The sequence below is a fragment of the Mucilaginibacter lappiensis genome, from assembly GCF_050433765.1.
Taxonomy (GTDB): Bacteria; Bacteroidota; Bacteroidia; order Sphingobacteriales; family Sphingobacteriaceae; genus Mucilaginibacter; species Mucilaginibacter lappiensis_A.
Genome location: NZ_JBNPWP010000006.1, coordinates 115343 through 230685, shown reverse-complemented (window position 1 = coordinate 230685; position 115343 = coordinate 115343). Strand labels below are relative to the sequence as shown.

At 40.6% G+C, this 115343-nt stretch carries 101 protein-coding genes (2 of these 101 running past the window's edge); 45 read left to right on the top strand and 56 right to left on the bottom strand.

Translation table 11 applies throughout. From position 1 onward, the window contains the following. Nucleotides 1-826, bottom strand: partial view of a hypothetical protein gene (locus tag M2273_RS19390; RefSeq protein WP_429399415.1) — the 5' portion only. It extends 785 nt beyond the left edge of the window; the window shows 826 of its 1611 coding nt (coding positions 1-826); it begins with the start codon at nucleotides 824-826; its stop codon lies beyond the left edge, outside the window. Between the two features lie 196 nt (nucleotides 827-1022). Between M2273_RS19390 and M2273_RS19385 the strand changes: the two genes are divergently transcribed. Both M2273_RS19385 and M2273_RS19380 read left to right on the top strand, forming a co-directional pair. Beyond that, on the top strand, nucleotides 1023-1433 hold the full coding sequence (locus M2273_RS19385; RefSeq protein WP_429399414.1) for a hypothetical protein: 411 nt from the start codon (nucleotides 1023-1025) through the stop codon (nucleotides 1431-1433). 85 nt (nucleotides 1434-1518) lie between these two features. Then, nucleotides 1519-1707 carry a hypothetical protein gene (locus M2273_RS19380; RefSeq protein ID WP_429399413.1) on the top strand — a complete coding sequence of 63 codons (189 nt, stop codon included), beginning with the start codon at nucleotides 1519-1521 and terminating at the stop codon, nucleotides 1705-1707. 278 nt (nucleotides 1708-1985) lie between these two features. On the opposite strand, the gene clpB is transcribed toward M2273_RS19380, so the two are convergent. Beyond that, nucleotides 1986-4604 carry an ATP-dependent chaperone ClpB gene (clpB, locus tag M2273_RS19375; protein WP_429399412.1) on the bottom strand — a complete coding sequence of 873 codons (2619 nt, stop codon included), beginning with the start codon at nucleotides 4602-4604 and terminating at the stop codon, nucleotides 1986-1988. Nucleotides 4605-4730: 126 nt separating this feature from the next. On the opposite strand from clpB, the gene M2273_RS19370 reads away from it, so the two are divergent. Continuing rightward, the gene (locus tag M2273_RS19370) at nucleotides 4731-6101 is read left to right on the top strand and encodes a sensor histidine kinase (protein ID WP_429399411.1); all 1371 of its coding nucleotides are present in this window, start codon (nucleotides 4731-4733) and stop codon (nucleotides 6099-6101) included. Between the two features lie 82 nt (nucleotides 6102-6183). Here the strand turns inward: M2273_RS19370 and ligD are convergent, their stop codons facing one another. Both ligD and M2273_RS19360 read right to left on the bottom strand, forming a co-directional pair. Further along, nucleotides 6184-8901 (bottom strand): DNA ligase D, encoded by a 2718-nt coding sequence (ligD, locus tag M2273_RS19365; protein ID WP_429399410.1) that lies wholly within the window; start codon nucleotides 8899-8901, stop codon nucleotides 6184-6186. 81 nt (nucleotides 8902-8982) lie between these two features. Beyond that, complete coding sequence (locus M2273_RS19360) at nucleotides 8983-9453, bottom strand: inorganic diphosphatase (protein WP_429399409.1); 471 nt, start codon at nucleotides 9451-9453, stop codon at nucleotides 8983-8985. A 106-nt stretch (nucleotides 9454-9559) separates the two neighbouring features. Between M2273_RS19360 and M2273_RS19355 the strand changes: the two genes are divergently transcribed. Beyond that, nucleotides 9560-9796 (top strand): hypothetical protein, encoded by a 237-nt coding sequence (locus tag M2273_RS19355; protein ID WP_429399408.1) that lies wholly within the window; start codon nucleotides 9560-9562, stop codon nucleotides 9794-9796. Nucleotides 9797-9818: 22 nt separating this feature from the next. Here the strand turns inward: M2273_RS19355 and M2273_RS19350 are convergent, their stop codons facing one another. Together M2273_RS19350 and M2273_RS19345 are read right to left on the bottom strand one after the other, a co-directional pair. After that, complete coding sequence (locus M2273_RS19350; protein ID WP_429399407.1) at nucleotides 9819-11090, bottom strand: DUF1501 domain-containing protein; 1272 nt, start codon at nucleotides 11088-11090, stop codon at nucleotides 9819-9821. An 18-nt stretch (nucleotides 11091-11108) separates the two neighbouring features. Next, entirely contained in the window at nucleotides 11109-13082 is a 1974-nt protein-coding gene (locus M2273_RS19345; RefSeq protein ID WP_429399406.1) for a DUF1800 domain-containing protein, read from the bottom strand. Between the two features lie 182 nt (nucleotides 13083-13264). Here M2273_RS19345 and M2273_RS19340 point away from each other — a divergent pair, with 182 nt between their 5' ends. Both M2273_RS19340 and M2273_RS19335 read left to right on the top strand, forming a co-directional pair. Continuing rightward, nucleotides 13265-13651, top strand: coding sequence for a hypothetical protein (locus tag M2273_RS19340; RefSeq protein WP_429399405.1), 387 nt, complete (start codon nucleotides 13265-13267; stop codon nucleotides 13649-13651). A gap of 492 nt (nucleotides 13652-14143) precedes the next feature. Next, nucleotides 14144-14467, top strand: coding sequence for a hypothetical protein (locus M2273_RS19335; protein WP_429399404.1), 324 nt, complete (start codon nucleotides 14144-14146; stop codon nucleotides 14465-14467). On the opposite strand, the gene M2273_RS19330 is transcribed toward M2273_RS19335, so the two are convergent. Then, nucleotides 14464-15357 carry an SMP-30/gluconolactonase/LRE family protein gene (locus tag M2273_RS19330; RefSeq protein WP_429399403.1) on the bottom strand — a complete coding sequence of 298 codons (894 nt, stop codon included), beginning with the start codon at nucleotides 15355-15357 and terminating at the stop codon, nucleotides 14464-14466. The two genes, M2273_RS19335 and M2273_RS19330, sit on opposite strands and share 4 nt — an antisense overlap. 284 nt (nucleotides 15358-15641) lie before the next feature. On the opposite strand from M2273_RS19330, the gene lysS reads away from it, so the two are divergent. Continuing rightward, entirely contained in the window at nucleotides 15642-17363 is a 1722-nt protein-coding gene (gene lysS, locus M2273_RS19325) for a lysine--tRNA ligase (RefSeq protein ID WP_429399402.1), read from the top strand. A 273-nt stretch (nucleotides 17364-17636) separates the two neighbouring features. Beyond that, nucleotides 17637-17849: a hypothetical protein gene (locus tag M2273_RS19320; RefSeq protein ID WP_429399401.1), complete on the top strand. Its 213-nt coding sequence runs from the start codon at nucleotides 17637-17639 to the stop codon at nucleotides 17847-17849. Nucleotides 17850-17894: 45 nt separating this feature from the next. Here M2273_RS19320 and M2273_RS19315 read toward each other — a convergent pair whose 3' ends face one another. Then, nucleotides 17895-18443, bottom strand: coding sequence for a DUF2892 domain-containing protein (locus M2273_RS19315; protein WP_429399400.1), 549 nt, complete (start codon nucleotides 18441-18443; stop codon nucleotides 17895-17897). A gap of 70 nt (nucleotides 18444-18513) precedes the next feature. On the opposite strand from M2273_RS19315, the gene ung reads away from it, so the two are divergent. Then, complete coding sequence (gene ung, locus M2273_RS19310; RefSeq protein ID WP_429399399.1) at nucleotides 18514-19188, top strand: uracil-DNA glycosylase; 675 nt, start codon at nucleotides 18514-18516, stop codon at nucleotides 19186-19188. 119 nt (nucleotides 19189-19307) lie between these two features. On the opposite strand, the gene M2273_RS19305 is transcribed toward ung, so the two are convergent. Next, nucleotides 19308-19778: an Lrp/AsnC family transcriptional regulator gene (locus M2273_RS19305; protein WP_183568176.1), complete on the bottom strand. Its 471-nt coding sequence runs from the start codon at nucleotides 19776-19778 to the stop codon at nucleotides 19308-19310. Between the two features lie 140 nt (nucleotides 19779-19918). Here M2273_RS19305 and M2273_RS19300 point away from each other — a divergent pair, with 140 nt between their 5' ends. From M2273_RS19300 to smpB, 3 genes are all read left to right on the top strand, one after another. After that, nucleotides 19919-20572 carry a metal-dependent transcriptional regulator gene (locus M2273_RS19300; protein WP_429399398.1) on the top strand — a complete coding sequence of 218 codons (654 nt, stop codon included), beginning with the start codon at nucleotides 19919-19921 and terminating at the stop codon, nucleotides 20570-20572. Next, entirely contained in the window at nucleotides 20569-22452 is a 1884-nt protein-coding gene (locus M2273_RS19295; protein WP_429399397.1) for an Nramp family divalent metal transporter, read from the top strand. The genes M2273_RS19300 and M2273_RS19295 overlap by 4 nt, the downstream gene beginning before the upstream one ends. Nucleotides 22453-22545: 93 nt before the next feature. Further along, on the top strand, nucleotides 22546-22998 hold the full coding sequence (smpB, locus tag M2273_RS19290) for an SsrA-binding protein SmpB (protein ID WP_429399396.1): 453 nt from the start codon (nucleotides 22546-22548) through the stop codon (nucleotides 22996-22998). Between the two features lie 126 nt (nucleotides 22999-23124). On the opposite strand, the gene M2273_RS19285 is transcribed toward smpB, so the two are convergent. The 3 genes from M2273_RS19285 to M2273_RS19275 all read right to left on the bottom strand — a co-directional run bounded on the left by M2273_RS19285 (nucleotide 23125) and on the right by M2273_RS19275 (nucleotide 26999). Next, entirely contained in the window at nucleotides 23125-23784 is a 660-nt protein-coding gene (locus M2273_RS19285; protein ID WP_429399395.1) for a protein-L-isoaspartate(D-aspartate) O-methyltransferase, read from the bottom strand. A 249-nt stretch (nucleotides 23785-24033) separates the two neighbouring features. Continuing rightward, the gene (priA, locus tag M2273_RS19280) at nucleotides 24034-26523 is read right to left on the bottom strand and encodes a replication restart helicase PriA (protein ID WP_429399394.1); all 2490 of its coding nucleotides are present in this window, start codon (nucleotides 26521-26523) and stop codon (nucleotides 24034-24036) included. Between the two features lie 89 nt (nucleotides 26524-26612). Continuing rightward, nucleotides 26613-26999 (bottom strand): DUF423 domain-containing protein, encoded by a 387-nt coding sequence (locus tag M2273_RS19275; RefSeq protein WP_429399393.1) that lies wholly within the window; start codon nucleotides 26997-26999, stop codon nucleotides 26613-26615. Nucleotides 27000-27084: 85 nt separating this feature from the next. Here M2273_RS19275 and M2273_RS19270 point away from each other — a divergent pair, with 85 nt between their 5' ends. Both M2273_RS19270 and M2273_RS19265 read left to right on the top strand, forming a co-directional pair. After that, nucleotides 27085-28677 (top strand): hypothetical protein, encoded by a 1593-nt coding sequence (locus M2273_RS19270; protein ID WP_429399392.1) that lies wholly within the window; start codon nucleotides 27085-27087, stop codon nucleotides 28675-28677. A 128-nt stretch (nucleotides 28678-28805) separates the two neighbouring features. Beyond that, entirely contained in the window at nucleotides 28806-30251 is a 1446-nt protein-coding gene (locus M2273_RS19265; RefSeq protein WP_429399391.1) for a DUF5723 family protein, read from the top strand. Here M2273_RS19265 and tsaB read toward each other — a convergent pair whose 3' ends face one another. The 4 genes from tsaB to rpmH all read right to left on the bottom strand — a co-directional run bounded on the left by tsaB (nucleotide 30252) and on the right by rpmH (nucleotide 31921). Further along, the gene (gene tsaB / locus M2273_RS19260) at nucleotides 30252-30944 is read right to left on the bottom strand and encodes a tRNA (adenosine(37)-N6)-threonylcarbamoyltransferase complex dimerization subunit type 1 TsaB (RefSeq protein WP_429399390.1); all 693 of its coding nucleotides are present in this window, start codon (nucleotides 30942-30944) and stop codon (nucleotides 30252-30254) included. A gap of 95 nt (nucleotides 30945-31039) precedes the next feature. Continuing rightward, nucleotides 31040-31282 (bottom strand): membrane protein insertion efficiency factor YidD, encoded by a 243-nt coding sequence (yidD, locus tag M2273_RS19255; RefSeq protein ID WP_429399389.1) that lies wholly within the window; start codon nucleotides 31280-31282, stop codon nucleotides 31040-31042. Between the two features lie 2 nt (nucleotides 31283-31284). Continuing rightward, a complete protein-coding gene (rnpA, locus tag M2273_RS19250; RefSeq protein ID WP_429399388.1) occupies nucleotides 31285-31689 on the bottom strand; it encodes a ribonuclease P protein component in 405 nt (134 codons plus the stop codon). A gap of 73 nt (nucleotides 31690-31762) precedes the next feature. After that, entirely contained in the window at nucleotides 31763-31921 is a 159-nt protein-coding gene (rpmH, locus tag M2273_RS19245; RefSeq protein WP_076375290.1) for a 50S ribosomal protein L34, read from the bottom strand. Nucleotides 31922-32055: 134 nt separating this feature from the next. Between rpmH and M2273_RS19240 the strand changes: the two genes are divergently transcribed. Beyond that, nucleotides 32056-32931, top strand: coding sequence for a ChaN family lipoprotein (locus M2273_RS19240; protein ID WP_429399387.1), 876 nt, complete (start codon nucleotides 32056-32058; stop codon nucleotides 32929-32931). 69 nt (nucleotides 32932-33000) lie between these two features. On the opposite strand, the gene mscL is transcribed toward M2273_RS19240, so the two are convergent. Beyond that, entirely contained in the window at nucleotides 33001-33411 is a 411-nt protein-coding gene (gene mscL / locus M2273_RS19235) for a large-conductance mechanosensitive channel protein MscL (RefSeq protein WP_429399386.1), read from the bottom strand. Nucleotides 33412-33592: 181 nt separating this feature from the next. Between mscL and rpoN the strand changes: the two genes are divergently transcribed. Next, nucleotides 33593-35068, top strand: a complete 1476-nt coding sequence (gene rpoN, locus M2273_RS19230; RefSeq protein ID WP_429399385.1) for an RNA polymerase factor sigma-54 — start codon at nucleotides 33593-33595, stop codon at nucleotides 35066-35068. A 154-nt stretch (nucleotides 35069-35222) separates the two neighbouring features. Here the strand turns inward: rpoN and M2273_RS19225 are convergent, their stop codons facing one another. The 3 genes from M2273_RS19225 to M2273_RS19215 form a co-directional block, all read right to left on the bottom strand. Continuing rightward, entirely contained in the window at nucleotides 35223-36239 is a 1017-nt protein-coding gene (locus M2273_RS19225) for a PorP/SprF family type IX secretion system membrane protein (RefSeq protein WP_429399384.1), read from the bottom strand. A 3-nt stretch (nucleotides 36240-36242) separates the two neighbouring features. After that, nucleotides 36243-39647 (bottom strand): PKD domain-containing protein, encoded by a 3405-nt coding sequence (locus M2273_RS19220; RefSeq protein WP_429399383.1) that lies wholly within the window; start codon nucleotides 39645-39647, stop codon nucleotides 36243-36245. 222 nt (nucleotides 39648-39869) lie between these two features. Then, nucleotides 39870-40319: a response regulator gene (locus M2273_RS19215; RefSeq protein ID WP_429399382.1), complete on the bottom strand. Its 450-nt coding sequence runs from the start codon at nucleotides 40317-40319 to the stop codon at nucleotides 39870-39872. 117 nt (nucleotides 40320-40436) lie between these two features. Here M2273_RS19215 and M2273_RS19210 point away from each other — a divergent pair, with 117 nt between their 5' ends. After that, nucleotides 40437-42569, top strand: a complete 2133-nt coding sequence (locus M2273_RS19210) for a sensor histidine kinase (RefSeq protein WP_429399381.1) — start codon at nucleotides 40437-40439, stop codon at nucleotides 42567-42569. Between the two features lie 22 nt (nucleotides 42570-42591). Here the strand turns inward: M2273_RS19210 and M2273_RS19205 are convergent, their stop codons facing one another. The 3 genes from M2273_RS19205 to M2273_RS19195 form a co-directional block, all read right to left on the bottom strand. Next, nucleotides 42592-43296, bottom strand: coding sequence for an NUDIX hydrolase (locus M2273_RS19205; RefSeq protein ID WP_429399380.1), 705 nt, complete (start codon nucleotides 43294-43296; stop codon nucleotides 42592-42594). Between the two features lie 124 nt (nucleotides 43297-43420). Further along, nucleotides 43421-45184 carry an ABC transporter ATP-binding protein gene (locus M2273_RS19200; protein WP_429399379.1) on the bottom strand — a complete coding sequence of 588 codons (1764 nt, stop codon included), beginning with the start codon at nucleotides 45182-45184 and terminating at the stop codon, nucleotides 43421-43423. A 14-nt stretch (nucleotides 45185-45198) separates the two neighbouring features. Then, the gene (locus M2273_RS19195) at nucleotides 45199-46953 is read right to left on the bottom strand and encodes an ABC transporter ATP-binding protein (RefSeq protein WP_429399378.1); all 1755 of its coding nucleotides are present in this window, start codon (nucleotides 46951-46953) and stop codon (nucleotides 45199-45201) included. 181 nt (nucleotides 46954-47134) lie between these two features. Between M2273_RS19195 and M2273_RS19190 the strand changes: the two genes are divergently transcribed. The 4 genes from M2273_RS19190 to M2273_RS19175 all read left to right on the top strand — a co-directional run bounded on the left by M2273_RS19190 (nucleotide 47135) and on the right by M2273_RS19175 (nucleotide 51863). Further along, nucleotides 47135-47734, top strand: coding sequence for a GNAT family N-acetyltransferase (locus M2273_RS19190; protein WP_429399377.1), 600 nt, complete (start codon nucleotides 47135-47137; stop codon nucleotides 47732-47734). A gap of 185 nt (nucleotides 47735-47919) precedes the next feature. Next, entirely contained in the window at nucleotides 47920-48609 is a 690-nt protein-coding gene (locus tag M2273_RS19185; protein WP_429399376.1) for an ABC transporter ATP-binding protein, read from the top strand. A gap of 6 nt (nucleotides 48610-48615) precedes the next feature. Beyond that, on the top strand, nucleotides 48616-51174 hold the full coding sequence (locus M2273_RS19180; protein WP_429399375.1) for an ABC transporter permease: 2559 nt from the start codon (nucleotides 48616-48618) through the stop codon (nucleotides 51172-51174). A 5-nt stretch (nucleotides 51175-51179) separates the two neighbouring features. Beyond that, nucleotides 51180-51863 (top strand): arylesterase, encoded by a 684-nt coding sequence (locus tag M2273_RS19175; protein WP_429399374.1) that lies wholly within the window; start codon nucleotides 51180-51182, stop codon nucleotides 51861-51863. Between the two features lie 35 nt (nucleotides 51864-51898). On the opposite strand, the gene M2273_RS19170 is transcribed toward M2273_RS19175, so the two are convergent. From M2273_RS19170 to M2273_RS19160, 3 genes are all read right to left on the bottom strand, one after another. Then, nucleotides 51899-53182, bottom strand: coding sequence for a serine hydrolase domain-containing protein (locus M2273_RS19170; RefSeq protein WP_429399373.1), 1284 nt, complete (start codon nucleotides 53180-53182; stop codon nucleotides 51899-51901). 4 nt (nucleotides 53183-53186) lie between these two features. Then, nucleotides 53187-54200, bottom strand: coding sequence for a LacI family DNA-binding transcriptional regulator (locus M2273_RS19165; RefSeq protein ID WP_429399372.1), 1014 nt, complete (start codon nucleotides 54198-54200; stop codon nucleotides 53187-53189). A 235-nt stretch (nucleotides 54201-54435) separates the two neighbouring features. Next, complete coding sequence (locus M2273_RS19160; protein WP_429399371.1) at nucleotides 54436-55194, bottom strand: hypothetical protein; 759 nt, start codon at nucleotides 55192-55194, stop codon at nucleotides 54436-54438. Between the two features lie 284 nt (nucleotides 55195-55478). Here M2273_RS19160 and M2273_RS19155 point away from each other — a divergent pair, with 284 nt between their 5' ends. Next, nucleotides 55479-56789, top strand: a complete 1311-nt coding sequence (locus M2273_RS19155; protein WP_429399370.1) for a PQQ-dependent sugar dehydrogenase — start codon at nucleotides 55479-55481, stop codon at nucleotides 56787-56789. 171 nt (nucleotides 56790-56960) lie between these two features. Here M2273_RS19155 and M2273_RS19150 read toward each other — a convergent pair whose 3' ends face one another. From M2273_RS19150 to M2273_RS19125, 6 genes are all read right to left on the bottom strand, one after another. Further along, nucleotides 56961-57482 (bottom strand): tetratricopeptide repeat protein, encoded by a 522-nt coding sequence (locus M2273_RS19150; protein WP_429399369.1) that lies wholly within the window; start codon nucleotides 57480-57482, stop codon nucleotides 56961-56963. 363 nt (nucleotides 57483-57845) lie between these two features. Further along, nucleotides 57846-58094: a hypothetical protein gene (locus tag M2273_RS19145; RefSeq protein WP_429399368.1), complete on the bottom strand. Its 249-nt coding sequence runs from the start codon at nucleotides 58092-58094 to the stop codon at nucleotides 57846-57848. A 33-nt stretch (nucleotides 58095-58127) separates the two neighbouring features. Further along, nucleotides 58128-58877 (bottom strand): ABC transporter ATP-binding protein, encoded by a 750-nt coding sequence (locus M2273_RS19140; protein ID WP_429399367.1) that lies wholly within the window; start codon nucleotides 58875-58877, stop codon nucleotides 58128-58130. Further along, the gene (locus M2273_RS19135; RefSeq protein ID WP_429399366.1) at nucleotides 58874-59743 is read right to left on the bottom strand and encodes an ABC transporter permease; all 870 of its coding nucleotides are present in this window, start codon (nucleotides 59741-59743) and stop codon (nucleotides 58874-58876) included. The genes M2273_RS19140 and M2273_RS19135 overlap by 4 nt, the downstream gene beginning before the upstream one ends. Continuing rightward, entirely contained in the window at nucleotides 59744-60718 is a 975-nt protein-coding gene (locus tag M2273_RS19130) for an ABC transporter substrate-binding protein (protein ID WP_429399365.1), read from the bottom strand. It lies immediately after the preceding gene. Nucleotides 60719-61125: 407 nt separating this feature from the next. Then, a complete protein-coding gene (locus M2273_RS19125) occupies nucleotides 61126-61578 on the bottom strand; it encodes an NUDIX domain-containing protein (protein WP_429399364.1) in 453 nt (150 codons plus the stop codon). Nucleotides 61579-61660: 82 nt separating this feature from the next. Here M2273_RS19125 and M2273_RS19120 point away from each other — a divergent pair, with 82 nt between their 5' ends. Beyond that, the gene (locus tag M2273_RS19120; RefSeq protein WP_429399363.1) at nucleotides 61661-62158 is read left to right on the top strand and encodes an SRPBCC family protein; all 498 of its coding nucleotides are present in this window, start codon (nucleotides 61661-61663) and stop codon (nucleotides 62156-62158) included. Between the two features lie 212 nt (nucleotides 62159-62370). After that, entirely contained in the window at nucleotides 62371-62955 is a 585-nt protein-coding gene (locus M2273_RS19115) for a riboflavin synthase (protein WP_429399362.1), read from the top strand. Here the strand turns inward: M2273_RS19115 and M2273_RS19110 are convergent. Beyond that, nucleotides 62952-64097, bottom strand: a complete 1146-nt coding sequence (locus tag M2273_RS19110) for a tetratricopeptide repeat protein (protein WP_429399361.1) — start codon at nucleotides 64095-64097, stop codon at nucleotides 62952-62954. The genes M2273_RS19115 and M2273_RS19110 overlap by 4 nt on opposite strands. A 100-nt stretch (nucleotides 64098-64197) precedes the next feature. Between M2273_RS19110 and M2273_RS19105 the strand changes: the two genes are divergently transcribed. Together M2273_RS19105 and M2273_RS19100 are read left to right on the top strand one after the other, a co-directional pair. Further along, the gene (locus tag M2273_RS19105; RefSeq protein ID WP_429399360.1) at nucleotides 64198-64488 is read left to right on the top strand and encodes a hypothetical protein; all 291 of its coding nucleotides are present in this window, start codon (nucleotides 64198-64200) and stop codon (nucleotides 64486-64488) included. Between the two features lie 386 nt (nucleotides 64489-64874). Beyond that, complete coding sequence (locus M2273_RS19100) at nucleotides 64875-65402, top strand: DinB family protein (RefSeq protein WP_429399359.1); 528 nt, start codon at nucleotides 64875-64877, stop codon at nucleotides 65400-65402. Nucleotides 65403-65480: 78 nt separating this feature from the next. On the opposite strand, the gene M2273_RS19095 is transcribed toward M2273_RS19100, so the two are convergent. The 4 genes from M2273_RS19095 to M2273_RS19080 form a co-directional block, all read right to left on the bottom strand. Beyond that, nucleotides 65481-66485, bottom strand: coding sequence for a hypothetical protein (locus M2273_RS19095; protein WP_429399358.1), 1005 nt, complete (start codon nucleotides 66483-66485; stop codon nucleotides 65481-65483). Nucleotides 66486-66517: 32 nt separating this feature from the next. Continuing rightward, nucleotides 66518-68374, bottom strand: coding sequence for a Fe-S protein assembly chaperone HscA (gene hscA / locus M2273_RS19090; RefSeq protein WP_429399357.1), 1857 nt, complete (start codon nucleotides 68372-68374; stop codon nucleotides 66518-66520). Nucleotides 68375-68674: 300 nt separating this feature from the next. Then, a complete protein-coding gene (locus M2273_RS19085; RefSeq protein ID WP_429399356.1) occupies nucleotides 68675-69994 on the bottom strand; it encodes an MFS transporter in 1320 nt (439 codons plus the stop codon). Between the two features lie 15 nt (nucleotides 69995-70009). Next, nucleotides 70010-70819, bottom strand: coding sequence for an SDR family oxidoreductase (locus M2273_RS19080; RefSeq protein WP_429399355.1), 810 nt, complete (start codon nucleotides 70817-70819; stop codon nucleotides 70010-70012). Nucleotides 70820-71068: 249 nt separating this feature from the next. On the opposite strand from M2273_RS19080, the gene M2273_RS19075 reads away from it, so the two are divergent. Both M2273_RS19075 and M2273_RS19070 read left to right on the top strand, forming a co-directional pair. Continuing rightward, complete coding sequence (locus tag M2273_RS19075; protein ID WP_429399354.1) at nucleotides 71069-71728, top strand: FadR/GntR family transcriptional regulator; 660 nt, start codon at nucleotides 71069-71071, stop codon at nucleotides 71726-71728. A gap of 27 nt (nucleotides 71729-71755) precedes the next feature. Next, on the top strand, nucleotides 71756-72985 hold the full coding sequence (locus M2273_RS19070) for an MFS transporter (protein WP_429399353.1): 1230 nt from the start codon (nucleotides 71756-71758) through the stop codon (nucleotides 72983-72985). A 108-nt stretch (nucleotides 72986-73093) separates the two neighbouring features. Here M2273_RS19070 and M2273_RS19065 read toward each other — a convergent pair whose 3' ends face one another. Both M2273_RS19065 and M2273_RS19060 read right to left on the bottom strand, forming a co-directional pair. Continuing rightward, the gene (locus M2273_RS19065) at nucleotides 73094-73900 is read right to left on the bottom strand and encodes a polysaccharide biosynthesis/export family protein (protein ID WP_429399352.1); all 807 of its coding nucleotides are present in this window, start codon (nucleotides 73898-73900) and stop codon (nucleotides 73094-73096) included. A 2-nt stretch (nucleotides 73901-73902) separates the two neighbouring features. Then, complete coding sequence (locus tag M2273_RS19060; protein ID WP_429399351.1) at nucleotides 73903-75063, bottom strand: DUF1972 domain-containing protein; 1161 nt, start codon at nucleotides 75061-75063, stop codon at nucleotides 73903-73905. Nucleotides 75064-75336: 273 nt separating this feature from the next. On the opposite strand from M2273_RS19060, the gene M2273_RS19055 reads away from it, so the two are divergent. Continuing rightward, entirely contained in the window at nucleotides 75337-76002 is a 666-nt protein-coding gene (locus tag M2273_RS19055) for an acyltransferase (protein WP_429399350.1), read from the top strand. A 3-nt stretch (nucleotides 76003-76005) separates the two neighbouring features. Here the strand turns inward: M2273_RS19055 and M2273_RS19050 are convergent, their stop codons facing one another. From M2273_RS19050 to M2273_RS19005, 10 genes are all read right to left on the bottom strand, one after another. Then, the gene (locus tag M2273_RS19050) at nucleotides 76006-76278 is read right to left on the bottom strand and encodes a DapH/DapD/GlmU-related protein (RefSeq protein WP_429399570.1); all 273 of its coding nucleotides are present in this window, start codon (nucleotides 76276-76278) and stop codon (nucleotides 76006-76008) included. A gap of 296 nt (nucleotides 76279-76574) precedes the next feature. Next, on the bottom strand, nucleotides 76575-77300 hold the full coding sequence (locus tag M2273_RS19045; RefSeq protein ID WP_429399349.1) for an acyltransferase: 726 nt from the start codon (nucleotides 77298-77300) through the stop codon (nucleotides 76575-76577). After that, nucleotides 77284-78426, bottom strand: coding sequence for a glycosyltransferase family 4 protein (locus M2273_RS19040; protein WP_429399348.1), 1143 nt, complete (start codon nucleotides 78424-78426; stop codon nucleotides 77284-77286). Before M2273_RS19040 ends, M2273_RS19045 begins: the two co-directional genes overlap by 17 nt. A gap of 1 nt (nucleotide 78427) precedes the next feature. After that, nucleotides 78428-79729, bottom strand: coding sequence for a glycosyltransferase family 4 protein (locus M2273_RS19035; RefSeq protein WP_429399347.1), 1302 nt, complete (start codon nucleotides 79727-79729; stop codon nucleotides 78428-78430). A 24-nt stretch (nucleotides 79730-79753) separates the two neighbouring features. Beyond that, a complete protein-coding gene (locus tag M2273_RS19030; RefSeq protein WP_429399346.1) occupies nucleotides 79754-80515 on the bottom strand; it encodes a glycosyltransferase family 2 protein in 762 nt (253 codons plus the stop codon). A 7-nt stretch (nucleotides 80516-80522) separates the two neighbouring features. Further along, nucleotides 80523-81785, bottom strand: a complete 1263-nt coding sequence (locus M2273_RS19025) for a hypothetical protein (protein WP_429399345.1) — start codon at nucleotides 81783-81785, stop codon at nucleotides 80523-80525. Nucleotides 81786-81799: 14 nt separating this feature from the next. Next, nucleotides 81800-82441, bottom strand: coding sequence for an acyltransferase (locus M2273_RS19020; protein WP_429399344.1), 642 nt, complete (start codon nucleotides 82439-82441; stop codon nucleotides 81800-81802). A gap of 3 nt (nucleotides 82442-82444) precedes the next feature. Further along, nucleotides 82445-83152 (bottom strand): CatB-related O-acetyltransferase, encoded by a 708-nt coding sequence (locus tag M2273_RS19015; RefSeq protein WP_429399343.1) that lies wholly within the window; start codon nucleotides 83150-83152, stop codon nucleotides 82445-82447. Between the two features lie 25 nt (nucleotides 83153-83177). Next, nucleotides 83178-84542, bottom strand: a complete 1365-nt coding sequence (locus tag M2273_RS19010) for a lipopolysaccharide biosynthesis protein (RefSeq protein WP_429399342.1) — start codon at nucleotides 84540-84542, stop codon at nucleotides 83178-83180. Between the two features lie 24 nt (nucleotides 84543-84566). Then, nucleotides 84567-86948 (bottom strand): GumC family protein, encoded by a 2382-nt coding sequence (locus tag M2273_RS19005; RefSeq protein ID WP_429399341.1) that lies wholly within the window; start codon nucleotides 86946-86948, stop codon nucleotides 84567-84569. 282 nt (nucleotides 86949-87230) lie between these two features. Between M2273_RS19005 and M2273_RS19000 the strand changes: the two genes are divergently transcribed. The 13 genes from M2273_RS19000 to M2273_RS18940 all read left to right on the top strand — a co-directional run bounded on the left by M2273_RS19000 (nucleotide 87231) and on the right by M2273_RS18940 (nucleotide 104354). Beyond that, complete coding sequence (locus tag M2273_RS19000) at nucleotides 87231-87434, top strand: hypothetical protein (RefSeq protein WP_429399340.1); 204 nt, start codon at nucleotides 87231-87233, stop codon at nucleotides 87432-87434. A 315-nt stretch (nucleotides 87435-87749) separates the two neighbouring features. Then, nucleotides 87750-90302: a hypothetical protein gene (locus tag M2273_RS18995; protein ID WP_429399339.1), complete on the top strand. Its 2553-nt coding sequence runs from the start codon at nucleotides 87750-87752 to the stop codon at nucleotides 90300-90302. An 828-nt stretch (nucleotides 90303-91130) separates the two neighbouring features. Further along, nucleotides 91131-94157 carry a SusC/RagA family TonB-linked outer membrane protein gene (locus M2273_RS18990; protein WP_429399338.1) on the top strand — a complete coding sequence of 1009 codons (3027 nt, stop codon included), beginning with the start codon at nucleotides 91131-91133 and terminating at the stop codon, nucleotides 94155-94157. A gap of 20 nt (nucleotides 94158-94177) precedes the next feature. Continuing rightward, nucleotides 94178-95794 (top strand): RagB/SusD family nutrient uptake outer membrane protein, encoded by a 1617-nt coding sequence (locus M2273_RS18985; RefSeq protein WP_429399337.1) that lies wholly within the window; start codon nucleotides 94178-94180, stop codon nucleotides 95792-95794. A 152-nt stretch (nucleotides 95795-95946) separates the two neighbouring features. After that, nucleotides 95947-96786: a phosphatidylinositol-specific phospholipase C/glycerophosphodiester phosphodiesterase family protein gene (locus tag M2273_RS18980; protein ID WP_429399336.1), complete on the top strand. Its 840-nt coding sequence runs from the start codon at nucleotides 95947-95949 to the stop codon at nucleotides 96784-96786. A 232-nt stretch (nucleotides 96787-97018) separates the two neighbouring features. Continuing rightward, the gene (locus tag M2273_RS18975; RefSeq protein ID WP_429399335.1) at nucleotides 97019-98071 is read left to right on the top strand and encodes a hypothetical protein; all 1053 of its coding nucleotides are present in this window, start codon (nucleotides 97019-97021) and stop codon (nucleotides 98069-98071) included. 11 nt (nucleotides 98072-98082) lie between these two features. Next, nucleotides 98083-98907, top strand: coding sequence for a cytidylyltransferase domain-containing protein (locus M2273_RS18970; RefSeq protein ID WP_429399334.1), 825 nt, complete (start codon nucleotides 98083-98085; stop codon nucleotides 98905-98907). A gap of 13 nt (nucleotides 98908-98920) precedes the next feature. Beyond that, entirely contained in the window at nucleotides 98921-99784 is an 864-nt protein-coding gene (locus tag M2273_RS18965; protein ID WP_429399333.1) for a transketolase, read from the top strand. Between the two features lie 2 nt (nucleotides 99785-99786). After that, nucleotides 99787-100725: a transketolase family protein gene (locus tag M2273_RS18960; protein WP_429399332.1), complete on the top strand. Its 939-nt coding sequence runs from the start codon at nucleotides 99787-99789 to the stop codon at nucleotides 100723-100725. 12 nt (nucleotides 100726-100737) lie between these two features. Next, nucleotides 100738-102081 (top strand): aminotransferase class III-fold pyridoxal phosphate-dependent enzyme, encoded by a 1344-nt coding sequence (locus M2273_RS18955; protein ID WP_429399331.1) that lies wholly within the window; start codon nucleotides 100738-100740, stop codon nucleotides 102079-102081. A gap of 7 nt (nucleotides 102082-102088) precedes the next feature. Beyond that, nucleotides 102089-102892 carry an SDR family oxidoreductase gene (locus M2273_RS18950; RefSeq protein WP_429399330.1) on the top strand — a complete coding sequence of 268 codons (804 nt, stop codon included), beginning with the start codon at nucleotides 102089-102091 and terminating at the stop codon, nucleotides 102890-102892. 110 nt (nucleotides 102893-103002) lie between these two features. Next, on the top strand, nucleotides 103003-103956 hold the full coding sequence (locus tag M2273_RS18945; protein ID WP_429399329.1) for a sterol desaturase family protein: 954 nt from the start codon (nucleotides 103003-103005) through the stop codon (nucleotides 103954-103956). 11 nt (nucleotides 103957-103967) lie between these two features. Further along, nucleotides 103968-104354, top strand: a complete 387-nt coding sequence (locus tag M2273_RS18940; RefSeq protein WP_429399328.1) for a DMT family transporter — start codon at nucleotides 103968-103970, stop codon at nucleotides 104352-104354. A gap of 15 nt (nucleotides 104355-104369) precedes the next feature. Here the strand turns inward: M2273_RS18940 and M2273_RS18935 are convergent, their stop codons facing one another. The 3 genes from M2273_RS18935 to chrA form a co-directional block, all read right to left on the bottom strand. Continuing rightward, nucleotides 104370-104792 (bottom strand): SRPBCC family protein, encoded by a 423-nt coding sequence (locus tag M2273_RS18935; protein ID WP_429399327.1) that lies wholly within the window; start codon nucleotides 104790-104792, stop codon nucleotides 104370-104372. A 69-nt stretch (nucleotides 104793-104861) separates the two neighbouring features. Beyond that, the gene (locus M2273_RS18930; RefSeq protein ID WP_429399326.1) at nucleotides 104862-106361 is read right to left on the bottom strand and encodes a flavin monoamine oxidase family protein; all 1500 of its coding nucleotides are present in this window, start codon (nucleotides 106359-106361) and stop codon (nucleotides 104862-104864) included. A 111-nt stretch (nucleotides 106362-106472) separates the two neighbouring features. After that, nucleotides 106473-107813 (bottom strand): chromate efflux transporter, encoded by a 1341-nt coding sequence (chrA, locus tag M2273_RS18925; RefSeq protein ID WP_429399325.1) that lies wholly within the window; start codon nucleotides 107811-107813, stop codon nucleotides 106473-106475. Nucleotides 107814-108135: 322 nt separating this feature from the next. Here chrA and M2273_RS18920 point away from each other — a divergent pair, with 322 nt between their 5' ends. Together M2273_RS18920 and M2273_RS18915 are read left to right on the top strand one after the other, a co-directional pair. Further along, nucleotides 108136-109515 carry an MFS transporter gene (locus tag M2273_RS18920; RefSeq protein ID WP_429399324.1) on the top strand — a complete coding sequence of 460 codons (1380 nt, stop codon included), beginning with the start codon at nucleotides 108136-108138 and terminating at the stop codon, nucleotides 109513-109515. A 6-nt stretch (nucleotides 109516-109521) separates the two neighbouring features. After that, nucleotides 109522-110406: a cyclase family protein gene (locus M2273_RS18915; protein ID WP_429399323.1), complete on the top strand. Its 885-nt coding sequence runs from the start codon at nucleotides 109522-109524 to the stop codon at nucleotides 110404-110406. On the opposite strand, the gene M2273_RS18910 is transcribed toward M2273_RS18915, so the two are convergent. Both M2273_RS18910 and fbp read right to left on the bottom strand, forming a co-directional pair. Further along, nucleotides 110401-111042: a DUF2306 domain-containing protein gene (locus tag M2273_RS18910; RefSeq protein WP_429399322.1), complete on the bottom strand. Its 642-nt coding sequence runs from the start codon at nucleotides 111040-111042 to the stop codon at nucleotides 110401-110403. The genes M2273_RS18915 and M2273_RS18910 overlap by 6 nt on opposite strands. Nucleotides 111043-111113: 71 nt before the next feature. After that, nucleotides 111114-112181, bottom strand: a complete 1068-nt coding sequence (gene fbp, locus M2273_RS18905) for a class 1 fructose-bisphosphatase (protein WP_429399321.1) — start codon at nucleotides 112179-112181, stop codon at nucleotides 111114-111116. A gap of 252 nt (nucleotides 112182-112433) precedes the next feature. Between fbp and M2273_RS18900 the strand changes: the two genes are divergently transcribed. After that, nucleotides 112434-113465 carry a LacI family DNA-binding transcriptional regulator gene (locus M2273_RS18900; protein WP_429399320.1) on the top strand — a complete coding sequence of 344 codons (1032 nt, stop codon included), beginning with the start codon at nucleotides 112434-112436 and terminating at the stop codon, nucleotides 113463-113465. Here the strand turns inward: M2273_RS18900 and M2273_RS18895 are convergent. Next, entirely contained in the window at nucleotides 113462-114190 is a 729-nt protein-coding gene (locus tag M2273_RS18895; protein WP_429399319.1) for an MIP/aquaporin family protein, read from the bottom strand. The two genes, M2273_RS18900 and M2273_RS18895, sit on opposite strands and share 4 nt — an antisense overlap. A 42-nt stretch (nucleotides 114191-114232) precedes the next feature. Continuing rightward, on the bottom strand, nucleotides 114233-115343 hold the 3' portion of the coding sequence (gene glpK / locus M2273_RS18890; protein WP_429399318.1) for a glycerol kinase GlpK. The gene runs 404 nt beyond the window's last position; only the last 1111 of its 1515 coding nucleotides appear in the window; its start codon lies beyond the right edge, outside the window — the gene reads right to left on this strand; the stop codon is at nucleotides 114233-114235.

Sequence of the window (115343 nt, the reverse complement as noted above, 5' to 3'; positions counted from 1 at the left end):
CTGCAGTACTTGATGTGATGCCGGTATATGATGGTGTTGGTATGCGTTGAGCTTTGGTTTCGGTAGTTGAGCCGCCGGTATAAATTGGTACGCTTTCGGTACCATCAGCATCTATCTGCCAATCGGCACTGCCGGCATTTTCAAGGTGACTTGCATCAAACAGGAATTTTTTCCCTGTAATTACAGTTCCGCCGCCTGTGCCACCATTATCATTTATGGTGATATCATCAATATTGATACGGTTGGTTCCGCCGGTAAGCTTACGGATCTCTAAACGGGCTGTCCCGGTTACGCTAATGGTAAAAGTTTGGGTAGCCAGGGTTGAACCTGTAGTTATGTTAGCGCCGGATTGTGCCCAGCTGCTACCACCATTTACAGAGTAAAACAAACCCCACTGGCTTGGTGTATCGCCACCGAAGGTTGCATGTTTTATAGTTACGGTGCTTATTCCGGTGGTTACATCAAATAACATGGTGATCTTGCCTGTATTGCGTATACGTGCGCTCCCTGAGCCGGCTTTTTGATCTGTACTTAAATTACCGATCAAGGCATCATACATGTTCCATGAACTGCCAGATAGAGTAACATTATCGCCGCTGCTTGAGCCTGTAGGCGAAACATCATAAGCTGTTTTAGGACTGGTTGAACCAACTTCGAACCCCTGTGTAAGAGATACAGCAAGCGTTTTAATGGTTTTGGCAGCCTCGGTTTTTACATCATTGGTGTTTTGAGCTGGCGGGGTACCATTTTTTTGGCAGCCAATTATCAGCATACCGGCCATAGCGGTAGCTACAAATAATAGCCTTGGATTAGTAAATTTAAGCATAGTGATTTTGGTGAGTTTATATATAAGTTGATATTTATTAATTATACGGTAAACTTCCATAAAAGTTTATACCTCCATATTGCCCATATATTAACTTATTATTAAATATTGTTTAGTAGATTAATTTGCTGGGTTAAGTAATCTGAAGCATGATTCATCTGATTGGTTCAGACAAACCAATTCAGTATATTTACATGTGGCAAACAGCGAAATACTTATTTATTTAAGAACCCAGGCTAAAAGGTGGTTATTAACGTCCACCTTATTAATAAGTTTTTTTGCCCTTTCGGGATATGTAAGCAATAATCTGCCTAATAACAATAGAGCCCCTGATATCGAGGTTTTGGCCGATAAATCTTTCACTTTAAAAAGTGGCATTAGTTATAAAAGAGCGGCATTGTTCTTTTATAAACAAACCCTCTCCTGTTTTATAATCAGGGAGAATTTTGACCTGGGAATTTCGCATTATAATAAGCGTGAGATTGACCGGTATCAACATTTAAAACAACTTTTCTTATTTACTAAACGCACGGTTAACTACCCAATCAATCACCTGTACTATACTGCTGATCAGGGCCCTGATATTACTCCTTTTCAAATAGGCTAATCTGCCTGTTTGCCAATCATTTCACAATATTTTATTGAACAGTTTAACCCGCTTTAAAGCAGTTTAAACGCTTATTGCTATTTGCATGAACAAGCTTAAAAAAATGCTGCGGCTTTTTTGCCTGGCATTGTTTTTACTATTGGCGGTAACCGGTATTGCCATAACCGGTGCCGCCCCAACCCTGGCAAAAAACCGGGAAAGAATTATAGACAATGAAACATTAATAGAAATGGTTGATGAGAAAAAAGAAGATGATGAAGAGGAAAAAATGTGAGTTGGTTTTTCCTTAGAGCTAATTGCCATCGACCGTTATTGCAAGGTATGAAGCAAATAACAAATTTGTCATTCTGAGCATAGCGAAGAACCATCTCTTGAGCATAGCGAAAAATCTAATCGCCGAATAGATCCTTCGTTCCTCAGGATGACAAAGTGGTGAAGAGATTGCTTCGTTCCTCGCAATGACGTGTTTTTAATATATTTATTCAAATCTTTAAACAAGAAGAGCCGCCCATACCGGGCGGCTCTTCTTTATATGATGGAGTTATTATTTTATTATTTAACCGGTTCTTCCGAAGTCTTGGCTGTATTTAAAAACACAAAGTTGTTATCAAACATATCCACCTTTATAACGCTGTCCTTATCAATGGTGCCTGCCAGGATCTGTTTCGATAATTCGTTCAGGATCTTTTTCTGGATAACACGTTTTAGCGGACGGGCGCCGAATTGCGGATCATAACCAAGCTGGGCCAGCCAGTCAATGGCTTCATCAGAAGCTTCTATGGTAACGCCCATTTCGGCAAGGGTTTGTTTTACCTGGTTAAACTGCAATTTCACAATGCTATGTATCTCATCGCGGCTTAGCGGGGTAAACATGATGATCTCATCAATACGGTTCAAAAATTCCGGACGGATGGTAGCCCTTAACAAGGTGAACAATTCGTTCTTAGTTTTGGCTATCAGCTCATCGCGGTTATCATCCTCCAGTGTCTGGAAGTTTTCCTGTATAATGTTTGAACCAATGTTGGAGGTCATGATGATGATGGTGTTCTTAAAGTTCACCACGCGGCCCTTGTTATCGGTTAAGCGGCCATCGTCCAATACCTGCAGCAATATGTTAAACACATCTGGGTGGGCCTTTTCAATTTCATCAAGCAGCACCACGCTATAAGGTTTACGGCGTACGGCCTCGGTCAATTGTCCACCTTCATCATAACCCACATAACCCGGAGGCGCGCCAATGAGCCTTGAAACAGCGTGACGCTCCTGGTATTCGCTCATATCAATACGTACCAGCGCGGCTTCGTCATTAAACAAATACTCGGCCAGGGCTTTTGCCAGCTCGGTTTTACCCACACCGGTTGTACCCAAAAATATGAACGACCCGATTGGTCTGCGTTTGTCCTGCAAACCTGCACGGCTGCGGCGTATGGCATCGCTAATGGCTTCAATAGCTTCTTCCTGCCCGGCTACACGTTTGTGCAGTTCCTCTTCCAGGTGCAGCAGCTTTTCGCGTTCGCTTTGTATCATTTTTGAAACCGGTATACCTGTCCACCGGGATACCACACCTGCAATATCATCGGCAGTAACCTCTTCCTTTAGCATACGGCTGTCGCTCTGGTTCTCCAACAAGGCGGCTTTCAGTTTTTCAACTTCAGCCTGTGCTTCTACTATAGTTCCGTAACGTAACTCTGCCACTTTGCCATAATCACCGGCACGTTCGGCCTGTTCAGCTTCCAGCTTATAGTTTTCAATCAGCTCTACCTTTTGGTTTATACCATCAACCAGATCCTTTTCACCCTTCCATTTAGCACGTAATGAGTCGCGCTGGGCCGACAGGTTGGCTATTTCTTCGCTTAACTCTGCAACCTTGCGGTCGTCTTTTTCGCGTTTTATAGCCTCGCGTTCAATTTCCAGCTGCATGATACGGCGTTCCAGTTCATCAACCACTTCGGGTACCGAGTCCATTTCCAAACGCAGTTTTGAAGCAGCCTCGTCCATGAGGTCGATAGCCTTATCAGGTAAAAACCTGTCAGATATATAACGCTGCGACATTTCAACCGCGGCAATAATGGCCTCGTCTTTTATCCGCACCTTGTGGTGGGTTTCATAACGCTCCTTTAAACCACGTAAAATAGATATGGCATCAGCGGTATCTGGCTCTTCAACCATTACTTTCTGAAAACGGCGTTCAAGCGCTTTATCTTTTTCAAGATATTTCTGGTATTCATTAAGGGTGGTTGCACCAATTGACCTTAGCTCGCCACGGGCCAGGGCCGGTTTTAAAATATTGGCGGCATCCATTGCCCCTTCGCCACCACCGGCGCCCACAAGAGTATGGATCTCATCAATAAACAGGATGATCTCGCCATCACTTTGGGTTACTTCTTTTATCACGGCTTTAAGGCGTTCTTCAAACTCGCCTTTGTATTTGGCACCAGCAATAAGGGCTCCCATATCAAGCGAATAAACCACCTTGGTTTTTAAGCTTTCGGGTACATCACCCTTAATAATCCTGAAGGCTATACCTTCGGCAATGGCTGTTTTACCCACTCCTGGTTCACCTATCAGTATCGGGTTATTTTTGGTACGTCGCGATAAGATCTGTATCACCCGGCGAATTTCTTCATCACGGCCAATAACCGGGTCTAACTTGCCCGATTCGGCATACTCGTTAAGGTTACGGGCATATTTATTTAGGGCATTGTAGGTAGCCTCGGCATTTTGATCAGTTACCTTGCTATCTCCACGTAAACTCACAATGGCCTTTTTAAGATCTTTTTCGTTTACTCCAAAATCTTTTAACATGGAGCTTATGGTTCCCCCCGATGCCAAAATACCTAATAATATATGCTCAACCGATACAAATTCATCCTTAAATTCCTTTAAATATCCCTGCGCTTTTTGCAGTGACGAATTGCTATCTGAAGAGAGATAAATATTGCTTCCGCTTACCTTAGGATACGAGCTTATCTGCGCATCGAGCATCTCATTAAGCCTGTTAAGGTTTACGTTTAATTTTTTTAATAAATAGGATATTACATTTTCATCAACCAGCAACAAGCCTTTTAACAGGTGTGCGGGTTCAATTGCCTGCTGTTGGTTACCAGCAGCAATTTCCGAAGCCTTTTGTACGGCTTCCTGGGCTTTTATTGTAAAGTTGTTAAAGTTCATATTGGTAGGTATTAATCAAAACGCAGGCCATTTAGCTTATTATGCAAAAAAGTCATATAAATATAAACCAAAACGACATTTTGGCTTGTTATTATTTTGAACGATTCTTGCTAAAATTTGATATTTTTGTCTTACAACCTTATACAAAAAATACTATTGAATATTCATTTCTTTTTTAACAGCCTGCCGGCAAAATATAAGGCATCATACAGAGATTACTATACCTATCAAAACCTGGTTGCCATTAGGGCTGGGAGCCTGATATTCTTATTGTTGAATGTTATTATCAGGATATTGTATTTTGTTTTCCCGGTGAACCTCACCAAGGCCCAAAACTTCCACCAATTTAACTTAAGTAACTGGGTTTTCATCATTATTACCCCATTTTTTTTAATAGCAAGCAATATACTAATAGCCTGCTTTAAAAGCCATAAAAAAGCAACTGCATCAATGGCGCTGATTGTGTTTTTATTTTCAATATATATTATATCATGTGGCATGTATTCAAGTTTTATTGCCACATCTGATCCCAGCAATGCTTTGACCCTGTACCTTATTGCTTTAAGTTTGATAAGCGCGATATGTGTATTTGAATATTATGAAACAATAATATTAATTATTGTTGTTGAAATATTATTTACCGCGCTTTTATTTTACAGTCAAACCAACGCCACCCGAATGGCGTACAACCAGCTTATATCTGCCATTTTACTTTCAGCTTTTTATCTTACTTCCAGGTACTTTTTCTCGTACAAGGTTAACTACTATCAACAGGTGATAGAGATCAGGGAAAAAAATGTAGAAATTGAAAAGGCGGGGGAATTTAAAAACCAGGTATTAGGGATGGTAGCCCATGATTTGCGTAACCCCATTGCCGCTGTTGAATCAATTGCCATGATCATGGAACTGGACGACTTAAGTGAGGACACCCAGGACAACCTGAATATGATGAAAGCATCATGCGTTAAAGCCCGTACTATTATTGACGACCTGCTGGAAGCCGCCCGTAATGATATCAGCAACATTTATGAAATGGAAAAAACGGAGCTTAACCAGTTATTGAAAAGTATTGTGAGCGACTGGAAAATACAGCCTGACCCTAAAGCCGACGTATTGTTAACCAGCCATATTAACCCGGCCTATGCAGCGGTAAATAAAGAGAAACTACACAGGGCCATTGATAACCTGATTAGTAACGCCATAAAATTTTCGAAGGATAACAGTCGTGTTGATGTGCGGCTTAGCAAAAGAAACCAGGAATTGGTTATTGAGGTACAAGATTATGGCCTGGGCATACCTGCCGATATACTACCTGATATATTTAGCCCTTTTTCAAAAGCCGGAAGAACAGGTTTAAGAGGCGAACACTCAACAGGACTGGGCTTGAGCATTGTACGCCAGATAATTGAAAAACATAATGGCATCGTTGAAGTAGACAGCATTGTAGGCAGGGGATCTGTTTTTACCATAAAACTGCCCATAGCCTGGATGGGGTAAAAGCTTTTAGTTGTGAGTTTGAGTGAAGTAAAGGTTGTAATTAATAGTTCGTTATCAGAACTCACTACTTACAACTCATAACTTATTCAAACATTCCCTGTGCCTTTTTAATGGTTTTTTCCAGGTCGATACCTTTCCCTAATACACCTTTAAACAGGTCGCCTTCTGATTTCAGGCGATCAATGGAATTAAAAATAGTAAAGTGTTTCATGGTAAGGCCCGGTTTAACCTCGTCCCAATGCAGTGGCATAGATACCGTTGCCCCCACTTTGGGTCGCAGCGAATAAGGCCCCGCGATAGTTGCGCCGGGGCGGTTCTGCAAAAAATCAAGATACATTTTCCCATCCCGTTTAGCCACCATACGTTCCAAAGTGGTATAATCTGGTAATTGTTTATGTACAATATCTACAACAATACGTGCAAACATTTGCGACTGATCATAATCATATTTGGCAGCCAGTGGTATATAAATGTGCATCCCGGTTGATCCTGATGTTTTGCAAAACGAAGGCACATCAATAGCATCTAATACTTTTCTTACTTCCTGCGCCGCTTCAATTACCTGGTCGAATGTGTTTTTATCCGGGTCAAGATCAATCACACAGTAATCAGGATTATCCGGCGATTGTATGCGGCTAAACCAGGGGTTCATTTCAATACAACCTAACGAAGCCATCCATAATAAACTGGCCTCATCGGTACCTACCAAATATTCTTTGTGTTCGCCCTCGCCATTGGTGTAAGGGAAAGTTTTGGCCCAGTCAGGTGCTTTATCCTTTACATCCTTTTGGTAAAAACTGGGGCCATGTATCCCGTTAGGAAAACGGTTGAGCGACATGGGCCTGTCTTTTAAATAAGGTAAAATGTACTCAGCTACCTGGTAATAGTAATTAAACATATCCCTTTTGGTTACCTTATCTTCGGGCCAGTAAATTTTGCTCAGGTGAGTGAACTTCAGGTCGTGCCCATTAATTTTACGCACCTGGGTTTCGTCTGTTGGGTTTAACACAGTTTTACGTCCTTTCTGTTTTGGTGGTTTAATAGCGCCTGTATGTTTGTCTTTCTGCTGCTTATCCGTAGCTTCAACTACAGCTTCAGTAGGCTCGGCAATCTCACGAACTACTTCAGTAGCCTTTTTGTCCTCGCGCATACCCTGGAATGAAGGGTGGCGAAATACCCCATCGCTGGTCACTTCGCTAAAGGCCACTTCGCAAACCAGTTCGGGTTTAAGCCAGACAGCTTTGGCCTTAGGCGGATTGGGCCGGAAACGTGATGGTTTATTTACATCGGGGATCTGGTCAAACGGGCTTTTATCAATTATTAAAGGCTTAAACTTCGCCATCATTTCCTTTTGTAACTTGTCTGAAAACCCGGTGCCTACCTTGCCAACATATTGCAACAGCTTGTTTTTATAAACTGCCAATAAAAGCGAACTAAATTGTTTTGGGGTATCTGCATTTTTGGTGAACCCGGCAATAATTACCTCCTGTCGTTTATTCACTTTGATCTTTAACCATTCTTTTGATCGCAGATCAGGAGAGTAGGTACTGTTGGCTTTTTTGGCAATGATCCCCTCCAGGCCCATTCGTTCAGCAGCGTTAAAAAAATCAGTACCGCTGGCATTAAACACTTTACTCAGGCGTATGCGGTCATCATCAGTCGGCAAAATGTCTTTTAATATAGCCTGCCGCTGTATGAGCGACAGCCCCATCAGGTTCTTGCCATCGTACCACAACAGGTCAAATACATAATAAACCAGCTCGCCATCGGCTTCGCTGCGCCAGTTTTGTAAATTACCAAAGTTAGAGATACCTTTATCGTTCAATACAAGTATTTCGCCATCTATAACAGCGTCGATCTTCCAGCCCTGCAGCATATTGTATATAGGATAAAATTTCTCGTTAAAGGTTTTCTTATTACGGGATAGCAGTTCAACCTCTCCCTTGTTAATAAAACCCAGGGCGCGGTAACCATCCCATTTTACTTCGTACACCCAATCAGGGTCATCAAAAGGTTCATCAACCAGGGTGGCCAGCATAGGTTTAATTCCGGCAGGCATTTTAGTCTTTGGTGCTTTTTTTAATAAAGCGGCCGTATCAATATCGCTTGTTTCGGCTATGCTTTCGTTGGGTTCAGCAGGCTCAGGTGCTTTTTTTTTAGCAGTCGGTTTCTTTGCCGGTTTTTCCACGGTTTCTTCATGTCCGCTGTGCCAAACTTTGTCGCTGGTTTTTTCTATGGTTTCAATGGTTTTGCCAGACAGTACAGATTTATCCTGTTTGGTAATATCCTTCGCCGAAGCAAAATTATCATTATGCTTGATGAGCAACCACGCATTATCGCCCATACCGTGTGTTTTAACTAAAGCAAATTCGCCCTCCAGTTTTTCGCCATGCAGCTTAATTTTGAGTGAACCTGATTTAAGTTGCTTTAATAAGTGCTTTTCCTGCTTTTTTTTACCTTTTATCTCATCAATGGGCTCATAGGTACCTTCATCCCAAACAATCACCGTACCACCGCCGTATTCGCCCTCAGGTATAATGCCCTCAAAGCTGCGATAATCATAAGGGTGATCTTCCACCATCATGGCCAGGCGTTTGGTTTTAGGATCGGTGGAGGGGCCTTTGGGTACGGCCCAACTTTTCAGTACGCCATCCATTTCCAGCCTAAAATCATAGTGAAGGCGTGAAGCATCGTGCTTTTGGATAACAAAGGTCAGTTTATCCTTATCCTTGCTTTTCCCCGATTTTGGTTCGGCGGTTTTGGTGAAGTCGCGCTTTTGGGCATATTTTTCCAGACTCATGGCGGGTTGGGTTTACCTTTTACACTATTAATTATTAGTGTAACATTTTAAGCAGAAATAAAGTTTTTAAAACCTTAGCTATCAATGTATCATCTTCCCGGCAGCAGCGGCTCCCACTTTTTCCAATACTTCAAACTTTGTACCGGCCTGTGCAGTGTAGTTTTTAAAAAAGTTTTCCAACTGGTTAATAATATCCTGCGAAATATCTTTTATATCGTTCACGTCTTTAAAAAATTGTGATACCTCAGGCACAGCAAAAAAACGATCGTTACGTATGGTTTTACCATCGCGCCCGGTTTGCTGTGCTTTAAAAGCGCCTATAATGCGGCAATCTATAATACAGCCTGGAAAAGTGCTGATCTCTGAAATAACCATAACATCCAGCGGATCGCCATCACCGCCCCTGGTGCCGGGTATAAAGCCAAAATCAAACGGAAATACCATACCGGCAGGCAAAATTTTCTTGAGTTTGAAACATTTCAATTCTGGGTCATAGTCATATTTGTGATTACTGCCTTTAGGGGTTTCTATAGTAATACTAATTGGTTTCATCACTAAAAAACATGCTGGAAAGCTTAAAGTTTTATATGTAGAACCGATTTGCAACAATTGGCTAAAAAGGTTGTTGTAAAACTGAATGTATGATTTACCTGTGGTTATGGAACTATTTAAAATTTCAATTAATAAAGACGATGAGATCCTGAATTTTGAGGTGGCCGATTTTATACACCACGAAGGGGAACAATGCAAATTTGAAGTTTACCGGGAGGGCCAAATGGTAGCCGGTTTTGAACCCGACAGACATGAATACTTACGGATCTGTAAAAATCCGGGTAATATCCATGAAGAAGTACTACACCTGATAGCTGATAAGATCGAGGCTTTGAATTTGTGATACAACCTCTACATGTAAAGGCCTACCCACGCATTACCCCTATCCTATCCCCCTTCCAGTCGGGAAACAGTATATGGTCATTATTAATATTCAGGTGCTTATCGGCTACCTCGCTAAAAACGCTTCTGAAATCGGTGCTTACGGCAAGGTCGCGGCCATCTTCCAGATTTTCTATAGCCAATGGTTTTATGTTACCATGAACTAGTCCGCCATTTATAGCATTCCCTAAAATGAAGTTACAGGATGCCCGGCCATGATCTGTACCACCAGTGCCATTCTGGTGCACGGTGCGGCCAAATTCGGTCATGGTCATTACGGTTACATCGTCCTGGTAAGCGCCAAGATCAGTCCAAAGGGCCATGATACTGTTGCTCAGGTCGGCTACATTACGGGCAAAAATGCCGTTCTCAGTTCCCTGGTTAAAGTGGGTGTCCCAACCGTTCGATTCAGCAAAAGCAACCTCCAGGCCAACATCCATTTTAATGAGCTGAGCAATTTGCTTTAAGGAATTACCCAGCGCCGAATTAGGATATATGGCATTATTTGCAGGCGTGTAGTTCTTTATATCTGTTTTTTTCAGCATTTTAACCGCTTCAAAACTTTCCTTACCGGTTTGTTTTAATAAGCCCGAAGATGTTTGGTCATACAGATCCTCAAAACTTTTAGCCGCCATATTTGCGCCCGATGGGTTGCCCCTCATCTGGATGGCAAAATCCTGCAGATTACTGATGGATACCGATGGGTTATCGCCATAAAAAGAACGCGGCATTGCCGAGGTCATACTTACCGCGGTAAACGGTGTAAGCGCATCATGCCCCAGCAAACCAACTGCCCGGTTAAGCCATCCGCTGGCTGTACCTTTGTTAAACGGCGTCCCCGATTCCATATAATCCTGCGCGTCAAAATGCGAACGGGTTGTATTTGGTGAACCTATGCCCTGTACTATGCCTAAACGTTTTTCACGAAACATGGGTTCAAAAGCTTTCATAGATGGGTGCAATCCAAAACGGCCATCCAGATCAATCAATGGTGAACCAGCACCGCTTTTTGCTGCAGACATAAACAAATTTGGCCGGGCGGCTTTTAAATATTCATCGGTAAAGGGAGTAACAGCCATCAGGCCATCCATTGCGCCCCTTTGAAATATACAGATAAGCGTTTTACGTTTTTTATAAGGCGATATGATCTTTTGACTTGCAGCGGCTTCGGCCAAAAAGCCAGGAATACCACCCATTAAACCAACACCCAACAAGGCTAAACCGCCCGATTTTAAAAAGCCTCTTCTTGATACCATGATCGTATGTTTTATAAATTAGCGCCGTTGATATTCCGGCGAACCGATGATCACTCCTACCACTTGTGCCAGCATAGAATTATCGCCACCGGCACTTTGCATCGCCATAAAATTATTTTTCCTTTTTCCCTTTAAACCCATTTTGTTATCTGCCATAGCCTTTTCTGCAGCCGTCATGCTTATTGATGCAGGTTGCCCTACTTTTGCATAAAGTTTATTGGAGCTTGCCTCATCAACCTTTTCCATCAGGTTAGGATCGGTAAGCAATGGGGTAAGGCGTTTAATAGTTTCGTCCAGCTTACGCTCGGGCATAATAAGTTTGCTGTAGGCGATCAGGGCTGCCTGGGGGCTTTCGGGTTCATGATGATTATTCATCGCCGCCAGATCAATCTTAATACCCGGTATGCGCCCCGAAGCAAGAGCCAAACCAAAGTTCATGCGGTTAAGCAGCGCCCCGGTATTGATCCAGTACTGGCCTTTATCCGGAAAACCAGTTGGGGCCTGATAAAAATACATCTTCTCGCCCATTCTGCTTATCCAGTTGTATAGTTGGTATGGCTGTACAATATCAGCATGCAAACTGCGCACTGAGCCAATAGCCAGTTCAAATGGTGATTTTGTTTTTTCCCGGATAGCCGATGCGCTCCAAAACTCCGGCGCGCTTACCATGGTGATCAGCACCTGTTTAATATCGCCATCTTTAGTCAGGAATGTTTTGGTCATTTTATCCAGTAGACTTTGAGGTGGGTTATCGTTTACAAAACGCACAGCAATTTTCCGGGTTATAAATTTTGCGGTAGCCTGATTATGTGCCAGCATAGATAACAGCTGTACACCTTCCTGATAACCACCATCCGGGCCAAAATGCCGACCCAAAACTACTTTCTCGCTCTTGTCATGTCGGTTGGCATTGAACATAAAATCGCTGTCATGTACAAATCCGCGACTTTCCAGGCGATCATCACCTGCTTTGTCCATGATATTTTTTGCTCCTTTCCCATACTGGCCCATAGGATAAATTGTCCAGCCGGTTAATACTTTGGCTGCCTGGGTTACATCCTGCTGGGTATAGCCGCCATCAACGCCCAAAGTATGCAGTTCCATTACTTCGCGGGCGTAGTTTTCATTTAAGCCCTGTGCTTTTTTTGCTTTTTGCACTTTATTGATCAGCATTGCCCTCCTACCGGTATCGGCACTTTGATCAGCCATGTTTTGCATCAGCCTGCGGTGCATAAGCCCCTTGTTTGCCTGCACATCATCATTCGCTACTGAACTGCTGAAATTATCGAGGTAATACAACATGGCTGGTGATTTGGCGGTGGCCAATAAAATATCATTGAATTTGCCCAATGCATTCGGGCGAATCACATCGCGCTCGTATGCCGGTATAAACTGGGCGCAATCGTTTTTGGTGATAGAAACGTTAAAATGGTTGAACCAAAAGCTGGTCATCACCTCCTTTAATTGGTTATTTGTATATGCTGCCCGTAATATTTTTTGGTTGATAAACTGGCGAAAAAGCTCCTGCTCGGGTTTCATCCCGTTTTGCTGGATGTAATTTTGCAGTACATCCCGGTAAGCCTTCTTGTCGGTTTTCAATGAGTCCTTATTTACTAAACCAGCGCTTATGGCCATCCGAAATACCTGCGCGTTTTTAGGATATTCAGCAAGCACCTGCGTGTTGCTTAGTTTAAGGGCATCGTATTGAGCTAATAATTGATTTAGTGAATCATCGGGCAAACCGGCATTTAATTGCTGATTAAACCAGTTTTCTAATCCCGATTTAACCACCGCATCAATTTCGCCAGGAGTAGCGCCAAAGGTAAAACGGCTTAGTAAATGTGCTGCTGCCTGCCTTTCGGTTAAACCCTGTTGCTGGTATGGAAATTTAAAAGGTTTGCCATTTCGGTTCACGGTAAAAAAAGAGGAGAGCAATACAACGCCAAAAATCAGTAATCCAACACAACAAAGATATTTTACGGTCTTTTTCATGGGCGTGCTATTGCTTAAGATTTAAATTTACTAAAGAGGTATGACTTTAAATATGCATATTGGTTTAAGCAGGAATGAATAATTAAACATTAAGTTTTTGTTAACTTTATTCATTCGGCCTTGGTTTAAACTAAACAGGCATATAATTGTCATACCTTAACAAATCATAAATAAAAAAAATAATGAAACGATTAACCTTAGTGATAACTTTTATAACCAGCTTAAGTGTACTGGCCAGCGCGCAGCAAAAAACAGATAAAACACCGGCACAAAAGGCCGCACATAAAACAGAGAACCTGCAAAAGAGCCTTAAACTTACTGCCACCCAAACCAAACAGGTTAACGCTCTTTTCCTGACAGAAGCAACCCGTATTGATAGCCTGAAAGCTAACAAAGCCGGTAAAAAAGCCAACAAGGAAAAACACAAAGCTATAGAGGCACAAACCGATCAAAAACTGAATACCATTTTAACTGCCAATCAGCAAAAAGCCCTTGCTACTTTAAAGGAAGCAAAAAAAGAAAAGCACGATAAGAAAAAGGCTGACGCCGCCGCTGCTTCAAAACAATAATTTAGTTTGCATTGATAAAAATTTAAAAAGCTGCCCTTATTCGGGTGGCTTTTTTTTAATAATTGGTATCAAATAATTGTAAAATTTACAGATCCTGATTTTTTCAGGCTAATGAATCAAAAAATATTTCATGATTAATCCAATTGATATACAGGCTTTAGCATTAAAAGAGACATTCGATTGTATTATTAATATCATATTTTTAAGCTTACATGATTAACATATTGTTAACATTGAAAGATTTTTATTAAAACTATTGCAAAATAAAACAACTTGTGTATATTTGTGCCGTGGTTATTTGTAAGGAGCTGACAGGCAGCAACTGATGGTTCGACTCCTCCCTTGCAACTCTTCTCATAATTTAGGTTTATAATTGGTTAGAACGCGCCCCTGCCCATCAGGGGCGCTTCTTGTATAATCACATTTTTTGAAATAGCCTTCTTCCTCAAACAAAGTTTACCTACTGCTGTATTAATCAGGAAATAACAGATCATGAAAAACCCGGTTACGCTTGCTTTGAAACATACGGATGGAAGTTCAAGGAATATACTTATTGAGCCTATTCTTCAACACAACCTAACTAACACTGGCGTTTATAAAATATACAAAACTACTATCGACAATGAGTCGGCATTGTTTACGGAAGAACTCGAAATAGATGAAAGCAAACCGTCACTGGCCGATAGCGACAATCCAGATTATCTTGGAAAAATAACCTTTGGGCAGGATCATCAGCAATGGGAATATGCAGGCGAACTGCTTACAGCCGATGAGCAGCAGCAAATAGCCTTATACTTACATCAAAAAGGAGCTTAATCAACTCCTTTTACATTCATTTTTAAAGTATAAACAGCTTTAGATGCTGTAATAAATAAAATATCCCTGTTTTTGCCACCAAAGCAAATATTGGCCGACCATGGTTCGTCAATATCAATATGGCCAATTTTTTCGCCCTGGGGGTTAACAATGGTAACGCCCTTGCCGCATAAATAAATGTTCCCCAGGTTATCAATCGTCATTCCGTCTGATCCTTGTGCTATAAACAAGGTTCGGTTGGTTAAGGAGCCGTCTTTATTAATATCATACTTATAGGTTTTGTTATCGCCAATATCGGCTACATACAGGGTCTTTCCGTCGGGAGTGCCTACAATGCCGTTAGGGCGTACAAATTTGTCATCAACTATAATGGCCTGGTGTTTACCTTTGGGCAAATAGTATAGTTTTTGTCCGTCAAGGTCAGGCTTTTTACGGGTCCAATAATCGCGCTGGTAGTAAGGATCGGTAATGTAAATGCCACCGTCGGGCCGTACCCAAACATCATTTGGGCCGTTAAACATATGGCCGTTATAGTCTTTTAATAAAACAGTTATTTTTCCTTTAGGGCTAATAGACCATAGCTCATCCTTAGCATCGGCACAACTGATCAGGTTGCCTTTTTTATCAAAGTACATTCCATTTGAGCGACCCGCGCTATCTAAAAAAATCGACAGCTTACCCTCTGTATCATATTTCCATATTTTATCATTAGGCTGATCGGTAAAAAAAATATTGCCATAACGGTCAACAGCGGGGCCCTCGGTAAAGGAAAATTGTTTGGCCACAAGCTGCGGTTTAGTACCGGCATCATATAAACCCGGTGCATCCTGGCCAAAAACTTTACACGATGCCGCTATTAGCAAAATGAATATACCCGACAGTTTTTTCATAATTTGAACATAAGTTTTAAAAGGTTTGCTAATGTAATGTGTTTTTAAATCAGATTAATTTTTGTGCGTAAAAAATTTGATACAGGACTATTGGACAAAAGATTATTGGAGAAAAGATAAAAGACAAGAAAGGAACTCTCTTTGCAGAAAGCTTTTTGAAAATTTACATCATTCTTTTATCCAATAATCTTTATTCTTTCATCCAATAATCTTTTATCCAATTTCAAGACCCACTACTCATTAAAAACGCTATTTTTGCAAATTATTAAAATACCGTTTATAGCATGAGTATTGCACTATCCGAACAGGAAATTATACGCCGCGAATCTTTACAACAATTAAGGGCATTGGGCATTAACCCGTACCCTGCCGAAGCTTTTGATGTTAACGCCTGGGCACAGGATATTACCGATAATTTCAAGAATAAACCCGAAGAATACCAGAATGTAGTAATCGCTGGCCGCATCATGACCCGTCGTATTATGGGCAGTGCATCATTTGCCGAACTGCAGGATTCGACCGGACGTGTGCAGATCTATTTAAAACGCGATGATATTTGCCCTGATGAGGATAAAACTTTATACAATACCGTATTCAAAAAACTGCTGGACATTGGCGATTACATAGGTGTTAAAGGCTACGTATTTTTAACCCAAACCGGCGAGATATCGGTTCACGTTCGCGAGCTTATTGTTCTTTCAAAATCGCTTAAACCTTTGCCGGTTGTTAAGCGCGAAGAAGACGGAACTATACACGATGGCTTTACCGATCCCGAGCTGCGTTACCGCCAGCGTTATGTTGATTTAACGGTTAACCCTTCATATAAACAAATTTTCATCAACCGCTCCAAAGTGATCAGCAGTATGCGTGGTTACTTTAACGCGCAAGGCTGGATGGAAGTGGAAACCCCCATACTACAGCCCGTACATGGTGGTGCGGCGGCCCGTCCGTTTGTTACACATCATAACACGCTGGACATGCAGCTATTTTTACGCATCGCCAATGAGTTGTACCTAAAACGTTTAATTGTGGCTGGTTTTGATGGCGTGTATGAGTTTGGTAAAATGTTCCGTAACGAGGGCATGGACCGCACCCACAACCCCGAGTTTACTGCCATGGAGATATATGTAGCTTATAAAGACTATATATGGATGATGGCCATGGTTGAGGAATGTTTGGAAATAGTAGCCCGTGCCGTACATGGCATCCCGGTTGTACAGGTGGGTAAGCATGAAATAAACTTTGCAGGGCCTTACGAAAAACTATCCATGTATGATTCTATTTTGAAATATACTGGTATAGATGTATCGGCAATGGACGAGGATGCTTTGCGTGAAACCTGCAAAGAGCTTAACATTGAGGTTAACACTACCATGGGTAAAGGCAAACTGATAGATGAGATTTTTAGCGCTAAAGTGGAGGCTAACCTCATCCAGCCAACCTATATTACCGACTATCCAATTGAAATGACCCCACTGGCCAAAAAACATCGTACAAAAGATGGCCTTGTGGAGCGTTTTGAGCTATTTGTGAACGGCAAGGAGATAGCTAACGCCTACTCGGAGTTAAATGACCCTATTGACCAGCGTGAGCGTTTGGAGGAACAATTAATACTGGCCGGTAGAGGTGACGATGAGGCGATGGCTATGGACGATGATTTTTTACGCGCCCTGGAATATGGTATGCCACCAACATCGGGCCTGGGTATCGGTATTGACCGTTTGGTGATGCTGATGACCAATCAAAGCACTATACAGGAAGTATTATTCTTCCCGCAGATGCGGCCCGAGAAAAAGGCTAAAGTTGCCACAGCCGATGATTTCATAAATATGGGCGTACCTGTAGAATGGGTGCCCGTACTTAACAAAATGGGCTTCAATACCGTTGAGGAACTAAAAGCAGGCAATCCTAACAAGGTATTTAACGACCTTGGCGGTATGCGCAAAAAATTAAAACTGGATATTACCATGCCCACTAAAGAGGTAGTGATGGCCTGGTTTGAATAGACTTTGAATTAATCAGATCTTATTTTGAAGAGACACATTATAGGTGTCTCTTTTTTTTTGTCTGAACCAGGATTTATGGGATTAAAGGATTAGATCGGATTGAGAAAAATCCATAAATCTGCTTAATCCCGGTTCAGACAAGACCTAAATTCAATATATAAAACTCTGTATCAGTAATTTAATAACAATTTGTTAATGAAAGCTTAAAGCAAACAGCACTTTAGGTTTAATTATGTTGGTTATACTTGCAATAAACAACTATTCAAAAAAGTCATGACCAATTCAATTCTGGAGATCACCGAGAACGAATACCTGATAAAGCTGAACAGAAGTAACTTCAACTTATCATTCATCAGGAGTTTACTGAAACTGGTTGAAGTGGCCAACCCATCTGACGAGAGCGATGTATACACAGACCGTATTATTCAACCTTATCAAAACCACTCATCAGAGCCTGATTATTACAGCCCTATCGAGGAAAAATAAAAAGAGGCGATGTTTTCGCCTCTTTTTATTTTTATTTTTCTTTTCTTAGAACTGGCGATAACCGCCCCTTACTACCTGTTTATCCATTTGAGCTAATTGCCCTTTCATCATTTTTATCTGATCGGCAAGTAGTTTATTCTTATCATCTTTTGCTGCTTCTGAAAGATACATCTGTGCTTCGCGTTTATTGCGTTTTGCCATTGATATACCAGCCAGGCTCAATTTGGCCAAAGCTACATTGTGTGACATTTTCATACCCAATGAAAGCGCCTTTTTAAAGTATTTCTCTGATTTCATGGGAGCCTTACGCGACTCGATCAAGCCGATTAATAAGTTATAATAACCATGCTGATTTCTATGCAGTTGCTTTTCGTAATCAGTGATCTTCATTAACCATAACTCAGCTTTTTCCGAGTTTTCTTTCCGCAGATAAAACTGCGATATGATCATGTTCTCGTTAAAAAAGAAGCTCAGCAGCAATATACCACCTAAAAATAAAACTAAAATACCCCAGCCCCAAAATCCAAAGGCACAAAGCGCAACGGCCGCACCGAAAATTACACAGGCAATAATTAACCGAACAATATTTGACATAATTTGTGATACTATATTAAGCACAAATATCTGTTAATTTGTACGCTTAACCAACATTATATCAATATTTATGGCGATAGAATTAGAACCATCATGGCTGGAAGTTTTAAAAGACGAATTTGGCAAGGACTACATGATAAAACTAAAGCAATTTTTAAAACAGGAGAAAGAAACAGGTCAGGTAGTTTATCCAAAAAACGGCAATATTTTCAACGCCTTCAACACTACTCACTTTGATGATGTAAAGGTGGTTATATTAGGTCAGGATCCCTATCATGGGGCAAATCAAGCACATGGGCTTTCATTTTCGGTGCAAAAAGGCATTGCCACACCCCGTTCGCTCATTAATATTTATAAAGAGCTGCAAACAGATATACCCGACTTTAAAATACCAGCACATGGAAATCTTGAAGAATGGGCTAAACAAGGCGTGCTGCTATTAAATGCAACCCTAACTGTTAGGGCGGGCAGCCCGGGCTCGCATCAAAAAAGGGGTTGGGAAGAGTTTACCGACGAAGTGATCAAAACCATATCTGATAAAAAAGAAGGTATTGTATTTATACTATGGGGAGCCTTTGCGCAATCAAAAGCAGTACTGATTGATGAAAAGAAACACTTTATTCTAAGATCGGCCCACCCATCGCCCTTTTCGGCCGAGCGGGGTTTTTTTGGGAGCAAACCTTTTTCTAAAACCAATGAGATCCTTGAAAAAGAAGGGAAGAAAACAATTGACTGGCAGATTTAGCCCCCCAGCCCCCTAAAGGGGGAGCTTTTGATTAGCAAATCATTTTAATAGAAAGGCCTGCTTTATTTATCATAAAGCAGGCCTTTTATATTTTAACTCCCCTTTTAGGGGGCTGGGGGCTAATACTCCAATGGTACTATCGGCTCTTTTTTGCTGGTAGACATGATCATCATGGTTTGGAAAGTTTTAACCACAGTGATGCGGCTTATCTTTTCCATGATCAGTTGTTCGTATGATTTGATATCGCGCACGTAAACTTTTAGTAAAAAATCACATTGACCGGTTACGTGGTGACACTCGGTAACTTCTTTAATATGTTTTATTTCATCCAAAAATGTCTGGATGGTATTTTTCTGATGAAAATCGAGCGATATTTGTATAAAAGTTTTGATGCCCAGCCCCAATTTTTCCTCGTCAACAAGGGCATGGTAGCTTTTTATATATTCCGCGTTCTCCAGTTTACGAACACGCTCTAAAGTAGGTGCTGGTGAAAGCCCTATCTCGTTTGAAAGTTGAAGGTTGGTTATCCTTCCGTTTTCCTGTAATATCTTAAGTATTTGAAGGTCTATTTTGTCTAATTCGGCACCCATTAGTTTACAATAATGTATGCAAATATACAGTTTTCCTCACTTCGCAAAATTATATTTTTCAATAAAGTACTTCAACAAAAATATATTTCCCGTAATTTAAATTTTTAGATAAGTCTAAATTTTTTATTAGATTTGTATAAATGAACACATTAGCCGAGGAAAACTACTTAAAGTCCATCTATCACTTATCCATGGATGCCGGAAATGCGAGCACCAATCAAATTGCCGCATCATTAAATACCAAGGCATCGTCGGTAACAGATATGTTAAAAAAACTGGCAGATAAGGCTTTAATAAACTATACCCGTTACCAGGGTGTAAGCCTTACTCCGTCGGGCGAAAAAATTGCTGTAAACATTATTCGCAAGCACCGCCTGTGGGAGTACTTTTTGGTAGAGAAACTAAACTTTAAGTGGGATCAGGTACACGATATGGCCGAAGAAATGGAACACATATCATCGGCAGAGTTGATTGACAGACTGGATAAATTTATGGATTACCCGCAGCATGATCCACATGGCGAACCTATACCCGATTGTAATGGCCGGTTTAAATCATCTGAGCTTAAGCCTATCTCGGCCTTGAGTGTTAATGATAACGGGATCATATCAGGAGTGCGCGACCATACTTCGTCGTTCTTACAATATCTCGAAAAACAACAACTTACCATAGGAAAAAAAATAGCCATAACCGAAATTATAGCGTTTGATCATTCTGTGGTTTTAAAAATTGAAAATAAAAAAGAAGTACACATCAGCCGTGAAGTGGCCAATAATCTATTAATAGCCTTATGAACAATAATAACCAAACCCAATCATTAGGTAATGTACACAGTTCGGTCACCACCGAAAACAAAGCCGGATGGCGTAAAATAATGGCCTTCCTGGGGCCAGCCTACCTGGTAAGCGTGGGCTACATGGATCCGGGTAACTGGGCAACCGATATTGCAGGGGGTAGTGCCTTTGGTTATAAACTGATATGGGTATTGTTTGCATCAAACCTCATAGCCCTGCTTTTACAATCATTGAGCGCCAGGCTTGGCATTGTGCGCGGGCTCGATCTGGCGCAGGCCTCCAAGAATGCCTATCCCCGCTTTGCAAACTTTTGCCTGTATATACTGGCCCAGATAGCCATTATAGCCTGTGATCTGGCCGAGATCATCGGTATGGCCATCGGATTAAAATTACTGTTCAACCTGCCATTGATATGGGGCGTATCGCTTACCATAACCGATACCGTGCTTATGCTTTACCTCATGAACAAAGGTATGCGCAAGCTGGAGGGCTTTATTATATCGATGATATTTATTGTGGGCCTGTCTTTTTTAATAGAGATGTTCATTGTACAACCCGATATAGTTGAAATTGCCAAAGGTTTTACACCAGGTAATTTAACAGGCGATGCCTTATACATTGCTATCGGTATCATAGGCGCCACTGTAATGCCGCATAACCTTTATCTGCATTCTTCACTGGTGCAAACCCGGCAGATCACACGTACAGATGCAGGTATCAAATCGGCCATTAAATTCAATTTGTTCGATACAGTTATAGCGCTTAACCTGGCTTTTTTGGTAAACGCGGCCATACTGATCCTGGCAGCAACCGCATTTTTCAAGAACGGTTATTTTCAGGTTGCCGAAATACAGGATGCCTATAAGCTGCTCGAGCATATTTTCGGCAAAATTGCTCCTGCCCTTTTTGCTATTGCCTTAATAGCATCGGGCCAAAGCTCAACCATAACAGGTACCCTTGCCGGACAAATCATTATGGAGGGGCATATTAACCTGCGTATTGAGCCCTGGTTGCGCCGTTTACTTACCCGCGTGCTGGCCATTGTACCAGCCGTTTTTACCATTATTTATTTTGGCGAAAACGCACTGGGCAGCCTGATCATATTAAGTCAGGTAGTATTAAGCCTTCAGCTGGGTTTCGCGGTTATCCCACTCATCCACTTTACATCTGATAAAAAACGGATGGGCAATTTTGCTATCAGCTTTAAAGTAAAATTAGTGGCATGGGCAAGCGCTGCAATAATAGTAGCGCTGAATGGTAAATTGGTTTACGAACAAATAATTGACTGGATAAAAGAGTACCCCTCTGCTGCTTTTGAGATTTACACTATTGTAGTGCCTATTGTAATTGGTATTGCTTTATTACTTTTATATGTGTTTTTTAGGCCAATGTTGTATAAACATAAAGACCGGCTTGTTGTACCCCATGGCATTGCCAGTGCCATTACTGAGCTTAATCCTATAATTTACAAACATATTGCCATTACTATTGATTTTTCAAAAAACGATAACGACTGCCTGCGCCACGCCATTATGCAGGGCGGAAAACGGGCAGATTACACCCTGATCCACGTGGTAGAAACCGCCGGTGCACGCTATTATGGCAAACAAGTAATGGATAGTGAAACCCAAAGCGATGTTGATAATCTAAATAAATACGTTACCGCACTTGAAAATCTGGGTTATAAGGCACATGCACAAATTGGCTACGGTAGCCCGGCCAGGTCAATAGCCAAAATTGTAAACAACGAAAATATTGATTTTATAGTGATGGGCTCACATGGGCACAAGGGGCTTAAAGATCTTATTTTTGGTACTACCGTTAACTCTGTAAGGCACATGGTAAACGTGCCCGTACTGGTGGTAAAACCACAGCACTAATAATTTGTTAAACGCAATGCCGGTTTTTGTAGATACTGCAAAATTTGAAAGGCGAAATTTTATGTAAGTTTGCAGCAAAAGCAGTAGGGAAAAATGACTGAGGATAAAATATATATAAAGAACAAGAAAGCTTATTTTGAATACACCATACTGGATAAATATGTAGCCGGTATTAAACTGCTGGGTACCGAAATTAAATCGATACGCGAAGGAAAAGCCAACATTAACGATGCTTTTTGTACGTTTATTAACAACCAGTTATTTGTACGCAACCTGCATATATCCGAATATTCCTATGGCTCGTTTTACAACCATGAGGCCAAACGCGACCGTGTGCTGCTGCTCAACAAAAAAGAATTAAAAAAACTGCTTACCCGTGGCGAAGAAAAGGGTTTAACTATTGTACCCCTTGCCCTGTTCATCAGCGAACGCGGCTTTGCTAAATTGGAAATAGGCCTTGCCCAGGGTAAAAAGACCTTCGATAAGCGCGAAACACTGAAAGAACGCGATACCAAAATTGAAATGGACAGGGTGATGAAGAGGTAGAGCCTCCCCCGGCCCCCTAAAGGGGGAGCTTTAAAAATTAAAAGGCCTGCTTGATACACAAGCAGGCCTTTTAATTTAACTTAAATTTGCCAATCAAAAAGCTCCCCCTTTAGGGGGCCGGGGGCTCTACCAGGCCTTATCTCCTACCAGTGGTACAAACCTAAAAGTATCCAGCACCATTTTTTCATAATCATGCTCGGCAACTTTTAATACAGTGACCATTTTCTGGGTTTCTTCGTCACCAACGGGTATCACCAGGATGCCGCCTATCTTTAATTGTTTTAATAATACATCAGGTACAGTGGGTGCACCGGCAGTTACAAGGATTTTATCATAAGGTGCGTATGCCGCCTTGCCTATAGAACCATCGCCACAAAAAAAGTGTGGCTTGTAGCCCATTTTTTCGGGGAGGATAAATTTGGTGCGTTCGTAAAGCTTTTCCTGCCGTTCAATGGTATAAACTGTTGCGCCAAGCTCCATCAAAATACAAGTTTGATAGCCCGAGCCCGTACCTATTTCCAGTACTTTATCCCCCTTACGGATATGCAGCAGTTCGGTTTGGTAAGCAACGGTGTAAGGTTGGGATATGGTTTGTCCCTCACCTATTGGGAAGGCGATATCATGGTAAGCCTGATTCCAGAAAGTTTCATCAAAAAAGTAATGGCGCGGCACTTTACCAATGGCCAATAAAACCCCTTCATCCTGAATACCTTTTTTTTGCAGGATGTCAACCAATCGTTTCCGGGCACCTTTCTCGCGGTAATTATCAATATACTTATAAGCCATTTATAAGGCAAAGTTAGCAGGAATTTCAGTATTTAGGGGGATTACTAACGTAACAAAAGGTAATTCATTATGTGTTAGCCAATAAAAAGTTTATACTGTTTTTAAAGCATAAAAGCAGAGGCGATTGCGAGGGTACGAAGCTATCTTCCGAAGCTCCTTGTCATCCTGAGTATAGCGAAGGATCCACTCGGCCACATACATATCGGCTAATAGATCTTCGCTATGCTCAGAATGACAATCTAATAAATTTTAATAAGGATCAACATCGGGCTGTATGATACTGCCCTTACTCAGTTTGGTAGTTTGAAACTGAACGATCACATCGCGCAGGATAGCCTTGGCTTTAACAATAGATATACCATCCTTCTCAAATTTAAGCATGATCGATTTGATATAATAATTCCTTATCCGGCTGATAAGTGGTGCTTCCGGACCTATCACCCGTTCACCAAAATGCTTGCGCAGCTCATTACCCAGGTAATTGGCCTGATTATATAGTATTTCAGGATCCTTGTGTTTAATATCCAGGTTAATGATGCGATAAAATGGGGGGTACTTAAAGCTTTTACGCTCTTCCATCTCTGTAAAATACAGATCATTATAATCGTTAGCTATCACCTGTTTTATCACCCTGTGATGAGGGTCATAGGTTTGTATCACAACCTTGCCCTGCTTACCTCTGCGACCTGCCCTGCCGCTTACCTGAGCCAGCATCTGGAAACTACGCTCATTGGCCCTATAATCAGGAAACTTAAGCAGGCTATCGGCATTAATGATACCAATGAGGGTAACGTCCGAAAAATCGAGCCCTTTGGCTACCATTTGCGTGCCTACAAGTATATCTATCTTTTTCTCTTCCAGGTTGTTCAGTATGGTTTGCAGCGAATTGCGGGCACGGGTAGTATCCAGGTCCATACGGGTAATGCGGGCATCGGGCAATAGCAAGCTTAATTCATCTTCTATCTTCTCGGTACCAAAGCCTTTGTATTCCAGGTGCGTTGATCCACAGGCCGGGCAAATTGATGGCGAATCCTCTTTATAGCCGCAATAATGGCAGTGCAGCTTGCCGCTACTTTTATGATAGGTAAGGCTTACATCGCAATTAATGCATTTGGGCGTATAAGCGCATATTTTACACATCAGTACCGGGGCATAACCACGTCGGTTTTGAAACAGGATCACCTGTTCTTTATTAATCAGTGCCTGTTTAATACCCTCCATCAACACACTGGTAAAGTGCGATTGTATAGTTTTTTGTTTGGTTTCATAACTGATGCTTACTACCTCCACTTCAGGCAGCAGTACACCGCCATACCGTTCAGTTAGCTCAGCAAAGCCGTATTTGTTATTGCGCGCATTAAAATAACTTTCGAATGATGGCGTTGCCGAACCCAATAACACCTTACCCTGATGCATACTGGCCAAAAATATAGCCGCATCGCGGGCATTATACCGTGGTGCCGGGTCAAACTGTTTATAGGAAGTTTCATGCTCCTCATCAACAACAATAAGCCCCAGATCATTAAACGGCAAAAAAACCGACGACCTTGCTCCCAATATTACTTTATAATCATTGTTCAGCACCTTTTGCCAAACCTCCACCCGTTCGTTATCATTAAAGCGGGAATGATAAACACCAATATCAGCTCCAAAATACATGCGCAGGCGCTCAATAATATGCGTGGTAAGTGCAATTTCGGGCAGCAGGTAAAGAACCTGCCTGTCATTGCGCATCATCTCTTCTATCAACCTGATATAGATCTGTGTTTTTCCCGACGAGGTTACCCCATGCAGCAGCACCACATCTTTTTCTGTAAACTGTGTACGGATACTTTGCAGCACTTCGGTTTGCTGTTCGCTCAGTTCAAAATTCCTATTAAACTCCTCATCTTCCTCAAAATGCAGACGGCTCACATTTTTTTCCTCGGCAAAAAGGATCTCTTTTTCTATAAGCGATTTAATGCTTGATTCTCCTGCACCGCTTTCCTCAATCAGTTCGTTTTTGGTGATGGCCTTTTGATGGCGCGATAGTTTAATATAGGCCAGCAGCGCATCAGCTTGTTTTGGAGCCCGCTTCTCCAGTATCGGGAACAGTTCCCGTAAATTGTCGGAGTTATTGTAAACCGGGTTTAGCGTAATAAAAGTACGTTTGCGGGGTTTGTAGCGCTCACTAACCTCCTCTGATATATGAATGATGTTTTTCTCAAACATCAGTTTCAGAATAGGCATTACCGTTTTTTGGCCCAGCAGCTTGGCAATATCACTCACCGTTAGCTCAGGCTGTATATCCAGGGCCTCCACAATTAAAAACTCTTTATCGTGCAGAGTCGAGCGGTCAATTTCATACTCTTTATTAAGTACAATGCGGGTTTCGCTGGCCAGTTTCAGGGCGGCAGGCAGGGCGGCATTCATCACTTCGCCAATGTTGCACATATAATAATCGGCCAGCCATTGCCAAAAGTGTAACTGATGCGGGGTCACTACCGGGTGGTCATCCAGAATTTCAATAATGTACTTGGCTTCGTACTTTTCCGGGGCCTGGGTACTGATCTCCTTAACAATGGCGGTGTACAGCTTACTTTTACCAAACTGTACTACTACCCTTTTGCCAATAGCTATAGCATCATTTTGATCATACGGAACCCGGTAGGTATAATTTTTTGAAATTGCGAGCGGCAAAATCACTTCGGCAAAAAGCGTTTTACGGTCGGTATGTTCAATTTCAGCAAATTCTAACATGTAAATTCTAAATACTAAACTCTAAATCCTAATTACTAAATCCTATGCTTTAAAATTCGAAATCGAAAATCCGAAACCCCAAATCGAAATTATTTATTACGCAAAGCAGCAAGAGCTAACATCAGCCAGCCTAAAATGAACAGCAAGCCGCCCAGTGGTGTAATTGGGCCTAAGGCTATCAGCCAGTCCCAACCCAATATACTACGGCATGATAACAGATATAATGAACCTGAAAAACACACAATACCGAAAGTGAAAAAATAATAAGCTAAGGTTATTAACCTGTTTTTAAACTTTGCAAAAGTTGACAGGAATAACAATGCAAATACATGATAAAAGTTGTATTGTACAGCAGTGTGCCATACCTCGAGCTGACTTGCGGGTAGCAGGGCTTTTAAACCATGAGCACCAAAGGCACCGGTTATAACAGCAAGCATACCAAAAACCGAAGCGGTAATGATTATTTGTTTGTTCATGCAGATATAAAAAGCTAAGTTAACCAAATGAAAGTATTACTTTAATGCCGCAAGGTAAAATTCTATCTTTGTAAGGCAACCCGCTATGAAACGACTGATAGTTACCACCTTAATTTTGCTTGCCGCGGCTATAACCATAACGGTTGTTTACTTTAAAAATTTAAGTCCGCCCGGGGTACGCACCAGTCAGGTAATGCGTACTATTCCTGATAATGCTACAGCGGTATTTGAATTTAATAATGAAAAAGGATTTTATGACATTTTTAAAGGCAGCCAGTTATTAAGCGCTGTTGCCGGCAAAAACAAACTTGCTGATCTTGACACCCTGCGCAAACTACTATTGGCATCCCCCCTGCTTGATCAGTTTTTTACCGGGCAAAATATTTTTATATCCATACACCCATCAAACACAAACGATCTTAACCTACTCATAACCACCACAGCAGCAGGCGATTTTAAAACAGATATACTTACCAGGTTAAACGCGAAGCCCAATAGCGGTTTAACAATAAGCACTATACGTAATAACATTGGTCTTGAATATGATGTTTTAGTTAAAGCCATCAACAAGCACTTTTACATTATTAAAAAAGAGGATAATATTTTTGCGGGCAGTTTTTCAAAAGAGCTGATTGATCAAAGCATATTATATCGCGACGATCAAAACAGGAATGTGTTTGTACCATTGCCTGAGCAGCAAAACTCCAACTCTCTGGCCAACCTGTACATCAATTACGAGCAGTTATCACCCTTGTTTGACCAGATCTTTAAAAATAAGAACACTGATATTTTTAAAAGCTTTAAACTGCTGCCGGCATTGGCTGCTTTAAGCTTAAACTATAAAAACGATGCTTTAATGTTTAATGGCTTTACCAATATGCAATACAACCATGCGGCCAGCTATTTAAACCTTTTTGCAGCCCAGCAGCCGGTGGTTAACCGTTTAAAGGATATTTTTCCGGCTACCACGGCATATAGTATAACTTTTGCGGTTTCTGATCCGCAAAAGTTTTCATCAGGTTTGTCACAATGGCACGTTAAAGCTGGTATTGGCAATGAAAAAGATCAGTTGTTCAGCAAAATAAAAGCGGAGACCGGACTATTTTTAAAGCCGGAGTTTGAGCACTTGTTAGGTAATGAATTTGCAGTGGTAACCACTCGTTACCAGGAAAAATATGCAATTATCTCGGTTAAGGATGGGTCAAAGTTATTACCATTGATGATGAACATCAGTACCATGACCAATGATAATGTTGGTCAGTTTAACTATGATAAGCTCCCGTTTTATTTATTGGGCGATGCCTTTAGTATTTTCAGGAGACCTTATTTTATGATCCTGGATAACTACCTTGTGCTGGCCACTACCCCATCAGAACTGGTAAGCTATACCGATACTTACATCAATCGTAAATTTATAAGTAAGATTGAGCAATATAACCAGTTTGATGATTTACTGGCCGAAAGAAGCAATGTGGCTTTTTTCATCAACTTTAAAAACTCACAATCTATATTAAAAAGAGATTTGAAAGATCCTTTTTATGAGGCTTTTGAAAAAAACAATCCCGGCTGGAAAAGTTTTTACGCAGCGGCATGCCAGTTTGCTGCATCAGACAGGAACTTTTATACCAATTTCTGTATGCGCCTAAATAATGTTGATACCGCTGCTGTAAATAATTAGTTAATTTATAAAACCATATACCATCAATTACGTTAAAATGTAATATTGAATCTTAATTATTTATCAATATTCAATTTTGAAGCTTATCTTTAAGGCCGATACAAAAACTGAAGGCTGGTGAACATTGTATGAATAAAATCTTAATTGTTTTTTGCTTAATACTCCTCTCCCTATCGGCTTCAGCGCAACAATTTTCACAGTATAATACAGGTACTCTTTTTGATTCTTTTGAAAATCCTTCACAAAGATCATTCATACCCGATTCAAGCAGGCAGCTTGCATTTAATTTTCTGATACCAAATTTTGATGTTAATACCTATTTAACAGGAAATATGCAGCCGGGCGTTAAAAGCCGGCTATTTTCAAATAACGCTTATTATGATACTGAAAAATTAAAAATTGGTCAGAATAAATACAATCATTTTAATGCAAACATTAATGCCTATTCCATCATGTTTAAGGTGTTTACCAGTTTAAATGGCGATGTAGAGATGGGTTTTTCGGCACAGACAAAGGTTGAAAGCCGGGGCCTTTTTTCTGACGAGTCTCTTGCCTTGTTAAACGGCGCTTCAGATTTTCCCAGGAATACTTATAGCAATATATTTAATGATTCTTATAGCTACCAGGCTTATCATCAGATAGGTTTTTCATATCGCGAACGTATTAATAATAAAATTGCCCTGGGTTTTAAAATAAGCGGTTTACTTGGGATACAATATCAAAAAATCAATATTACAGAATCACAAATCAATTTTGACAGGACCGATCCCAGTAAGCCAACAGCTATTCTGGCCCTCAAAGGCAGTTATTATGATAGCTATATTCCCGGCCTCATGACATCGCATGATTACCTGCCAACATTCCGTAACCCTGGTGCTGCCATTAGTTTAGGCGCATCGTACAAAACGGATGATCATATAACTATACAAGCCAACGTAAAAGATCTTGGTTTTATACACTGGAGCAAACGGTCAAACATTTACAATTTTGACAACAGCGAGCCTTTAAATGATTTATCAACAGCACATCGCGAGGATACCATTTACAACAGGACCCATAAATTATTAAAAAATAATGGTGTGATGCAATCATTCACAACACCAATAAATGGCCGTGCCGAATTGAGCGCTACTAAAAGCTATTGGCTTGGCGATAATAACACATTAAAATATTCACCAACGCTCATTGCCTCGAAAGAATTATTTTTTACAGGTTTTACAGGGGCTTTGGTTAACCACTTTCAGTTTGGCCTGTGTACCGCTACCCTTACAACCAGTTATGATGATATGAAATTTTTCAACGTTGGTACTCAATTTATGATCAAATCGCCCAATGTTGAGTTTTTTGTAGGTACTGACAGGTTAATAAATACAGGCAGACTTGCACTGGCCTCATTACAAAACACAACTCAAATAATGCATGAAGGAAATTACTCAGGTGGTGATTTTTATTTAGGGTTTACTTTAAAGTTTGGGCACGTAATTGAACATCCCATGAATGCCAGCACCATCCCTATGGGCGAAAAGGGATTTTTAGGTCGCTTATTTGGGCGCCTGTTTAAAACCAATCAATAATTACAGGGCTTTCTTTCCGGCTATAAAATCCTTGAGATAATAAGGTTCAAAATACGCCACATCCTCAAATTCCTTTTTATCGAACTTCTCTGCTGCTTTTTGGGTAAGAAAGGTTGCCGAATTAACAAAGCCCGGTAAAAATTGGGCGTTGTTGTTGGCTCCTAAAACAGCCTCACATTTATCGGCGCCATCGCCAAAAAATAAAATCATATGGTTGCTTAAAAGCTCGTTAAAACTATGCTCATCAATAATATCTGCAGCAGTAGCCCGCACTTTTAAACCATCAGTATTAAACAAGGCACAGTAAACCTCCATGCGCCGTGCATCAATCATGGGGCATAAAAGAACGTCTTTATCAACAGAGATAATTTTTTCGCCTATTATGCTGTATGCCATAGCTTCCAGCGTTTCAATGGCTATAAGCGGCTTATTAAGAGCAAAACATAAGCCCTTGGCTGTTGATACACCAATACGCAAGCCCGTATATGAGCCCGGGCCGCAGCTAACTGCAATAGCATCAAGATCGTTATAGGTTAAGGCCGCGGTATTTATCAGTTCGTCAATAAATAAGGTAATTACCTCAGCATGTATATTACGTTCATTCACTTGTTTAAAAGCCAAAACGTTGCCATCAATGGCCAATGCTATTGAACAGGAAGTGGTTGCGGTTTCAATTTGTAAAATAACACTCATCTTTTTTAGTCTTGAGTTATGAGCCTTGAGTTATGAATTCTGATTTTAGGCGCTTATGACTTATTACCAGGAACTCAGGACTCAGAACTTAAAATTCAGGGAACCGGATCATGGCCATGCCCACCCCAGGGGTGGCAGCTGGCAATCCGTTTTAAAGTTAACCATCCACCTTTGAAGGCTCCATGTTTTTTTATAGCCTCAACACCGTATTGGGAACATGTTGGCGTGTACCTGCATGAAGCACCGGTAAGTGGCGAAATAAAGTATTGGTATATTTTTATCAGCAATATAAAAATGCCTCCAATAAGCGCCTTCAATATCCTGATTACAGCATTCATATTTATTTTGCCTGGATATTATTTGTAGTTACCAATTGCTCTCCAAGCTGGCTCAACAGCTTCAACATTTTTTTTTCGATAACGCTATAGGGAACAATTTCCTTACCAATATACCCAACCGACAGCACAATTGTTTTATCGGCGGCCTGCAGTAAATTATATAGATTTTGTTGCTTGTGCAGTCTGTATGACTCGCGCATGCATCTTTTTATTAAATTTCGGTCAACAGCATGCTTATACCGTCTTTTTGAAACCGAAAATAAAATTTGTGCAGGGTAAGATTGTGGCTCAGTATGATACAACCACGAAGCTTTGAAGGGATAACACAAAAAAGAAGAGCCGTTATGAAAAAGCTTATCAATAAGCCTTTTATTACATAACCGTTCTTCTTTTTTAAAAGTATACATAGTTGCCATATTTGAACCGGAATTAAAGCAGATAAACGGTCCATGTCCCTATGAAAGGACCAAGCAACCAGGTTTATGCTTTATGACGACCCTCGTCAGAAACTGATAATCTTTTTCTGCCTTTTGCTCTTCTGGCTGCTAATATTCTTCTACCGTTAGCAGTTGACATGCGTTCACGGAATCCGTGTTTATTTCTTCTTTTTCTTTGAGAAGGCTGAAACGTTCTTTTCATGGCTATTTTATTCTATTCGTCGTTTTAAAAACAAGAGCGCAAATGTAGTAATATTTTGAAACATTTCAAATACTATTTTTCTTATTTGGTCGTCAGTGTTTCTTACTGTAAATTAAACGTTTTAAAACCATAATATGAAATCATTAGCAATCCTGCTCTTAATGTGTTTATCATCAATTGCTTTTGGCCAGGATATGCAGGCTTCTCATTATAAAATATACAGTACAGCAACTCAAAAACCGGTAACCATTGCCGATATTGTTGATAAAACCGCCAAAGCCGATGTAGTATTTTTTGGCGAGGAACACAATGATTCAACCGCCCACTACCTGGAATATGCTTTATTTAAAGGCTTAACAGAAAAATATCCACACCAAACAGCACTCTCTATGGAGATGTTTCAAACCGATTGCCAGTTGGTGTTAAATGAATATTTAAGCGACCTTATTCGCGAAAAGAACCTGATAAGTGATGGGCGGGCCTGGCCCAACTATAAAGATTACCGCCCACTGGTTGAATTAGCCAAACTTAACCAGTTACCGGTTATTGCTGCCAATGCACCTTCGCGATATACCAATATGGTTACCCGTAACGGATTGAGCAGTTTACAGTCATTAAGTGCACAAGCAAAAAGCTATCTTGCCCCCCTACCCATTGATACTGCTACAGGAGCTTATTATGATAAATTTGTGAAAATAATGGGTGGCCACGAAGCTATGGCCGGTATGCAGATCTATCAATCACAAAACCTGTGGGATGCTACCATGGGCTGGTCAATAGCGCAATTTTATAAAAGTCATCCTGGTTACAAGATATTACAACTAAATGGAGGTTTTCATAGCGAGGAAAAATTGGGAGTGGTTGCCCAGCTAAAAAAATACGCGCCAAATGTACGCGTACTAACCATAGCAGCTTACGCTGATGATAACTTTGATAACCCCGATTGGACAAAGTTTAAACAACTGGCCGATTATATTATTTTAACCGACCCAAAGCTGATTAAGGATTAAGGGCAGAGAGATAAAGGATATTAATATCGCTATTTGTCTTTTATCCTTTATCTACAAATCTTTCATCCATTAAGCTTTTTTAGCTAACAGATCACGAATTTCGGTAAGTAAAATTTCTTCTTTTGTTGGTACAGGTTCAGCAGCCGGTGCAGCTTCTTCAGGTTTTTTAAGCGAGTTTATTGCTTTTACAACCATAAAAATACAAAAAGCGACAATCAGGAATTCGATTACGGTGTTAATAAAATTTCCATAGTTGATAGAAACATCAGCTATTTTTTTGGCCGGGTCGCCTTCTTTTATCAGAACCTTTAAGTTTTTAAAGTCAATGCCACCGGTTAAATAGCCAATGGGCGGCATGATAACGTCATTTACCAGGGAGGTAACTATTTTACCAAAGGCCGCCCCGATAATAACACCCACTGCAAGGTCAACAACGTTGCCGCGCATGGCGAACTCCTTAAATTCCTTAATAATTGCCATAATGATAGATTTTAGATTATTGGAATAACTAATTAAATAGGCTTTAGTTTATCTAATGTAGCGAATAAATTTTAATGCCTTTCAAACAAATTATTTTTTTGATATTTAATACCATTGTTCATCATGCCATAAGATATTTTAAAGTTAATGGTAATTGATGTATTTTTGGCAACATCTTATTATGCTTAAACAGAATCTTCAACAAAAACTTTTACAAAAACTTTCACCGCAGCAAATACAATTTATAAAGTTGCTGCAGGTGCCTACTGTGTCGCTTGATACAAGGATAAAAGAAGAATTGGAAGAAAACCCTGCGCTTGAGGATCTGAGCCTGACTAATTTAAATGAACCTGAAGAACAATATCCTGACCGTGACCCGGATGAAGACACCTATAACGGTGATGAGGAAAAGGGCGAGATGGATGAATTTAACATAGATGACTACCTGCAGGAAGACAATGTGAACGACTATGGATCGCGCTACGACCAAAATGGCGACGATGAAGACGAACGCAAAGAGATACCCATTGCTGTACAAAGCTCGTTTTTTGAAAGCTTACAGCTACAGCTTGACCTGTTGCCACTAAGCGATAAGGACTTTAGGATAGGTAAGCAAATTATTGGCAGTTTGGATGACGATGGCTATTTACGCCGCCCTATTATGTCATTAACTGACGACCTTGCGTTTTCGCAAAATGTAATGGCCGAGGATGAAGAGGTGGAGGATATGCTAAAAGTGATACAGGGCTTTGATCCCGCTGGTGTTGGCGCACGCAGCCTGCAGGAATGCCTGCTGATACAGCTTCGTAAAAAAGATCCTAATGACCCTATTATAGCAAAAGCCATTATTGTTGTTGAACAATACCTTGACGAGTTTACCCGCAAGCATTATGATAAGCTTGAAAAATCACTGAACATGGGCTCGGATGAGTTGCGTGGCGTGATCAACGAGATTTTAAAGCTCAATCCCAAGCCCGGCGACTCGAATGAACTAAATACCAAACAAATGCAGGTGATACCTGATTTTCATATCACCAATAACGATGGTACGCTGATACTTACACTTAACTCCAAAAATGCGCCTGAGCTTAGGGTAAGCCGCTCTTACCAGGAAATGTTTCAGCATTATGATAAGGCAGCGCAAAAGGATAAAAAACTAAAGGAGGCAGTACAGTTTGTAAAGCAAAAGCTCGACTCGGCCAAGTGGTTTATTGATGCTATTAAACAGCGTCAGCAAACCTTGCTAAAAACCATGAATGCCATTATGCAGTACCAGTACGAGTTTTTTTTAACCGGCGACGATAAAAACCTGAAACCTATGATTCTGAAGGATATTGCCGACAGGATAAACATGGATATTTCAACCGTATCGCGGGTGGCCAACTCCAAATATGTACAAACTGAGTTTGGCACCTTCCTGCTAAAATCATTCTTCTCCGAAGCTATTCAAACTGAAAGCGGCGAAGAGGTATCAAACAAAGAAGTAAAAAAGATCCTGGAAGAACATATAGGCAATGAGGACAAACGCCACCCTTTAGCCGATGAAAAACTGACTGACATACTCAAAGATGCCGGCTATAACATTGCCCGCCGCACAGTAGCCAAATACCGCGAACAGATGAATATTCCGGTAGCAAGGTTAAGAAGGGAGCTGTAGAGCCAGCCCCCCAGCCCCCTAAAGGGGGAGCTCTTGATTAGCTTATTTATCCCTTAAAATATTAAATAGAAAATGCCCTGATTCATTTTTCAATCAGGGCATTTTCTATTTACTTTAAAATAGTCAAGAGCTTCCCCTTTAGGGGGCTGAGGGGCTAAAACGTATGCTGTGCGCTGCTTACTTTATAGCGGTTGTTGAGTAAGATCCCTATAACAATTTCATGTGTGCCATTACTTACTGTATTTAGTGCCGAAGTAGTAAAATCATAGGAATAGCCAAGATTTACAAATGAACTTAAGTTAATACCCACCAGCGCGGCATAAGAGTCATTATGTCTGTATGAACCACCTATCCAAAGTTTATCCTGAAACGATAACTTCATGTTGATATCATACGTTGTAGGTACCGGCTTTATATATTTAAACAGTACTGATGGAATAAGGGTAACATCATCAGATAAAAAAACCTTGAAACCACCTGTTAAAAAATAATGCGGTACGGTTTTATTTTGATAGGCATTTGTTTTACTGGTTATATACAGATTTTGAGGCAGTATTTGCTGAGCCGAAACACCTATAAAATAATCTGACGAATAGGCCCATATCCCTATTCCCAGGTCTGGTTTCCACTGGTTATTGTCCAAATTGTTAAATATCGGATCTGAAGGGTCGGCGGTAGTAATTTGCGACGTGTTAAGCACGTTATGGCTAAAACCGGCAGATACTCCAACTGCCAGATTTAGTCTTTCAGTTAAACCCAGGTGATAAGCATAAGTTGCATCAATATTGGTTTGGGTGATGGGCCCTGTTTTATCAGACACGATGGTTAAACCAATACCGTGATGCGGCTCTGCTGCCTGGTATTGCTGCGTATATAACCTGCTTGATGGATTAACCCCTCCGCTTGCCGGAAAAGCGGTAGCATCGCCCTGTATGAAATTTTTGCCTATGGGCGCGTTTATTGATAAATAACCAGTTACAGGCGCCCCTTCCAGGCCTGTCCACTGGCTACGATATCCGGCTTTAACATCCGTATAATTTTCAATACCTGATAGCGCGGGGTTTAACAAGTAATTATTAAAGATATACTGTGTGTATTGCGGTCGTTGTTGTGCTTTAACTAATGGCACACAGGCAATAAAAAAAATAATTGTATATAAGGTTCTTTTCATTATTTATCTAATGATGGTTACACTCCCTGACATCGCCTTGCGCCCATTCTTTGGATTTATTATATAATAATAGGTACCTGCCGGAACATTAGTGCCTTTATATCTGCCATCCCAAGGCATGCTATAACCAATTGACGAATATAGCTTTTCTCCGTATCTGTTGTATATCTCAACCGTATTATTTGGATATGTTGTTAAGTATTTTATTTCCCACTGGTCATTATAACCATCGCCATTGGGTGTAAATGTATTTGGTATAATTATTTTTTTCAATACATTAATGTTTATCTCATCCATAGCCATGCAATTGGCGCCCGAAGTCACTATCAATTGATAGGTGGTATTTTCTGTTGGGCTTGCAACCGGGTTTAGTGCATCATCATGATCCAAACCTGTTGATGGATACCACTTATACGTAACGCCGGGGCTTGCTGTTGCTTTAATAGTTATCTGCGTACCTTCAAGCATGGTAATATCATCACCTGCTGATACTGTTGGCGAAGGATAAACTGTGATGTGCTGTTTTTCTACATCGGCGCAGCCATTTTGAGCTGTATAAACATAGTTTATCTCAAATGTGCCGGTGCCGGCCACTGCCGGGTTAAACAAGCCACCCGCGCTTACTCCCGGCCCTGAAAACACTCCGGAACCAGCAGGCCCCTGAATGGACGGTTGCAACTGCACCGGCGCACTTTCCGGACAAAGGGAAGGCACCTGGGTAAATGTGATAACCGGCGCTGCTTTTAAAGTAATCAGCAGGTTATCATTATTATCATTACATACACCTCCCGAATAAGCTATGATCTTTACATTTTTATTACGGGTTCCATCCGTAAATTGAGGATAGGTATAACTTAGTTGTTGCCCTGGGGTTGGATGGTCATATACTTTTAAAGTTGAAGGATCAGCGGCATCGTAAATAACTTCGATCCTGGTTATTATACCCGAATTAACCGTGGAATGGTTTACAAAAATCACCTCCTTGTTACTGCACAGATCGGTAGGGTTAAGCACCTCTATAGCCGCTTTAACAACATCCCCATTAACACCAAATGTTTGAGTTTTTGCATTCGTGCAGCCATATTTTGATGTTACAGTTAGCGTTACCTGGTAATTGCCAGCCGTGGCATATTTATGTTTTGGATTTTTTTCGGCAGATGTATTCATGTCGCCAAAATCCCATTTATAAATAAAGTCGGCTTCCGTATGATCGGCAATCGTGCTTATGTTATTAAACTGCACCTGATCACTAACACAGGCATCGGGCAAAGTAAAATCGGCCAAGGGCAATTCATGTACCACCACAATTTTGGCCATTACTTCACTTGCACAATCATTAGCATTCACAACAGTTAATTTAACAGTATAGGAGCCGGCAGCGGTATACAAATGTGTAAAAGGAGTATTATCCGTTTTTGTTATGATGTCCTGGCCATCCCCAAAATCCCACAGCCATTTGGTTATTGCTTTGTCAACTGGTATGGAGTGATCTGTTAAAGTAATATCCATTGCAGGGCAATCAAGTGCCGAAAAACTAAAATCAGCTACCGGCTTATTGCCTATATGCACAGGAATAAGGTCAGATACATTACCGCAGTCATTTTGGTTCATAATGGTTAGCCTTACTTTGTAATCACCAGGCAAAGCGTAAGTATGCGATGGGTTTTGTACCACTGATGTTTGCCCGTCGCCAAAGTCCCACAGCCAGGTTTTTATGTCCGTGCCGTTTGTTTCTGACATATCTTTAAACAAAGTAGTATCACCAATACAGGTACCGGTAAATGAAAATTTACCAACAGGCGGATCTGAAATATTAAAATCAAGTTCTACATCCTCGTATGAGCCACAATCATCGGCTACCGGGTTAAAAATAGTTGCAACTACGCTATAATCACCAGAAGAATAAGATTTACTGGTAGCATATTCATATATATACAAGGTTTTACCATCCTTTATTACGGTTGATTTTACAACAGGGTTAGCATCGGTAAAAGTAGTTCCGTCTTTAAAGTCCCATTTAATATTATTGGTTTTAAAAGGCAGGGTGAGCTGTAGTTTATAAGTTACCTCGCTGCAACCATTAGGTTGTGTAGCATGGGTTACAGGATCCTCTAAGGCAATAAACTCATTCAGGTTTTTCAGATTGGTACCTGCCGCGTAACCGTATGATTCGGCATTACCAAACCCATAGGCAATCGCATTAAAACCATCTGCCGCGCTTATATGGTGTACTCCTGCATCAACTTTAATTTGTGCATATGAATATACCGGATTACCTGGCACCGTTGTAAAATTAGTATAAGGAATGCCATCAAGTGCAAATGTGGGCACAGCATTTTTTTTGATGAGTACATTGATGTAATTATCAATAATGTTGTAGTTACTGGTTGAGTTTAGGGTAACATGATCAAGTGTTTGCTCCAATGGATTAAGGTATATCATTTCGGGGTCACCAACATCACCCTTAATATCGCCACAAAAAATTGATTTAAATTGTGTTACCGCATACTGAACCACCTGTATGGGCTTATCAGCCGTAATGGTATTAGGCTCCTGGGAGTTAAATTCATAATAAAGCCCCCCGGCAAACTGACCTGCAGTAAGGTTAGTTCCGTTTAATTTTACGGTTGTATTAGGATCACTCAGTATGATCCTGAAAACATCATAATTGCGCGCTTTTAACGGAACGGTTATATAACTTTTTCCCCACGATGAAGTTGGATAAACCTGTTGAAAAAGATTATCAGACGAATAATTCTCCGTTTTACAACCAATAGCAATTTTTGAACTGCCCGAAAAAACAGCTACCTTTTTACATGAACCCGCAACATTACTAATGGTGCGGATACGGGTACCCGTAAGGTCAAATGCCGAAAGCCCCTGATAAACTTCACCTTTTTTTAAAATTATAGTAAAAGGCCGATTTGCCGCTCTCCCATCAAGAAGTGTTTGCATTGGTGTTATTTCAACCGTAGTATTATCTTCGGTACCAATAACCGCAAAGGTTGAATAAGAGGGGCCTCCTGTTGGCTCCCCATGTTCTCCGGTACCCACCGAGTTGGATAACTGGGTATAGTTAATAGAAATATAATTTTTACCTAACGTATTTACAGGCAGCAAAAGCGTTGCACCTGAAACATTTTGCGCAAAAATATGCGCATATACAGCTACCGGTTTTTGTGATGTGATATGTATGCCCTTAAAAAACTGTCCCTGTAAGCCTAAAAAAGCACTTGCTGGAATAGGTACCGAAAGAATATTTTTTGCCACCACATTATAGTTCTGCGAAAAACTGCCATCTGCAACCTCAACCTTTACCATAGTATTAGCATCAGCTGTAATATACAGGTACATCAGGCTCCCGCGTTGTTGCGTCCCTGAGCCGGCAGCACCATCAATATGATCCATATACGCCGTCCAAAACTCAGTACCAAGGTTTGAAAATCCACTTTGTGCATATGCACAAAAATTACAGCATAAGATTAAGACTACAATTATAGCCCGTAAAGATTTCACACTACTAAAAAATGTTTTAATTGGATTTGCTTATAAGTGCACTAATATAAATAATAAAGAGTACTTGTTAAATGTACACAAAGCATTAAGTGTTAGCCGCATAAGCATTAAAAATTACCTGAACGCCTTAGCCAGTGTTTCCAGTTCCATATTGGCTATTTTTAATTTATACATGAGCTCTTTATTTTCTTTTCGCAGATCATAAATTTCAATGGCATTTTGAATATGGATTTTAAGCTCATCGTTTTGCCAGGGCTTTACAAGGTATCTATAAACCTGTCCACGGTTAATAGCGTCAATAACCGCATTGATGTCAGAAAAACCGGTTAATAATATCCTGATGGTATCAGGATATGTGTGCAAAATTGATTCTAAAAACTCAATGCCAGTGGTTACCGGCATACGCTGATCGGTAATAATGACACCTATTTCATTAACATCTAAAATTTTACGACCCTCAACAGCCGAAGAAGCAGTATATATATTAAAATCACGCCTGAAAGCTGCTTTAAAACTGTTTAGGTTATTTATCTCATCATCAACATACAACACTCCTACTGGCATAGCAAATCTCTTTAGTAAACGGATTATAATATAGTTTCAAAAGTAAATTTATACAAAGTTTAATTTACTGCGCATTTTTATTATAATTATTGTGCTCTATAAGCGTAACAATTTACTGTGAAAAAAATATTATTAATCTCCTGTTTAGTATTACTAAGCATTATAGCCTTTGCGCGTAAAACAGATACACTTGTCATTAATGATAACCAATCATACCTGTTAACTAACCGATATTTTCTTGAGCTGGAAGACCCTACTGGAACCTTAACCATAAACCAGGTTTTTAACAACAGTAAATTTCATCATATTAAAGAACAATTCAGTATTTTAAAATACTCAAAATCAACAATCTGGCTAAAATTCAACATAAAAAATAACAGCAAAGCGCCGTTTGTAACCATTAACGCCGGCGCCAGTATTATCAATGAATTTGATTTATATTATAGCAATAATACGGCCTCAAACATCCGTCATCAAAGTTTGGATTATACGCATAATCATCCTATTACTCAGAATATCGTCTTTATAAATTGCCCTGTTTTGCCCGGCTCATCAGGTACCGTGTATTTACGCATCAAAAGCAATGCATCAACAGTTATACCTATAAAAGTTTACAGTGCCTCTGCGTTTATGCAAAGCCGCAGCATAGAGAATATTACCATAGGTGTTATAGCGGGTGTGTTCATGGTGATGGCCATGTATAATTTGCTAATCTTTTTTATTGTTCGTGACCGGAGTTACCTATACTATGTATGCTATATTATATTTTTCGGATTATCGCAAATACTTAAACGCGGCTATGGCAGCAATTTATTTACAACCGATATAACCATATTAAACAATTATGTGATCCCGGTGATACGAGTATTGTTTGGGTTCTCTATTTTACTTTTTATAAGTGAGTTTTTGCAGCTTAAACAAAATTTAAAACAATGGTATAAGTACTATTTATTACTATATGTACTATACGCTATATTGTTGATTGCAATTTTATGCGGCAAGGTGGTTACTGCTTATAATTTAATTACCATTAGCATAACCGTTACCTCCATAAGCCTGCTTATTATAGGGGCATACCTATACTTTAATGGTTTTAAACCGGCCAAATTTTTTATGCTGGGCTGGGGATTGTTTTTAACAAGCATACTAATCTCTATAGCAAGTAATAAAGGGTTTATACCCTATACTAATTTAACAGCCGACATTGTAGTTTATTGTTCAGTATTGGAGCTGATATTATTTTCGGCGGCACTGGCCGAAAAAATAAACTTTTACAGGCAGCAAAAAAACGAATCACAAAGTTTTGCACTTCATATTGCTAAAGAAAATGCGCGTTTAATAACCCAGCAAAATATTTTGCTGGAGAATAAGGTTAAGGAACGAACGAACGAATTAATTACTACCAACGAAAACTTGTCGGTATCTATCGATCACCTGATGGCGACCCAAAAACAACTGGTCGACAATGAAAAAATGGCATCTCTGGGGCAGCTCACAGCTGGTGTGGCGCATGAAATTAATAACCCCATTAACTTTGTAAGTTCAAACATTGCTCCTTTGCGGCTCGATTTTAATGAGCTTTTCCTGTTGCTTAATAAATACGAAGAAGTATTAAACAATCCAACGCCTGCACAACTAAAAGAGCTTAATAATTTTAAACAAGAAATAAACCTTGATTTTCTTAAAGAAGAAATCTCCCTTTTATTAAATGGCATTGAGGATGGTGCAAACCGCACAACCGAAATTGTAAACAGTCTGCGTACCTTTAGCAGTACCGATGAAATGGTATTAAAAACCGAGGATATTAATAAATCAATATTGAACAACCTGCTTATTTTAAGAAGCACCATCCCCTATTATATTGAAATTAAACCTGTTTTTGATAAGCTTGAACCTTTAAATTGCTACCCTGGTAAAATTAACCAGTTAATTATTAATCTCATTAGCAACAGCATATATGCCATTAAGGCCAAACAACAACACAGCGAAGAAAGTGTAATGATCATAACCAAAGATCATCCTGATCATATCTCTATTGAAATTACTGATACCGGCATAGGCATGAGCGATGAAACCCGGCAGCGTATATTTGAACCATTTTTTACTACAAAAGGTATTGGTGAAGGTACCGGCTTAGGACTCTCCATTGTATTTGGCATTATTGAAAAACACCGTGGTACCATTGAAGTGATATCCTCGCCGGGTAATGGTGCTACTTTTATGATATCGCTCCCTAAAAATTTAGCCTGATGCTTTGTGGTAAAAATGCTGTCTAAAAAAACTTTTCGGGGTTGGGCACCAGGTTCAGGAACGACTCAAAATTCTCGGCGTAATGTGACTGATCAAGCTTGTAGTAGAAAGCGCCTTTTTTTGACGATAACTTATCCTTTTCGGGCAGTTTTACCAGCAGGCCGGTTGATAACAGTTTCCGGCTGAAATTACGGTCATCAAACTTGGTTTGATAAACACCTTCATAAAGCGCCTGCAGCTGCGGGATGGTAAACTTTTCGGGCAGTAACTGGAACAGTATGGGATGCAGGGCGGCTTTATACCGTAGCTGTTTTTTGGCCAGTCTTACCATTTCGGCGTGGTCAAATATCAACTCGGGCATTTCATCAAGCAAAAACCATTCAGGATGATACTCATCACTCAATTGTTTTTCATATTGATGGATATCTATCAGCGCGAAATAAGCGATGGACAGCGTTCTTTCAACAGGATCGCGATCAGGACGGCCAAATACCTGAAATTGCTCCATATAAACATTCTTAAGCCCGGTACGTAACTCCAGCACACGATTGGCTGCATCCTCAGGCGATTCAGACGGCTGGATAAACCCGCCCATCAAACTCCACTTGTTTTTCTCGGGCTCAAGGCCACGCTGTACCAGTAATAGTTTTATGTTCCAGCCATCAAATCCAAAAATGATACAATCGGTTGCCACTAAGATGCGTTTCTGGCCGCTATACTTCTGCATAATTTGGTTAGTTTATTTACAAGTGTAAAAATAATTATGCAATTATTTAGTGTTGATCAGACAACTATTTAACAAAAGTTTAGTGTTTTGTAAAGATTGTATCTACTTGGATCAACTTATGCCTTTAACTAACCCGTTTGCCCTGCAGTAACATATCCATAGCATCGTTTAATGAACCGGCACGACTTACCTCACCTGAGTTTACAAAAAATATTTCGTCGGCATTTTCAATAGTATTTAAGCGGTGGGCTATGATAACCCGTGTGGTAGTATCGGGCAGTTTATTTAAAATATCGCTTAATAATTGTTCTGTAATAGTATCAATGTTGGCGGTAGCCTCATCAAGTATCAATATCTCCGGATTGCGCAATACCGCCCGCATAAACGCTATCAGCTGCTTTTGCCCCAGACTTATGCTATCGCCGCCCGAAAGCACGTTGGTTTCTAGTCCGCTTTCAAAAATGGCCAGCAGGCTGCCTAAATTGGCATCTAAAATTACTTTTTCCAACTGCTCATTGGTATGGTCTTTATACAGATCATTACCGTATAAAATATTTTCCTTAACTGTACCGGTAAACAAAAATGGCTCCTGTAAAATAAACCCTATCTTTTGGCTGCGCTCTTCTGGGCTGTAGCTCCTGATATCTTTACCATCAAGCAAAACCAAACCTTTTGATGGGTCATATAACCTTGCAATTAATGAGGCTGTAGTGGTTTTACCGCCTCCGGTTGGGCCAACCAGCGCGTACGTTTTGCCATGCTCCAGTTTAAAACAGATGTTATGCAATATCTCCCTGTCCTCGTCATAACTAAAATGCACATTCCTGAATTCCAATAGTGTGGTTGTATCTTCGGCTATGCCGCCTTCTATTACTGGCAGATCTGTTTCGAGCGACAATATTTGCGATATCCTGTCCCAACCGGCCATAGCCAGTTGAAAGTTGGTCCATAGTGCAGCCAATTGCCTTAAAGGATTATAAAAATAGGTGGAATATGATAAGTAACTAACCAGTAAGCCAATGGAAAACTGCCCTATGGTAATCAAATAAATACCAAAGGCCAGCACTATCAGTTGCGCTATGCTTGCAAACAGGCCATAAACCGGTACAAAAATATTGTTGGCCAAACCGGCACCAATAGCTGTTTTGTAATTTTCACGATTGGCTATATCAAAGCGTTTCCTGAAATAATCGCGGCGGTTAAAGGCAATGATCACTTTAAAATTATGCAGGCTTTCCTGTATCTCGGCACTCATCCCTCCCGTACTTTTCAGGTTCAGGGCATTTTTTCTTTTTATCCAGGGCGATAAAACAAGTGTAAGCAATAGAATAAGCACAGCCGGCGAAAGCGTAGCGGCACCCAGTTTGATGTTAATGAGAATTAAAAATATACCCGCCCCAACCATGGTAGATATATTACCAATAAACTGCATCAGTGATTGTGAAAAAAACTGGTTTAGTTTATCTGTATCATTGTTTACCCTTGATATCAGGTCGCCAGCTTTATTCTGGTTAAAAAACCCTACCGGCAACTGCTGTAACTTATTAAATATAGAGTTACGCAGGGTAAACAACATACGCTGCCCTACGCCCCCCATTAACGTGGTTTGTTTAAAGCTGGTAAAAAGGGCAACCAAATACATACAAAGCAATAATATAGCGTTGTGGATCACCCCGCTATAATCCTTGTGCTGCACATATTTATCAATGGTATGCCCAATAATAAACGGACCCAATAAATTCAGGGTGGAGTTGATCAATATCGCGATTAAAGCAAGTATAAGGGTTCGTTTTTCGTGCGCTATTAATTGCAGCAGCTTTCTAAGCCCGGCAAGTGTTGAAGTCTTTTGCTGTGTATTACTAAGCTTATTCAGATCGTAATTCATCATTGATGAGTATTTTTTTAATGAGCAATGCCCTGTTCGTAATTACTGGTGCTTTGCTGCGAGTTAAATATCTGTACATAATCGGTGCTGGTATGCATCAGATCATCATGAATACCGCGGGCCACAATTTCGCCCTGCATCAGCAGTATGATCTGGTCGTAATGCTCAACCGAGGCAATTTTTTGCGTAACAGATATCAGGGTTAACCCTGGATAGTTTTTTTGAATATTGCCCAGTATTTTTTTCTCGGTATTGGCATCAACCCTGGCGGTAAAATCATCCAGCAATAAAACCTTAGGGTTAACAGCCAGTGCACGGGCCAGCATAATGCGCTGCTTTTGTCCGCCCGAAAGGCTCGATCCGCGTTCGGATACGATAGTGTTTAACTGATCGGGCAAACTGCTGATAAAATCCCGAAGCTCTGCCGTATCAATAGCTTTTTCCAATGATTCATCGGTAACCGTATCGCTAAAGGCAATATTTTCACGAATGCTCATATTAAAAATAATGCTGTCCTGAAAAACAAACCCTACCTGGCTATGGAACGATTCGCTGTTATAATCGCCGATATGGCGGCCATCGTAAAGTACCGATCCCGAGGTAGGATTAATCAGATTAGTCAACAAATAAAGCAACTGGGTTTTACCAGCTGCTGTTGGACCTATAACTGCAATTTTTGAACCTGCTGATACTGCTAAGGATATGTTTTTAAGCGCTGGTTTTTGACCATAAATAACAGATACATCGCTTAATTCAATATCGCCGCGCAGGGTTTCTTTTAATTCGCCGGCTGCGGTAATATCGGGTGCATCTAAAACAGTGCTGATGCGGGTAAATGATGCGGAAGCCTGCGCTATCAGGTTGCTCATAAATCCCAATATAAATATCGGAAATATGAGCAACGACAGGTAGCTGTTAAATGCTGCAAAATTACCCAGGCTCATATTGCCGCTAATTACAAAATGCCCGCCCATCACTAAAATAGTTAAAGCGGCTATATTGGAGGTAAACGTTACAATGGGAATTAGCCCAGCAAAAAAGCCCAATATCCTAAGGCCATAATCTTTGGCCTGGGTATTGGCCTGCAAAAACTTATGATACTCCAGTTGCTGCGAATTAATGACACGGATAAGCGCGGCACCCAGGATACTCTCGTTAATTACTTTGTTTAACTGATCAATAACCCCGCGGCTTTTTATAAACAAGGCGCGTACCTTTTTTAAAACATAAAAGAATGTGCCACCAATAATAGGGATAATGGCAACCACCGCCAGGGCCAGCCGCCAGTTAATAGTAAACAATAATATACTGGCCCCAATGATAATAAACAGAGATGACACAATGGATACCAACGCCTGTGATACAAACAGCTTGATGGAATCAACATCGGCTGTGAGGTTGGTTAATAGCTTTGATGGGTTAGCCTGCTCTATGAAAGCATAGCTTTGCCTTGATATTTTATCGGAGAGTTTTGACCGCAGATCACGCGCCACACGTTCAGATGCATACGTTTGAATAATAGTTTGCAGGTAGCTGAAAATAAAAACAAGCAACACCACCAACGAAAACTTTTTAATAATATCGTTAAACACAAAGTGTTGTTTGGCGTAATCATCAATACCATTGGCAATTATCTTGGGCAGCCACAAGTTCATGCTATTACTTATCAAGGCAAATAATAATAGTAAGGTAACCAGGCCCATATAAGGTTTTAGCAGGCTAAAAATACCGGGTGGCTTTTTATTTATTTTTTTGGGATCGTCTGTTTGCATGTTTTATTTAGATAAACACCCGTTGCGGATGTTTCAACAAATTATGAAATATATTAATGTAAGGGCTATTGGCTTAGTAAATGTAATAAATTGTATTAAAAGCTATTGTCAAAAATACACCATTATAAATGATGACGATTGAGAAAGTAAAACATTTTGTAGTTTTAAAAAAATTACCAAAATGACTTCAATATTCAATCCCGAAGCTAATTATATTTTAGAGGATGACCAGGTACTGTTAAGACCGTTAAAAGCTGATGATTTTGAAAACTTATTACCTTTTGCCCTTAATGAACCTGATACATGGGGGTTTTCTTTAACAAGTGCCAAAGGTCACGATGGCATGCGCAATTACATCGATGCTGCATTAAAAGCAAGAGAATCTGGCAAGGAATATCCTTTTATTGTTTATGATAAAAAGACCGGGCAATATGCGGGCTGCACCCGTTTTTACGATATACAACCACAATATGAAAGCCTACAGCTTGGTTATACCTGGTATGGCGAAAAATTTAGGGGAACAGGCTTAAACAAGCATTGTAAGTTTTTACTGCTGCAATTCGCTTTTGAAACGCTAAACATGAAACGGGTTGAATTTAGGGCCGATGCCCGGAACGAACGCAGCATAGCCGCCATGAAGAGTCTCGGCTGCAAAGTAGAGGGCATTTTAAGGAGCCATGCGCCTATTGAAGATGGCACCCGCCGCGACTCCATCATATTAAGCATTTTGCAGCCCGAATGGGAACAAGAAGTTAGGGAACGTCTGAAGGCTAAGCTGTAAGTGTGTAATAGCATCCCCGGATTACAAAGATTATAAGGTTGGCAATCATAATCACACGGCAATGTCATTAAATTAAAATACATTCATGGTTTCTGCTGTAAATGGCATAATACTTGGATATTTATGCAAGCCTGCGTGGTAACAAATCGGGCGTGGATGCATCTATACCGTAAAACTTATATCGTTTGGAAACTATACTGAATATTTCAGATCTGAGTAAAACTTATCATAGTGCCGGCCGTATGCTTACGGTACTTAACAATATTAACTTCGCCATTGCTGCCGGCTCAACCAATGCTATTGTGGGGCCATCGGGCAGCGGCAAAACAACCTTGCTGGGGCTGTGCGCCGGGCTTGACCGTTCCAGTTCGGGTTCGGTGGAATTAAACAGCATTAACCTGAGTAATTTAACCGAGGATCAGCGCGCGCAGGTACGTAACCAGTATGTAGGTTTTATATTTCAAAATTTTCAGCTCCTGCCTACCCTAACCGCGCTGGAGAACGTCATGGTTCCGCTTGAGCTGCGTAACGAAAAAAACATCAGATCAAGGGCGCTTGATCTGCTTGATAAAGTTGGCCTGGCCGACCGCGGGCACCACTACCCTTCTCAGCTATCAGGCGGCGAGCAGCAGCGGGTATCGCTGGCACGCGCTTTTTCGAACGCGCCAAAAATATTATTTGCCGATGAGCCTACCGGTAACCTTGATGCTGAAACAAGCGAAAAGGTAGTAAAGCTGATCTTCGACCTTAATAAAGAAGCAGGCACTACACTGGTTATGGTAACGCATGATCTGGAGCTGGCCGCAAAAACCCAGCGCATCATCAGGATAAGGGGCGGCAAGCTGGTATCAGACGAAAAAACAATTAACGGATAGGCTGCTATGGAAACCGGTTCTGTTAATTATAAACGAAAAATGAATGTACGCTGGCTGTTTAACATGGCCTGGCGCGACAGCCGCAAAAACCGCTCAAGATTGTTCCTCTTCATATCAGCCATTGTGTTTGGGATTGCTGCTTTGGTGGCTATTTATGCCTTCAAATACAATGTACAAAACGATATTAACGGCCAGGCTGCCACCCTGATTGGTGCTGATCTTTCCATATCGGGTAACAGACCGGCTGATGCTTCCTTAAAACGAATGCTTGATTCGCTGGGCGATAAAAGATCGCAGGAGCGCAGTTTTGCATCCATGGCCTATTTTCCAAAAAGCAAAGGCACAAGGCTTGTGCAGGTACGCGCATTGCAGGGCGATTTTCCCTACTATGGCACCATTGAAACCACTCCTGTACAGGCCGGTACATCCTTTAAAAAAGGCCAGATGGCTTTGGTTGATAAAACCCTGATGCTCCAATTTAACGCCCATGTAGGCGATTCTATTAAAATTGGCAATAGTCTGTTTTTAATTACTGGCATTTTAAACCGGGCGCCTGGCCAAAGCGGTGTTGTTGCCGGTATTGCGCCGGTGGTTTATATCCCCATGCAATACCTGGAACAAACCGGTTTGTTAAAAATTGGCAGTCGCATTAACTATAACTTTTACTATAAGTTCACCAAACCTGTAAATATAAACAGGCTCACCAAAAAGCTTGATCCTGTGCTTGATAAAGCAGGCATGAGGTACGAAACCATTGAAAGCCGCAAGGAAAATACCGGCCGTAACTTTGGCGATCTGAGCCGATTTTTATCGTTGGTTGGCTTTGTTGCTTTGCTGCTGGGCTGTGTGGGTGTAGCCAGTGCGGTCCACATTTATGTGCGCGAAAAAATTGCCTCCATAGCTATTATGCGCTGTTTGGGCGTTAAAGCCTCCGAAGCATTTTTGATATACCTGATCCAAATAGTAGGCATCGGGCTCATAGGTTCTGTTACCGGGGCAGCTTTGGGCACAGCCATACAGCATTTACTGCCTTTGATCTTTAAAGATTTTTTGCCGTTCACCATATCCGTACAAATATCATGGATGGCCATTGGGCAGGGCATTTTACTGGGCGTTATCATTTCCATACTTTTCGCATTATTACCGCTCATATCGGTCCGTAATATATCACCATTAAATACCCTGCGCATATCATTTGATGATGCGGGCTTCTCACGTGATCCTTTGCGCTGGCTGGTTTACGTACTGATCATACTGTTTATTGTAGGTTTTACCTTTTTACAGCTGGATAGCTGGATAGGCAGCCTTTTCTTTACGCTGGGAATATTGATAGCCTTTATGATATTGGCTGCCGTAGCATGGCTTTTAATGCGGGTAATGAAACTGTTTATTAATGGTTCGTGGAATTATTTGTGGAGACAAGGCTTTGCTAATTTATACCGGCCCAATAACCAAACCCTTATCCTGATGGTATCCATAGGGTTAAGCACCATGTTTATATGCATCCTGTTTTTTATCCAAAGCATTTTGATTGGGCAGGTTCAGCTTTCATCTAGCGGCAATCAATCCAACATGATATTGTTTGATATACAAAACAGTCAAAAAGACGCGGTTGCCAACTTGACCCGCAAACAGGGATTACCAGTAATACAGCAAGTGCCTATTGTAACGCTGAGGATTGAACAGGTAAGGGGCAAAACGGCGGCTGATCTGCAAAAAGATACAACCATAAAAATTTCTCATGGCGTGTTTGCCTATGAGTACCGGGTAACTTTTCGTGATTCACTCTCAGAATCAGAGAAAATAACAGACGGCACCTGGATAGGTAAAGCCGAACCAGGCAAGGATATACCGGTATCGGTTGAAGAAAACCTGGCCAAACGGGCCGATCTCAAAATTGGCGATAAAATAGTGTTTAACGTTCAGGGCGTACAAATGCCAGCTTACGTAAGCAGCGTGCGTAAAGTAAACTGGGGTAAGGTGCAAACCAATTTCCAGGTGGTTTTTCCTACTGGTGTACTGGAGGATGCGCCGCAGTTCCAGGTATTGCTTACCCATGTACCATCAAACAATGTATCAGCTACTTTTCAGCGGGCCGTTGTACGAAGCTTTCCTAACGTCTCGATCATTGATCTGGGCCTTATTTTAAGTGTATTGGATGAATTGCTGAGCAAAATAAGCTATGTGATCCGTTTCATGAGCGCGTTCAGCATTATAACCGGTGTTGTGGTTTTGATAGCATCGGTACGCATCAGCAAATACCAGCGCATACAAGAGAGTGTTTTGCTGCGTACTTTAGGTGCAAGCCGTAAACAAATTTTCACCATTACTGCTTTGGAATACCTGTTTTTAGGAAGCTTATCAGCCCTGACCGGCATACTGATAGCTTTTGGGGGCAGTTGGCTATTAGCTAAATACAGCTTTGAAATACCTTATACTGTGAGTTATTTGCCAGCGGTGATATTATTTTTCATTATATCCATACTAACCGTTATCATTGGCTTGTTAAATAGCAGGGGCGTTTTAAATAAACCGCCGCTTGAAATATTAAGGACCAACGCTTAATTGTTATGCATAAACTCAAGTTAACATTCATACTATTTGCGGTTACGGCCTTGGTAGCCTGCGGCGAAAAAAAGAAGCCTGCGGGGGACGAAGCTTCTCAAAGTACCTCTGCTACGGCTAAAGCAGATTCATCATCATCAAAAACCGTTTTGTTTTTTGGGGATAGCCTGACTGCCGGGTACGGTCTTGACGACCCATCGGACGCATTTCCGGGGGTGATCAAGAATAAGATTGACTCACTGAAATTGCCTTACCGGGTGGTTAATGCAGGTTTAAGCGGCGAAACAACAGCCGGTGGCAACGGCCGTATCGCCTGGCTCCTGAAACAAAAGATAGATGTTTTTATATTGGAACTGGGCGCCAACGATGGCCTGCGCGGCATCCCCGTAAACGAAACCAATAAAAACCTGCAAAGCATTATTGATAAAGTAAAAGCTAAATACCCACATGTAAAAATTGTGCTGCTGGGTATGCAGGTACCGCCAAATATGGGTGCCGACTATTCCAATAAATTCAAATCTGTATTTCCAACGCTTGCTGCTAAAAACAATACAGCACTGGTGCCTTTCCTTTTACAGGGTGTTGGCGGTGTACCTGATTTAAACCAGGGCGATGGTATTCATCCTACCGCAAAGGGAGCCAAAGTTGTGGCCGAAAATGTATGGGTGGTTTTAAAGGATCTATTATAACTTGCAGATCTCATTTTTATTAGGTACCACCTGTTTTAATCTGTTAAAGCCTGGTAAACCAATGCCCTGAATTTATCTTGTATGGCATTATGAGGTAAAGGCCAGTTCTGTATAAAAAGAAGGCAAACCAGGTGCTCTTTAGGATCTACCCAGTAAAGTGTTCCATAAAAACCACCCCAGTCAAATGAGCCCTCACTGATGCCCAGTTTAGCCGAGCTGTTTTTTGTGATGATGCCAAAACCTAATCCAAATTTATCCTTATCAGGGTTAATATACAGATCGCCGATCTGGTTTTCGGTCATCAGCTCCACGGTATGCCGGGCCAGCAAACGCTGTCCATTGTAAACTCCCCCATTCAGCATCATTTGTAAAAAAATGGCGTAATCTTTTATAGTTGAACTCAAACCCGCGCCTCCCGAAAAATAAGTACCAGCCGCTTTAGGATAGTCCACATCTAATGGCGGGAAAGTTGCAGTGTTCCATTTGATCAGGTGTTGCTGTTTATCGGGGGTATAAACAGTCACTAACCTGCTCTGTTTGGCTGCAGGTATATAAAAGTAAGTATCCTTCATCCCCAGCGGATCAAAGATCCGCTCTTTAAAAAACTGGTCTAAACTTTTTCCTGATACCTTTTCAACCAGGTAGCCCAATACATCAACATTTAAACCATAGGTCCACCGTTCGCCTGGTTGATGTAATAATGGCATTTTTCCTAACTTGTTCATCGCATCGGCCAGTAATATTTTCTGACTTACAAAGCCCCCCGGTATACTTGCTTTGGCGTATATAGCATTCATTTTGGGTGACCCGATCTGCGCATACTCAATACCCGAGGTATGGGTTAGCAGATCGCGGATTGTTATTTCTCTTTTGGCAGGTATAGTGGTGTAAGTGGTGTCTTTTTCATTATACTGATCTATTACCTTTGGATGCGCAAATGCCGGTATGTATTTGGAGATAGGATCGTCAAGCAAAAACCTGCCTTCTTCAAAAAGCATCATGACTGCTACACTGGTAATTGCTTTAGTTTGCGAGGCTATGCGGAATATATTATCGTTATTCATCAGCTTTTTTTGCTCCACATCAGCAATACCAAATGATTTATTATAAACTATTTTCCCGTTGCGTGCTATCAAACCCACCGCCCCATTTATATATCCCGAATCAATGTTTTGCTCAATCAGGTTATCAATACGCTGTAACCTTTCAATAGAAAACTTTTCAGATACCGGGTTGCCAGTTTGCAAAACATTCCCTTGTGCTAAAACGCTAAAATTAAGGGCAACAAATAATAAAAAAAGCAAGCTTTTCTTCATCATAAAATTACCTGGTAGAATTTCTGATCCTTAAATCGGTTGGTAATGTAATATGTTGTTTAGCCTCAACTTCTACCGATGTGTTTAGCCTGTTTAATAATATGGTGATCACTTTATCGGCAATATCATCAATGGGTTGTGCTATGGCAGTTACGGGCGGGTTGCACAGTTCAAAAACCACGTTATCATCAAAAGATATCAGGGCCAGTTCTTCAGGAACTTTTATTCCTAATTCTCTGATCACTTTAAGGCCGCAGGTTCCCAGGTGGTTATTTCCAAACAGAATGGCATCAGTTTCCTTGTGCTCATTCAGGAAAGCTAAAATAGGTTCAGTTATCAGTTTTTCATCCTGATGAAAATCAATTTCTTTAATGCAGGTTTTCAGTTTGCTTTCATTTATGGCTTTTTTATAACCCTCAAACCGGTCAACCATTTGCGTTTGCTGCGAATTAAAGCTGATAAAAGCTATATTCTTATATCCTTTGTCAATAAGGTATCGGGTGGCATTATAGGTGCTGAACAAATTATCAACTACCACATAATCGGTCTCCACCTTTGGCAAATACCTGTCAAACAACACCACAGGCAGACCATCTTTTATCAGTGCGCTGATATCTTCTTCAATACCTTCGGGCGGAACAATGATATATCCGTCAACATGCCTGTCACGAAACATGGCTATCAGTTCCTGGGTTTTTTGTGTATCGTTATCAGTACTGCTGTATATTATTTTATAGCCGTTTTTATATGCACGGTCTTCAATTTGTCTTGCAATAGAGGCAAAAAAGTTATTTGATATGTCCTGTACCAATAAACCAATAATGTTTGATTTGCCGGTACGCAAGCTTTTGGCCAGCGAATTTGGTTTATAACCAACTTCTTTCACATATTTTAAAACACGCTCAACCAGTTCCTCACTTATTCTTTTTTCGCGTGCTCGTCCATTCAAAATAAACGAAACGGTTGTTTTAGATATGTTCAGGCTATTGGCTATATCAACAATAGATAGTTTCTTCTTCAAATCTTTAATGTTATTTATCCAAATATATGATATAAATGATAACACAAAAGAGCCTTTATGGTATAAATAAGCTATATATTATAAATAATAAGTTAAATCAAGGTAACTATGTAGTGTTTGTTAACGATACAGGAAACACTGGTAAATAATAACAAAAAAAATCGCCCATAACAGGCGACCTTTTCATTTATATATATAGGGAAAGAATAGTAATATAAAATTATCAGCTCATGGCTTAGTGGCGTACGCCAAAACCTGTGCGGTTTTCGGCAAAGCGCTGATTGTTATTGTCGTTGTGGTTACGTCCGCCATTGTTGCGATTGTCTGAGTGCTGACCGCCCCAGTTACCACGGTTGTTATTATCATTTTGGTTTGATCTGCCACCCCAGTTTCCGCGGTTGTTATTATCATTTTGGTTTGATCTGCCCCCCCAGTTACCCCGGTCGCGGTTATCGTTTTGATTTGATCTGCCGCCCCAGTTGCCCCGGTTTTGGTTACCTCTGTCCCAGCTACGGTTATCACGGTTCTGATAAGCGTATCCTCCATTAAATCTTCTGTCGAACCTATGGCCCCAGTTACTGCGGTCGCCTGTGTAACCACCCCATCTTGACCTGTAAATATCATGGCGCAGGTAAGGGCGTGGTGCGCGTACTTCATATCTTACGGCACTGCGCCAGTCGTAATTACGGTATGCGCCCGGCAAATAGGTTGCTGTTACCCAGCTATTACCATCATTATAATAATAGCAATGATTCGGAACGCTATAATAAGCTTCTACCTCGGGGAGGTAATAATAATCGTCATTATAATCAGCCTGTACATTTTCATCGTCATATACAGAGGCTTCTTCAACCACTACAGGGCGTGGTGCAGGAACATAAACACGGTGTACAGGAATGTTTACGCCTAAGTGTATGGATATTTGCGCATCGGCCTTATTTGTATAAAATAACCCGCCTGCTGCTATTGCTGATAATAAGATTAACTTCTTCATAATTGTTAAATTTTATACAGTTATGACGACGCAATACCACAATAGTTTAATCCATTTTAACAGCAATTGCTCAAACAGCTTTAAAACGGAATTAAATTTCTAATTTTACTATGAATTAAAGAATTTAATTTCACTGGTATTCGATCTATCAGTTTACCTAAATGATATGTTTATCTTATTGATACTAACCTCTGGGGTTAAATAAATTTGTCATAGGAATGCTACAAACAGATTTCCTTATTCATTGTATATTTATTTAATTTGATAACCATTAATCAAATCCCATGAAAAATAGAAAATTACGTTCCGTGTTGCTACCTATTGTAGCAATAGCGGGCTTTATAGTATTTAATGCCTGCAAAAGCAATGAACCGGCCAATAACAATCAGGACACGGTGGCTACTACCACCCCCATAGCCGATGGCGGTGCCGGGTTAAAGCTGCCTGCTGGTTTTAATGCAGCCATTATTGCCGATAAACTTGGTGGAACACGCGAAATTGCCGTAACACCTCAAAACGATATTTATGTAAAACTAAACCGGGCTAAAAACGGTAAAGGCATTTTATTTTTACACCAGGAAGGTGATAAAGCAATCGTAAAAACCGGCTTTGGCACTTATGACGGTACAGGGGTATTTGTAAAAAACGGTTACCTGTATGCATCGTCTGATGAGGAAGTTTTTCGTTATAAACTGAATGCACAAAATGAAGTGATCAGTCCTGATCAGCCCGAAAAAATTGTTACAGGCCTGTTAAGCCGCCGCCAGCACGAAGCAAAAGCCATTACGCTTGATAATGACGGCAACCTGTACGTTAATATTGGTGCTTACTCAAACTCATGCCAGGTTGAGGACCGCAAAAAAGGTTCGATGGGCCAAAAAGGCTGTCCTATTTTAGATTCGGCAGGCGGTATTTGGCAGTTTAAGGCCGATAAGCTAAACCAGCATTATGGTGATGGGATACGTTATGCTACAGGCTTGCGTAACGTAGTAGGTTTGGACTGGAACCAGCAAAACAACCAGCTTTTTGTAATGCAGCACGGTCGCGATCAATTGCATGACCTGTTCCCTGATCTGTTTACCACCAAGCAATCGGCTATTTTACCTGCCGAGTGTATGTATGCCATTAAAAAAGGCGATAATGCCGGATGGCCTTATATGTATTACGACCAGGAACAACACAAAAAAATATTAATGCCTGAGTATGGCGGCGACGGTAAAAAAGAAGGCGGACAGGACGCTATTGACCCTGCAACTGCTTACCCGGGCCACCTTGCCCCTAACGGTTTGTTGTTTTATACCGGCAGCCAGTTCCCTGAAAAATACAAGAATGGGGCTTTTATAGCTTTTCATGGCTCATGGAACCGCGCACCTGAACCACAGGCTGGTTACTTTGTGGTATTTCAGCCTTTTCAGAATGGGAAACCATCTGGCCAATGGGAAGTTTTTGCTGATGGCTTTGCTGGTACTCCTGCACAAACTGCATCTGGCCGTGCAGAACACCGCCCTTGTGGACTGGCCCAGGGCCCGGACGGTTCATTGTATGTAACCGATGATAGCCAGGGAACTATTTACAAAATAACTTATAAAAAATAAAGGCTAAAGGCTAAAACAACAAAAGCGGGCTTCAAAGCCCGCTTTTGTTGTTTTAATAAAACGCGTCATTGCGAGGAACGAAGCAATCTCTATGCTATACAGAGCCCCTCTGCTAATTGGAGATTGCTTCGTTCCTCGCAATGACGCGGTTATCTATACATGTACAACGCTTTACTCTGTAATATGATAAGTATAAGCCTGGGTTTGCTGCATTTTTGAGCGCACCCGTTTCAGGCTTTGTTCAATATCTGTCTTTTCCAGATTTTCGGTTACTTCCATAAACGCTTTTTGATAGGCTTCCAATGCTTTTGTCCATTGCTTGTTTTTTTCATAAAACAGGCCCAAAAGATCGTAGATCCCTGCGGCATCGGCCCCGGGTGTATTTAAAGCTTTGATAGATATGGTTGCCACCTGTTTTTCCATATTCAAAAACACCAGCAGATCAAGATAATGTGTATAATTATCAGGAAACGATGGTTCCAGTTCCATACAGGTTTTAAAATGGTAACCCGCTGTTTGATAATCTTTTATTTCGTAATAGTATATAATGCCTAACTGGTAATGTGCCCTGGCATATAAAGGATCATTGCTGATGATCTCGTTCAGCAAATTAAGTCCTTTAGGCGTTTCTCCAAATGATAATTCATCAACGGCCTGCAAATACTTTTCTTCGATAGTATAATAAGTGTCCATAAATTTTGTAGTGTATTGAGCTTGCTTTACACAAACTTTAAATTGAATAAATAATAATGATGTAAATTCTGTCCGGGTAATGGTGTTTGCTATACCGGACTTGAGAAGAGTATCATTGATGCACAACCCCTCTGCAGTGTCCCCTTGGGCCACATCATATTTTTTAAGCAGAATGAATTATTAAACAGCATCATTTATTTTTTTACAAATTTACACTTATTGATCGAGAAAACAAATGCATAGCAAGAAGTTGACATAGAACTGCTTGAAAGAGACGCATGTGATGCGTCTCTACAAATAAAGCAATTAAAGCAATCTAACTTGCGCTCGTTTGTAACGAGCGCAGGCTGTTGATTTATTAGCTTACGCAGCTATAGCAGCATTTGCTTTTGTACCTTCTATCAGAAAGTTGTTCTTCAATTCTTTTTCTGATACGATCACACTGAAATCATCATACTTAATTCCATGCTCCAAAGGGTACAGGGTATACCCTCTTTTTAAAGCATCGTACGTGCCCAGTTCAAATATCTCGTCTTGTTTTTTTCCTTTTATCTTGGCGCCGCTTACTAATTGGTAAGCATCGTTTATGGTTTCAAAATTGTTGTTTTTCATAGGATCATCACCATACAATTACTTTGCCATTTTTTAGCTAAACCAATCAAAAAGATCATTTTGCTTTAAATCTGACTTTTGTTTGTTGTTCAGGTCCCTTAATACCAGTCCTTCGCTCATCTGTATAACGCGCGTGCCATAATTATAAGCATCCTTTAAGTTATGGGTGATCAATATGGCAGTCAGTTTAAAATCAGTGATCAGTTTATCAGCCGTACGCATCACAACATCGGCTGATCGTGGGTCGAGCGCGGCGGTGGGTTCATCCAGCAGCAATACCTTGCAACTATCCATCACACTCATTAACAGTGTTAAAGCCTGGCGCTGCCCACCAGAAAGGGTGCCCATTGGCTGGTCAATCTTGGTTTCAAGTCCCATGCCCAGGGTGGCAATCTTTTCCCTTACCTGTTGTTTAAATTTATCATTAATACCTACGGATAAACCTTTGGCTTTGGTACGTATGGCCGCCAACCTGAAATTGTCCAAAATGTTCAGATCGGATGCGGTACCGCTCATGGGATTCTGGAAAACACGGGCAATCCACTGGCTTCGTTTATAATCTTGTAGTTTACTTACATCGGTATTATCAATGCTGATACTGCCTGCATCCGGGAATACACTACCAGCCACCAGATTTAGCAGCGTGGTTTTACCCGAGCCATTGGAACCCACGATCACCAGAAATTCGCCGTCTGTAATGTTTAGGGTGATACCGTTAACCGCGTTTACCTGGTTAGCCTTACCCTTATTAAAAACTTTATGAACATCGTTAATAGCTATCATGATGCTTTTAATAATGATAAACGTGGTAAACTGACTATTAACAATACAAAACCGGCAGTAACTATTTTAAGCAGATTGGCATCAACCCCAATAGCTAAAGTAAAGGCCAAAACCAATTGAAATACCACTGCACCAGCCAGCACCAATATCAAACTAAGCCATACACTGGTAATCCGGAACCAATTGATCAGGGTTTCGGCAATGATAACTGAGCCCAACCCTACTATCACAATGCCTATCCCCATGCTGATATCGGCAAAGCCCTGAAACTGTACGATCAAATAACCGCTAAGCGCAGTAAGCGCATTTGCCAACGCAAGGCCGGTAATTTTCATGCGATCGGTATTTACCCCTAAAGCCCTTATCATCGATTCACTGTTGCCTGTTGCCCGCATCGCTATCCCGAAATCTGTTTTGAGCAGGTAACCAATTAAAAAAGTGATCACCATAACGAATACGGCCAGTATCCAAAAGGTGTTCTGATTAGGATCAGTAACTACATGCAGTAACGAAAACAGCGATGGCACATTGATGAGGGGCAAATTTGATCGCCCCATGATGGTAAGGTTCACTGAATAAAGCGCCGTCATGACCAGGATACCGGCCAGTAGCGCATTTATTTTTAATTTGGTATGGATTAGCCCTGTTAACGCCCCGGCTATGCCGCCCGCAATGATCACTGCCGGTAAAATAATATAGGGCGACTGATGATGTGTAAGTAACGTACCGGTAACCACCCCACCCAGCGTATAGCTGCCATCGGTAGTAATATCTGGTATATTAAATATCTTCATGGAGATATAGATACCCAGCGCGAGTGCCGAAAAGCAAAGCCCCTGTAGTAAAGCGGTAAGGTAAAAATCCATTTATTTAACAGCCTCGAAATTTGACGGGATAGTAATCTTATACTTTTTGGCAGCCGCAGGATTATACACCCGCTTCCTGATCCTCACCATCTGAGGCGTTAAGCCATCGGTTTTGTGATTTTTAAGAAAGTATGCTGCCTGCTCGCCAGCCTGATAACCCCATTGGTAAATATCGGCACCAAAAGCAGCTACCGCTCCGCGCTGTACCAGGCCCGCCTCACTTGTAAATATCGGGACATTCTTTTCATTGCAGCTTTTCAATATGGTCTCGAACGAGGCAAAAACCGTATTATCCGGGTTAGCAAAAAAGGCATCGATATTTTTACTTAATAACGATTGCGTAACCAGCTGCGCATCGGCCGATGTATTGACTGGCAAGGCAACTATAGTTACATTTTGTTTTTCGGCCAATGATTTGATGCGGCTAAGTGCGTCTGTTGATTGTGGTTCTGACTGGTTATAGATCATACCGATCACCAGCTTGGCTCCCTTGGGTTTAAGCAGTTTGGGGATGATAGAAAATGAAGTATCAATATAGTTAAGATCCTCAAGTGCGCCAAAAAGATTGGCAGGTGCCTTGCCACCTGCGTCGACTACTTTCATACGCTCAGGAACCGGCGATACCATAGCAAAAACCGGAATAGTTTTGGTGTTTTGCAAGGCAGTTACCGTTGCCAAAGTAGTACTGGTGGCCAGCAGATCTACATTTTCAGAAATAAAATAGTTCACGATCTGCGTAAGCGTAGGGATATTGCCCTGGGCGTTGCGGTATTCTATCTGTACCGTTTTTTTATCCTCGCTAAAGCCCTCCTTTTTCAAAGCGTCGGTAAATCCGGTACGGGCTTGCGCTATGGTAGCATCCTCAAAAGCATCCACAAAACCAACCACAGGTACAGCGGTTGATTTGGGTTTGGGCTTGCATGATACTATAGATATAAGCAAAAAAACAGCGGGTATATATTTTAGAAACTTCATTGTACTAAATTATGTGATTAACGCTAAAGGTAACAACAGAACGGTAAAAGGTGAAATTAGTTTGACCAATATCCCCATATTTGGGTAGATACTCTTCCCGTTTTTGCCGCGAAGTATTCGTTGCAATTAATCTCTTTGCAGTCGCCCGACTCCAGGTCGTAAGTGTTCAGAAGAAATAAAAACGTTGTCATTTCGACGAGGAACGAGGAGAAATCTTATACGACCTCCAAATTCGCTTTGCATTACGTAGAAGATTTTTCGCTATCGCTCAAGAGATAGTTTCTCTTTCGCCCCCGTGCCCTTGCCACCCCATGCTTTTTCGAAATGACAAATTTTTATAGAAATAATTCTTCCGAACACCTATGGGCTCCAGCCGAGCGACTGCGGGGGCGCCTGACTGAAGAAATTCAGAGTGATACCAACTCTTCTATCAACCCAGCCTGCGCCGCGTTGATCTTTATTTTTGCAATATCCACATCAAACCAATCTGCTTTATCCACTTCAGGAAATGATTGTAGTTTGCCAGAACGCGGGGGCCATTCTATTTCAAAATGATTGCTGTTGATGGTCGTCTGATCAATATCTCCCTCAACGGCCCAGGCTTGCACGGTTTTACCGCCTTTTTGTGTGATGGGTTTTAAGGGGATAAATTTGCCGGTAATAGCCTGTCCGGTTTCTTCTTCAAATTCACGTTTAGCAGCATCCAGTGGGTCATCATCCTCTAAAAATTCACCCTTGGGGATCGACCAGCTGCCATCATCCTTATTCCTGAAAAACGGGCCGCCGGGATGCACCAGGAAAACCTGCAGTTCGGCTGCAACCCTGCGGTACAACAGTATTCCGGCACTTTGTTTGCGCATAATTATTATTTAAAGCAAGTTAATAAAAGCACAATGTTTTATTGTTATTTTTATGACAACCTAATACTTTTTAATAGCACATATGACAGACGACAGGTGGACAAAATTTAAACTAACTGCTGATTTTAATACAGATGTTCGCAGTATTTACGAAGCTTGGGCCACCCCCGCCGGGCTCGAGAGCTGGTTTTTACGTAAAGCCATTTTTTGTGCCATAGCCGGGCGGCAGCGCGACGAGGATGAATTTATTAAAAAAGAAGATACTTATTCCTGGTACTGGCATGGCTACGGTGATGAAACTGTAGAATATGGACAGGTATTGGAAAACAATGGCTCCGATCTGCTCAAATTCACCTTTTCGGGCGGCAGCATAGTTACCATTGATATTCAGAATAAATATGGCCTGACCTTAATTGAACTGACCCAGGAAAATATCCCTGTGGAAAACGACCCCGCAAAAAACCTTTACGTGCAATGCCAAATTGGGTGGACATTTTATTTAACAAACCTAAAATCGGTAATTGAAGGCGGCAAGGATCTGCGGAATAAAAGGGTGGACCTGTTTACCAGTTTTAAATAAAATAATAACGCCGTCATGCCGAACTTGTTTCGGCATCCCACAGGATGAGTTAACCGACATGTTTTATAGCATTCCGAATGAGATGCCGAAACACGTTCGGCATGACTTCATTTTTAAAAATGAATTTCATTTTATCCTGACAAAAAACAACAGTAATATATTTAGCTTTGCCCTCAATCAAAAAACTCCCCCTTTAGGGGGCCGGGAGACATATGTTTACAGGAATTATAGAAACTTTAGGTAAAGTGGCTGATCTGCAACAAGATCAGGGCAATTTAAATATCACTATTGAGTCGGCCATTTCGCATGAGTTAAAGATCGATCAATCGGTAGCGCATAACGGCGTTTGTTTAACTGTGGTGGCGCTGGCTGATGGCTTGCATACCGTTACCGCCATTGAAGAAACACTGAACAAAACCAACCTGGGGCATTTGAAAGTTGGCGAACCCATAAACCTGGAACGCTGTATGCAAATGAATGCCCGTCTTGATGGACACATAGTACAGGGTCATGTTGACCAGACCGCGGTTTGCACCGTATTTACAGAACTTGACGGCAGCTGGGAATATACATTTGAGTATGATGCATCTACCGGTAATGTAACTGTCGAAAAAGGTTCTATCTGCATTAACGGCATCAGCTTAACCGTGGTAAACTCCCGGGCCAACAGTTTTTCGGTAGCCATTATACCTTATACTTTTGAGCACACCAACCTCCATAATGTACGCGAAGGATCAGTAGTGAACCTGGAGTTTGATATTATTGGCAAATACGTAGCCCGGTTAATGCAGCGTTAACGCGCCAGTTCGTTAAGCCTTGATTTGGAATAGCTAATATACTTTTGCTGCTTTTCGGGTGGTTTGCTGGCTGTGTATTTTTTATAGTACTTTAAGGCAAGCTGCTTGTTTTTCAGGTCGGTATCGTAAACCGAAGCCAGTAGATAATATAGTATCGGTTTCTCCGAAAATTGTAACGCCTTTTGATAAGCCCAAACAGCTTTTTGATATTTTTTGCGCACCTCGTAACTATCGGCCATTTCCGTGTAATAATCGCCGATGTTAGATGATATACCTTCCTTAATGGCGTTGTCGAGGCTCTGGATGGCTTTGGGCTGATCTTTAAGCGCTTTATATGCCAGTGCGGCTACGTAAAAACTGGTTTCTGATTGCTCCAAACCCGGGATATCGGCAAAGGTTTCGACACTGCAGGCGTAGTTTTTGAGATTGTAATAAGCCACCCCAAGTTTGGTTAACACATAACCCGAATGATTACCCAGGTCTATCAATTTTAAACAGGTATTTTTAGTTTCTTCGAACTTATCCTGCGATGAAACCAGTTTAAGCAGGCTTTGTAATAAGATCATGTTGTCGGGGTCCTGGGCAATGGCACCGTTCAGTACTTTTTCGGCCGCGGGGTATTGTTTCAGGTTTACATACAAGTCGCTCAAATCAGAAGCTACATCAGGCTCGGCCGGATTAATTTTATTGGCCTTCTGCAAATAATAGATCATGCTTCCAAAATCAGCTTTATCACCGGCAATTTTGCCCAGTTGCTTGTACACCAGAAAATTAGTACTGTCTTTTTTGGCTATCATTTTATAATAAACTTCGGCCTTTGCATTATTACCCCGGCGCAGGTTAATCGCGCCCAGGCTAAACAAGGCCACGGTATTGGTGGAGTCGGTATCGTATATACGCTGATAGTATCCCTCCGCGTCGGGAAGTCGCCCGGCCATTTGCGATGTATAAGCCAACTTGCCCAGCACCTGTACATTGCTTACCGGTTCGGGGTATGTTTTTTTCAGATAATCGGCGGCTTCTGCAAAGCGCTGATTTTGGTAATAATCGAGCAATAAAGAGTCATTTGCAGCAGACGATTGCTGGGCGAATAACGATGTGATGGAACACATTAAAAAAGAAAAGATAAATACCGGTTTCATATAAACTAAATTATTAGTTATAGATGATATATACAAATTTTAAACAATTTTTATTGTTAGGGGTTAATGAGGTATACTATAAATTAAAAAAATAAACACTATGGATAAGTTAAAGAAGTTTGGACTGATGGAGAAAATTGTCCATGAATTAGAAGATCTGAAAAATAGTCAGCAAGCTATTATCACCAAGCTTGCTAAAATAGAGGTAGACAACATGGAACTGGGTGATAAGAGACTGGAAAAAGATCTGCCCGATATGCACCAGCGCGTATCTGATAACCTGGACAACATAGTCAGCATCCTTGCTGATTTTGCAAACCAGACCACTAATTATAGTGACAGTAACAATATTCAGGCACTAAAGGAACAGGATGCTATTAACAAATTATAAAAAATAAGCCCCCGGATTGGGGGCTTATTTTTTTACTGCCTTTTCGTCGCTCGCTGTCGCAAGCGGGACTCTTGCATAGCGGCAAATATATCTGTCGCATAAGATTTCTCCCTCCGGTCGAGAGATAGTTTTTTGTTATCGCCCAAGATACGAAATGACAAATCAAAGAAAAGATACGTCATTCCGAACGAGGTACGAGGAGGAATCTTATACGCAGGATCTACCTATCATATATCATTTTTCACCTCCCTCAAGAGATAGTTTCTCCTTCCGGTCGAAATGGCATCAGGGGAATTAAAAATTTTCATGAATATCTAAATCACAACAGGTTAATTTAATAACTTAGTATCCATAACCAAATTAACCAATCTTAAAACTATTAAATCATGAAAAAACTAACCTTGCTGTTTACCTTCATGGTAACTGTTTTCGCCTGTGCAACGGTGTGTGCCCAGGTTACCAACGACCAAATGGTTGCCGAATGGCAGCGTGCCAAAAACTACACCAAAGCCTACCTTGATGCCATGCCCGATGATGGTTACAGCTTTAAGCCAACCCCTGAAATGAGGTCGTTTGCGGGACAAATGCTGCACTTAGCTGACGCCAATTATGGTTTCATCTCTGGCGTAAGCGGCAAACCAAGTCCGCTTGGAAAAACATCAGCCGAAAAAACTATTGAGCAAACAAAGGCAGCTACTACTAAAGCGGTAATGGACAGTTATGATTTTGTGATCAGCACTATACAGGGCATGACCCCGGCACAGCTACAGGAAACCATGAAAATTGCCGGTAAAGATCTGTCAAAAGCCACTGTTTTAGGGAAAGCCTTTGAACACCAGACTCACCATCGCGGGCAAGCTACAGTTTATCTGCGTTTAAAAGGGGTAACGCCACCTCAGGAAATGTTATTTTAAAAATATTCGAAAGCATTTAATACAAAAGGCCCGGCTATTGAAACCGGGCCTTTTGTATTATATTTTTTTACCTGCCGACTACTGATATTGTATGTAAATAGGCGCAGGCTTCAGGCTTAAAACCTCTTTGGGCGTAAGCATACGGTGAGGCACATTTTTAATATCGTTTTTATAAAACAGTTTAAAACCTGTGAACTGTACCGGCTCCTGGGTTATAAAATATTTATAAGTGCCTTTTTTTAGTTCGGGGCCGCCCCAGCCATCCATATCCATTACAAACTGTACATCGCTGCGTAGTTTGATATCCTGATAATTGGTTACCATGCGTTTGGTAAAACGGTGCACTACAAAAATTTTAGGTGGCAGGTTATATTTTTTAGCTAAGGAACTTAAATAGCCGGTTACATAGTTAATATCGTCGGCATCAAATGTGCCGATGCGTTTACCGGGTACACTCCCCTCTTTCATTGAAAATTCAGGATCGATGCCAAAATGTACATTGGGCATACGCAGGTATTTCTCCAATAGCGGCAATTCGGTTTGTACGGTACTAAAACCAACCTGTATATCTAAAAACACGATAGCGTTGATCTGTTTGGCCATATCCAATACCTTATCTATCTGGCTAAAAGGCATCCGCAAATTATGCAAGCCATTGCGGCCGGCATCGGCCTGGGCAGTAACACAGATGTAATGCAGTGCGGGTACAACCGGTGTAAGTGTATCGGCTTCCTCCCATACCTTAACCTCGGCTTTTAACTTGGCTAACATTTCTTTTGGAGCATATTGGCCCAGTACGCCCATGTTTTTGGAGTACATATTACCATAATAAGCAACCACCCTGTTGAATGGCAAAATAGCGCCGGGTGATGGATAAGGTGCTTTTTTAACCGGCCAGCGGCCAGTTTTATCGCCATTGGCCAGCCGTTTCATTAAAGAATCGTACTGTAGCGTATCAAGTACCGGGATGCTTTTAAGGGTGGTATCCTTAGAAATATTATTTGCGTAAACCTTATTAAAAGAACCAATTAAACAAACAGCAGTAACTGTTAACAATGCAAGTCCCGTTTTGATTCTCTTCAATTTTATAAAGTTTAATTTGATGTTAATGTATATTATTCAATACTCTTGCCCCGCATAGCCGTGCTAATAGCCTGATCCATCAGGCGCTCAGCAAACGGACGCGTAAATTCATTTATTTCGTCAATACGCTTCAATATCAGATCCTTATCGCCAGTGGCTATAGCAGCTTTTAAAGCCGTCAGATGCTCATTGGTTTTTTCGGTTTCCTCAGTTGTAACGTAGCTGCCGTTCTTTTGCAAAAACCGCTCCACAGTGTAAACCATTTGTTCGCCTTCGGTGCGGGCCTCTATCAGCATACGCTGGTTTACATCGTCTTTTGCGTAGGTTATGCTGTCCATCAGCATTTGCTCCACCTGCTCATCAGTAATGCCATAAGTGGGTTTTACCTCCACCTCCTGCTTTACGCCCGAGCGCAGTTCAATGGCCTGTATGGTAAGTATACCATCAGCATTCAGCAAAAAGTTAATATCCACCTTGGGGAAACCAGCCGGCATGGAGGGGATCCCTTTCAGATTAAACTCGGCCAGTTTACGGTTCTCTTTGATCAGATCACGTTCGCCCTGGTAAACGGCAATTTTCATGTTCACCTGTCCATCAACCGAGGTTGTATATTGTCTGCCCCCTTTGGTAGGCACTTTAGAGTTACGCGGGATAATGACATCCATTAAACCGCCCATGGTCTCGATACCTAAAGAAAGCGGGGTAACATCCAGCAATAAAATATCTTTACGATTACCGGCCAAAATATCAGCCTGTATAGCAGCGCCCAGGGCAACCACTTCATCAGGGTTCAGATCATCATGTACCGGGCGACCAAAAAATTCGGCCACCATTTTTTTCACCAACGCTGTACGTGTAGAGCCGCCAACCATAATTACCTCATCAATCTGGCTGATGGCCAGTTTAGCATCCTTCAGCGCGTTTTGGCAGCAGGTAATGGTTTGCTGTACCTTGGGTAATATCAGCTCCTCAAAAGTGTTACGGTCAAGGGTGCACCAGATATCCCCTATTTTTTCGTTAAACAGGCTTTGATGGGCAAATGCTTTTTTGGCTTCTTCGGCTTTAAGACGCAATTGCTGGGCCAGCTCGTTATTGGCTATAATTTCGGCCTTGTTCAGGTTATTTTTTTCTATCCAGTAATCAACAATGATACGATCAAAATCATCACCACCTAAAAAAGTATCGCCATTGGTTGCCAGCACTTCAAAAATACCGTTCTGTATTTGCAGTATAGATACATCAAACGTACCACCACCAAGGTCATATACGGCTATAGTTTTTGTTTCCTCGGGGTCAAGACCTATACCATAAGCTAAACTCGCGGCGGTTGGTTCATTTACAATACGTAATACATCCAAACCGGCCAATTTACCCGCATCACGTGTGGCCTGCCGCTGCGAATCGTTAAAATATGCAGGTACCGTAATAACCGCACGGTTTACCGGGGTTTTTAGGGCGTGCTCCGCACGGGCTTTCAGCTCCTTTAATATCAGGGCCGATAGCTCTATCGGTGTATAAAACTTATCGCCAACTTTAATCTTTACCAGGCTTTCGGTATCATCATCAATAACCTTGTACGAGAAAAAATCTTTATAATTTTCAATATCATGGTAGCTGCGGCCAAGCAAACGCTTAACTGAGAAAACGGTATTCTGAGGATCGGTAACTAAAAATTCTTTGGCCTCATTACCCACCAAAATATCGCCGCTTGGGCCAAAATGCACTACTGAAGGCACTAAAACACCTTTGCCTGTATCATTAATTACATGCGGGTTTTTATCCGGGTTGATGAACGCCACAAGGGAGTTTGTAGTACCCAGATCAATACCTACAATAATATCTTCTTTTTGTAATGAACCTGTTGCCAGGTTGATAGAAACTTTAGCCATCGTATTAACTTAACAAGCCGCAAATGTACTTAGTTTTGATTGATGGTGTGTCTTTTCAATCTCGAATTATGTTTTTTGTATGAATCGGGATTTTGTCTGAACCGGGATTAAACAGATTAAGGGATTAATGGGTACCAACCGTATTTGTCATCCTGAGGAACGAAGTATCTATTCGTGAACATGTATATCGGTAAATAGATTTTTCACTGTGTTCAAGATATAGTTCTTCGCTCCTCAGAATGACAAAATTTTATTGAATCCGGGCAATCCCTTAATCCCTCCAAATCCCGGTTCAGACAATTACACCGCTACAGATTCAGCCGATTTAACCCGGGTTTCAGCCACTATTAATGACAGCAGCAATATCAGGCCGATTGCAAAAAAGCAATCAAGTACCAGAGCCGAGTCGCGCATTTCGTGGGTTAAAGCCTCTACAAAGCCAAAGGTGAATAAGCCTACCACAATAGACAGCTTTTCGGTAACATCATAAAAACTAAAATACGAAGCCGTATCCGGAATATTCTGAGGAATGTATTTGGAAAACGTTGACCTCGACAGCGACTGCACACCTCCCATAACCAATCCTACTATAACGGCAGCCGCATAAAACTGGTGCGCATTTGCTACAAAGTAAACGCTCCCACATATAAGGCACCAGATACCTACTATACCTGCTAATACCTTGGTATTACCGTACCTGGCCGACATTTTTGCCGTTATAGCCGCGCCGATGATGGCTACAACCTGTATGATCAGGATGATTGCGATCAGGTCTTCTTCCGGCATTTTTAACTCTTTGGCCCCAAAATTAGCAGCAACCAGCAAAATGGTTTGCACCCCTACCGAATAAAAGAAAAAGGCTGGCAGAAAGCGTTTTAACAAAGGTAGTTCTTTTACCTTCTTCCAAACTTTGCCCAATTCCTTAAATCCGCCCGTTAAAACATTATATTGATGCGAATCTGCATTAGGCTGTCCTTTGGGCAGCAGGTAAAACGCGATGAACGAGAAACCTATCCACCAGATACCTACTATGAGAAATGATAAACGTGCAGCAACATCATCAGTAATACCAAATGTTTTGGGCGACAATACAAACACAAAACAAAGCACCTGCACCACAATGCTACCCGCAAAACCATATATGAAACCTTTAGCACTTACCGCGTCCTGCTGATCTACAGTGGCTATTTGTGGCAGGTATGAGTTATAAAACACAAAACCACCGCAATAACCTATTGATGCCAGTCCATAACAGATCATACTGAATGTAAACGTGTTCATGGTAAAAAAGAACATACCGGCACAAGCCAAACTTCCCATCCAGGTGAACAGTTGCATATATAGCTTTTTATGCCCCTTATAATCGGCGATAGAGGTTAATATAGGCAGCATAACCACTATAATGAGATATGACAATGCCAAAATGTAAGTAGAAAGTACAGTATTGATGTATCGATGACCAAAAAAGGTTACCATATCGCCATTCTGTTTATTGGCGGTGATGGCCACATAATAAGCCGGGAATATGGTAGAGAGAATAACCATATTATAAGCCTGGTTAGCCCAATCAAACATGGCCCAGGCCCAAATGGTTTTCTTATTATTTTTAGCTGCTTCCATGAAACTTTTGAATGATTATTTTATACCGTAATGATCATTCATCAGTTTTACAAAAATAGAGCCCGGCAATATGGCTTTAAGTGTAGGCACAATAGTTTGCCCAAGTGCGCCTACCAGGTAGTTGTGAGCGGGGTTAGCTTTGGCTACTATTTTACAAACCTGTGCTGCTACTTTACCAGGATCGCCACCAATGCTTTCGTCTTTTTCCATGCTGGCTACAGCAGCTTCAAATTCTTTTTTAAGTTTTTCGTTTGGCAAGGTAAATGGTAATTTTTCACGGCTGCCGGTAAAGTCTGTTTTAAAATCGCCGGGATTAATCACCGATACTTTAACACCTGTATTTTGCAGCTCCATGCGCAGGCTTTGTGAATAACCTTCAATAGCAAATTTTGAGGCACTGTATAAACCCTGGTATGGCAAGCCAAACAAACCTGCCAATGAACCTATGTTGATCACCAGACCCTGCTTTTTTTCGATCATGCCGGGCAAAACGGCGCTGCATACCCGTACCACACCAAAAAAGTTCACTTCAAACTGTTTCTTAGCAGCGTCAACGGGCATGGCATACAGTGGCCCTGTAATTCCGTTGCCTGCATTGTTCACTAATACATCTATCTTCCCTTCGGCTTTTATAATTTTTTCGATCGCCGCATTTACCGATGCATCATCGGTAACATCCATTTGTAGTGGGGTAAATGATACATCCTTTATACGTTTTATATCGCGGCTGGTGCCGTAAACTGTATGTCCCTGAGCCGAAAGTGCATTGGCCGTAGCTAAGCCTAAACCAGATGAAGCCCCGGTTACCAAAATTATTTTTTTCATTTCTTAATTAATATGCAATGATTTTTGTGCCTGATAATTTGAACCGTGAAATTATGATTTATCGGCCGACAAATTTAAAAATATTGCACATTAAAGAATGTACCCTAATTTGGGGATTTACAACAGGTTAATTTAACAAATCAGTAATGTTGATAAGGCCGGTTTCTCATAGAACAGCAATGTTTTTCATCATTTTAAAAAAAGTTTTTTTCTTTGAAATATAACTGCCACCTTTGATCATCAGATGATATGATGAATAGCATTATTAACAAAAGATCACTTGCCGAAGAGGTTGCCGAACAACTGCGTGCAGCTATTGCCGCCAACAACTACAAAGTGGGTGAACAACTCCCTATTGAGCCCGAATTGATGAAACAATTTGGTGTTGGACGTTCATCTGTGCGCGAGGCCATCCGAATCCTGGCCAATTCGGGCTTATTAAGGGTACAACAGGGTGTTGGTACTTTTGTTGAAGCCCATGTGGGTATTACAGAACCATTTCATCAACGTTTAAAACGTGCCGAAGCGCAAGACCTTGACGAAGTGCGCCAGTTGCTTGAAATGAAAATAGCCGAAAAGGCCGCTGCCAACCACACAGATGCCGGTATCAAAAAGATAAAAGCCATGCTTGATAAACGAAACGCCCTGGCAAAAACAGGTCCGTTGGAAGATTGTATTCAGGCTGATATTGATTTCCATATGAGCATTGCCGAGGCTGCCGGTAATCCGATCCTGACAGACTTATATCAATCATTTTCATTACAGCTTAAAACCTGGTTTTTAAAGATCCATGTTAATATGGATAAATTTAGAGAAACTGATATGTTACATGAAGAGCTTTACGAAAGCATTAAGGCCCGAGATGGCAAAAAAGCCTGGAACTGTATTACGCAAATTATAAAACGATAATTTTTTTACCTTAAATCATCAGATGATATGACGAATAATTCAATAGCCCAACCTTTGGAACAAGCCAAATCCATAGCCGAGAAAACGGTGTATTCCATTCTTTTTACCATCAGCCTGTCGCATTTGCTAAACGATATGCTGCAATCTCTTATACCCTCTATTTATCCGCTGGTTAAAACAAAGTATAATTTAAGCTTTAGTGATATTGGGCTCATTACACTAACCTATCAACTTACAGCCTCGCTCTTACAACCTTTTGTAGGCATGTATACCGATAAAAAGCCCAAACCGTATTCTTTGTCGATAGGTATGGGTTTCACTTTATTGGGTTTAATGTGCCTGGCTGTTGCCTCTGGTTTTTATTGGTTATTGTTATCAGTAGGCCTAATAGGGATAGGTTCATCTATCTTTCATCCGGAATCATCAAGAGTAGCGCACCTGGCATCTGGCGGCAAAAGAGGATTGGCACAATCCATTTTTCAGCTTGGTGGCAATGCGGGCAGCGCTTTAGGCCCGTTACTGGCTGCATTAATCATAGTTAGATTTGGGCAGGGCAGTGTAATGTGGTTTTCATTATTTGCCTTATTAGCCATCATCATTTTGGCGTACATTGGCAATTGGTATAAGGGTGCCATCATACCTAAAACAAAGGTTGAGAAGGTACAGGTTGAAAAACATCCTTTTTCTGCAAGACGGGTTTCCATTTCTTTAGGGATCCTGATCGTGCTCATTTTTTCCAAATACTTTTACCTGGCCAGCATGACCAGTTATTACACTTTTTACCTGATAGATAAGTTTCATCTGAGCGTGCAAAGCTCACAAATTCATTTATTTATTTTCCTGGGTGCGGTTGCGGCAGGTACAATGGCCGGTGGACCACTGGGCGACCGTTTTGGCCGTAAATACATTATTTGGATATCCATACTTGGGGTTGCTCCATTTACCATGATGCTACCTTATGCCAATTTATACTGGACAACCATCCTTTCCATGATTATTGGCCTTATCATTTCTTCGGCTTTCTCGGCCATATTGGTTTACGCACAAGAGCTGATGCCTGGAAAAGTGGGTATGATAGCCGGTCTGTTTTTCGGGTTTGCTTTTGGTATGGGCGGTTTAGGATCTGCCGTACTTGGTAAACTGGCCGACAGTACCAGCATCAATTATGTTTTTCATGTATGCGCATATTTACCATTGATTGGCATCCTGACAGCGTTTTTACCTAACCTTGAAGTAAAAAGAAAGAAAATTGCCTGACAATAAGACCAAAACAACATTACACATAAATACCCGGGTAAGCTAATTTCCGGGTATTTTGTTTGTAGTTTACTTAATAGTAATCAGGTTTAGGATGTAGGGCTAAATTTATTTTCTGAGTGTTAGAATAATTAAAGCCGTGTTCAGCAAAAGTAATGCAGGTTGTGCAAACGTTGTAATAGTGTTTATCTTATCGTTACGTATAGCGCGCCTGTTTTGTTCAACATAAATAATATCCTGGTTTTGAATAATAGTTGATGGATTTGATAAAGCAGCAACATCATCCAGATCAACCTCAATTATTTGCTTGCTTTGCAGCCCCCCGCCCCTTAAAATTTTAACCTTCTTTTCATTCCCTTTTTCTGTAAGGCCGCCCGCTTCGCCAAGTATTTCCATCAGGGTAGTTTCATCTTTCAACAGCGCATAATTACCTGGTTTTTTTACCTCGCCCATCAAGGTAGCTTTTAAATTGATAACCTTAACTTCAATAATGGGGTTTTTAAGTACATTTTGACGGTAGAGGTCATCTAACTTTTTTGATGTTTCCAACCTTGATAAACCAGCAACCGGCACCCTACCTATTACAGGTAAGGCAATAGTTCCGTCGCTTTCTATCTGGTAATCCAATGCCTGTGAACCACTTCCTGATGCCCCCTGATCAGCCACCCCGGTTGAGGAGGCTTCGTCAGTGATCAATTTAATACTTTGCAGGTTCCTTACCTGCAGTATATCTCCTGTTTTAATTTTATATTCAGTCGGTTTGTAATCATCTATTTTAACCGGCGTTTGCTGTTCCCTGGAATTTCTTTCAAAATATCCCTGATTTTGCTTGTATGAACACGAACTTAAAAACACAACAAGTACACTTACCGCAAAAAATACCGGCAAATAATTTAATGGTTTATTTATATACATATTTATGAATTTTCTAAAAGAAACGATACCTCAGTTCCAAGCTCCTTGGGTTGATAAATTTTTACGCGCGCTGACACTATAGATTCAAAATGATCTGCATAGGAGTTGATAATGGTTTCGCAGGTATAATTATCTATTATCTTTTGTTTATTGTTTGCCAGTACCTGCAGGTAACGCGATTCGCTTTTGTTCCCGGTAAGTAAGTGGTAAGTAATATCATCGGCATTAGAAAAATACAAAGCATCATTCTGAAGAATAGCACGGTTAAACTTATTATCATTGGAGCAAATCAGGCTATTGGAAGCCATTGCTTCAAGTAATGATGGGTTGGTACCCCCAACTGTGTGGCCATGAAAATATAAATTAGAATAATATCTCAAATTATTGAGTTTATTCATATTATAAATACCTTCGCAAAATATAATATTATCAAAATAACTAAATTTTGCTCTTAGATAGGTACCATAATCATTGTTGGTGCTACCTATAACCAAAAACTTCCGGTCGGTATCGGCTTTAACCACACCATCTAAAATTGTTTCAATACTATTTTCAGGTTCCATTCTGGCAATCAGCATATCGTATTGATTTACTTGCAGCTTATACTCATCAAGCACAGCAGTATCAGGCTGATCAAATATTTCGGCACCGTAGGGTATATAGCATGATTTTTTGTTGTATTTATTCTCGATATACCTTTGTATCTCTGTAGAATCGGCAATTAAAAAGTCACTGTATCTAACAGCAAGTTTTTCGGCAAACCGTAAAAATGCCTGAACAGGTTTAGCATATTTTGATCTTGTCCACTCCAGCCCGTCCATGTTGGTAGTAACAACTGCATTTCGGGGTAAAAGCCATCCCCATACCGAACTGCTGGTATATCCTAACTGAAGGATAACGTCGAACTTCTTTTTCCTTAAATCTTTTATACAATTATAATCGTACAAGAACTGCCCTATTGTTCCTAATTTGTATTCAGGATCATGGCAATGGCATATTTCAACAGAATTCCAGGTTTTTTCCTGATAAGGGTGGTTATGAGAGTTGTAAACCACCACCTCATAACCCTTCCTGACTAAGCCCGCCGCTAAATATTCGGCGCATTGTTCAAAGCCGCCGTAGTGGTTCGGAATTCCCCTGGTTCCGATGATAGCTATACGCATAATAATATATATTTAATACTTTTATTAAAAATGAATCAGTATTTCAAGGCTCGGGTCATCAGTTAATTCTTTTGATCAAACCATGTATAATTATACGCATAAACACACCCAAAAGCTGCGTTTTTAGGCCATGTGAATAAACGGGATGGATAGAATTGTAGTGAACAAAATAAATAGAGAAGTGAACGGAATGAATGAAAAATATAATATTTTTTTATAAAAAAATTATTATACTTATGCATATTACTCGCCCGAAATAATAACTAACAAACAATGATTAAAGTGTTAAAATTCCTAAGGAGGATCAATCTGAAAACCATCATCTTTAACTTTAGATATTTCCCTTTTAAAACAGCCATAAAATTTCCGGTTTTAATATCCAGTAATGTTTTTTTGTACAAAACAAAAGGCCGGGTAATTATTAATGCTCCCATAAAAACCGCCCTGATTCAAATTGGCTATGGAGCTATTGGCATAGCTGATTTCAAGAGGTCAAGAGCTATATGGGAAGTTTACGGTGATGTTGTTTTTAATGGAAGAGCATTTATTATGCATGGCTGCAAAATTAACGTTGCAAAAAATGCAGAACTGATTATTGGTGATGATTTTAATATGAGCACAGAATGTGCGCTTGTTGCCGCAAAAAAGATTGAGATTGGCAATCACAGCGGTATATCATGGGAATCATTAGTTATGGATACTGATTTTCATCATATTGCAGATGAAACAGGAGAAGTATTTAATCATCCAAAAGAAATTATTATTGGCGATAACGTTTGGGTGGCTTGTAAGTGTACCATTTTAAAGGGAGCAGTAATACCATCGGGCAGTGTTGTGGCCGCAAATTCATTGGTTACTAAAAAACTGAGCGGTGAAAATTCTATTTTCGGCGGAAACCCGATGCGGGTATTAAAAACAGATATTAAATGGTGGTATTAAATGCTAAATGATTGGTAAAACCGCATCACTTAGGTTATAAATAAGCCCTTCGTTTCGTTTAGTTATTTGTTTGGCAGGTACACCGCCTACCACAGTATAAGGTGGTACACTTTTGGTAACAACTGCGCCCGCTGCAACTACAGCCCCCCTGCCAATTGTAACGCCGGGTAATATAATGCAGCGTGAGCATAGCCAAACATAATCTTCAATAATTACGGCCTGCCCTATCTGAGCAAAATTAGCATCATTATAGTCATGATGAAGTGTCCATATCATTACCTCATTACTAATATTTACATTACAACCAATGGTTAAACCCATCCGGGCATCAAGCAAAGCATTGTGTCCTACCACACTACCCTTGCCTATTTTCAATTTCCAGGGGCTCCGGATCTCGAACCCTCTGTATATACCAACCCGCCAGTTTATTTTTGCTTTTAGTATCCGCAGTAATAAAATTCGCAGTGTATGGAACGGTAACCAGCCAATCACCTCACAAATGATATAAAGAAGCGAACCTTTGAATTTATTGAAATTGTTCCTGATCATTATAATATTTTACAGCTTAAAAGTTACACCGGAATTTCCTGGCTAAGCAGTTCACCTCGTTTTTTTAATACCCGGCCGGGTACCCCAGCCACTATAGAATGTGGGGCAACGGTTTTTGTAACAATGCTGCCGGCCGCAATTACACAGCCTTCGCCAATGGTTACACCGGCCAGTATGGTTACACCAGCGCCTATCCAGCAATTGTTATTAATAAAAACCCCGTTCCTGGTTACTCCCTGGTCTTTTATGTTAACATTACAATCAGAAAAATTATGGTTTTCAGAAAAGATCTTAACACCGGGCCCTATGATCACATTATCGCCAATTTCAATTCCTCCCTGACCACCTAAATACGTACCGGCATTGATGCCACTGTTATTGCCTATAATTATCCCCTTACCTTTTTGTGCAATTACGCCGGTACATATCAGCGTACAATTACGGGCAATGGATACATTATTCTTTATCATGATCCCCTCGGCCGACAAGGCATTGATATAAACATTATCCTCAATGATGAGGTTTTTACCTGCAGTGAACAAATACGTATGATTAATTACCACATGCGACCCTATAAATACCAGGCCGCTTGATTTTTTGAAAAACAACTTTTTCCAGGCGCCGCGCGATAATTGCGTGCCCCTATCCCATAAAATAACTGACAACTCTCTGAAACTATAGTTGTTTTCGAACTTATACTCAGGATTGTTCTTGAGCTTGCGTATTACGTTTTCAATTAATGTATGCATCGCCAATTAATTTTAGTATTCCGTTTGCTGATATTTGCCAGGAGAACTTTTTAGCATGATTTATCCCGTCCGTTACCTTTTTATTATACAGGTTAACATCGTTCAATAAAAAGTTTATCTTTTCTGCTATATCCTCCGCGTCATCAGGATCAATATAAATGGCCGCATCCCCACAAACCTCGGGCAGTGCAGTACGTTTTGATACAATAACCGGCACACCACATTGCATGGCCTCTAAAGGTGGAAGGCCAAAACCTTCAGCGTATGATGGGAAACAAAAAACAGTGGCATTAGCATAAATTAAATACAGGTCGCTCTCTGGTACATGACCTGTGAATATTATCCTGTGTGCAAGACCTTCTTCTGTAATATGGTTCTTCAATACGGTTATATCATTACCCAGTTCACCAACAATTACCAGTTTTATCGCTTTATCATCGAGCATATTTAAGGCGCTCACCAGGCGGGCAATATTTTTGCGGATGTTTACCCGCCCAACATATAACAAATATTTGGAGGGCAAACGGTATTTAAGCGCTAAAGCGTTCACCATTTCGCCAGGATAATTTGCTAATGTTTTAAAGTCGCGGTTAATGCCGTGGTATACAACCGCTATCCTGTTTTCACTGGCTACTTTATTTTTTACCAGCCGCTCTTTTTCTGAATTTGATATGGTGATGATCATATCGGCCCTGGCTGCCAAACGTTTCATCTCTTTGAAATACCTCAATTCTGAACCTGAATAATATTGGGGATAGTCTAAAAACAAAACATCATGTATGTACACTATTTTACATAGTGCCTGCGGCCACAAACTGCTAAAATTTTGATAAAGCATAGCTTCCAATCCATATATGCGTGCAATCCACGGTACCAGTAACATGTTTGATAACAGGTTTGGAATTACCGGCAAAAAAATGAGCTTTACATGAGCCGGAAAATAATCAAGTGCCTGTTTTTTAAAATCCCTGGTTATAAGCAGGTAAAGCTCAAATTGTTCATCATTGTTATTTACCATTTCGTTCACCAGGTTTTTTACCACCATATTACCACTTGGCGGCCCCTTGAAGAACCATTTGGCATCAATGCCCAATTTTATTTTTTTATGGTGATTTACTAAAAGCATATCAGGCAGTTATGGAGGTTTGAATCGATGATGAATTAAAACGCCTGCCGTGTGCCAGGATAGCATGGTTATATATATTATTCAGTTTAGATAATCTTTTCTCCCAGCTGTGTTCATCAGCACATATCAATGTGGTTTGTGCGCGTTCCACCAGTTCATGGGGGCTTCTGAGCAGTCTGTTTAGTGCACGGCTCATATTACCAACCATGGCGTTATAAGTATCCGGCTTTATTTTTATGCCGCATTTGCTGCAGATCACGTCGCCCATGCCACAATGATCAATGGTTAAAGTTGGTACGCCATAGGTCAATGCTTCAAAGATCACAGCCGGATTATCTTCGGCTATACTGGTAATGATGTGCACATGAGCGGCAGACATGATGTGGATGGCATCTTTACGAGGCAAATGACCATGCCACACAATACGATCCTTTAAGTTTAGCTCAGCAACTTTTTCCTGTAGTTTTTCCATTAAAGGCCCATTGCCCAATACGTTAAGTATCCAATTCCAATGTTTAACACCGGCCAATGCATCTAAGCACATGGCAAAATTCTTTCGTTCAATAAGGCTGCCCGACCAAACCAATTGTACCTGTTGCCCAATGTGGTCAAATTTTGCCTCGTCAAGGAACGTATGGTTTACAATGCCCTGTTCGGGCAAATAATAACTTTCAATGCCAAATTTTTCCCAGATGATTTGCTGTCCTGCCGATGTAGCAGCTATCAAAACATCAGCTTGTGAAAATGCTTCTCTAATCCTTTTTGAGTAATTGATCTGAAAGTGATTGATCGCATTTTTAACTGAAAACTTTATCCTTGTTAACAATGGCTTGCCCTTTAGCAATTCCTGATTAATGATATTCATCCCTCCTATAGGCCCCCACACCATGGGTTTATTCAGCTTTGCTAAAAATCCGGGCTCCCTGAACCCTATTGGCCCCAATTGGTGTACTACATCTATATCAACAGTTTTTAAAACCTGGCGCGCGGCCTTTAATGCCTTTTTTTGCCACAGATAATAAGCAAAGTAAAAAAACCATCCCAAACCCACTTTATTGAGCATATTGATGCATGTAGCAAGGCGCCCACCCTTTACTTCAATAAAAGTAACAGATGCCAAAGGGGTATCTTTTATATAATTCCTGAGGGTTTGCGTATCACCCATATGATCATCAGACATGCCATAAAGCACCCATAATTCATGCTGACTGGCCAAATGTGTTACGGTATTCCAGGCGGCGCCATACTCTGAACCTTTAACCGGAGATATGGCATAAGCGGATATGAGGATCTTTTTTTCCATTACAGGGGTATTTATTTTAGGGTATCAGTTTAATTGTGTGCGTAGTGGGTCTTTATAAAAATATTTCCATCGTAGCCTGTTTAAATAATTAAATATCCATGAATTGAAATAGCTTAATCCCTTCAGGTGCCTGCGCATTACAGCCAGCTCTTCCCGGTGCATTTTTACGGTATTACTACTTACTCCATCAGTGCGCATATAAGCCACTGTTTCATCGATATGTTTAATTTTGAATCCGTTATCCTTTATCCTTAGGAACATATCAAAATCCATGGCTATTTTTAAGCCGGTATCATACATACCTACTTTTTGATAAACTTCCTTTTTTATAAAGCAGGTAGGGTGCATAATGTACATCCCAAAGTTTAGCCAGCTCACCTTGCTTTTTTTGCTGCGTTCAAAACCGTTTTTCCCAATCAGCATAATATTGCCACAGCACACATCATCATTTGCCGATCTGTTGTTCATCATAAGCTCTACGGCATTTAGTGCATACCAGTCGTCTGCATTGATCATTCCGATCCAGTCGCCTGTTGCCATTGCTATACCTTTGTTAAACCCATCAGCTATACCTTTATCGGGTTCACTTATAAAACGGGCGATCCTGTCCAGGTACCTGTTAATGATTTTTATTGTTCCATCGGTTGAACCACCATCAACAATAATATACTCCAGGTTGGTATAGGTTTGATGAATAACACTCAATATGGTATCTTCAATGGTAGCCTGTGCATTATATACTACCGTAATAATGGTTACTTTGGGGGTATCTGCAAGTGTTTCCATATTTATATCAGTAAGCTTTTGCGTATTCAAGAACAATAGCCTTTTCACGTTCCTTTAGCCTGAAAACCAGTGAATTAAAATTAAGATAGCTGTAACCCAGCGTAATCATTATAATGCACATTTCTACATTAAAAAGCGCGGTTACAATGTAGTTGGTAAGCAATAAGCTAAAAATGCAGCCAATAGTAAGGGCAGCAAACATCCTGATGGCTGGCTTACCTTTCGCATCCGCGTATTTTTTCCAGTTTGTAATTATCAAACCAAAAAACACCAGAATATAGGTTACCACACCCACTATACCTGTTTTTACCAGAATATACAACCAGCCATTATGCAACACCGGGATGTATTGAAAATCGGTATCCTCGCCCAGTCTTACAAAGGTTTTGAGGTCAATTAATTTACCCAGACCACCAAATATCCAATCTTTTGTATCGCCTTCCGCGTACCCTTTAAGCGCCATGAATGATTCATAACCACGATACTTCAGGTTGATATCTTGTTCTGTATTATAATCGCCCATTTTAAGTTCATTAAATGAGCCCAGCATTTTGCTCATAAATGTTTCTGACGAGGTTGCCTTAAAAATATCAGTAGGTATCAGGAAGGCGATCATGATCATCACAAATATTGTAGGTATTACCCACATCTTTTTTACTTTATCGGCAACAAGCAGCAGCATAAAACACCCCATGATGATAACATAGGTGCGGGAAGCACACATATAAACGCCAAAAGCATTTATAGCCACAAATAAATTAAACCAGCGCGATCTGAATAACCTGATGTTAAACTTCCAGGTAAATAACAGGCAGGCTAATGCTATTGGCGGTCCGGGTGCACCTATAATGCCCATAGCATAATGCGCAGAGTACGGGTCGAGCAGAGCGCCAAACCCCATATATGATATGGATATGCCCGTTACCATTACAGAGGTAAGCACCCCTGCAAAAACCAGTGTTTTTAAAAACGCTTCGATATCAACGCGGCAGGCAAGCACAATTCCGGCCAGTATAAATAATACCGGGATGGCAAAATAGTAAAGGTCTTTTAAAATGAGATAATTACTGTTTTGGTAACCGGCTATTAACCCAAGTATAGCAGGCAGCAATAAAGCTGCAAAAATCCTGGTCGTCTTTATTACTGCCAAATGCTGCTTTAACGGCATAAAAATAATTACCAGCGAAATGCCTAACACAATGGCCTGCACATGGAAAAACGAAGCCAGGATCAGGATCAGCAATAAAAATGGATATATCCGGTTGATCATTTTAAATATCTGTTTTAAACCCTTGCATAATCATACTTGTAATTATCACGCACATACCTGGCCGGGTTGCCGGCCCAAACCTGTTCATCAGGTATATCTTCAAACACTACCGAACCAGCGCCTACTATGGAGTTTTTACCAATGGTTACTCCTTTTAAGATAGTGCTGTGCCCACCTATAAAAGCACCATCATGTACAATTACCGGCTTTGATTTTACACCATCCAGCCTTTCGGGATAACTGTTCCTCATCCTGGCATCCAGCGAATGAAAATCAGTATCGTAGATAACCGTATTGATCCCTATTTTCACGTTGTTGCCTATACTTATTTTATTATGGCATATTAAAGCTACCGATGTAACCCCTACATTATCGCCAATGGTGAGTTCACCCCCTTTAGCAACCACAAAATAGCACTGCTGCTGTCGCCCGCCCATAGCATGATATTTACCACTATTAAACCTGAACCTTTTGCCTATTGAAAAACTACCTTTCATATTAATATCCAGTATTGGGATACCAAAACCTATAAAATCACGATGGAACTTTACCCCGTTTAAGTAAAACTTAAAACTGCTGATGAGCCATGAATATATACGCGCTGTTTTATAGTAAACAACCCGTAATAGTCTGTATAACTTTCTGATAACATACATAGGTCAAACCGCTTTAACGTGTTCTACTTTAGTGGGCTCCATAAAATCTTCTATATTCCAGAATCTTGAAATATTGCTTTGTACCCAGGCTTCATCATTGTTCCACCACGCTGTTTCCTGCAGATATTTTATCTGTACATCATCAAATCGTTTTTTAATAAGCTTTGCCGGATTCCCCCCAACAACTTCATAAGCGCCAACATCCTTAACTACTACCGAATTGGCGGCTATAACAGCTCCATTTGCAATATTTATCCCATCAATGATAATTGCATTGGCACCAATCCATACATCGTTCCCCAGGGTTACAGATTGGTGGTTCTTAAATTTTTGCTCTGTACAATAGTTTTTTAATAAGTTACCCTGATTGTTAAAAGTAACCGGGTGCGTACTTACAAAAACCGAAGTTGGGTGTTTACCCGGAGCCATCTTTACATTAGGCCCAATAGAACAATACCGCCCAATGGTGGTATATAAAATATAGCTATAGCTGTTTATGTAAGAAAAATCGCCAAGTGTGCAATTACTTACCACACAATGGCTGCCTATTATATTATACCTGCCAAAGCTGCTGTTATCAATTGTGCTTAAATAGCCTATCCTGAAATGTTTGCCCCAATACCGTACCTGGTAGGTTACCTTACATTTAAGCCACTTAAAATATTCGCCCAAAGGGTTCATCATAAATGTTTTGTCGATGTATTCTTTCATACTTTTTGTTATGATAAACCCTTGCTTAGGCGTTAAAAATACCCGTAGCGGTTTTATTAATTATTTTACCTGCCTGAACCGAAAATGCTATGCCCATAATGATAAACAGAATAGCATTTGCAAGTGTTACACCCGCAATTCCAAATACATTACCCAGCACAATTGCCAATGGAATGTTTAAAATGGCCCCTATTGTAGTTAGATATAACTGTAGTTTTATTTTACCTATCCCGTTTAAAAGCTGAACATATATAGCTTGCCAAATATTGGTTATGGTATATAAGCACATAGCTATTGATAAGGTTAAAGGAACTGTAACACTTTTACCCAACCATAAACTGTAGATAAAGGGCGAAACAATAAGCAATAATACCGTGCAAAAGCTCAGCGCTACCCACAGCTTATTTATTTTGTTAATGGCATTTTTGATCCATTCATAATCGTTTTTAATATAAGCTTCGGTAAATGCGCTCCAAAATGGTGTTATCACAATAACAAAAAGCATCAGCACTATAGAGAAAAGCTTATATACCACATTAAAAGTGGTTACTTCCTTTGGACCAAATAACTGGGCGATAACAATATTATCAGTTTCGTAAAATACCAGCGCGCATATTTGAATAATAAAAAATCCGCCGCCAACACTTAACAACTCCTTGGCGTGCCTGAAATTTATATAGCTTATAGTAGGCGCAATTTGTTTATAACTGCCTTTATAAAACCATATACTCCCAGCAAGGAGTGCTATTAAAGGTACTCCTGCTATAATAATAACCAAATCTGTTAAAGAACCTTGTTTGTGAAACCTAATGAGGCATACTATGGCTACCAATGTTAATACCTGAGCTACCAGGTTTAAAAACGCAAACTTAGCCGGGGCCTGGTTGGCTGTTAATACCGTATTGATAAGCTGTATTACAAACTGAAAGCAAAAAAAAGCGAATATGATCAATACCAAATGGTTCAGATCGGTACTGCCCTTATCCTGAACGTTTAAGATGCGGTGCCATTTGATGTATGGATTAATAAAATAGAAACAAATGAACAGCAACAGCGAAATAACGATCAATATAGCATAGGTTGAGCTTACATAACTGCGGGCCTTTTGAACATCGCCCAGGGCCATAAATTCTGCCAGTTTGTTTTTAAGTCCGTTCCCTAAGCCCATATCAAAAAGAGCAGCCCAGGTTATTAACGAGCTTAGTGTTAACCACATACCATATTGTGTTGGATTAATATAGTTTATGGTTAACGGAATTAGTGTAAGAGATATAATGACACTGCCGCCTTTTAAAAATATCGATTGAACAATATTTTTTTTTGCCTTTACCGAACGTTCATGCCCCCTGTTAAAAAATTGATGAAGATTGCTTTGTATAACCTGTAACATAACCATTAATTTTAATCGGGCGCCTTATTTTGCTTTTGTAAAAATAGAGGACAGCTTGTTGTTCTTTTCTTCGATCATTTCATAACCATAATGGCCATAACCATGTCCATAACCCGTAATGCCATTCTTTTTAAGCTCTATATCATTCACGATCAAATAAAGATGTTTTGCTTTCTTTGATTTATGCAGGTCATTTACAATACCTAATTGCGATTTATAGGTATAGTTTTGCCTTACTACGTAGCAAGTGATGTCAACAAACTCCTCAATGATCAGGGCGTCTGATACCAGCCCTACCGGTGCGCTGTCAATGATCACATAATCAAACTTTGTCCGCAGATCGTCTATTAATATTTTCAACCGGTCATTCATTAACAGCTCGGTTGGATTTGGCGGAATGGGCCCTGATGAAATGAAAAAGAAATTCTCGTTAAAAGTGGATGGCTTGATGAGGTTACAAATATCCTCTTCGGCCGAGATCACATAATTGGTGAAGCCATAGTCATTGTCGACCCCCATATTTTTTAACAACCTGGGCTTACGGAGGTCAAGTTCAAGCAGTACAACTTTTTTACCCGACATGGCTATTGAATTTCCCAGGTTAAGGGATATAAAGGATTTCCCCTCACCGCTCATGCTCGAAGTGAACAGGATCACATTTGATTTTCCTTTTTCTGTTACATACTTTAAGTTAGTACGCACAGCCCTGATCTCTTCGGAAATGATGGAGCGAAAATCATTGTATATCAACAATTTATTCTTGTTCACATTTCTGCTTATTTCGCCCAATAAGGGTACACTGGTGTGTTTTTCGATATCAGATTTGCTGTTGATGCGGATATTAAGCATCTCTTTTATACTTAAACCGGCAGCAGGTAAAAATATACCGGCAAACAAACCAATTAAATATATAACCGATTGTTTAGGGGCATAGGGCTTTTCGTCACTTTCGGCATTATCCAATATGCGGCAACTGGAAATAGTCGCGGTTTGTGAAATGGCGGTTTCTTCTCTTTTTTGAAGCAAAAACAAATAAAGGTCCTGCTTTAAACTTTGTTGCCTTGAATAATCTAAATAGATCCTTTCCTTAACCGGGGCATCAGAAATTTTACCCTGAATAAATGAGTTTTGTTTTTGGAATGCCGATTGTGAAACCTGCAAACTATTACGGAAGCTTTTTATACTGGCCATCAATGATCTTCGGGCCAGTTCAATTTGCTGATTAAGATTTTGGATGATATTGCTGTTATCCGTGAGGTTTAATTTTAGTTGCTCCCGGCGCAAAAGCATTTCATTGTAAGCATTAATGGCCGAGCCAAATGCAACATCTTTTGTTATCAGTGAGCTGGGCACAACCTGTGGATTGTTGGCATCATTAACATATTTATACAGATCATTTACTACAGCCAGCTGTACAGAGTTATCATTAAGTTTACTCTGATACTGATTTGCCCCTTCAACAAGAGCCTTTGACTGTGCATTAATATCAGATATTTTGTTCTGTACCTTATACTGCTCCAAACTTTTTTCAACCTTGTTCAACTCGGCTCCAACAACAACCAGGCGGGTGTCAATAAACTTCATGGTGCTGTCTGCCTTACGTATCTTGTTAGATAAGTTACTTTGCAAATACATCTGCATCAATGTTTGTAATATCAGTTCGCCCTGATCAGGGTTTTCATAGCTTAGCTGAAGATTAATAACAGTAGCCTGTTTATCATCCAGGCCTGCGTTCAAATTTCCGGCAAGGTCATTTTCGGCCTGCTTTAATGACTGAATCCTCAGTTTATAATCGCCAGATGGTTTAAATTTGTCGGTTTTATTCAGAGTTACTGTGTATTGATTAAGCTTAACGGGTTTGCCAAATACTCCGTTAATATCCAGATCTTCCTTGCTGCTTTCCAGTTTAAAGCTTTGATCATTCAGTATCTTAACTTTGTATTTGATCAGTTTGATATTTTTCTTGTTATTGGTTACCGCTACAGTAAAAGGGGCATCTTTATATAATTCAAAGCTCTGTAATCCGTTATCGTCCAAAACATGAATATTCAGGTCGAGCTTGGCAACCACCCTGTTTAAAAGGCTTGTTGATTTTAATATCTTAACCTCATTATCTGCATTGCTCTTTACATCAAAAAGTGAGGCAAGGTCAGCATTCAAACCATTGGTTAGGGCCTTTGCAGGTGTACCCTGATCATCTTCAACTATAACCTTACTAACAATGCTCCATTGATTTGGATAATACTGAATATAAATGAATGCGGCTATTGAGCATACAACAATACTCGATACAAAAACGTACCAGTAGTTAATGCATAATGCTATTAGCCCTCTCACATCGCTGGGTCCTTCTTCTTTTTTGTATGTAAAATCAAGTTTTTCGGCCAAAATATCTGTGTTATCCATCTGATTTTTTAATGTAAGTCAATGTATTGTGGTAGTCTTTTTACTATTTATTATAAAGAATAATTAATACCCTTATGCGTACCAAATTGTCAAGTAATACGGGTTTAGATATGGGAAAGTTAAGTTGGAAATGGCTATTTAAAGGCAAAACAGACAGAATGAACAATGTGAATAAACTTATAATAATGAATAAAATAAACACATGCGATGTATTAGCATAATATATATATATGTACTAATAATAATCTTTTAGGAGACCCTGGCTTTAAAAAAAACTGAGAAATGATAAATAGTATTTTAAACGATAAAGTGGCGTTAATCGGAGTTGTTTTAGCAACTGTTACGGGCATTTATGGCGTTTATAAATTAAGAAAGTTAAATGTTAAAGCTTCAGGCGGTATACTTACTGATGAACAATCAGACCTGTTGGTGATGGGAGTTTTTCATGTACTGATCTGTGCAATATCTATTTGTTGTCTGTTATAAAAGCAGCAAGCGAATGTATTTGCGGTTGTAAACCGGCAATATGTACATTACGACTTAAACTCTTTTACGTAGCTATACCAGCCCTCCTTTGCGCGTATATCCCCCCTACTGTATACCCGTGTTCATTTACTGAATAATCGGTCAAACATTCATTTCGTTCACTTAAGAGATGAATAAAACGTTCGGCTATAAATTTACATACATTCATAAACTTATTAATTAACCTACAGATCAACTAAACCTATAATGCAGGGAAAGTCATGTTACGATCACAACAAATTGATCAAACAAACTTCGTCCTGATAGTTTTATAATATGGCAGTCTTCTCATCACAGCTATTTGAATTATTAAAGTCATACGTTTTAGCCAACTCTCATCTTACACGTATAGAAGCCAGTGATTGTAAGGTTCTTTCTGTGCAAATTAGTATTAAAACAAACCATACCGTAAGCGAAACCACTTTAAAACGTATATATGGATTTGCTCTTAGCAAGTTTAAACCATCGCTATTTACTATTGATGTATTATCAAACTATTGTGGTTATAAGGGGTGGGAAGACTTTTGCGAAAAACAAGACAAAGAATCCCTTAAAACAAATCATGAAAATGTTGATTGGAACTCTCTGAGCCATAAAGCTGCAAAAATTACAAACTTTACATTGCAAGCCTTAAAAAACAAATCGGGTATTCCTTTTAATCAAAGTATAAAAAGGAATTTTCTTGATAAACATTTTGATGAGTTTTTAAAAGGCGACTATGCCGCAACCATTTTGACTGCCCCCCCGGCTTATGGAAAAACAATAGCGCTATGCCATTGGGTTGATGAGAAACTGGCTTTAAACCTTACTTCGGACAATAGCGATATCATTTTATTTTTTAGCAGCAATGCCTTAATGAACGTTTTAATTAGCGGTAAAGATTTTAATGATTGGTTATTGGCATTATTAGGTTATACGCTCGAAGAAGATATTATATCATTATTAGATAGCAACAAACATAAAGAAGGCAACTTTTATCTGATCATTGACGGCCTGGACGATCACATGTTTAAAAATAACTGGTTTCAGCTTTTGCTTGATCAGTTAATGGATATTTTTTCTTTTTATCAATTACACAGATGGTTTAAGCTGGTTTTAACTATGCGTTCATCAAACTGGATCAATAACCGGCATATGCTGGATTATGAAAATCATAAATGGTTTATCGGGGCAATTACCGATAAACAGATGAATAGCAACGTTCCCCTATTTAATTTACAGGAAATAAAAGATCTGTGCTTCAAAATAAATCCGGAAATTCAAACACAGATAACTGCCGAGGTTGCAGGCAGCTTTAACCATCCACTTTATTTTCAATTTTATTATAAACAATATAAAGACAACTTCTCACTTAACAATATTGATCATACCAGTATCTATGATCTAATTTCAAACTTTATACTTAATAAAATTTACCTGGGGCATCATGCTAACGAGAAAACATTGCTGCTGAAAGGCCTTATAGAAAACATGGACTTTAAAAAGCGGGAATATGATGTGGATAAATTAAAAGTAAACAGTTTATTTAATCAATACAGCCAGGCATACAGGGAGTTACTAAGCATAGGTTTTTTAAAGGAAACAAATACAAGCAGCGATTCGCAATTTAACACCTATGTGCAATTTGGGAACAGTAATTTTTTAGAATTGGCCATAGCTAATAAATTGCTTCAAGATAATAACAAGGTATTTGATGCCCATTTAATTAAAGCTATTAACCAATTATTCTTTAACAATGAACTCAAGGTTGCTATTATTAAATGGTGTGTTATGCATGCCGTTAAAAACGGGCAGCTGGAAAATATTTCACTTTTATCCAAAACCGATCTTAACGCTAAAGAGAAATCAGAACTGATCATTTTTTTGGGAGACTTGCTCAATAAAACTTATTCGCTTCCAAATAATGCAGGCACAACAGTCAATTACTTTAAACAGGATTGCAGTGACGGATTGTTTTATTACTTTTTGGGGTTGGAATTTATAAATACGGATTACAAAAAAACATTGCAAACCTTACTAAAATTTGAACTATCCAATCATAAAAAGATCTTAACCTATACTGGCTTGGCAATTACTGCCATCCTTCAGTTAGATATGGCCTCATTAGAAGGGTATTTAACAAAACTCAACAACTTTTCGCCCGAAGATTACCAGCAATTCACGATCAGCCCTTTAGACTGCCTTACTGCGATATATTACTTTTTAAAATATGGCATGATTAAAAAGGATTTCTTTATTAATATAACCCGTTTCTATTTTAATCCCCCAAGGCAAAACGGATATTTAAATTATACCCCTACAAATGATCTTATCTATTTATTGGCGGGCTTCACGCTTTTAATATGTCAAAAACCACGAAAAATGTTGCGGTACCTGAATGTACTTCAAAAACTATATGCTAAAGATTCGGAAGAAGTTACCAGTTATACCTTTTTTTTTAATATCCTGACTGCCGACGCGCACTTTTTACTGGGCGAATTAAAAGAACTTAAAGCTATTCATGATACTATTTCTGAATTGTTTAAAACAAAAGAAAACTCATTTACATCGTCCATGAAACTGGCATTTTATAGCCTCAAAATTAAAAAAGCAATACTTAACAATGATTACGCCGCCATTCCCGGTTATTTAAAATATTTAAATCAGGCTGCTGATAAATCCGGGAACAAGTTTTCAAAAATATTTACAATAACCCTATTGATCAGTCAATCTTCTATTATAAAACAAGATCCCGCTTTTTATAAACAATTAGCTTATAATAACGCCAGGATACTACGCGAATGCGGTTTAAGCCCCGAAACATTCTCAAGGCAGGATTCTTTCAATTAACCTATCAATTTGTTTATTCTTTAAAGAAAAAGAAAGGCGGCTTCAGCCAACTTTTGATCTTTTTAGTCACTGATAAAATAATTAATGTGTTAAGATTAACCTCCATATGATGGTTTAACAGCCTTTTTTTGCTCTGCCAGGCAAGTTATTTCATGCATATTATATATAATAATCAATTATTTTTAAACAGAAAACGTTTAAGTAGATCAACTACACTCTAAATCTAACAATTAAGTCTAATTTTAAATCACTGTAATTTTTAGTTATAGCCATATAACCAATTACAGGTTAAACCAATTTATAAACAAACAATAATTAATTAAAATTATTAGGTGTAACTATATATCCAATAATTTAAGGCGACAGTATAAATAATTAATAAATACCATATAATCAATTATTTACAAATAATAAAATCATCAAGCAGCAAACATCGCAAGTAATAATTAAAAAGATTCTTGTTCTATTGACGATTTTATAACATCTACCTTAAGCTGTTTACAATGAAAAATTTAGGTTATTTTAAACCCACAATTCGTTTGCTGCTTACTCAACCAATTAGAAATCCATTTTTAAATAGTTGTTAATTTCTAATTAAAGGAAATATGATTACCTATTGCTATTATCTATAACAATAATACATAATAATCACACAATCAATTATTTAAAATTAAAACTAATTATTAATCACCTAAATCAAAAATAATAACATGAAATAAAAGCTAATGTTCACTTGATGTTTTGATAACATACGCATCATTCCTTTGCAAACGGAAAAAATGCGATTTCCCGAGTTCAATTAAGTTCGTAATTTATTCAAATCTCTTTATGAAAAAAATTTACCATAGTTTTTTTAAGAAAACTCATCCTTTATACAGGCAAAGCCTATTATTAGCTTGCGCTGTATTATTTACCGCGTTATCGGCATTCTCACAAACCGGCAGGATTGTTAAAGGAACCGTAACCGACGAGACCAACGCGCCCTTACCAGGTGTGGTAGTAACTGTTAAAAGTTCAGGCAAGTCTACCACTACTAATGGCAATGGGGGTTACACCGTTACAGTTAACGGCGCTGATGATGTTTTAAAATTCACATTTTTAGGATCAGTACCAAAAGAAGTTATTGTTGATGGTAAAACGTTAATTAACATTACACTGGTAACTGATATCAAACAACTAAAAGATGTGGTAGTTATTGGTTACGGTACATCGAGTCGTAAGGATGTTACGGGCGCCATAACCTCAGTAAAAGCCGAAGATTTTAACGCAGGTGTACTAACTACCCCTGCCGAGTTATTACAAGGTAAGGTAGCCGGCTTAAACATTACCAAAAGCGGTGACCCCAACAAACAACCCTCAACTATTTTAAGGGGGCCATCAACTTTGCGCGACGGTGCTACCCAGCCATTTTATGTAATTGATGGTGTACCGGGTGCTTCTATCGATTTATTGGCACCAGCCGATATTGAAAGTATTGATGTATTAAAAGATGCATCATCAACAGCTATATACGGTTCACGTGCTGCAAATGGTGTAATCATTGTTACAACCCGTAAAGCCAAAGCAGGTCAAACCAGGTTAACATATAGTGCATACGGCGCTGTTCAAAATGTATCAAAAAACATTGATGTACTTACCGGTGATGAACTGCGTAAGTATTTAACCGATAATGGTGTACCTAAGCTAAGCGCAGCCGATGACGATGGCTCAAATACCAACTGGCAAAAACTGGCCGAAAGAACCGGTTATTCGCAAAACCATAACCTTTCTTATGGTGGTGCCGGTACCAATTCAGAGTATGGTGCAAGCGTAAATTACTTAAAAAACAATGGTGTATTGAAAAACACCAGCCTGGAGCGTACTGTTTACAAAGGCTATATCAACCAGCGCTTTTTTAATGATCGTTTAAAATTGGGTATCACGCTTACCAACAGCGCCACCAAAAACAACGATATATTCCAAAGCCAGGTATTATCGGGCATTTTGTTCTATTTGCCAACGGTGGCCCCTTTTAACCCTGATGGTACTTATAAAGAAAATTACACCCGTACAGGCAGCGGGCCATTGAACCCTCTATCGTTAATTAACAATAACTTTACCAAAACAGAGAACAACAAAACCCTGATCAATGGTTTTGCCGCAGTAGATATCTTAAACGGTTTAAAATTTACCATATCAGGATCAACTCAAAAGGAACAAAACAACGTTAATACCTATTCCACCAGTCAGTCTGGCATATACGTTAACGCAGGTGGGGTAGCTGCGCGCAGTGCTTATACCAATACCAGTAACGTAGTTGAAGCCTATTTTAATTACGATCGCATTTTTGGTCGGCATTCCCTTAAATTGTTAGGAGGTTACTCTTATCAGCAGGATCGTAATGGCGATGGATTCGGGGTACAAACCCAGGGATTTTCAAATGATGCTTTAACTTATAATTATTTAGCATTCTCCAATCCTACCCAGCTTTCGCAGATTATTTTTAATCCAAGTTACAATATAAACGGGACTACCCCGCCAACCTATATTTCTACTTTAAGGCTGATATCTTTTTATGCCCGTGCACAATATCAATTTGCCGACAAGTATTTACTGCAGGCCTCATTAAGGGAAGACGGATCTTCGGGTTTCGGTTTAGACGTTCGTCATGGCTATTTCCCTGCTGCTTCTGCCGGCTGGAAGATAATCAGCGAAGATTTCATGAAATCTGTTCCGGTTATCAGCGACTTGAAGTTAAGAGCCGGTTATGGTGTTTCGGGTAACAGCGCCGGGTTCGATGCCTTTACCGCTCAGCTCATTTATGGCGTGCCTCCGGGTGGTGGTAAATTTTTAAGTAATGGTAATATAGTTAACCCTATAGGCCCTGTACGTAATGAAAACCGAAATCTGAAATGGGAAAGTACTGCTACAACCAACATTGGTTTGGATTTTGGTATACTCAACAATCGTATTACCGGTTCTGTTGATTATTATATCAAAAAAACCTCTGATTTGATCACTACCCTCCAGGTATCAACTACGCAATATTTTTATCCGCTTTTAACCGCAAACGTAGGTCAAATGAAAAATAGCGGTATTGAAGTTGTATTAAACGCCATACCGGTAAAATCGGGTGCTTTTACATGGCGCACCTCGTTAAACTTTTCACATAATAAAAACGTGGTGGAAAGTTTATCACAGGGTGGTCTGGTTCTTCCATACATTCAAACTGCACAGTTAGGCGGTAAAGGTCAGTCGGGCAACTACAGCCAGATCATTCAGCCAGGTTATGCTGTTGGTACTTTTGATCTGTGGCACTACCTGGGCAAAAATGCCAACGGTGTTAGTACTTATGAAAAAGCCGACGGATCAACAACTGCCGCACAACCACTTACTACCGATCAGTTTATTAAATACGATGCGCAGCCCAAACTTATTTACGGCTGGAGCAACAGTTTCTTCTACAAAAACTTCGACCTTAACTTCCTGGTTCGTGGTGTATATGGCAACAAAATATTAAATGCAACACTTGCCGGTTTAAATAACCCCGCCGACTCCAAACTGCAAAATATACCGAGATTTACTTTAGGCGAATCGTTTAAAGATATCAATGCCTACCTGATCTCTGATCGTTTCCTGGAAAGCGGCTCGTACCTGCGGTTGGATAATGCTACCATCGGTTATACCATTAAACCACATATCCAGGCGTTTAAAAGTCTGCGCTTTTATGCTTCAGGTAATAACATTTTCATCATTACCAAATACCGCGGCGTTGACCCGGAAATTGATATGGGCGGTTTAACTCCGGGTATCGATAACAGGAATTTTTATCCTAAAACACGCACCTTCAGTTTAGGTCTAACCGCATCATTTTAATAACAGTTAAACAAACAAAAATGAAAAAGATATTCATATTATGTGCCGCGATAGTTGTGACGATAGGCACATTCTCTTGTACAAAATTAGATGTACCTGTTGAGTCGCAATACGTAAAATCAAACTTCCCGGTAACTGATGCCGATTATACCGCATTACTGGGTACTATTTACTCTAACCTTTCATCAAGCTACGCGGTACCTTACTGGCGCATGCAGGACATGTCGACAGACGAAGCTATTTTACCGGCCCGTGATGGCAACTTTGACGACGGTGGTCAATACCGCCAATTACACTATCACACCTGGACCTTTGATCACCCTAACGTAATAGGTGTATGGCAATGGGGTTTTGGTGGTATCAACACCTGTAACCGTATCATCAGTGTTATTAATTCATCGTCATCATCGGCAGCCAAAAAAGCCTCTTCAATTGCCGAAGTTAAAGCGATGCGCGCCTTGTACCTGTATTTCATGATGGACTTATACGGTAACGTACCTATCATTACTGATTTCCCGGTAACCGGACAACCAGCAACACAGTCACGTGCCAAAGTATTCGCCTTTATTGAAAGTGAGTTAAAAGCTGTTTTACCATTGATGCCAGCCAAAAGCAGCAACGCGACAGTAAACGTATCGCAATATGGCCGCCCAACCAAAGGAATGGTGTTTGCCTTGCTTGCAAAAATGTACCTGAACTCTGGCGTATACACCGGCACCAACCGCTACCAGGAAACCGTAACCATGTGCGATAGCGTACAGGCAAATACCAACTATTACCTGGATGCCAAATACAGGGATATATTTTTACCTACTAATGGCCCGGCCATCAATGAAACCATATTTGCAGTACCTTATGACCAGCAAATACCAGGTAACCAGTTTACCCGTTTCGGTTTCTTTTATTACCTGGTTCAGGCTTATGGCTTTAACGTAGGTTTAAGTATTGCCATGAGCACTACGCCTGAGTTTTACAACCGCTTTAACATCCCTGGGGATGACCGTACCAAAACATGGCTGGCAGGCCCGCAATTTTATCCTGATGGCAATGGTGGTTTCACCAACCAACCAGTTTACTACCCGGCTCCAAATGCCGCCACACAGATCAATCTCAACCCTACATTAACCTTAACAGGATTAAAACCGATGGATTTGGGTAATGACGTGCTTACCTCACAATCTGAAGGGGTAAGATCGATCAAATACTATCCAGACGTTAATATTATACAGGCAACCCGTTTAAACAGTAACGACGTACCGGTATTTCGTTTAGCCGATATTTACCTGATGAAAGCCGAAGCCTTATTACGTGGAGCTACTTCTACTACCATAAACGGCGAAACACAAACCCCTTTAACATTGGTAAATAAACTGCGTACCCGTGCCCACGCCGAAGCTGCCTCATCAATTGATTTGAACATACTGTTAGATGAACGTGCACGTGAGCTTTCATGGGAAGCCTGGCGCCGTAATGACCTGATCCGTTTCGGACAGTTTGAGAAAGAATATCTGCTACCAGTGGCAGGTGGGAAAACAGACGATCTGAAAATGAATACTGATCCAACAAGGAGATTGTATCCTATTCCGTCTACGGAGATAAAAACCAATCCTAACCTGGTTCAAAACCCTGGTTATTAATGGTAACTACATCATAAAAAGGGGGGCTGCTATAAGAAAGCGGTCCCCCTTTTTATTTACAAAATGTTAATATATATAAAAAAATCCTTAACCATCCGGTAACGTTTAAAACACACTTAACCGGTATCTTAGTGCAACAAAAACAATTAACGATGCAAGCAGCAAGCTTTTGCCTAAAGCACCTGAAATTATTGTTATCCGCTCTTCTGGTAATTACTGCCTTTAACTCCTACTCCCAAAATGTACCGCTCGATAATGCCTTTGCTCATAATGATTATTGGCACAAACGGCCGTTATATGACGCATTGGATAATGGTTACACGCATATTGAAGCCGATATTTATTTAAGAAAAGGGAAACTTATTGTTGCCCACCTGTTCCCGCTTTTTAAAAGACACAGAACACTTGAACGCCTTTATCTTGATCCATTGTCGACCTGCATTAATGGCTCCGATGTGCAGGCATCACGGATGGTTTATCCGCTCATGCTCATGATCGATATTAAGTCAAATGCAAACAAAACTTACGAGGCGCTGTGTGCGGTACTTGAAAAATATAAATCCATTCTTTCAGGATATGAAAATGGCGTATTTGTACAACGACAGATCACCATTGTTATAACCGGGCATAAGCCATTTGACATATTAAAAAATCAGCAAAACCGCCTTGCTTTTATTGATGAGGACCTGATGAACGTTCAACAGGACACCCTGGCAACAAATGTTTACCGAACCGCAAGCTGCAAATATTCAAGAATAATAAACTGGAACGGCATCGGTACATTCCCGGTATTGCAAAAACAACGCCTGCGCACTTATGTGAGTATGGCGCATAAATACGGTAAAAAAGTAAGATTGTGGGCCTCGCCCGAGAACCCCGCTGTTTGGAACGAACTACTTGACTGTGGTGTCGACCTGATCAATACCGATAAACTCCCCGAACTCAAAAATTTCCTAACCAGACGTATCGCCTTTTCTGCAAGTGTAAAATAGAAAACCTATGTTTTTTATTAAACATTAAGTTTAAACTGTAGTGATGTATAATTAATTATTTCATAACCTAAAATTAGCATTATCTAAAAGTAACAGACATACTTTTAATTCATCGTGCTAACTTATAAATATGGTTATATTATTATAAATATTTTATATCCTCAATAAACACAGCATACAACACTTTGCAGAAAATATTTGCCTGTTAAACAAATTAGTGATCAAACTATAAATGCAGAAAATACTGTTTATTACCGGTTCTGTAAACCAAACATCACAAATGCACCAGATAGCAACAGAACTCCCGGAGTTTGATTGCTGGTTTAGCCAATTGTTTACAGACAACCGAATATTAAACCTGCTTATAAACCATACTTCGTTACTTAAAGGAACGGTATTATCAGGCCAGTTCAGAACAAGCGCTGAAGATTATCTGAGACGCCACAACCTGCAAATTGATTTTGGTGCCCGGTTAAACAGTTATGATCTTGTAGTTTTTTGCTCAGATTTAGTGGTGCCTTCACGCCTGCAAGAATATAAAACCATATGGGTACAGGAAGGCATGGTTGATAAGTATACCTTATTGAGCAAGCTGGTAAAAATGCTTAGGCTGCCTCCTTTTTTTTGTGGGAATACCTCATTAAACGGCTCCTCAAACGTGTGTGATATTTATTGTGTTGCATCGTATGGTTATGAACAATTCTTTATTGAAAAAGGAGCTGACAGCAAAAAAACGGTAGTAACCGGTATGCCCAATTATGATAACCTAAAACAGTTTTTAAATAATGATTTTCCGCATCGTGATTATGTAATGGTAGCCACTACTGATATGCGCGAAACATACCGGGTTGAAAACCGGCCCGCTTTTATTAAAAAAGCAGTACAAATAGCCAATGGCAGGCAAATGCTTTTTAAGCTTCACCCCAATGAAAATGTTAAGCGCGCCGAAGGGGAGATCCGTAAATATGCTCCGGCCGGAACCATGATATTTAGCTCAGGCAATACCCAGCACATGATCGCCAATTGCAGCGAATTAATCACCCAGTATTCAACAGTGGTATACACAGGTATTGCTTTAGGTAAAAAAGTTCATTCCTGGTTTAACCTGGAACAACTAAAAAAGCTTGCCCCACTTCAAAACGGGGCCAGTTCGGCTAAAAATATAGCCCAAATATGCCGTGAGTATATTAACCATACCGGCCATAAACAGTATTTTAACCCTAAGGAAGCATTAAACAATAAAGTATCGCAAATTTTAAACGACGAATTATTGATAAACTATTAATACATATATAAATGGCAGATAAAGTGTTGATCATTGTACAGGCGCGTATGGCATCGAGCCGTTTACCTGGTAAAGTAATGTTACCCGTAGTGGATAAAAGCCTGTTGGCTTTAATGATAGAGCGGTTGCAGATGATAAAGCATAAGGCAACCATAGTTATAGCCACTACTGTTAGTCCCGATGATGACATCATTGTAGATGAAGCTGATATGCTGAATGTCCCTTATTATAGGGGCGACCAGTATAACCTGCTCGACCGTCATTATCAGGCTGCTCTATTACATGATGCAGATGTTGTATTAAAGATCCCTTCTGATTGCCCGCTGATAGATCCATGCATTATAGATGATGTGCTTACCTATTATTTTAAACATAAAGGCATGTATGATTATGTAAGCAATCTGCATCCGGCAACCTATCCCGATGGCAACGATGTAGAGATCATGACGATGGATTGTTTAAAACAAACCTGGAAAAACGCGGATAAAAGTATGGAACTGGAACATACAACTCCTCATATATGGGAAAACCCTCAACTGTTCAGTATTGGTAATGTAACCTGGGAAACTGGTTTGGATTATTCCATGTCGCATCGTTTTACTATTGATTACCTGGAAGATTATCATTTTATAAAAACAGTATTTGAAGAGCTTTATCATCAAAATAAAAAATTTTCCTGTCTTGATATCATCAGGTTGCTCCACCGGAAGCCCGATATCTACCAGATCAATGCAGAATATGCCGGCGTTAATTGGTACCGTCATCATTTAAACGAATTGAAAACTATAAACCCGGGACAAACCCGGGAAATATCCGGGTTCCTTTTAGATACATAAAAAAATATAATTTGTGGAAAATAAAAAACATCAATACCACGAAACAGAAGCTATAGCCCTAAGGGTTAGGGAACACATTGTTCGTATGTCAACAGCTGGTGGCTGTTTCACCGGCGCTTCTCTGTCTGCGGTTGATCTTGTAGTATATCTTTATACGGAGTTTTTAAATGTTACTCCGTTCAATTTAAACGACCCCAACCGCGATTACCTGTTCCTATCCAAAGGGCATGATGTACCGGCATTATACGGCACACTGGCCGAACTGGGTTTCCTGAAAAAAGAAAGACTTGAAAAGCACCTTTCTTTGGATGATTACATTTACTGGCATCCAAATACCAATATCCCGGGAATTGAATTTCACTCAGGTTCATTGGGTCATTTACCATCAGTAGCACTTGGCGTTGCTATGGATCTGAAGATCTGTGGCAGCGATAATAAAGTGGTATGCATCATGGGCGATGGCGAACTGAATGAAGGTTCCTGCTGGGAATCTGTCCTGGTAGCCAATGCTTATGGTTTAGACAATCTGATCTTTGTGATAGATCGCAATCATTTTCAAGCCAATATGCGCACAGAGGATCTGATCCCCCTGGAACCCCTTGTACAAAAATTTGAATCATTTGGCGCAGCGGTTAAACGCATAAACGGCCATGATTATACGGCAATGCATAATGCCTTTAGCTCCTACCCTTTTCAAAAAGGGAAACTCAATGTAGTAATTGCCGATACCGTTAGAGGCAAAGGATTACCGAGTATAGAAGAGCGGGCCGACCGCTGGTTCTGTAATTTCTCGGCCGGTGAAATTGACCAGCTTTTACTGGAATTGCACGGGGAGCATACTACTTCATTAACATCAGAAACTTTAATTGTCAGATAATCATGACCTACGAAGAATTATTAACAGCAATAGCCCTGAACGATGAACAGGTAATAGTGATGACAGCCGAGAACCGCGCACTGGTGCGTAACCTGCCCGCTGTTTTAGGCAAGCGTTTTATTGATACCGGTATTACCGAACAAACCATGATAGGTGCGGCCGCTGGTTTAGCGTTGCGCAACCGTATTCCTATAGTACATGCATTGGCTGCTTTTTTAACCATGCGTTCATTTGAGTTTGTACGTACCGATTTAGGTATCGCCAATTTGCCCGTTAAACTAAGTGGTTTTATACCCGGCTTTTTATCAGATGCTAACGGCCCTACCCACCAGGCCATTGAAGATATATCTATTATGCGGGGCATCCCAAACGTAACCGTATTTGCCCCCGCTGATGAAGACGATCTTGTAAAAATGTTACCTCAGATCTGGCAATCTCCTAACCCGGCCTATACGCGTATCAACACCCGCAAAACTGGTTACGAGCATGAGCCTTTTGAACTGGGAAAGGCCGAGGTTGTTTCGGCAGGTACCGATGTAACTATTTTAACCTATGGGCTGATGTTTGAACAGGCGCTGATAGCGGTTGATATATTAAAAAACGAAGGTCTTTCTGTTGGTCTGGTGAATATGCGCAGCCTTAAACCGGTAGATGAGCAGGTTATATTGCAAACGGCTGCCACCAGCGAACTGGTTGTTACCCTTGAAGATCATTTTTTAACCGGCGGGCTATTTACCATAGTAGCCGAAGTGCTGTTAAAAAATCAGGCATCCGCCAAAGTGCTGCCCATCGCTTTAAACGAAAAATGGTTCAAACCGGCATTATTGCCCGATGTATTGCAACACACTGGTTTTACCGGAAAACAGATAGCCGAAAAAATATTAGGCTATCAAACCCTGCACTTACAACCATCCATTTTAACACATGCGTTTTCAGAATAAATAATGTACGTTATGGCTAATAAAATACAGATTACCAACAATTATCCCGATATAAGTGAGTCAGACAAATTGTTTGAACGTGCTTTAAAAGTACAGAAACCGGTTACGCAAACATTGGCCAAAGGTCCGGGTCAGTTTAGCAAAGGTGTGGCGCCAAAATACCTGGTAAAAGGTAAAGGCTCGCACGTTTGGGATGCCGATGGCAATGAATATATTGATTTTAATGCGGCTATAGGCCCTGTTTCTTTAGGCTATGCCTACCCTGTTGTTGATGAAGCCATCCGTGCGCAATTAAATGACGGCATTACTTTTTCGTTAATGCACCCGCTCGAGGTTGAGTTATCAGAATTGGTACAACAGGTAATTCCAAATGCCGAAGCTGTTAAAATTGCCAAAACCGGGGCCGACGTTTGCTCTGCAGCTATACGTGTTGCCCGTGCATTTACAGGCCGCGATAAAGTGTTTTGCTGTGGTTATCACGGCTGGCATGACTGGTACATCGGTATCACCAGCCGCAATGCAGGTATTCCCGAAAGTATACAGGAGCTTACTTATACTTTTGAATATAACGATATTGAATCGATAAAAGCGGCGCTTGACGAAACCGTTGCAGCGCTGATCCTGGAGCCTTTTATTTTTGAAGCCCCAAAACCGGGCTTTTTACAGCAACTGGCCGAAGTATGCCGTGAAAATGGCACCCTGCTCATTTTTGATGAAATGTGGACAGGTTTCCGTGTTGCATTAGGCGGAGCGCAGGAATACTTTAATGTAAAGGCCGATCTGGCGGTTTTTTCAAAGGCTTGTGCCAACGGTATGCCTATAGCACTGCTTACTGGTCGTGCTGATGTGATGGAATTGTTCAATTCGGAAGTATTTAGCTACACCACTTTTGGCGGCGAGGCTTTATCATTAGCCGCCTGTGTGGCTACCATCAATGAACTTCGTGATAAAAACGTACCGCAATACCTTGATCAAAACGGGGCCCTATTAAAAGATGGTTACAATCAGTTGGCCATAGCTTTGGGAATGGATCAATATACCCGCTGTATTGGTTTTAATTGCCGCAGCATGGTAACCTTTACCCCTGAAGCGGGCAATGCACTGGAGTTAAAAACGCTGATGCAGCAGGAAATGATAAAACGGGGTATCCTTTGGGCCGGTTTTCATAACATGTGCTACAGCCATACTACCGAAGATATTGATTACACGCTTTTAGCTTACCGCGATGTGCTTCCAATTGTTAAAGAAGCCATTTTAAGCGGTGATATTAAAAGTTATTTAAAAGGTGAAGTGTTGGAGGCTGTTTTCCGCAAGGTGAGCAATTACAATATAAAGCCAAAAGCTGCCGCGCTGTAAGTAATATATGGAACTATTTTCTTTAAAAGGCAAAACGGCTATTGTAACGGGTGCATTGGGATTAATTGGTAAAAAGCACTGCGAAGCACTGGTTATGGCCGGAGCCAATGTAGTAGCTGCTGATATGGATGAGAAAAAGGCGGAAGCTTTTGCTGCAAGTTTAGGTGAACAGCATGGGGGCTTAAAAGTTGATGTAACCAACAAACATGCCCTGGAAATAGCCCGCGATAAGATACTAACCCGTTATGGCAGTATCGATATCCTGGTGAATAATGCAGCCATTAATGATATGTTTGAAAACCCGGCGCTGGCTAAGGAGCTTTCGGCTTTTGAAAATTACCCGTTGGAGTCATTTCAGCAATCGCTTAATGTAAATGTAACCGGTGTGTTTTTGTGCTCACAGGTTTTTGGAACTGTAATGGCCGAACAACGTTCGGGCAGCATTATTAATGTAGCCTCAACCTACGGTATGGTGGGCCCTGATCAGTCCATATACAAAAACCCACAGGGCGAACAGGACTTTTATAAATCGGCAGCTTACCCGGTTACCAAAGGCGCAGTTGTTAATTTCACCCGCTTTTTGGCTGCTTACTGGGGAAATAAGGGTGTCAGGGTAAATACCCTCTCGCCAGGTGGGGTTGAGAATAACCAGAACGAATTTTTCATAGAAAACTATTCTGCAAAAACACTATTAGGCCGCATGGCAAAAGCTGGTGATTATCAAGGCGCTTTAATATTCCTGGCGAGCGACGCATCAGCCTATATGACCGGCGCCAACCTGGTAGTTGACGGCGGATGGACAGCTATTTAATATGGTATCAAGTAGTTAGTATCAAGACAATAAAAAGTCTATAAAAGAAAGTGAGGTCTTGATACTTGATACTAACTACCTGATACTCGATACAGGAAATTATTAATACAATGCCACAGGAAAAACTACTTACCGTTACTACCATTATACTGGCTTTGTGGGTAATATTGATCATTACCTGGGAGCGGGTATCGCCCTACCGCAAAGGTTTGTCTTTTTTTAGAGAGGGGTTTTGGATCGACCTGGTTTGGTACACACTTATTCAAAGCTACTTTTTAAAGATCCTGATATTTGATTACCTGATAGCGCCCGTTCAGCATCATTTTAGCTGGTCGGCTATTCAATTTGTAAAGGATTGGCCGGTAGCGGTGCAGGTGTTGTTTTTCCTGGTGACCCATGATCTGTACATTTACTTGTTCCACAGGTTTCAGCACAGTAACAAAGTATTCTGGCGAATCCATGAAGCCCATCATTCGGGTAAGGAGGTTGATTTTTTATCGGGTTCCCGCTCTCATATAGTCGAGATCATCATTAACCAAACCATTGAATTTGCACCCATTATTTTATTAGGTGCCGATCCGGCTGTGATACCTATTAAAGCAATGCTGGATGCTATGTTTGGTATGTTTATACACGCCAACGTTAAAGTAAAACTGGGAAAGCTCAAATACATCATTAACAGCCCTGAGTTGCATTTGTGGCACCATGCTAACTATCAGGAAGTTTTTCACGCTAACTTTTCAACCAAGTTTGCCATTTGGGATCATTTATTCGGTACCGCTTATGACCCTGGTCACGCGCCCGGTAACCAGCGCGAAAACTGGGGCCTGGGTTATGAATACCCTAAAGATTACTTTTTACAGCACGCGTTTTCTGTTAAACGGTTTAATGAAAATAACCTGCTAAAGTACAGGTGGTTTAAGCGTTATTATAATTTGAGACCGGCTATCCTTTCGGCATTAAGCGCTTTACGGAAAAAAAGCGTTCCAAAAACAGAAACCCATCAACCCGAGATATTCAACACACCATTAACACCTCACCAGCAAGAAGAAATTTTGCAATAACCTCATTAATTTTGGCCTGGATATACATCATCATAGCAGCGGTATTTGAAACAGCATGGACATTTTCGGTTAAGTTTTTTAAACTGAGTGACCTGAAATTGCTCACCTGGCATAACTTTTACCGGGTTGACATAAGCTTTCCCCTACTGGCCCCGCTGCTTGGCTATATCCTTTTTGGCGTAGGTAATGTCTACTTTTTCTCTTTGTCTATTAAAGAGCTGTCGACAGCTACAGCCTATGCCATTTGGACCGCGGCCACACTTGTCTTGATAAAAATAGCTGAGATAAGTTTCTTCAATAAAACCATTACGTGGACCGAGGCCTTTTTTATTTCGCTGATCATGATCGGCATTATGGGCTTAAAGTTTTCTGTAACACATATTAATCAGGTACCTTAAAAAGGCAAAACGAAGTTACAGGCTTTCTTGACAGAGTAGTTTTTCTAAATTATCAAGCATTTCGGTCCAGGGGGCTTCTGTTATTTTGGCTGGCACACCTCTTTGGATCAGTGTGAGTTTACAGCCATTAGCATCAGGGTCGACGTTAATATCTACAGTAGTAACACAAGGGAAATGTTTAGGTACTTCCAATGAAAAGCTAAGCCGGCGGGGACCTGTTATTTCCTTATACTGACCAAAATGATCAATCTCTTCATCTCCGTTCAATTCCAAAATAGAAAAACCACCATCAACCCAACGCTCTATTTTTACACTTACAATTTTGTTGGACGAGCTTTTAAACATCCATTGTTTAATTATTTCGGGGTTTAGCCAGGCATCAAAAACCCGCTCAGCCGAAACCGGGAAACAATGACTTATTTGAACTGGCTTTAGCATATCGGAGTTTATTAGATAGACATACCCACTCTATTGCATTATAACGTCATTATCTTCAAAAAGTATTGCCTAAAGCTTATTAATTTCCTGCGCCACCCGTTGTGCCGAACGGATACAGGATTCCATACCGCGGCTCATATTATCGGCATAGGTACCTGCAAAATAAATCCTGCCTTCGGGCATCATGATCTGCGGCCAAAACTTATGCATTTCGCCCATTGGAAAAGGCTGCATTTCGCAAGCCGGGGCAAATTTATCTTTCGTCCAGTCCATAGTTAACGCTTGTTCAATAGTATCATGTTTACCCGGATAAACCGCTCTGAAAGCAGCCAAAACACGTTGGGGAGAAATACCACCAGGGCCAAAAGCTTTTAAAACAATCCGGCTGGTATCCACCTCGTTGGTTTCTTCCCATATAGATGATATATCAGGGTGTTCAAATTCCATATTGATCGTTTTAAAACCATCATCGAGCCAAAACTTTGTGCTGGCCTCAAATACATAGAACGGGTGCGACGAATAACCCATACGGTTCACCACATATTGCTTTGCTGGTGATAAAGGAGGGCTTATAGGTATATTTTTAAATATAGGCAGCGTAATACAATTTACCAGCACATCAGCCTTCATTTCCTGTACTTTATCCAAACCGTATGGCTTGTATGACACGGTTACGTCTGTGCTATTATGCTTAATGGCCACAACAGGGTGATTTAGCTTTACCCTTGCACCCAAACGTTTGGCAAATGCAATGGGTAATTGCTCGTTACCATCTTTCAGGTGAAAGGTATCCCCTTCTGAAGGTGGTATACCCCGAAAGTTCATGATCGCTGATCGCCAGAGTACATAAAGGGCTGATGTGGTTCCCCCGCCAAGAAACCGGAGTGCACCAGCCGAGGCGCCTTCTTTTTTATAAATTTGAGCAATGGGGATCTTATCGTAATCATCATATCCAACCCCAAAAGGCTGATAAGGGTCGGTAAATTTCCCCAGATAAGGCTTTAAATAAAAATCACGTAAAGCATACATGGGGTTCTGCGACAGGAATTTTATTTCTTTTTCATTGAAACTAAACTTAGTAAGTACAGCCGGGTCTTTAAGCATTTCCTGTGTGTAAAACTTACCGCCAATCATTTTAAGCGTATGATTGTCTGGCGACGCCTCAGAGCCTTCGGCGTGAGGATACGGGATCACTTTCAGCTTAAATTCATCCGTATACTCAAAAAAACGTTCATAACCTGGCTTAGTAATATGGTCGGCACCATAGTCAGCATATAAACCATCAGACAGGCCATCACGCCCGGTAAAAACATGCCCGCCATACCTGCCGCTTGCCTCCAGAATAACTACATCATGCCCGGCCTTCATTAGTTCATAGGCACAGCACAAACCCGTAATACCGGCGCCTGCTACTATTACCTTTTTAGCGTTTGCTGATAATTGTTTATTGATAGGTTCTGTCTTTATACCTGTTTCCTCTGTAGCATGTAATATCTGGGGTGTCAAAACGGTGCCGGCACCTGCTATGAGCGTATTTTTAATGAATGCTCTTCTTTTTATGTTAGTCATTCTTATTCCTTTGGTTTAATAGGCTGAGGTAATGAGTGCTTGATATAAAGCTAAATATACTATTCTTCAGGTTTATTAAAAAAATTGACACAGTGGTCAATGGGCATTTAATTACAATATGCGCCCGTGTATATTTGCTATCGCATAATGTGCGAGCCCGAATAACACGCTTAAACCAACCAGGTAAATTACATTCATTCTGAACTTTTTTATTAACACGAGTGATACAATGATCCACGTTAGCGAAATAAGATCAAGACTCTTTATTTCTACCCCTCCGGGGAATATTACATTTTTACCAAGAAACAAGGTAAGATTTAAGATGGCCCCCACTACCACAGCCGTAATTAATCCGAGGATACCCTCAACCAGCGGATTATCTTGTGTTTTTTCAACAACTGGAGCACCCGCAAAAACAAACAGGAAGCAGGGTAAAAAGGTATAAAAAGTGCTGGCCAAAAGACCAATCGTTCCCATCAGTAATGATCCGTTAAAGTGATTATATCCAGCCATAAACCCTACAAAGGCCAGTACAATGATTAATGGGCCAGGCGTTGTTTCGGCCAAAGCAAAACCATCGGTCATTTGCAAATTAGTGAGCCAGTTTAATTTAGATACACTAAACTGTGCAACATATGGTATCACCGTATATGACCCACCAATAGTAACAAAAGCAGTTTTTGTAAAAAATAGTGACAGACTATCCCAAAAATGAACATCGTCGGTAAATAAATTAAAAAACACAAAAGGGATGAGCCATAAGAACAGCGCCACCCCAATCAGTTTAAGTATTGGTTTAATTTTAAAGCCGGTTTGGGGCTTAGTGGAATATTTATTTATATAATAACCATGCTCATCTTCTATCGCTTCTGCTGCTTTTTTATGATGAAATAATGAGGGGTGCAAGTAGCTGATGATGAATGCTAAAATTATAGCTCCCGCCATAATCAGGAGCAAAGAGACGTTAAAAAACAACATACAGGCAAAAGCGGCTGCAGCTACCGCGAAATGCAAAGGCCCACGCAAAGCCTTTTGCGCTACTTTAAACAAAGCCATAATAATGAGCGCAATTACAGCCGGCTTTAACCCATTGAACATGGCCGAGATAAAGGGCAGATTTCCAAAGAGCACATAAACGATACTGAGACCCAGCAAAATAAACATAGAAGGAAGCACAAATAGGATACCGGCAACCAAACCACCCTTTTTCCCGTGCAGTTGCCATCCTATATAAATAGCTAACTGTTGAGCCTCGGGTCCCGGCAAAATCATACAATGGCTTAACGCGTGAAGAAACCGGCTGTTACTGATCCATTTCTTTTTATCAACCAGGTAGTTATGCATAATGGCGATATGTCCTGCTGTTCCGCCAAAACTTATCCAGCCTAATTTGAACCAAAATCTTAATGCTTCCTTAAATGAGGGTTGTTGTACTTTGCTTATATCTTTCATTAATAGTATCCATCTTCACCTCCGATCATAAAATGAGCGTCCCGGAATCTTTTCCCGCGAAAAAAAAACAAACAACCAATTGAATATCAGTGAGTTTTTGAATGATCAGAAGTGACATAAAGATACTCAAAACTGGTCTTTTTAACAAGAATTTGAACAAGTAACAGGGCGATTTGAAGAGAATTCATGTATTATTTTTGATGCAATACAGCATCTGACTAAGTGTGTTTTTCTGCAACCAAACTGAAGATTTCCAGGGTATACAACGTCTTTTTAGATTGGATTGACACAACTTAAGTGGGTTAATAATACTTTTGGCGATATGGAAAAGCAGGTTAAACATGAAGGTAACAAAACTCCCCTTCCTTTTACTTTTATAGTTGGCACAACCAGTCTGGCTTTTGTAGTATCTCAGCTTGATGTATCTATTGTTAATATTGCCCTGCCCCAGATATCCCGGTCATTTAGTGCCGATATAAGTGAATTACAGTGGATAGTTGACGCCTATACCATTGCCTTTGCTGTGCTGATGCTTTCGGCCGGTGGCATGAGCGATCTGTTGGGGTCAAAACGGCTTTTTCAGTTTGGATTACTGGTATTTGGTATTGCCTCTGTTGGCTGTGGCCTGTCATGGAACCCGTTTAGTTTAATTGGCTTCCGGGTATTACAGGGCATTGGAGCGGCTATCATGATCCCCAGTTCATTATCGATCTTAAACCAGAGCTTTGCCCATCACAAAACACAACGCAGCCGCGCGGTTGCTTTATGGACAGCCGCCGGAGGTGTGTCTATTGCCGCCGGCCCTATTCTTGGTGGATTACTGATGCATATCAGCAACTGGCGAATGATATTTTTTGTGAATATCCCGCTTTGCCTGGTTGGGATCTTATTAAGCATAAAGCTAAAAGAAAGCGAAAAACACCCTAATAAAGGATTTGACATCCCAGGTCAGTTAACCTGGATGCTTGCACTTACCGCGCTTATCGCCGCCATTATTGAACTGCATCATTTAGGTTTCAACAATCCGTTAATATATGGCGGCCTTATTTTTAGCGCTATTATGCTGGTATTGTTCCTCCGGATAGAAAAAAAGGCGGCATCTCCCATATTGCCGCTTGATCTGTTCAAATCGCCTACTTTTAATGTTTTGGTATTATTGGGTATTGTACTCAATGGCAGTTATTACGGAACCGTGTTTGTTTTGAGTTTATACCTGCAGGATGTATTGCATTATTCGTCGCTTGCCGCAGGGATGGCTTTTTTGCCGCTAACAGCCGGCTTTATTATATCTAACCTCATTAGCGGCAGGCTCATGGCAAAATATGGAACACGCATACCTATTTTGGCCGGGTTACTTATTGGCACAGTTGGTTTTGCCGGTTTACTGATTGCACATGCTGGTACACCTTACTGGCAATTATTTATTCCCTTTATCACCATTCCACTGGGTATGGGGCTTGCTGTGCCGGCTATGACCACAGGCATATTAGCCAGCGTAACAAAAACGCGTTCAGGTACAGCATCTGCTGTTTTAAATACCACCCGGCAGGCAGCAGGCGCAATGGGGGTTGCAGTATTTGGCGCTATGGCCAATGGGGGCGCTGTGGCAATTGTACATGCTATAACAATAAGTTCTATTATTTCGGCAGTGGGTTTATTGTGCGTTATTTTGTTAATTCGTAAATATTTAAAAACAGCTTAAGCGATTATGAATGATAAAAGAGTAGTTTTTGACTTTAATATTTCGTTCACCAGTGGCGGTGGCATCCAGGGTCAGGATTTTAGGCTTGACATTGCCGGCGATACCATCACCGATCAAGAACTTGCCGACTATATTATTGATGATATGCAATTATTAATGGTTGGTAAGGTTGATATACTGAATAAATATTACATCGAAGAAAAACATAAACGCAAGCCTGTTAATGAATTGCCTGATGATAAATACATCGACCTGAGCCATACTATTTTTGATGGGCTGGTTACCTATAAAGGTCTGCCATCTCCTGTTATCTGCGATTATTTGAGTAGGGAGCAGTCAAGGGGTAATTACGAACCGGGCACCGAATTCCAGATTGGTAAAATAGAAATGGTAACCAATACCGGCACTTATATTGATTGCCCTTTCCACCGGTTCGAAAATGGAAAGGACCTGTCTGAAATGGAACTGGATCGATTTGCTGATCTGGAAGCCATCACTATCAACGCGGAGAATGCAACTGTAATTGATAAGAGCTACTTTGTTGCCAAAGAGATCAGGAATAAAGCAGTATTGGTTTATACCGGTTGGGCCAAACACTGGAATACGCCGCAATATTTTGAAGGCCACCCTTATCTTACTGCCGATGCTGCGGAATATTTAAAAGAGTGCCATGTAAAACTGGTAGGTATTGACAGCCATAATATTGATGATACCAGCGGCAAGAGCCGCCCTGTACATACCATTTTACTCGGCGCCGAGATATTGATCGCCGAGCATTTATGCAACATGGATAAATTACCGGAGAGTGGTTACAGGTTTAACGCGGTTCCGCCAAAGTTTAAAGGGGCAGGTACTTTTCCTGTAAGAGCGTATGCCAGTTTTAACTCATAAAGTTTTGGCCGCGTAATCAGCCTTTTGCAATCTTTTGCTTATAATGATCTCGGCAATGATGAGGTTTGGCACCCAGCACAGCCATGATACAATTCGGTAAGCCGGTATAAAATCATGGAATATGATATCTGAGAATAATGGCAGCCATATTCGTAGTGTAACCGCGGCAAAGGTGAGCGCGTAATTACGTATCATCCAGCTTTCATGCTGGTTGATGTCTCTTTTAAGAATACTGGCATAAGCTTTTATTACGGTTATAAACCATAAAATAGCCAGTATGCCAAAGCCTAAAACATTACCTATGCCGCCTGTAGCAAAAAAAGCTATAAACATACCGGCAAGGCTGCTTAAAAAAACAGCAGTAACGTAAATTTTCCCTACCAAACGATGGGTGCTTAAGTATCTGTTGCGTAGTTTTTGGCTAAACTGTGTCCAGCCGGTTAACAGGGCTATACCTCCAAAGGTGATGTGGATATAAAATGCAGTGTGCCATACGGTGCTGTTTAATAACTCCCGGGGTTTGGTACTCAGCAAACCATTATTTTGCATGTCCACAAAATAATAAATAAGCGGATACAGGCCAATAATGACAGCCAAAAAGACAAATGGGAACCAGGATAACTTACTCAGTTTCATATAGTTTAATATTCAATAATCTATAGTTTGCTTTTAGATAACCGGCTCCGAAATTTTGTTACAGTTAGCAGTTAATTAATCTGGCCTACGCCATTGAGTTTTTCATTCAATCCCGATATCCACTTTGCGTTTTCGGGCAAAAATTCAGCCATCATTTCTTCGGCCTTTTCAATCATCTTTTGGGAACCTATAAATATCGCCGACCGCTGGTGAAGTTCAGTTACTTCAATATCGAGTATTCGCCTGTAACCATCGCTTGCTTTACCACCAGCTTGCTCCACAATAAACGCCATTGGGTTACATTCATAAACCAGGCGTAACTTACCGTTTGCATATTGCGAGGTGGCAGGGTAAATAAATATCCCACCCTTTATTAAATTCCGGTGAATATCGGCAATCATTGAACCTGTATATCTTGAAGTATAAGGCCGGCTGGTTCCATCATCTTCCACCTGGCAATATTTAATATATTTTTTTACCCCTGCCGGCAAATGGGTATAATATCCCTCGTTTATTGAATAGGTATTTCCTTGATTTGGAACACTTATTTCCGGGTGCGACAAACAAAACTCACCGATGGAGGGATCCAACGTAAAACCATTGACACCTTTACCAGTAGTATAAACCAGCATGGTTGATGATCCGTAGATCACATAACCAGCAGCCACCTGCTCCGTCCCTTTTTGCAGTACATCATCCAGTGTGGCTTTCCCTTCATCTGATTTTCGGCGATAAATAGAAAATATGGTTCCCACGCTTACATTTACATCAATATTTGATGAACCATCCAGCGGATCAATAGCTACAATATATTTGGCATTTTTCGAGATCTCAGAATCAATATAAACGTGTTCATCATTTTCTTCGGACACCACAATGCAACATTCGCCGCCGCTTTGCAGGGCCGAAATAAATTGCTCATTGGCATAAACGTCCATCTTTTTTTGTTGTTCACCGTGCGTATTGATTTCACCTGTTTCGCCAATAATATCAATCAACCCTGCCTTACTTATTTCGCGGTTAACAATTTTTGCTGCAATACCAATATCACGTAAAAGCCTGGAAAGCTCTCCTTTGGCATACGGAAAATCAGCCTGTTTCTCAATAATAAATTGTCCTAACGTTTTAACTGCTTTCATATAAATAATTATGGCTTTATAAACAAGATTAATTACTCTTAACTGATAAAAAAAAGATATAGCTAACTAAAACCATGCAATCGTTTCCGGGAACGATTGCATGATTTATGCCGTTTAATTGCATTAAGCTAAACCTGATAAATCCTTAAAAATCTCGTTTTTTACAGTAATTTAGCCGGATCATAAATAATTCCTTATTATTATAAACCGTTTGATCTCAACAATTATATACAGGAATCACAGAACTAAATTATGTTTGAATCTTACACCATAAAGGATATAGCAAAGGCGCTTGGTTTATCAACATCAACGGTGTCAAGAGCCTTGAACGGGAGTTATGAAATAGGTGCCGAAACAAAAAAGCTGGTGCTGGAGTATGCGGAGAAAGTAAATTACCGGCCCAATCCCATCGCACTAAGTCTTAAAGAACAAAAAAGCCATTCTATTGGTGTGGTGGTATGTGAGGTTGCCAACAATTTTTTTTCGCAGGCTATTAACGGTATCGAATCCATAGCTTATAACCGTGGTTACCATGTTATCATTACACAAACGCATGAATCGTTTGACCGCGAAAGCGCTAATGTTCAGCATTTACTATCAAGACATGTGGATGGCCTGCTGGTTTCGCTATCTGCCGAAACAACTGATACATCACAATATAAATATCTGCTCGAGAAAGGGTTTCCTATTGTATTTTTTGACCGGGTTGCAGCCGATGTTAATACCCACAAGATTATTGCAAATAACTTTAAGGGATCATTTGATGCTGCAGAACTCTTAATAAATGCTGGCTTTACTAAAATAGCCCATCTTACCAACTCAAACAACCTATTGATCAGCAGGGAAAGATTTGATGGCTTTAAAGCTGCTCTTGATGAGCACAACCTTGATTTTAAACCCGGATATTTAAAATACTGCAACCATGGCGGTATGATACAGGATGAGGTAGAATTTGCCATTAAAGAACTATTAAACATGGATGAACCTCCCGATGCCATTTTTATAGGCAGCGACAGGCTCACCATTAGTTGTATGCATATACTGAAAAAAATGGGTGTCAAAATACCTGATGACATGGGTATAGCGGGTTTTACCAACTCTGATGTTGCTGAATTATTTGATCCTCCTTTAACTGTAGTGCGGCAGCCTGCCTTTCAAATAGGGCAAATGGCTACTGAAATGCTTATCAAAACCATTGAAAGCAAATGGCCGGTTGAAGAGTTTACTACTGAACAGGTAGAAACCGAACTGATAGCCAGATCATCATCCCAAAAATTGCATTAACGCAAATACAGGTAAATAAACGCGGCTATACCTGCACCAACAACAGGGCCTAAAATAGGGATCCACGCATAGGTCCAGTCGCTTGTACCTTTATTTTTCATAGGCAAAATGGCGTGCATGATACGTGGCCCAAGGTCACGGGCCGGGTTAATGGCATAACCGGTTGTACCACCAAGTGACAAGCCAATTACCCAAACCAGCAAAGCCACCGGGATAGCGCCTAATGAGCCCATGCCAACCGGTGTTTTGGTGGAGGTGATCTCAGCACCTGAAAAGTAAAATATGGTGAATATCAGCACAAAAGTGCCTATAATTTCACTGGCGATATTGGATACATAATTGCGCACCGCCGGACCAGTACAATAAACCGCTAAAATGGAACCGGGATTATTGGTACGCTGAAAATGGTCAAAATACATAAGCCATACCAGGAAAGCGCCCGCAGCAGCGCCCAAAATTTGAGCCGCGATATAGGGTAGCACACTTGCCCAGGCAAACTTACCTGCAATAGCCAGCCCAATTGTTACCGCAGGGTTCAGGTGCGCGCCACTGTAAGGGCCTGCAACAACCACACCTACAAACACAGCCAGCCCCCAGGCGGTGGTAATAACCATCCAACCGCCATTATTTCCTTTGGTATCATTTAAAACAACATTGGCAACTACGCCATCACCTAAAAGTATAAGCAGCATGGTGCCTATAAATTCGGCCACGAATGGAGACATATAGATAGTTTTATTGGTAAATAATTAGTTGGCTAAAAGTAGTTAAACAGTTTCAGAATCCGGCAGTTCATCAGTCCATGATTGAGCTGCATGAATAGCTTTTCGCCATCCCTGCACCGCTTTTTTTATTTTAGACGAATCGCCGGCGGGTGTAAACTCTTTTTCAGATTTCCATAGCTGCTGAATCTCCTCTACACTTTCCCAGTATCCTACAGCAAGACCTGCCAGGTAGGCCGCCCCTAAAGCCGTTGTTTCAACCACATTTGGTCTGATCACCTTACAATTTAACAGGTTCGACTGAAACTGCATTAGCAGATCATTACTTGTTGCACCTCCGTCAACCCTCAACTCTTTAATTTCCATTCCACTATCGGCCTGCATAGCTTTTAGCACATCCATAGTTTGGTAAGCTATTGATTCAAGCGCTGCCCTTGCAATGTGCGATGAAGTAGTTCCGCGGCTCAGCCCTACAATGGTTCCCCGTACATCAGGCTTCCAGTATGGTGCGCCCAGTCCGGCAAAGGCTGGTACAAAATATACGCCCTGGGTGTCATCTACAGCCAAAGCCAGTTTCTCTACATCTGCTGACGATTTGATAATGCCCAAGCCATCGCGCAGCCATTGAACCACCGCGCCGCCAATAAATATACTACCCTCAAAGGCATATTGTATCTTGCCATTAATTTTCCAGGCAATCGTAGTCAACAGGTTATTTTTCGATTCTATAAACTCATCGCCGATATTCATCAACATAAAACAGCCGGTACCGTAGGTGTTTTTAACCATGGCCTTCTCAATACACATCTGGCCAAAAAGTGCGGCGTGCTGATCGCCGGCTATACCCGCGATAGGAACTTTTGAGGCGAAAATGGTGGTCGCGGTTTCTCCGTATATCTCGCTTGATTGTTTTACCTCGGGCAGCATACTTTTAGGGATATCAAATATACCGATCAGTTCATCATCCCATTGTTGTGTACGGATATTAAAGAGCATGGTACGGCCCGCATTCGTAACATCGGTAATATGTACGCGGCCACGGGTAAATTTCCATACGAGCCAGCTATCAACCGTACCAAATGCCAGTTCGCCTTTGTCGGCTTTTTCACGGGCACCCTCAACATTATCCAGGATCCACCTGATTTTTGACGCCGAA

What these genes read in the sequence shown, in the direction of transcription:
- M2273_RS19380 (WP_429399413.1), top strand. Translation starts at nt 1,519, where the DNA reads ATGAACAAGCTTAAAAAAATGCTGCGGCTTTTTTGCCTGGCATTGTTT.
- clpB (WP_429399412.1), bottom strand. Translation starts at nt 4,604, where the DNA reads ATGAACTTTAACAACTTTACAATAAAAGCCCAGGAAGCCGTACAAAAG.
- ligD (WP_429399410.1), bottom strand. Translation starts at nt 8,901, where the DNA reads ATGAGTCTGGAAAAATATGCCCAAAAGCGCGACTTCACCAAAACCGCC.
- M2273_RS19360 (WP_429399409.1), bottom strand. Translation starts at nt 9,453, where the DNA reads ATGAAACCAATTAGTATTACTATAGAAACCCCTAAAGGCAGTAATCAC.
- M2273_RS19355 (WP_429399408.1), top strand. Translation starts at nt 9,560, where the DNA reads ATGGAACTATTTAAAATTTCAATTAATAAAGACGATGAGATCCTGAAT.
- M2273_RS19350 (WP_429399407.1), bottom strand. Translation starts at nt 11,090, where the DNA reads ATGGTATCAAGAAGAGGCTTTTTAAAATCGGGCGGTTTAGCCTTGTTG.
- M2273_RS19345 (WP_429399406.1), bottom strand. Translation starts at nt 13,082, where the DNA reads ATGAAAAAGACCGTAAAATATCTTTGTTGTGTTGGATTACTGATTTTT.
- M2273_RS19340 (WP_429399405.1), top strand. Translation starts at nt 13,265, where the DNA reads ATGAAACGATTAACCTTAGTGATAACTTTTATAACCAGCTTAAGTGTA.
- M2273_RS19335 (WP_429399404.1), top strand. Translation starts at nt 14,144, where the DNA reads ATGAAAAACCCGGTTACGCTTGCTTTGAAACATACGGATGGAAGTTCA.
- M2273_RS19330 (WP_429399403.1), bottom strand. Translation starts at nt 15,357, where the DNA reads ATGAAAAAACTGTCGGGTATATTCATTTTGCTAATAGCGGCATCGTGT.
- lysS (WP_429399402.1), top strand. Translation starts at nt 15,642, where the DNA reads ATGAGTATTGCACTATCCGAACAGGAAATTATACGCCGCGAATCTTTA.
- M2273_RS19320 (WP_429399401.1), top strand. Translation starts at nt 17,637, where the DNA reads ATGACCAATTCAATTCTGGAGATCACCGAGAACGAATACCTGATAAAG.
- M2273_RS19315 (WP_429399400.1), bottom strand. Translation starts at nt 18,443, where the DNA reads ATGTCAAATATTGTTCGGTTAATTATTGCCTGTGTAATTTTCGGTGCG.
- ung (WP_429399399.1), top strand. Translation starts at nt 18,514, where the DNA reads ATGGCGATAGAATTAGAACCATCATGGCTGGAAGTTTTAAAAGACGAA.
- M2273_RS19305 (WP_183568176.1), bottom strand. Translation starts at nt 19,778, where the DNA reads ATGGGTGCCGAATTAGACAAAATAGACCTTCAAATACTTAAGATATTA.
- M2273_RS19300 (WP_429399398.1), top strand. Translation starts at nt 19,919, where the DNA reads ATGAACACATTAGCCGAGGAAAACTACTTAAAGTCCATCTATCACTTA.
- M2273_RS19295 (WP_429399397.1), top strand. Translation starts at nt 20,569, where the DNA reads ATGAACAATAATAACCAAACCCAATCATTAGGTAATGTACACAGTTCG.
- smpB (WP_429399396.1), top strand. Translation starts at nt 22,546, where the DNA reads ATGACTGAGGATAAAATATATATAAAGAACAAGAAAGCTTATTTTGAA.
- M2273_RS19285 (WP_429399395.1), bottom strand. Translation starts at nt 23,784, where the DNA reads ATGGCTTATAAGTATATTGATAATTACCGCGAGAAAGGTGCCCGGAAA.
- priA (WP_429399394.1), bottom strand. Translation starts at nt 26,523, where the DNA reads ATGTTAGAATTTGCTGAAATTGAACATACCGACCGTAAAACGCTTTTT.
- M2273_RS19275 (WP_429399393.1), bottom strand. Translation starts at nt 26,999, where the DNA reads ATGAACAAACAAATAATCATTACCGCTTCGGTTTTTGGTATGCTTGCT.
- M2273_RS19270 (WP_429399392.1), top strand. Translation starts at nt 27,085, where the DNA reads ATGAAACGACTGATAGTTACCACCTTAATTTTGCTTGCCGCGGCTATA.
- M2273_RS19265 (WP_429399391.1), top strand. Translation starts at nt 28,806, where the DNA reads ATGAATAAAATCTTAATTGTTTTTTGCTTAATACTCCTCTCCCTATCG.
- tsaB (WP_429399390.1), bottom strand. Translation starts at nt 30,944, where the DNA reads ATGAGTGTTATTTTACAAATTGAAACCGCAACCACTTCCTGTTCAATA.
- yidD (WP_429399389.1), bottom strand. Translation starts at nt 31,282, where the DNA reads ATGAATGCTGTAATCAGGATATTGAAGGCGCTTATTGGAGGCATTTTT.
- rnpA (WP_429399388.1), bottom strand. Translation starts at nt 31,689, where the DNA reads ATGTATACTTTTAAAAAAGAAGAACGGTTATGTAATAAAAGGCTTATT.
- rpmH (WP_076375290.1), bottom strand. Translation starts at nt 31,921, where the DNA reads ATGAAAAGAACGTTTCAGCCTTCTCAAAGAAAAAGAAGAAATAAACAC.
- M2273_RS19240 (WP_429399387.1), top strand. Translation starts at nt 32,056, where the DNA reads ATGAAATCATTAGCAATCCTGCTCTTAATGTGTTTATCATCAATTGCT.
- mscL (WP_429399386.1), bottom strand. Translation starts at nt 33,411, where the DNA reads ATGGCAATTATTAAGGAATTTAAGGAGTTCGCCATGCGCGGCAACGTT.
- rpoN (WP_429399385.1), top strand. Translation starts at nt 33,593, where the DNA reads ATGCTTAAACAGAATCTTCAACAAAAACTTTTACAAAAACTTTCACCG.
- M2273_RS19225 (WP_429399384.1), bottom strand. Translation starts at nt 36,239, where the DNA reads ATGAAAAGAACCTTATATACAATTATTTTTTTTATTGCCTGTGTGCCA.
- M2273_RS19220 (WP_429399383.1), bottom strand. Translation starts at nt 39,647, where the DNA reads ATGGATCATATTGATGGTGCTGCCGGCTCAGGGACGCAACAACGCGGG.
- M2273_RS19215 (WP_429399382.1), bottom strand. Translation starts at nt 40,319, where the DNA reads ATGCCAGTAGGAGTGTTGTATGTTGATGATGAGATAAATAACCTAAAC.
- M2273_RS19205 (WP_429399380.1), bottom strand. Translation starts at nt 43,296, where the DNA reads ATGCAGAAGTATAGCGGCCAGAAACGCATCTTAGTGGCAACCGATTGT.
- M2273_RS19200 (WP_429399379.1), bottom strand. Translation starts at nt 45,184, where the DNA reads ATGATGAATTACGATCTGAATAAGCTTAGTAATACACAGCAAAAGACT.
- M2273_RS19195 (WP_429399378.1), bottom strand. Translation starts at nt 46,953, where the DNA reads ATGCAAACAGACGATCCCAAAAAAATAAATAAAAAGCCACCCGGTATT.
- M2273_RS19190 (WP_429399377.1), top strand. Translation starts at nt 47,135, where the DNA reads ATGACTTCAATATTCAATCCCGAAGCTAATTATATTTTAGAGGATGAC.
- M2273_RS19180 (WP_429399375.1), top strand. Translation starts at nt 48,616, where the DNA reads ATGGAAACCGGTTCTGTTAATTATAAACGAAAAATGAATGTACGCTGG.
- M2273_RS19175 (WP_429399374.1), top strand. Translation starts at nt 51,180, where the DNA reads ATGCATAAACTCAAGTTAACATTCATACTATTTGCGGTTACGGCCTTG.
- M2273_RS19170 (WP_429399373.1), bottom strand. Translation starts at nt 53,182, where the DNA reads ATGATGAAGAAAAGCTTGCTTTTTTTATTATTTGTTGCCCTTAATTTT.
- M2273_RS19160 (WP_429399371.1), bottom strand. Translation starts at nt 55,194, where the DNA reads ATGAAGAAGTTAATCTTATTATCAGCAATAGCAGCAGGCGGGTTATTT.
- M2273_RS19155 (WP_429399370.1), top strand. Translation starts at nt 55,479, where the DNA reads ATGAAAAATAGAAAATTACGTTCCGTGTTGCTACCTATTGTAGCAATA.
- M2273_RS19150 (WP_429399369.1), bottom strand. Translation starts at nt 57,482, where the DNA reads ATGGACACTTATTATACTATCGAAGAAAAGTATTTGCAGGCCGTTGAT.
- M2273_RS19145 (WP_429399368.1), bottom strand. Translation starts at nt 58,094, where the DNA reads ATGAAAAACAACAATTTTGAAACCATAAACGATGCTTACCAATTAGTA.
- M2273_RS19140 (WP_429399367.1), bottom strand. Translation starts at nt 58,877, where the DNA reads ATGATAGCTATTAACGATGTTCATAAAGTTTTTAATAAGGGTAAGGCT.
- M2273_RS19135 (WP_429399366.1), bottom strand. Translation starts at nt 59,743, where the DNA reads ATGGATTTTTACCTTACCGCTTTACTACAGGGGCTTTGCTTTTCGGCA.
- M2273_RS19130 (WP_429399365.1), bottom strand. Translation starts at nt 60,718, where the DNA reads ATGAAGTTTCTAAAATATATACCCGCTGTTTTTTTGCTTATATCTATA.
- M2273_RS19125 (WP_429399364.1), bottom strand. Translation starts at nt 61,578, where the DNA reads ATGCGCAAACAAAGTGCCGGAATACTGTTGTACCGCAGGGTTGCAGCC.
- M2273_RS19120 (WP_429399363.1), top strand. Translation starts at nt 61,661, where the DNA reads ATGACAGACGACAGGTGGACAAAATTTAAACTAACTGCTGATTTTAAT.
- M2273_RS19115 (WP_429399362.1), top strand. Translation starts at nt 62,371, where the DNA reads ATGTTTACAGGAATTATAGAAACTTTAGGTAAAGTGGCTGATCTGCAA.
- M2273_RS19110 (WP_429399361.1), bottom strand. Translation starts at nt 64,097, where the DNA reads ATGAAACCGGTATTTATCTTTTCTTTTTTAATGTGTTCCATCACATCG.
- M2273_RS19105 (WP_429399360.1), top strand. Translation starts at nt 64,198, where the DNA reads ATGGATAAGTTAAAGAAGTTTGGACTGATGGAGAAAATTGTCCATGAA.
- M2273_RS19100 (WP_429399359.1), top strand. Translation starts at nt 64,875, where the DNA reads ATGAAAAAACTAACCTTGCTGTTTACCTTCATGGTAACTGTTTTCGCC.
- hscA (WP_429399357.1), bottom strand. Translation starts at nt 68,374, where the DNA reads ATGGCTAAAGTTTCTATCAACCTGGCAACAGGTTCATTACAAAAAGAA.
- M2273_RS19085 (WP_429399356.1), bottom strand. Translation starts at nt 69,994, where the DNA reads ATGGAAGCAGCTAAAAATAATAAGAAAACCATTTGGGCCTGGGCCATG.
- M2273_RS19080 (WP_429399355.1), bottom strand. Translation starts at nt 70,819, where the DNA reads ATGAAAAAAATAATTTTGGTAACCGGGGCTTCATCTGGTTTAGGCTTA.
- M2273_RS19075 (WP_429399354.1), top strand. Translation starts at nt 71,069, where the DNA reads ATGATGAATAGCATTATTAACAAAAGATCACTTGCCGAAGAGGTTGCC.
- M2273_RS19070 (WP_429399353.1), top strand. Translation starts at nt 71,756, where the DNA reads ATGACGAATAATTCAATAGCCCAACCTTTGGAACAAGCCAAATCCATA.
- M2273_RS19065 (WP_429399352.1), bottom strand. Translation starts at nt 73,900, where the DNA reads ATGTATATAAATAAACCATTAAATTATTTGCCGGTATTTTTTGCGGTA.
- M2273_RS19060 (WP_429399351.1), bottom strand. Translation starts at nt 75,063, where the DNA reads ATGCGTATAGCTATCATCGGAACCAGGGGAATTCCGAACCACTACGGC.
- M2273_RS19055 (WP_429399350.1), top strand. Translation starts at nt 75,337, where the DNA reads ATGATTAAAGTGTTAAAATTCCTAAGGAGGATCAATCTGAAAACCATC.
- M2273_RS19050 (WP_429399570.1), bottom strand. Translation starts at nt 76,278, where the DNA reads ATGATATGGACACTTCATCATGACTATAATGATGCTAATTTTGCTCAG.
- M2273_RS19045 (WP_429399349.1), bottom strand. Translation starts at nt 77,300, where the DNA reads ATGCATACATTAATTGAAAACGTAATACGCAAGCTCAAGAACAATCCT.
- M2273_RS19040 (WP_429399348.1), bottom strand. Translation starts at nt 78,426, where the DNA reads ATGCTTTTAGTAAATCACCATAAAAAAATAAAATTGGGCATTGATGCC.
- M2273_RS19035 (WP_429399347.1), bottom strand. Translation starts at nt 79,729, where the DNA reads ATGGAAAAAAAGATCCTCATATCCGCTTATGCCATATCTCCGGTTAAA.
- M2273_RS19030 (WP_429399346.1), bottom strand. Translation starts at nt 80,515, where the DNA reads ATGGAAACACTTGCAGATACCCCCAAAGTAACCATTATTACGGTAGTA.
- M2273_RS19025 (WP_429399345.1), bottom strand. Translation starts at nt 81,785, where the DNA reads ATGATCAACCGGATATATCCATTTTTATTGCTGATCCTGATCCTGGCT.
- M2273_RS19020 (WP_429399344.1), bottom strand. Translation starts at nt 82,441, where the DNA reads ATGTATGTTATCAGAAAGTTATACAGACTATTACGGGTTGTTTACTAT.
- M2273_RS19015 (WP_429399343.1), bottom strand. Translation starts at nt 83,152, where the DNA reads ATGAAAGAATACATCGACAAAACATTTATGATGAACCCTTTGGGCGAA.
- M2273_RS19010 (WP_429399342.1), bottom strand. Translation starts at nt 84,542, where the DNA reads ATGTTACAGGTTATACAAAGCAATCTTCATCAATTTTTTAACAGGGGG.
- M2273_RS19005 (WP_429399341.1), bottom strand. Translation starts at nt 86,948, where the DNA reads ATGGATAACACAGATATTTTGGCCGAAAAACTTGATTTTACATACAAA.
- M2273_RS19000 (WP_429399340.1), top strand. Translation starts at nt 87,231, where the DNA reads ATGATAAATAGTATTTTAAACGATAAAGTGGCGTTAATCGGAGTTGTT.
- M2273_RS18995 (WP_429399339.1), top strand. Translation starts at nt 87,750, where the DNA reads ATGGCAGTCTTCTCATCACAGCTATTTGAATTATTAAAGTCATACGTT.
- M2273_RS18990 (WP_429399338.1), top strand. Translation starts at nt 91,131, where the DNA reads ATGAAAAAAATTTACCATAGTTTTTTTAAGAAAACTCATCCTTTATAC.
- M2273_RS18985 (WP_429399337.1), top strand. Translation starts at nt 94,178, where the DNA reads ATGAAAAAGATATTCATATTATGTGCCGCGATAGTTGTGACGATAGGC.
- M2273_RS18980 (WP_429399336.1), top strand. Translation starts at nt 95,947, where the DNA reads ATGCAAGCAGCAAGCTTTTGCCTAAAGCACCTGAAATTATTGTTATCC.
- M2273_RS18975 (WP_429399335.1), top strand. Translation starts at nt 97,019, where the DNA reads ATGCAGAAAATACTGTTTATTACCGGTTCTGTAAACCAAACATCACAA.
- M2273_RS18970 (WP_429399334.1), top strand. Translation starts at nt 98,083, where the DNA reads ATGGCAGATAAAGTGTTGATCATTGTACAGGCGCGTATGGCATCGAGC.
- M2273_RS18960 (WP_429399332.1), top strand. Translation starts at nt 99,787, where the DNA reads ATGACCTACGAAGAATTATTAACAGCAATAGCCCTGAACGATGAACAG.
- M2273_RS18955 (WP_429399331.1), top strand. Translation starts at nt 100,738, where the DNA reads ATGGCTAATAAAATACAGATTACCAACAATTATCCCGATATAAGTGAG.
- M2273_RS18950 (WP_429399330.1), top strand. Translation starts at nt 102,089, where the DNA reads ATGGAACTATTTTCTTTAAAAGGCAAAACGGCTATTGTAACGGGTGCA.
- M2273_RS18945 (WP_429399329.1), top strand. Translation starts at nt 103,003, where the DNA reads ATGCCACAGGAAAAACTACTTACCGTTACTACCATTATACTGGCTTTG.
- M2273_RS18935 (WP_429399327.1), bottom strand. Translation starts at nt 104,792, where the DNA reads ATGCTAAAGCCAGTTCAAATAAGTCATTGTTTCCCGGTTTCGGCTGAG.
- M2273_RS18930 (WP_429399326.1), bottom strand. Translation starts at nt 106,361, where the DNA reads ATGACTAACATAAAAAGAAGAGCATTCATTAAAAATACGCTCATAGCA.
- chrA (WP_429399325.1), bottom strand. Translation starts at nt 107,813, where the DNA reads ATGAAAGATATAAGCAAAGTACAACAACCCTCATTTAAGGAAGCATTA.
- M2273_RS18920 (WP_429399324.1), top strand. Translation starts at nt 108,136, where the DNA reads ATGGAAAAGCAGGTTAAACATGAAGGTAACAAAACTCCCCTTCCTTTT.
- M2273_RS18915 (WP_429399323.1), top strand. Translation starts at nt 109,522, where the DNA reads ATGAATGATAAAAGAGTAGTTTTTGACTTTAATATTTCGTTCACCAGT.
- M2273_RS18910 (WP_429399322.1), bottom strand. Translation starts at nt 111,042, where the DNA reads ATGAAACTGAGTAAGTTATCCTGGTTCCCATTTGTCTTTTTGGCTGTC.
- fbp (WP_429399321.1), bottom strand. Translation starts at nt 112,181, where the DNA reads ATGAAAGCAGTTAAAACGTTAGGACAATTTATTATTGAGAAACAGGCT.
- M2273_RS18900 (WP_429399320.1), top strand. Translation starts at nt 112,434, where the DNA reads ATGTTTGAATCTTACACCATAAAGGATATAGCAAAGGCGCTTGGTTTA.
- M2273_RS18895 (WP_429399319.1), bottom strand. Translation starts at nt 114,190, where the DNA reads ATGTCTCCATTCGTGGCCGAATTTATAGGCACCATGCTGCTTATACTT.